109 protein-coding genes and 1 pseudogene (1 of these 110 only partly in view) are annotated in these 115,343 nt (G+C 41.4%); 49 read left to right on the top strand and 61 right to left on the bottom strand.

Features of this window, described 5'->3' with window-relative positions:
* Nucleotides 1-203 precede the first annotated feature (203 nt).
* The gene (purL, locus tag LLW17_RS06740; RefSeq protein WP_228229498.1) at nt 204-3,860 is read right to left on the bottom strand and encodes a phosphoribosylformylglycinamidine synthase; all 3,657 of its coding nucleotides are present in this window, start codon (nt 3,858-3,860) and stop codon (nt 204-206) included.
* Nucleotides 3,861-4,092: 232 nt separating this feature from the next.
* Nucleotides 4,093-5,313, bottom strand: coding sequence for an RsmB/NOP family class I SAM-dependent RNA methyltransferase (locus tag LLW17_RS06735; protein ID WP_228229497.1), 1,221 nt, complete (start codon nt 5,311-5,313; stop codon nt 4,093-4,095).
* Between the two features lie 75 nt (nt 5,314-5,388).
* Between LLW17_RS06735 and LLW17_RS06730 the strand changes: the two genes are divergently transcribed.
* Nucleotides 5,389-6,438: a WD40/YVTN/BNR-like repeat-containing protein gene (locus LLW17_RS06730; protein WP_228229496.1), complete on the top strand. Its 1,050-nt coding sequence runs from the start codon at nt 5,389-5,391 to the stop codon at nt 6,436-6,438.
* 39 nt (nt 6,439-6,477) lie between these two features.
* Here the strand turns inward: LLW17_RS06730 and LLW17_RS06725 are convergent, their stop codons facing one another.
* The 7 genes from LLW17_RS06725 to LLW17_RS06695 all read right to left on the bottom strand — a co-directional run bounded on the left by LLW17_RS06725 (nt 6,478) and on the right by LLW17_RS06695 (nt 13,687).
* The gene (locus LLW17_RS06725; RefSeq protein ID WP_228229495.1) at nt 6,478-6,921 is read right to left on the bottom strand and encodes a hypothetical protein; all 444 of its coding nucleotides are present in this window, start codon (nt 6,919-6,921) and stop codon (nt 6,478-6,480) included.
* Between the two features lie 20 nt (nt 6,922-6,941).
* Nucleotides 6,942-7,442, bottom strand: coding sequence for a hypothetical protein (locus tag LLW17_RS06720; protein ID WP_228229494.1), 501 nt, complete (start codon nt 7,440-7,442; stop codon nt 6,942-6,944).
* A 31-nt stretch (nt 7,443-7,473) separates the two neighbouring features.
* A complete protein-coding gene (locus LLW17_RS06715) occupies nt 7,474-7,992 on the bottom strand; it encodes an RNA polymerase sigma factor (RefSeq protein ID WP_228229493.1) in 519 nt (172 codons plus the stop codon).
* A gap of 442 nt (nt 7,993-8,434) precedes the next feature.
* Nucleotides 8,435-10,258: an ABC transporter ATP-binding protein gene (locus LLW17_RS06710; RefSeq protein WP_228229492.1), complete on the bottom strand. Its 1,824-nt coding sequence runs from the start codon at nt 10,256-10,258 to the stop codon at nt 8,435-8,437.
* 76 nt (nt 10,259-10,334) lie between these two features.
* Nucleotides 10,335-12,053, bottom strand: a complete 1,719-nt coding sequence (locus LLW17_RS06705) for a phospho-sugar mutase (protein WP_228229491.1) — start codon at nt 12,051-12,053, stop codon at nt 10,335-10,337.
* 149 nt (nt 12,054-12,202) lie between these two features.
* The gene (locus LLW17_RS06700) at nt 12,203-13,150 is read right to left on the bottom strand and encodes a glycosyltransferase family 2 protein (RefSeq protein WP_228229490.1); all 948 of its coding nucleotides are present in this window, start codon (nt 13,148-13,150) and stop codon (nt 12,203-12,205) included.
* A 6-nt stretch (nt 13,151-13,156) separates the two neighbouring features.
* Nucleotides 13,157-13,687 carry a DUF4199 domain-containing protein gene (locus LLW17_RS06695; RefSeq protein ID WP_228229489.1) on the bottom strand — a complete coding sequence of 177 codons (531 nt, stop codon included), beginning with the start codon at nt 13,685-13,687 and terminating at the stop codon, nt 13,157-13,159.
* A 208-nt stretch (nt 13,688-13,895) separates the two neighbouring features.
* Here LLW17_RS06695 and LLW17_RS06690 point away from each other — a divergent pair, with 208 nt between their 5' ends.
* Nucleotides 13,896-14,147 carry a type B 50S ribosomal protein L31 gene (locus LLW17_RS06690; RefSeq protein WP_228229488.1) on the top strand — a complete coding sequence of 84 codons (252 nt, stop codon included), beginning with the start codon at nt 13,896-13,898 and terminating at the stop codon, nt 14,145-14,147.
* 120 nt (nt 14,148-14,267) lie between these two features.
* Here the strand turns inward: LLW17_RS06690 and LLW17_RS06685 are convergent, their stop codons facing one another.
* From LLW17_RS06685 to LLW17_RS06640, 10 genes are all read right to left on the bottom strand, one after another.
* Nucleotides 14,268-14,489 (bottom strand): DUF6095 family protein, encoded by a 222-nt coding sequence (locus LLW17_RS06685; RefSeq protein WP_228229487.1) that lies wholly within the window; start codon nt 14,487-14,489, stop codon nt 14,268-14,270.
* On the bottom strand, nt 14,476-15,294 hold the full coding sequence (gene murQ / locus LLW17_RS06680) for an N-acetylmuramic acid 6-phosphate etherase (protein ID WP_228229486.1): 819 nt from the start codon (nt 15,292-15,294) through the stop codon (nt 14,476-14,478). Before murQ ends, LLW17_RS06685 begins: the two co-directional genes overlap by 14 nt.
* 32 nt (nt 15,295-15,326) lie before the next feature.
* The gene (locus LLW17_RS06675) at nt 15,327-16,136 is read right to left on the bottom strand and encodes a DUF4249 family protein (RefSeq protein WP_228229485.1); all 810 of its coding nucleotides are present in this window, start codon (nt 16,134-16,136) and stop codon (nt 15,327-15,329) included.
* Complete coding sequence (locus tag LLW17_RS06670; RefSeq protein WP_434084772.1) at nt 16,136-18,514, bottom strand: TonB-dependent receptor; 2,379 nt, start codon at nt 18,512-18,514, stop codon at nt 16,136-16,138. Before LLW17_RS06670 ends, LLW17_RS06675 begins: the two co-directional genes overlap by 1 nt.
* Nucleotides 18,515-18,619: 105 nt before the next feature.
* Nucleotides 18,620-20,845: an NADP-dependent isocitrate dehydrogenase gene (locus LLW17_RS06665; RefSeq protein WP_228229484.1), complete on the bottom strand. Its 2,226-nt coding sequence runs from the start codon at nt 20,843-20,845 to the stop codon at nt 18,620-18,622.
* Nucleotides 20,846-21,508: 663 nt separating this feature from the next.
* Nucleotides 21,509-21,859: a 50S ribosomal protein L19 gene (gene rplS / locus LLW17_RS06660; protein ID WP_228229483.1), complete on the bottom strand. Its 351-nt coding sequence runs from the start codon at nt 21,857-21,859 to the stop codon at nt 21,509-21,511.
* A 127-nt stretch (nt 21,860-21,986) separates the two neighbouring features.
* Nucleotides 21,987-22,670, bottom strand: coding sequence for a tRNA (guanosine(37)-N1)-methyltransferase TrmD (gene trmD, locus LLW17_RS06655; protein ID WP_228229482.1), 684 nt, complete (start codon nt 22,668-22,670; stop codon nt 21,987-21,989).
* Between the two features lie 60 nt (nt 22,671-22,730).
* Complete coding sequence (locus tag LLW17_RS06650) at nt 22,731-23,333, bottom strand: hypothetical protein (RefSeq protein WP_228229481.1); 603 nt, start codon at nt 23,331-23,333, stop codon at nt 22,731-22,733.
* A gap of 163 nt (nt 23,334-23,496) precedes the next feature.
* Nucleotides 23,497-24,945 carry a glyceraldehyde-3-phosphate dehydrogenase gene (locus LLW17_RS06645; RefSeq protein WP_228229480.1) on the bottom strand — a complete coding sequence of 483 codons (1,449 nt, stop codon included), beginning with the start codon at nt 24,943-24,945 and terminating at the stop codon, nt 23,497-23,499.
* A 126-nt stretch (nt 24,946-25,071) separates the two neighbouring features.
* Nucleotides 25,072-26,466, bottom strand: coding sequence for a trypsin-like peptidase domain-containing protein (locus LLW17_RS06640; protein WP_228229479.1), 1,395 nt, complete (start codon nt 26,464-26,466; stop codon nt 25,072-25,074).
* A gap of 136 nt (nt 26,467-26,602) precedes the next feature.
* Here LLW17_RS06640 and dapF point away from each other — a divergent pair, with 136 nt between their 5' ends.
* The 4 genes from dapF to LLW17_RS06620 all read left to right on the top strand — a co-directional run bounded on the left by dapF (nt 26,603) and on the right by LLW17_RS06620 (nt 29,908).
* Entirely contained in the window at nt 26,603-27,379 is a 777-nt protein-coding gene (gene dapF, locus LLW17_RS06635) for a diaminopimelate epimerase (RefSeq protein WP_228229478.1), read from the top strand.
* Nucleotides 27,367-27,909 carry a GNAT family N-acetyltransferase gene (locus LLW17_RS06630; RefSeq protein ID WP_228229477.1) on the top strand — a complete coding sequence of 181 codons (543 nt, stop codon included), beginning with the start codon at nt 27,367-27,369 and terminating at the stop codon, nt 27,907-27,909. Before dapF ends, LLW17_RS06630 begins: the two co-directional genes overlap by 13 nt.
* A complete protein-coding gene (mltG, locus tag LLW17_RS06625) occupies nt 27,899-28,942 on the top strand; it encodes an endolytic transglycosylase MltG (RefSeq protein WP_228229476.1) in 1,044 nt (347 codons plus the stop codon). The genes LLW17_RS06630 and mltG overlap by 11 nt, the downstream gene beginning before the upstream one ends.
* 306 nt (nt 28,943-29,248) lie before the next feature.
* Complete coding sequence (locus LLW17_RS06620) at nt 29,249-29,908, top strand: peptidoglycan-binding protein LysM (protein ID WP_228229475.1); 660 nt, start codon at nt 29,249-29,251, stop codon at nt 29,906-29,908.
* A 55-nt stretch (nt 29,909-29,963) separates the two neighbouring features.
* On the opposite strand, the gene LLW17_RS06615 is transcribed toward LLW17_RS06620, so the two are convergent.
* The 3 genes from LLW17_RS06615 to dnaA all read right to left on the bottom strand — a co-directional run bounded on the left by LLW17_RS06615 (nt 29,964) and on the right by dnaA (nt 32,646).
* Nucleotides 29,964-30,683 carry an SAM-dependent methyltransferase gene (locus tag LLW17_RS06615; protein ID WP_228229474.1) on the bottom strand — a complete coding sequence of 240 codons (720 nt, stop codon included), beginning with the start codon at nt 30,681-30,683 and terminating at the stop codon, nt 29,964-29,966.
* Nucleotides 30,684-30,698: 15 nt separating this feature from the next.
* Nucleotides 30,699-31,154 carry a low molecular weight protein-tyrosine-phosphatase gene (locus LLW17_RS06610; protein WP_228229473.1) on the bottom strand — a complete coding sequence of 152 codons (456 nt, stop codon included), beginning with the start codon at nt 31,152-31,154 and terminating at the stop codon, nt 30,699-30,701.
* Nucleotides 31,155-31,215: 61 nt separating this feature from the next.
* Nucleotides 31,216-32,646 (bottom strand): chromosomal replication initiator protein DnaA, encoded by a 1,431-nt coding sequence (gene dnaA / locus LLW17_RS06605; RefSeq protein WP_228229472.1) that lies wholly within the window; start codon nt 32,644-32,646, stop codon nt 31,216-31,218.
* Nucleotides 32,647-32,846: 200 nt separating this feature from the next.
* Here dnaA and LLW17_RS06600 point away from each other — a divergent pair, with 200 nt between their 5' ends.
* Nucleotides 32,847-33,245, top strand: coding sequence for an acyl-CoA thioesterase (locus LLW17_RS06600; RefSeq protein WP_228229471.1), 399 nt, complete (start codon nt 32,847-32,849; stop codon nt 33,243-33,245).
* Here LLW17_RS06600 and LLW17_RS06595 read toward each other — a convergent pair.
* The 4 genes from LLW17_RS06595 to ribD are packed head-to-tail and all read right to left on the bottom strand — an operon-like array spanning nt 33,242 to nt 36,379.
* Nucleotides 33,242-33,850: an IMPACT family protein gene (locus LLW17_RS06595; protein ID WP_228229470.1), complete on the bottom strand. Its 609-nt coding sequence runs from the start codon at nt 33,848-33,850 to the stop codon at nt 33,242-33,244. The genes LLW17_RS06600 and LLW17_RS06595 overlap by 4 nt on opposite strands.
* A complete protein-coding gene (locus LLW17_RS06590; RefSeq protein WP_228229469.1) occupies nt 33,850-34,725 on the bottom strand; it encodes an EamA/RhaT family transporter in 876 nt (291 codons plus the stop codon). The genes LLW17_RS06595 and LLW17_RS06590 overlap by 1 nt, the downstream gene beginning before the upstream one ends.
* Entirely contained in the window at nt 34,722-35,336 is a 615-nt protein-coding gene (locus tag LLW17_RS06585) for an HAD family hydrolase (RefSeq protein ID WP_228229468.1), read from the bottom strand. The genes LLW17_RS06590 and LLW17_RS06585 overlap by 4 nt, the downstream gene beginning before the upstream one ends.
* Nucleotides 35,333-36,379 (bottom strand): bifunctional diaminohydroxyphosphoribosylaminopyrimidine deaminase/5-amino-6-(5-phosphoribosylamino)uracil reductase RibD, encoded by a 1,047-nt coding sequence (gene ribD, locus LLW17_RS06580; protein ID WP_228229467.1) that lies wholly within the window; start codon nt 36,377-36,379, stop codon nt 35,333-35,335. Before ribD ends, LLW17_RS06585 begins: the two co-directional genes overlap by 4 nt.
* A 36-nt stretch (nt 36,380-36,415) precedes the next feature.
* On the opposite strand from ribD, the gene LLW17_RS06575 reads away from it, so the two are divergent.
* The 6 genes from LLW17_RS06575 to LLW17_RS06550 all read left to right on the top strand — a co-directional run bounded on the left by LLW17_RS06575 (nt 36,416) and on the right by LLW17_RS06550 (nt 41,883).
* Nucleotides 36,416-36,907 carry a GNAT family N-acetyltransferase gene (locus LLW17_RS06575; RefSeq protein WP_228229466.1) on the top strand — a complete coding sequence of 164 codons (492 nt, stop codon included), beginning with the start codon at nt 36,416-36,418 and terminating at the stop codon, nt 36,905-36,907.
* On the top strand, nt 36,897-37,742 hold the full coding sequence (gene prmC, locus LLW17_RS06570; RefSeq protein ID WP_228229465.1) for a peptide chain release factor N(5)-glutamine methyltransferase: 846 nt from the start codon (nt 36,897-36,899) through the stop codon (nt 37,740-37,742). The genes LLW17_RS06575 and prmC overlap by 11 nt, the downstream gene beginning before the upstream one ends.
* A complete protein-coding gene (locus tag LLW17_RS06565; RefSeq protein WP_228229464.1) occupies nt 37,739-38,332 on the top strand; it encodes an LOG family protein in 594 nt (197 codons plus the stop codon). Before prmC ends, LLW17_RS06565 begins: the two co-directional genes overlap by 4 nt.
* Nucleotides 38,333-38,356: 24 nt before the next feature.
* Nucleotides 38,357-40,348: an NAD-dependent DNA ligase LigA gene (ligA, locus tag LLW17_RS06560; RefSeq protein ID WP_228229463.1), complete on the top strand. Its 1,992-nt coding sequence runs from the start codon at nt 38,357-38,359 to the stop codon at nt 40,346-40,348.
* Between the two features lie 48 nt (nt 40,349-40,396).
* Complete coding sequence (locus tag LLW17_RS06555; protein ID WP_228229462.1) at nt 40,397-41,086, top strand: hypothetical protein; 690 nt, start codon at nt 40,397-40,399, stop codon at nt 41,084-41,086.
* Nucleotides 41,087-41,193: 107 nt separating this feature from the next.
* Nucleotides 41,194-41,883, top strand: coding sequence for a hypothetical protein (locus LLW17_RS06550; protein ID WP_228229461.1), 690 nt, complete (start codon nt 41,194-41,196; stop codon nt 41,881-41,883).
* Nucleotide 41,884: 1 nt separating this feature from the next.
* Here LLW17_RS06550 and LLW17_RS06545 read toward each other — a convergent pair whose 3' ends face one another.
* Nucleotides 41,885-42,796 carry a bifunctional metallophosphatase/5'-nucleotidase gene (locus LLW17_RS06545; RefSeq protein WP_228229460.1) on the bottom strand — a complete coding sequence of 304 codons (912 nt, stop codon included), beginning with the start codon at nt 42,794-42,796 and terminating at the stop codon, nt 41,885-41,887.
* Nucleotides 42,797-42,798: 2 nt separating this feature from the next.
* Nucleotides 42,799-43,548 (bottom strand): 5'-nucleotidase C-terminal domain-containing protein, encoded by a 750-nt coding sequence (locus tag LLW17_RS06540; RefSeq protein WP_228229459.1) that lies wholly within the window; start codon nt 43,546-43,548, stop codon nt 42,799-42,801.
* 73 nt (nt 43,549-43,621) lie between these two features.
* On the opposite strand from LLW17_RS06540, the gene LLW17_RS06535 reads away from it, so the two are divergent.
* The 13 genes from LLW17_RS06535 (at nt 43,622) to LLW17_RS06475 (ending at nt 56,128) form a co-directional block, all read left to right on the top strand.
* Nucleotides 43,622-44,137: a DUF6913 domain-containing protein gene (locus LLW17_RS06535; RefSeq protein WP_228229458.1), complete on the top strand. Its 516-nt coding sequence runs from the start codon at nt 43,622-43,624 to the stop codon at nt 44,135-44,137.
* A gap of 1 nt (nt 44,138) precedes the next feature.
* Entirely contained in the window at nt 44,139-45,020 is an 882-nt protein-coding gene (gene dapA / locus LLW17_RS06530; RefSeq protein ID WP_228229457.1) for a 4-hydroxy-tetrahydrodipicolinate synthase, read from the top strand.
* A gap of 51 nt (nt 45,021-45,071) precedes the next feature.
* Complete coding sequence (locus LLW17_RS06525) at nt 45,072-45,863, top strand: outer membrane protein assembly factor BamD (RefSeq protein WP_228229456.1); 792 nt, start codon at nt 45,072-45,074, stop codon at nt 45,861-45,863.
* Between the two features lie 19 nt (nt 45,864-45,882).
* Nucleotides 45,883-46,206: a DNA-directed RNA polymerase subunit omega gene (locus LLW17_RS06520; RefSeq protein ID WP_228229455.1), complete on the top strand. Its 324-nt coding sequence runs from the start codon at nt 45,883-45,885 to the stop codon at nt 46,204-46,206.
* Nucleotides 46,207-46,208: 2 nt separating this feature from the next.
* Nucleotides 46,209-47,420 carry a bifunctional phosphopantothenoylcysteine decarboxylase/phosphopantothenate--cysteine ligase CoaBC gene (gene coaBC / locus LLW17_RS06515; RefSeq protein WP_228229454.1) on the top strand — a complete coding sequence of 404 codons (1,212 nt, stop codon included), beginning with the start codon at nt 46,209-46,211 and terminating at the stop codon, nt 47,418-47,420.
* Entirely contained in the window at nt 47,413-48,294 is an 882-nt protein-coding gene (gene porD, locus LLW17_RS06510; protein WP_228229453.1) for a type IX secretion system protein PorD, read from the top strand. Before coaBC ends, porD begins: the two co-directional genes overlap by 8 nt.
* A 255-nt stretch (nt 48,295-48,549) precedes the next feature.
* On the top strand, nt 48,550-50,202 hold the full coding sequence (gene recN / locus LLW17_RS06505; RefSeq protein WP_228229452.1) for a DNA repair protein RecN: 1,653 nt from the start codon (nt 48,550-48,552) through the stop codon (nt 50,200-50,202).
* Between the two features lie 38 nt (nt 50,203-50,240).
* Nucleotides 50,241-51,065, top strand: a complete 825-nt coding sequence (locus LLW17_RS06500; RefSeq protein ID WP_228229451.1) for an enoyl-ACP reductase FabI — start codon at nt 50,241-50,243, stop codon at nt 51,063-51,065.
* A 147-nt stretch (nt 51,066-51,212) separates the two neighbouring features.
* Nucleotides 51,213-52,211 carry a glycosyltransferase family 2 protein gene (locus tag LLW17_RS06495; RefSeq protein WP_228229450.1) on the top strand — a complete coding sequence of 333 codons (999 nt, stop codon included), beginning with the start codon at nt 51,213-51,215 and terminating at the stop codon, nt 52,209-52,211.
* A 23-nt stretch (nt 52,212-52,234) separates the two neighbouring features.
* Entirely contained in the window at nt 52,235-53,176 is a 942-nt protein-coding gene (locus LLW17_RS06490) for a CdaR family protein (RefSeq protein WP_228229449.1), read from the top strand.
* Nucleotides 53,173-53,766, top strand: a complete 594-nt coding sequence (coaE, locus tag LLW17_RS06485; RefSeq protein WP_228229448.1) for a dephospho-CoA kinase — start codon at nt 53,173-53,175, stop codon at nt 53,764-53,766. The genes LLW17_RS06490 and coaE overlap by 4 nt, the downstream gene beginning before the upstream one ends.
* 66 nt (nt 53,767-53,832) lie before the next feature.
* Entirely contained in the window at nt 53,833-55,404 is a 1,572-nt protein-coding gene (locus LLW17_RS06480; protein ID WP_228229447.1) for a sensor histidine kinase, read from the top strand.
* A 4-nt stretch (nt 55,405-55,408) separates the two neighbouring features.
* Nucleotides 55,409-56,128: a response regulator transcription factor gene (locus LLW17_RS06475; RefSeq protein ID WP_099646622.1), complete on the top strand. Its 720-nt coding sequence runs from the start codon at nt 55,409-55,411 to the stop codon at nt 56,126-56,128.
* Between the two features lie 23 nt (nt 56,129-56,151).
* On the opposite strand, the gene miaA is transcribed toward LLW17_RS06475, so the two are convergent.
* The 7 genes from miaA to LLW17_RS06440 form a co-directional block, all read right to left on the bottom strand.
* Nucleotides 56,152-57,060 (bottom strand): tRNA (adenosine(37)-N6)-dimethylallyltransferase MiaA, encoded by a 909-nt coding sequence (miaA, locus tag LLW17_RS06470; RefSeq protein WP_228229446.1) that lies wholly within the window; start codon nt 57,058-57,060, stop codon nt 56,152-56,154.
* Complete coding sequence (locus tag LLW17_RS06465; RefSeq protein ID WP_228229445.1) at nt 57,053-57,898, bottom strand: ion transporter; 846 nt, start codon at nt 57,896-57,898, stop codon at nt 57,053-57,055. Before LLW17_RS06465 ends, miaA begins: the two co-directional genes overlap by 8 nt.
* A gap of 12 nt (nt 57,899-57,910) precedes the next feature.
* The gene (locus LLW17_RS06460; RefSeq protein WP_228229444.1) at nt 57,911-59,257 is read right to left on the bottom strand and encodes an exonuclease domain-containing protein; all 1,347 of its coding nucleotides are present in this window, start codon (nt 59,255-59,257) and stop codon (nt 57,911-57,913) included.
* 29 nt (nt 59,258-59,286) lie between these two features.
* A complete protein-coding gene (locus LLW17_RS06455) occupies nt 59,287-59,946 on the bottom strand; it encodes a YggS family pyridoxal phosphate-dependent enzyme (protein WP_228229443.1) in 660 nt (219 codons plus the stop codon).
* A gap of 67 nt (nt 59,947-60,013) precedes the next feature.
* Complete coding sequence (locus LLW17_RS06450) at nt 60,014-60,904, bottom strand: 3-hydroxyacyl-CoA dehydrogenase family protein (protein WP_228229442.1); 891 nt, start codon at nt 60,902-60,904, stop codon at nt 60,014-60,016.
* A 76-nt stretch (nt 60,905-60,980) separates the two neighbouring features.
* Nucleotides 60,981-61,292 (bottom strand): putative quinol monooxygenase, encoded by a 312-nt coding sequence (locus tag LLW17_RS06445; RefSeq protein ID WP_228229441.1) that lies wholly within the window; start codon nt 61,290-61,292, stop codon nt 60,981-60,983.
* A 1-nt stretch (nt 61,293) separates the two neighbouring features.
* Nucleotides 61,294-62,124, bottom strand: coding sequence for an SAM hydrolase/SAM-dependent halogenase family protein (locus LLW17_RS06440; protein ID WP_228229440.1), 831 nt, complete (start codon nt 62,122-62,124; stop codon nt 61,294-61,296).
* Nucleotides 62,125-62,233: 109 nt separating this feature from the next.
* Between LLW17_RS06440 and LLW17_RS06435 the strand changes: the two genes are divergently transcribed.
* Genes LLW17_RS06435 through LLW17_RS06425 form a run of 3 tightly spaced genes read left to right on the top strand, consistent with a single transcriptional unit; the run spans nt 62,234 to nt 65,584 of the window.
* A complete protein-coding gene (locus LLW17_RS06435) occupies nt 62,234-63,187 on the top strand; it encodes a PhoH family protein (RefSeq protein WP_228229439.1) in 954 nt (317 codons plus the stop codon).
* 17 nt (nt 63,188-63,204) lie between these two features.
* The gene (locus LLW17_RS06430) at nt 63,205-64,158 is read left to right on the top strand and encodes a phosphoribosylaminoimidazolesuccinocarboxamide synthase (RefSeq protein ID WP_228229438.1); all 954 of its coding nucleotides are present in this window, start codon (nt 63,205-63,207) and stop codon (nt 64,156-64,158) included.
* A gap of 46 nt (nt 64,159-64,204) precedes the next feature.
* Entirely contained in the window at nt 64,205-65,584 is a 1,380-nt protein-coding gene (locus LLW17_RS06425; protein WP_228229437.1) for an alanine/glycine:cation symporter family protein, read from the top strand.
* Nucleotides 65,585-65,663: 79 nt separating this feature from the next.
* On the opposite strand, the gene LLW17_RS06420 is transcribed toward LLW17_RS06425, so the two are convergent.
* Genes LLW17_RS06420 through LLW17_RS06410 form a run of 3 tightly spaced genes read right to left on the bottom strand, consistent with a single transcriptional unit; the run spans nt 65,664 to nt 68,438 of the window.
* Entirely contained in the window at nt 65,664-65,999 is a 336-nt protein-coding gene (locus LLW17_RS06420) for a CCC motif membrane protein (protein ID WP_228229436.1), read from the bottom strand.
* 2 nt (nt 66,000-66,001) lie between these two features.
* Nucleotides 66,002-66,265, bottom strand: a complete 264-nt coding sequence (locus tag LLW17_RS06415) for a DUF2752 domain-containing protein (RefSeq protein WP_350355199.1) — start codon at nt 66,263-66,265, stop codon at nt 66,002-66,004.
* A gap of 19 nt (nt 66,266-66,284) precedes the next feature.
* Entirely contained in the window at nt 66,285-68,438 is a 2,154-nt protein-coding gene (locus LLW17_RS06410) for a DUF8693 domain-containing protein (protein WP_228229434.1), read from the bottom strand.
* Between the two features lie 92 nt (nt 68,439-68,530).
* On the opposite strand from LLW17_RS06410, the gene LLW17_RS06405 reads away from it, so the two are divergent.
* On the top strand, nt 68,531-69,082 hold the full coding sequence (locus LLW17_RS06405; RefSeq protein ID WP_228229433.1) for a DUF8465 domain-containing protein: 552 nt from the start codon (nt 68,531-68,533) through the stop codon (nt 69,080-69,082).
* On the opposite strand, the gene LLW17_RS06400 is transcribed toward LLW17_RS06405, so the two are convergent.
* Nucleotides 69,079-70,011: a hypothetical protein gene (locus tag LLW17_RS06400; RefSeq protein ID WP_228229432.1), complete on the bottom strand. Its 933-nt coding sequence runs from the start codon at nt 70,009-70,011 to the stop codon at nt 69,079-69,081. The genes LLW17_RS06405 and LLW17_RS06400 overlap by 4 nt on opposite strands.
* A 106-nt stretch (nt 70,012-70,117) precedes the next feature.
* Between LLW17_RS06400 and LLW17_RS06395 the strand changes: the two genes are divergently transcribed.
* Nucleotides 70,118-71,263, top strand: a complete 1,146-nt coding sequence (locus tag LLW17_RS06395) for a cysteine desulfurase family protein (RefSeq protein ID WP_228229431.1) — start codon at nt 70,118-70,120, stop codon at nt 71,261-71,263.
* A gap of 13 nt (nt 71,264-71,276) precedes the next feature.
* On the opposite strand, the gene LLW17_RS06390 is transcribed toward LLW17_RS06395, so the two are convergent.
* Nucleotides 71,277-73,733, bottom strand: coding sequence for a TonB-dependent receptor (locus LLW17_RS06390; protein WP_228229430.1), 2,457 nt, complete (start codon nt 73,731-73,733; stop codon nt 71,277-71,279).
* Nucleotides 73,734-73,738: 5 nt separating this feature from the next.
* On the bottom strand, nt 73,739-75,430 hold the full coding sequence (locus LLW17_RS06385) for a M23 family metallopeptidase (protein ID WP_228229429.1): 1,692 nt from the start codon (nt 75,428-75,430) through the stop codon (nt 73,739-73,741).
* A 383-nt stretch (nt 75,431-75,813) separates the two neighbouring features.
* Between LLW17_RS06385 and LLW17_RS06380 the strand changes: the two genes are divergently transcribed.
* From LLW17_RS06380 to rny, 3 genes are all read left to right on the top strand, one after another.
* Nucleotides 75,814-76,104, top strand: coding sequence for a coiled-coil domain-containing protein (locus LLW17_RS06380; protein ID WP_228229428.1), 291 nt, complete (start codon nt 75,814-75,816; stop codon nt 76,102-76,104).
* 9 nt (nt 76,105-76,113) lie between these two features.
* Complete coding sequence (locus tag LLW17_RS06375) at nt 76,114-76,404, top strand: cell division protein ZapA (RefSeq protein WP_228229427.1); 291 nt, start codon at nt 76,114-76,116, stop codon at nt 76,402-76,404.
* A 223-nt stretch (nt 76,405-76,627) separates the two neighbouring features.
* Nucleotides 76,628-78,193, top strand: a complete 1,566-nt coding sequence (gene rny, locus LLW17_RS06365) for a ribonuclease Y (protein WP_228229426.1) — start codon at nt 76,628-76,630, stop codon at nt 78,191-78,193.
* A gap of 105 nt (nt 78,194-78,298) precedes the next feature.
* On the opposite strand, the gene LLW17_RS06360 is transcribed toward rny, so the two are convergent.
* The 4 genes from LLW17_RS06360 to LLW17_RS06345 form a co-directional block, all read right to left on the bottom strand.
* Complete coding sequence (locus LLW17_RS06360; protein WP_228229425.1) at nt 78,299-78,811, bottom strand: hypothetical protein; 513 nt, start codon at nt 78,809-78,811, stop codon at nt 78,299-78,301.
* 2 nt (nt 78,812-78,813) lie between these two features.
* Entirely contained in the window at nt 78,814-80,031 is a 1,218-nt protein-coding gene (locus LLW17_RS06355) for a peptidoglycan-binding domain-containing protein (RefSeq protein WP_228229424.1), read from the bottom strand.
* A gap of 115 nt (nt 80,032-80,146) precedes the next feature.
* Nucleotides 80,147-80,872 carry a YebC/PmpR family DNA-binding transcriptional regulator gene (locus LLW17_RS06350; protein ID WP_228229423.1) on the bottom strand — a complete coding sequence of 242 codons (726 nt, stop codon included), beginning with the start codon at nt 80,870-80,872 and terminating at the stop codon, nt 80,147-80,149.
* Nucleotides 80,873-80,948: 76 nt separating this feature from the next.
* A complete protein-coding gene (locus tag LLW17_RS06345) occupies nt 80,949-81,233 on the bottom strand; it encodes a 4a-hydroxytetrahydrobiopterin dehydratase (RefSeq protein ID WP_228229422.1) in 285 nt (94 codons plus the stop codon).
* Nucleotides 81,234-81,381: 148 nt separating this feature from the next.
* Between LLW17_RS06345 and LLW17_RS06340 the strand changes: the two genes are divergently transcribed.
* Nucleotides 81,382-82,845, top strand: coding sequence for an aminoacyl-histidine dipeptidase (locus LLW17_RS06340; protein WP_228229421.1), 1,464 nt, complete (start codon nt 81,382-81,384; stop codon nt 82,843-82,845).
* Between the two features lie 39 nt (nt 82,846-82,884).
* Here the strand turns inward: LLW17_RS06340 and LLW17_RS06335 are convergent, their stop codons facing one another.
* From LLW17_RS06335 to LLW17_RS06315, 5 genes are all read right to left on the bottom strand, one after another.
* Nucleotides 82,885-83,124: a DUF4168 domain-containing protein gene (locus LLW17_RS06335; RefSeq protein ID WP_228229420.1), complete on the bottom strand. Its 240-nt coding sequence runs from the start codon at nt 83,122-83,124 to the stop codon at nt 82,885-82,887.
* Complete coding sequence (locus LLW17_RS06330; protein ID WP_228229419.1) at nt 83,087-83,392, bottom strand: DUF4168 domain-containing protein; 306 nt, start codon at nt 83,390-83,392, stop codon at nt 83,087-83,089. The genes LLW17_RS06335 and LLW17_RS06330 overlap by 38 nt, the downstream gene beginning before the upstream one ends.
* A gap of 150 nt (nt 83,393-83,542) precedes the next feature.
* Nucleotides 83,543-84,712, bottom strand: coding sequence for a peptidylprolyl isomerase (locus LLW17_RS06325; protein ID WP_228229418.1), 1,170 nt, complete (start codon nt 84,710-84,712; stop codon nt 83,543-83,545).
* A 52-nt stretch (nt 84,713-84,764) separates the two neighbouring features.
* Nucleotides 84,765-85,322 carry a gliding motility-associated peptidyl-prolyl isomerase GldI gene (gene gldI / locus LLW17_RS06320; protein ID WP_228229417.1) on the bottom strand — a complete coding sequence of 186 codons (558 nt, stop codon included), beginning with the start codon at nt 85,320-85,322 and terminating at the stop codon, nt 84,765-84,767.
* Nucleotides 85,309-86,331 (bottom strand): DHH family phosphoesterase, encoded by a 1,023-nt coding sequence (locus tag LLW17_RS06315; RefSeq protein WP_228229416.1) that lies wholly within the window; start codon nt 86,329-86,331, stop codon nt 85,309-85,311. The genes gldI and LLW17_RS06315 overlap by 14 nt, the downstream gene beginning before the upstream one ends.
* A gap of 77 nt (nt 86,332-86,408) precedes the next feature.
* Between LLW17_RS06315 and LLW17_RS06310 the strand changes: the two genes are divergently transcribed.
* Entirely contained in the window at nt 86,409-87,431 is a 1,023-nt protein-coding gene (locus LLW17_RS06310) for an alkaline phosphatase D family protein (protein WP_228229415.1), read from the top strand.
* A 111-nt stretch (nt 87,432-87,542) separates the two neighbouring features.
* A complete protein-coding gene (locus tag LLW17_RS06305) occupies nt 87,543-87,962 on the top strand; it encodes a nucleoside-diphosphate kinase (protein ID WP_228229414.1) in 420 nt (139 codons plus the stop codon).
* A gap of 120 nt (nt 87,963-88,082) precedes the next feature.
* On the opposite strand, the gene LLW17_RS06300 is transcribed toward LLW17_RS06305, so the two are convergent.
* From LLW17_RS06300 to recF, 3 genes are read right to left on the bottom strand one after another with little or no spacing between them, the layout of a single operon-like run.
* On the bottom strand, nt 88,083-88,379 hold the full coding sequence (locus LLW17_RS06300; RefSeq protein WP_228229413.1) for a DciA family protein: 297 nt from the start codon (nt 88,377-88,379) through the stop codon (nt 88,083-88,085).
* Nucleotides 88,379-88,804, bottom strand: coding sequence for a lipocalin family protein (locus LLW17_RS06295; RefSeq protein ID WP_228229412.1), 426 nt, complete (start codon nt 88,802-88,804; stop codon nt 88,379-88,381). The genes LLW17_RS06300 and LLW17_RS06295 overlap by 1 nt, the downstream gene beginning before the upstream one ends.
* The gene (gene recF, locus LLW17_RS06290) at nt 88,801-89,880 is read right to left on the bottom strand and encodes a DNA replication/repair protein RecF (protein WP_228229411.1); all 1,080 of its coding nucleotides are present in this window, start codon (nt 89,878-89,880) and stop codon (nt 88,801-88,803) included. Before recF ends, LLW17_RS06295 begins: the two co-directional genes overlap by 4 nt.
* 152 nt (nt 89,881-90,032) lie before the next feature.
* Between recF and LLW17_RS06285 the strand changes: the two genes are divergently transcribed.
* The 7 genes from LLW17_RS06285 to LLW17_RS06255 all read left to right on the top strand — a co-directional run bounded on the left by LLW17_RS06285 (nt 90,033) and on the right by LLW17_RS06255 (nt 96,574).
* Nucleotides 90,033-90,797, top strand: a complete 765-nt coding sequence (locus LLW17_RS06285; protein ID WP_228229410.1) for a tetratricopeptide repeat protein — start codon at nt 90,033-90,035, stop codon at nt 90,795-90,797.
* Between the two features lie 29 nt (nt 90,798-90,826).
* Nucleotides 90,827-91,318: a 6,7-dimethyl-8-ribityllumazine synthase gene (ribH, locus tag LLW17_RS06280; protein ID WP_228229409.1), complete on the top strand. Its 492-nt coding sequence runs from the start codon at nt 90,827-90,829 to the stop codon at nt 91,316-91,318.
* A 272-nt stretch (nt 91,319-91,590) separates the two neighbouring features.
* Nucleotides 91,591-91,872 (top strand): riboflavin synthase subunit beta, encoded by a 282-nt coding sequence (locus LLW17_RS06275; RefSeq protein WP_228229408.1) that lies wholly within the window; start codon nt 91,591-91,593, stop codon nt 91,870-91,872.
* 88 nt (nt 91,873-91,960) lie between these two features.
* Nucleotides 91,961-93,841 carry a DNA mismatch repair endonuclease MutL gene (gene mutL / locus LLW17_RS06270; RefSeq protein WP_228229407.1) on the top strand — a complete coding sequence of 627 codons (1,881 nt, stop codon included), beginning with the start codon at nt 91,961-91,963 and terminating at the stop codon, nt 93,839-93,841.
* A gap of 42 nt (nt 93,842-93,883) precedes the next feature.
* Complete coding sequence (locus LLW17_RS06265) at nt 93,884-94,657, top strand: rhomboid family intramembrane serine protease (RefSeq protein ID WP_228229406.1); 774 nt, start codon at nt 93,884-93,886, stop codon at nt 94,655-94,657.
* A gap of 1 nt (nt 94,658) precedes the next feature.
* On the top strand, nt 94,659-95,546 hold the full coding sequence (locus LLW17_RS06260; protein WP_228229405.1) for a rhomboid family intramembrane serine protease: 888 nt from the start codon (nt 94,659-94,661) through the stop codon (nt 95,544-95,546).
* Nucleotides 95,546-96,574 (top strand): endonuclease/exonuclease/phosphatase family protein, encoded by a 1,029-nt coding sequence (locus tag LLW17_RS06255; RefSeq protein WP_228229404.1) that lies wholly within the window; start codon nt 95,546-95,548, stop codon nt 96,572-96,574. Before LLW17_RS06260 ends, LLW17_RS06255 begins: the two co-directional genes overlap by 1 nt.
* On the opposite strand, the gene LLW17_RS06250 is transcribed toward LLW17_RS06255, so the two are convergent.
* Nucleotides 96,563-97,210 (bottom strand): WbqC family protein, encoded by a 648-nt coding sequence (locus tag LLW17_RS06250; RefSeq protein WP_228229403.1) that lies wholly within the window; start codon nt 97,208-97,210, stop codon nt 96,563-96,565. The two genes, LLW17_RS06255 and LLW17_RS06250, sit on opposite strands and share 12 nt — an antisense overlap.
* Before the next feature lie 293 nt (nt 97,211-97,503).
* Here LLW17_RS06250 and LLW17_RS06245 point away from each other — a divergent pair, with 293 nt between their 5' ends.
* Complete coding sequence (locus LLW17_RS06245; protein ID WP_228229402.1) at nt 97,504-99,696, top strand: tetratricopeptide repeat-containing hybrid sensor histidine kinase/response regulator; 2,193 nt, start codon at nt 97,504-97,506, stop codon at nt 99,694-99,696.
* Here the strand turns inward: LLW17_RS06245 and LLW17_RS06240 are convergent.
* Together LLW17_RS06240 and LLW17_RS06235 are read right to left on the bottom strand one after the other, a co-directional pair.
* Nucleotides 99,693-100,214 carry an ExbD/TolR family protein gene (locus tag LLW17_RS06240; protein WP_228229401.1) on the bottom strand — a complete coding sequence of 174 codons (522 nt, stop codon included), beginning with the start codon at nt 100,212-100,214 and terminating at the stop codon, nt 99,693-99,695. The genes LLW17_RS06245 and LLW17_RS06240 overlap by 4 nt on opposite strands.
* Nucleotides 100,215-100,308: 94 nt before the next feature.
* On the bottom strand, nt 100,309-101,553 hold the full coding sequence (locus LLW17_RS06235; protein WP_228229400.1) for a carboxypeptidase-like regulatory domain-containing protein: 1,245 nt from the start codon (nt 101,551-101,553) through the stop codon (nt 100,309-100,311).
* Between the two features lie 223 nt (nt 101,554-101,776).
* Here LLW17_RS06235 and LLW17_RS06230 point away from each other — a divergent pair, with 223 nt between their 5' ends.
* Nucleotides 101,777-102,490 (top strand): hypothetical protein, encoded by a 714-nt coding sequence (locus LLW17_RS06230; protein ID WP_228229399.1) that lies wholly within the window; start codon nt 101,777-101,779, stop codon nt 102,488-102,490.
* 72 nt (nt 102,491-102,562) lie between these two features.
* On the opposite strand, the gene LLW17_RS06225 is transcribed toward LLW17_RS06230, so the two are convergent.
* The gene (locus LLW17_RS06225) at nt 102,563-102,841 is read right to left on the bottom strand and encodes a hypothetical protein (protein WP_228229398.1); all 279 of its coding nucleotides are present in this window, start codon (nt 102,839-102,841) and stop codon (nt 102,563-102,565) included.
* 176 nt (nt 102,842-103,017) lie between these two features.
* Here LLW17_RS06225 and LLW17_RS06220 point away from each other — a divergent pair, with 176 nt between their 5' ends.
* Both LLW17_RS06220 and tamL read left to right on the top strand, forming a co-directional pair.
* Nucleotides 103,018-107,994 carry a translocation/assembly module TamB domain-containing protein gene (locus tag LLW17_RS06220; RefSeq protein ID WP_228229397.1) on the top strand — a complete coding sequence of 1,659 codons (4,977 nt, stop codon included), beginning with the start codon at nt 103,018-103,020 and terminating at the stop codon, nt 107,992-107,994.
* Nucleotides 107,978-110,266: a translocation and assembly module lipoprotein TamL gene (tamL, locus tag LLW17_RS06215; protein ID WP_228229396.1), complete on the top strand. Its 2,289-nt coding sequence runs from the start codon at nt 107,978-107,980 to the stop codon at nt 110,264-110,266. The genes LLW17_RS06220 and tamL overlap by 17 nt, the downstream gene beginning before the upstream one ends.
* A gap of 75 nt (nt 110,267-110,341) precedes the next feature.
* On the opposite strand, the gene LLW17_RS06210 is transcribed toward tamL, so the two are convergent.
* From LLW17_RS06210 to LLW17_RS06195, 4 genes are all read right to left on the bottom strand, one after another.
* The gene (locus LLW17_RS06210) at nt 110,342-111,070 is read right to left on the bottom strand and encodes a phosphatase PAP2 family protein (protein ID WP_228229395.1); all 729 of its coding nucleotides are present in this window, start codon (nt 111,068-111,070) and stop codon (nt 110,342-110,344) included.
* 107 nt (nt 111,071-111,177) lie between these two features.
* The gene (locus LLW17_RS06205; RefSeq protein ID WP_228229394.1) at nt 111,178-112,137 is read right to left on the bottom strand and encodes an ion channel; all 960 of its coding nucleotides are present in this window, start codon (nt 112,135-112,137) and stop codon (nt 111,178-111,180) included.
* Nucleotides 112,138-112,407: 270 nt separating this feature from the next.
* Nucleotides 112,408-112,986 (bottom strand): YdeI/OmpD-associated family protein, encoded by a 579-nt coding sequence (locus LLW17_RS06200; protein WP_228229393.1) that lies wholly within the window; start codon nt 112,984-112,986, stop codon nt 112,408-112,410.
* Between the two features lie 331 nt (nt 112,987-113,317).
* Nucleotides 113,318-113,923 carry a class I SAM-dependent methyltransferase gene (locus LLW17_RS06195; protein WP_228229392.1) on the bottom strand — a complete coding sequence of 202 codons (606 nt, stop codon included), beginning with the start codon at nt 113,921-113,923 and terminating at the stop codon, nt 113,318-113,320.
* A 483-nt stretch (nt 113,924-114,406) separates the two neighbouring features.
* On the opposite strand from LLW17_RS06195, the pseudogene LLW17_RS19065 reads away from it, so the two are divergent.
* A pseudogene (locus tag LLW17_RS19065) lies at nt 114,407-115,343 on the top strand (IS1182 family transposase); it runs 665 nt beyond the window's last position.

Raw genomic sequence — 115,343 nt, 5'->3', positions numbered from 1 at the left:
TCATAATTTTTTTGATCTGTTTCTCGATTTTGTAATTCGTCCTTTTGACATCCTAAAAATAATACCACAATTAGAAACGAAATGCTAAAGTAATTTTTTACCATAATAGATTTTAAGTTCTTGTAGGTAACATTACTAAAAATCATTACTAAAAATCATTACTAAAAATCATTTTTTGTTGTTAAAGCTCGATATTTTAACATCTATTGCTTCTCAATCCACTCCCGCGCATTGATAAAAGCTTCAACCCACGGCGTAACTTCATCATTGCGATCTTTAGGATAGTTGGCCCAGTTCCAGGAGAAAATTGAGCGTTCAATGTGTGGCATGGTTACCAGGTGACGGCCGGTTTTATCGGTCATCATAGCGGTGTTATAGCTGCTGCCATTAGGGTTTGCCGGGTAAGCATCATAACCGTATTTACCCACAATTTTATAGTTTTCTTCACCTAACGGAAGGTCAAACTTGCCTTCTCCGTGCGAAATCCAAACGCCTAAGGTCGCTCCCGAAAGTGTTGAAAGCATCACCGAATCATTCTCTGCAATGGTTACACTGGTAAAGCCGCTTTCGTGCTTGTGCGAATCGTTATGCAGCATACGCGGTTTTTGATCATGATCAGGATTGATTAGATCAAGTTCTACAAACAACTGGCAACCGTTGCAAATACCTACCGATAGCGTATCAGGTCGTGCAAAGAAATTCTTCAGAGCTGTGTTTGCCTTCTCATTATAGAGAAAAGCACCGGCCCAACCTTTGGCTGACCCCAATACGTCGGAGTTTGAGAATCCACCCACAGCACCTATAAACTGAATATCTTCCAGCGTTTCGCGACCGCTTATCAAATCGGTCATGTGCACGTCTTTGACATCAAATCCGGCAAGGTACATCGCGTTTGCCATCTCGCGTTCCGAGTTACTTCCTTTTTCGCGAAGGATCGCCGCTTTAGGTCGGCTTCCCGCAGCGCGGTTTCCGGGTCTTAAACCGGTAAAGCCTTTTGGGAAGGTGTATTTTAAATCTTGTTTATCAAAGTTTTCAAAACGCGAATCAGCCAGACCGTTTGCAGTTTGTTTTTGATCTAATAAATAACTGGTTTTAAACCATTTTCTACGCAGTGAAGGAATGTTTAAACCGATTTCTACCAGATCCTTTTTAATCGTTAATTCTTCCGAAGTATTGGCGGTACCGATTTTGAAGAACCCGATGTTGTATTCATTCAACACCGCTTCGATATCCCGGTCTTTAGCGGCCTGAATGACGATTCCGGCATTCTCAGCAAACAGGATTTTAATAATGTCTTTTTCGCCGAAGGCTGAAAAATCATAAGCAGCTCCCAGTTTGTTTTCGGCAAAACACAATTCAAGCAGGGTCGTGATCAGGCCTCCTGAAGCCACGTCGTGACCGGCTACGATCATATCGTTTTTGATCAAATATTGAATAACGTCAAATGTTTTCGCGAATGCGATATTATCTTGTATAGACGGAGCCTCGGCACCAATCTTATTCTGCACCTGTGCAAAAGACGAACCGCCCAGTTTAAAGGCATCTTTAGAAAGGTTTAGATAATAAATCGCTCCGGCATCGGCCTGAAGAACCGGTTCAATCACGCGGTCAATATCGTTGCAATTTCCGGCTGCCGAAATGATTACAGTTCCCGGAGCAAGCACATCGCCATCAGGATATTTCTGCTTCATAGAAAGCGAATCTTTACCCGTTGGCACGTTAATGCCCAGATCAATCGCAAATTCAGAAACCGCCTGAACCGCTTCGTAAAGACGCGCATCTTCACCCTCGTTATTACAAGGCCACATCCAGTTTGCAGAAAGTGAAACAGACTTCAAACCTTTTTCTAGTGGAGCCCAGATGATATTGGTCAGCGCTTCGGCGATACTGTTTTTACTTCCGGCAACGGGGTCAATGAGTCCGCTAACGGGTGAGTGGCCAATGGAGGTTGCGATTCCGTTTTTAGACTTAAAATCGAGCGCCATAACGCCTACATTGTTAAGCGGTAACTGAAGCGTACCCACACATTGCTGCTTGGCAACCCTTCCGCCCACACAGCGGTCAACTTTATTGGTTAACCAGTCTTTACAGGCAACGGCCTCCAGCTGCAGTACATTTTCCAGGTAATCGTGAAAATGCTCCAGACTATACGCCACATCGCTGTATTTACGATCAATTTTAGAATCGATCATCACGGTTTTTGGCGAACTGCCAAACATATCTTCCATCGCCAGATCCATAGGTGCCGCACCTGTGGTGGCCGATTTGAAGGTAAAACGGTGATCGCCGGTAACGTCACCCACTTCGTAAATAGGAGAACGCTCACGCTCGGCAATCGTGCGTAAAGTCTTAAGCTGCTCTTTCCCGATAACCAGCCCCATACGTTCCTGAGACTCGTTACCTATAATTTCTTTAGCCGAAAGGGTAGGGTCACCCACCGGCAATTTATCTAAATCAATTTTTCCGCCGGTTTCTTCAACGAGTTCCGAAAGGCAGTTGAGGTGACCACCCGCACCGTGATCGTGAATAGAGACGATACTGTTCTCGTCGCTTTCTACCATTCCACGGATGGCGTTGGCAGTACGTTTTTGCATCTCGGGGTTTGAACGCTGAATGGCATTCAACTCAATCCCCGAGCTGAATGCGCCGGTATCTGCCGAAGAAACAGCGGCACCACCCATCCCGATGCGGTAGTTGTCACCGCCCAGAATGACGATTTTATCGCCGGTTTGAGGTTTTTCTTTAAGGGCCTGCGCTTTTTTGCCGTAGCCAATACCACCGGCCTGCATAATGACCTTATCGTAACCCAGTTTACGGCCCGCTTCTTCGTGCTCAAAGGTAAGTACCGAACCTGCGATAAGCGGTTGACCAAATTTATTTCCAAAATCTGAAGCTCCGTTTGAAGCTTTGATTAAAATATCAATCGGGGTCTGGTATAACCACTTACGCGCCGGGAAGGTTTCTTCCCACGGGCGATCGTCGAGCAATCTCGAGTAGGCGGTCATATAAACAGCTGTACCGGCAAGGGGTAACGAACCTTTTCCACCGGCTAGGCGGTCGCGTATTTCACCCCCGGAACCTGTCGCAGCCCCGTTAAAAGGCTCTACGGTTGTGGGGAAATTGTGGGTTTCGGCTTTAAGCGAAAGCACGCTTTCAAATTCTTTTTCGGTATAGAAATCGGGTTTATCTGCGGTTTCGGGGGCAAATTGTGTGGCTTTTGGTCCTTTGATAAAGGCGACATTGTCTTTATAGGCCGAAACAATTTCGTTTGGGTTTTCTTCGGAAGTTTTCTTGATGAGTTTAAAAAGCGAAACCGGTTTGGTTTCTCCGTCGATCACAAAAGTTCCATTAAAAATCTTGTGGCGGCAGTGTTCAGAATTTACCTGACTGAAGCCAAACACTTCCGAATCGGTTAACGGACGCCCGATGCGCTCTGCAACACCTTCCAGATACATCACTTCTTCAGCACTAAGCGCCAGCCCTTCCTGCTTGTTGTATTCCTCAATGTTTTCAATGGGCTTGATGGCTTCGGGCTCGATATTTATGGTGAAAATATCCTGATCGAGTTTTTTGTATTCCTGCGAAAGCATCGGGTCAAATTCGGCCTTGCCGGCAACAAATTCTTCAATCCTGATGATGCCTTCAATCCCCATGTTTTGGGTGATTTCAACAGCATTGGTGCTCCAGGGCGTGATCATAGTGGCACGCGGACCAATAAAAAAAGCGTCGATTGCAGACGCTTGTATTTTGGGCTGGTTGCCAAAGAGCCAGATGAGCTTTTTAGTCGTTTCTTCTGAAAGTTCGTTTTTGCTTTGAACTGCGAAAATTTTGGTGTCCTGAGAACCGAAAAAGTGAATCATAATGCGTTTGCTAAGAAGCGACAAATTTAGGCTTTTTTGTTTTTTTATTTGGCCCTAAAACCGAAACAAAATCAACAGAAAATCATCGTTTTTTGTTGATAACCGGGCTTCGATATAAATTTAAAAACCAAGGGTTTTTAAATTTACTCAGCCGCCGGTTACCCGCTATAGAAAAGAAAAACCTCACAGGTACTGGAGACCTGTGAGGTTTAAAATCTGTTTAATAAATAGCTTATTTCTTTTCGTCCTTCTTAACCATCAGGCACATATAGAAGCCGTCATAGCCGCTTTCGCTTGAAAGTACGGTCTGTTGTTTCTCGATACTGAAGTTCTTGCCTTCCTCGCTTTTCAGGAATTTTTTGACCTGTTCCTGATTTTCGGAAGGAAGTATAGAGCAGGTGGCATATACCATTTTTCCGCCCGGCTTAACCATTCTGGAGTAATCTCTTAAAATAGTCTGCTGCGTTTCCTGAATTTTTGCAACAAAATCCGGCTGTAATTTCCACTTGGCATCAGGGTTACGGCTCAAAACGCCCAGTCCGGTACAGGGTGCATCGAGCAATACGCGATCTGCCGAGTTGTGCAGTTTTTTGATAACCTTGGTGCTGTCTATCGCGCGGGTTTCAATGTTGAAAGCTCCGGCGCGACGGGCCCTGCGCTTCAATTCTTTTAATTTATTGGCATAAATGTCAAGCGCAATCAATTGCCCTTTATTATCCATCTCGGCAGCCAGGTGCAAGGCTTTACCGCCGGCACCGGCGCAGGCATCAATCACCCGCATTCCCGGTTCTACACCCAGATAGGGAGCAACCAGTTGTGAGGAAGCATCCTGCACTTCAAACAGACCGTCTTTAAAAGCCTGAGTGGTAAAAACATTAGCGCGTTCCTGCAATTGTAAGGCATCTTTGTAGGCCTTGAGGTTTTCGGTCTCGTGACCTTCTTCAACCAGTTTTTGCTGAAGTTCACCAATATTGGTTTTCAGGCGATTTACGCGTAAAATCACCGGTGCCTGCTTGTTTAGCGCAGCGATCTCTGCATCCCATTTTTCACCTAATTCTTTTTCGCCCAATTCATCAAGCCAATCGGGAATAGACTCCCGTAATTTTCTGATGTTTGAAAATTCGTCAAACTTACCTTTGATGCGACGGGTAGGCGTTTCTTCAAACTGTGGCCAGTCCGGTAATTTTATTCCGCGCAGCGTACACCAAACGGCAAACAGGCGCCAGAGGTCTTTGCGTTCAAAGGGTTCGCCCACATCTGCAATAGCAGCGTACAGGCGTTTCCAGCGTACAATGTCGTAGGTAGTTTCGGCTACAAAACTGCGGTCGCGGGAGCCCCAGCGTTTGTCGCGTTTCAGTTGTTTTGCGATTACCTTATCGGCATAGCCTCCTTCATTAAATATTTCGATCAGTCCATCAATTACGGCAAAGACCAGATTGCGGTGTAAACGCATACGTTTTGTTTTAAAATGCCCGCAAAGGTACAGGTTTCAAAAGGAATAGTTTTAAATTGGGCGAAATTTTAGATTATGCGACTAATAGCAGTACTTTTTCTTATTCTGGCCTTTTCAAGCTGTAAGCAAACGGAAGAAAAGCGGGAGGCCGGACCCATACAATCTGTAGCGATTGAACCTATTTTTAGTGATTCGGTAAGTATACGGGCGATTGAGATCCTTGCTGACGGAAGCCTTGCTTTTGCGGGGACTATGGGCAAATACGGTTTATTCAACCCTCAGACAGAAACCTGGAATACCGGTGTCATTACCTACGATTCGACCACACCAAACTTTAGGGCAGTAGCTCACACGACTCAGGATTTCTTTATGTTGAGTATTGAAAGCCCTGCGCTGCTTTATAAAACAGGTGATACGGGTAGGATGGAAGTGGTCTATAAAGAAGACGATCCCAAAGCTTTTTATGACTCGATGACGTTTTGGAATGACCAGGAGGGAATTGCGATGGGTGATCCAACCGATTCGTGTATTTCGGTTATCATAACCCGTGATGGCGGCAAGTCATGGAACAAATTAAGCTGCGATCTGTTGCCGGAAGCAGTAGAGGGGGAGGCCGCTTTTGCAGCCAGCAACAGCAACATAAAAGTGTACGGGGATCACGCCTGGATTATTACCGGCGGAATGAAATCGCGCGTCTTACACACCGCAGATAAAGGAAAAACCTGGGAGGTTTTTGAAACGCCTCTCATACAGGGTACCCCTACAACCGGAGGTTATTCCATTGATTTTTATGATGAAAAGATGGGTTTTATCGTAGGTGGCGATTACAGCAATGCCGAAGCTAATAAAGCGGTAAAAGCGTTGACGCTTGATGGCGGTAAAACCTGGGAGCTGGTAGGCGATAATCAAAACCCCGGTTACCGAAGTTGTGTTCGGTTTGTACCCGGAAGCGCCGGAAAGGGGCTGGTTGCAATAGGTTTTGAAGGGATTGATTATTCTGCAGATCAGGGAGCAACCTGGAAGCACCTGAGCGATGAAGGCTTTTTTACCGTTCGGTTTTTAAACGACTCAACGGCTTATGCCGCCGGGACTAACAGGGTTGCAAAATTGAAATTCAAGCGATAAAAAAAAGCGGCTGTTCCTCAAAACAGCCGCTTTTTATACTTATTCATTTTTTCTTTTCTTGTATTCTTCCCAGAGCTTCCGCCCGAAATTGCGTTCTACTTCCGGGAGAAAAACCATTTTAGAGGCAGGTAATTTTTGGGTTAAGTCTCTAAGCATTTCGCTTTCAACCTGGTATTTTTCTTTTTGAAGCGCGTTGTATTTTTCAATAAGGGTTTGTGCCTGAGCATCACTCAGTTTGTTTTTAGACCCTGAACGGGAAAACTTTTCTTTAAATAAATCCCGCTCACGCTCCCGCAAGTCGTGCATGCGTTTGTCGTAACTGTTGTAAATAGGCCAGAATTTTTCGGCCTCTGAAGGAGTTAACTCCAGTTCTTCAGTTATAAAAGGAACTTTAAGGGCTTTTATGCGTTCGTGTCTGTCGCCATCCTGACTATAAGAAGCCAGGCAAACCAGCAGCACGAGTATAGTTATAAACTTTTTCATAGTAATTTTTAGAGTTGAAATTAATCGTCTGTATTCAAAGCATATTCAATAACATCCTGATCCACATATTCAAGAATCACTTCATCACTAAGATGGTCGTCATTAAAAAAAGAGGTATTTGCTTCAATGCTGTTTAATTCTTCATCAGAAAAGAAGTCCTGAATGCGATCTTGTTCTACCAGATAATTTTCGAGACTGCTTAAACTTAGACCTTCAAAACCGGCGTCATTTGCATTAGGTTTTACCGCATAAAAGAGCAAAGCGAAAAGTGCGGCGATAGTTGCAACAGCCGCAGCAAATTTTCTATAGTTTAATGAAATAACCTTTGGCTCTCTAGTGGTTTTGGCTAAAATTGAAGTCTCAACCTGATCAAAATAGCCATCAGGAACCGTAAAGCCATCCTGATTGTCAGGATACAGCTCCCGAAATTTGAGCTCGGTATACAGACGGTCTTGAAACTGCTCAAAATAATTTTCGGGCAACTTGAAATCTCCGGGTATATGTTTATCGTTGGTATTCATTGTCTTTTTGACTTTTAAAAATCCTGAAGGTTTAATGACTTGTTACAAAGTCGGTTATTTTTTTTACCGCGTGATGGTAACTGGCTTTCAGGGCACCTTCAGATGTGCCTAGTATTTCAGAAATTTCATTGTATTGTAATTCATCAAAATACTTCATCACAAAAACCTGTTTCTGTTTTGCCGGAAGCGTATCCAGAGCCTGATGCAATTTGGCCTGAGCTTCGTCTCCGTTGAAATAGGGATCACTGGCCAGGTTGTTTACAATAGCGCTTTGCAATTCTTCACTGCCCACACTGGCCCGGCGGTTTCTTTTATTTATGAAGGTTATACTTTCATTAGTCGCAATGCGGTAGAGCCATGTGTAAATTTGACTTTCGCCATTAAAACCATCCAGATTTTTATAAACCTTGATGAAGGTGTTTTGTAAAACGTCGTCAGCATCATCGTGCGAAACCACCATACGCCGTATATGCCAGTACAAACGCTCTTTGTACTCGGTTACCAAATCCTCAAATTTGAGGTCTGTAGGATATGTAGCGGTTTTACTCAATTCTGAAATTCTACTTCTTTGGACTTTGAATTTTAAAAAAGGTTTAATCTATTGATTAAAGTTAGCAAGAATACTCTTAATCTGCTTCTTTTTAGGTTGGATGTAAATCCTTTCTTCACACTCAAACAAACGATTAAATGCAATAATATTAGTTAAAGTGCAATTAGTCTTTGATTTTTAGGATTTTCAGATTATCTTTGACTTCGTTGAAAGTTTAGACACTGTTGTTGACACGATTATAATTGTTTAATTCCTTTTTTGTCCCAAATTAAAAAGTAGTTTTTCACCCCGCATTTTACCCAACAGCCAAAGCTTACGGTCAACAACAATAAAAAAATCCACATCGTAAAGCGTGTGGATTTTTTTATTGGGATTCTTTAAAGGCTAGAACAGTTCGTCAATTGTGTAGTGGTCCTGATCGCGAATCAGTAGTTTTTATAGTCTATTCAAAAGACTGCATTTCAACCAGTTTTTTATAGGTCCCGTTAGCTGCAAGAAGTTCCTGATGTTTGCCTTGTTCTACAATCTTACCGCGCTGCATCACAATGATCAGATCTGCATTTTGAATGGTTGAAAGCCGGTGTGCGATTACGATCGAAGTACGGTTCATCATCATATTCTCCAAGGCTTTTTGTACCAAACGTTCACTTTCGGTATCTAAAGCCGAAGTGGCCTCGTCCAGAATCATAATTGGCGGATTCTTAAGGACGGCACGAGCGATCGAAAGGCGTTGTTTTTGACCACCGCTTAGCTTGTTTCCGCTGTCTCCAATATTAGTATCCAGCTTTAGCGGAAGCTCACTAACAAATTCCCAGGCATTGGCAATTTTCAGAGCGTCAATAACTTCTTCATCGGTCGCGTTGGGTTTGCCAAGCAAAATGTTGTTGCGCACGGTATCATTAAACAAAATCGAGTCCTGAGTAACCAGTCCCATTTGCGCACGTACCGATTTTTTAGTCAAATCCCTCAGGTCTATACCGTCTAATTTAATCGCGCCGGAATCTACATCATAAAAACGGGTGACGAGATTGGCGATTGTACTCTTACCACTTCCGCTTTGTCCTACCAGGGCAACGGTTTGTCCTTTTTCGACTTTTACTGAAAAGTTTTTCAGGACTTTTTCATCCTCATAACTAAATGAAATATTTTCAATCGTCAATGCTTCTTTAAACTCGGCGGCTTCAATTGCGTCGGGTTTGTCTTTAATAGTGGTTTCGGTATTCAAAATCGAAAGAATACGCTCAGCTGCTGCATTACCGCGTTTGACACTATACGAAGCTTTACTGATTTGCTTTGCGGGAGTTAATATTTGATAGGAAAGACCCAGAAATGCAATAAACTGAGCTGCAGGAAGCGATCCTTCGACTAAAACCATTTGGCCCCCAAACCACAAAATCACTACAATCACAAATACACCCAGAAATTCACTGGCGGGTGAGGCCAGGTTTTGCCGGTTGATGAGTGTATTTAAAATGGTATTTAAGCGAGTGGTGCTATCCCTGAATTTCTTTCGGAATTGATCTTCGCCATTAAAACCTTTAATGATTTTAAGGCTGGAAAGGGTTTCTTCTACAATTGATAAAAAAGCCCCGTTTTCTTCCTGTGCCTTATGGGATTGTTTTTTTAATGACTTCCCAATTCGGGATATGATCATCCCCGATATAGGTAAAAACACAAAAACGAAGATGGTAAGTTTAACACTAATTACTAACATCGCCCCGATAGTGAAAATAATGGTAAGCGGTTCTCTTACTACCATTTCAAGTATAGAAAGGAACGAACGTTCGACTTCATTTACGTCTGCAGTTATCCTAGAAATTGTATCTCCTTTCCGCTTTTCTGAAAAATAGGCAACCGGAAGTTCAATCAACTTATCGTAGATCTTATCCCGTAAGTCCCGCATCACCCCATTTCTTAAAAAGGTAATGAAGAAGGTAGCGAGGTATCCAAAAATATTTTTTAGAAAAAACAGGATTACAACAATCCCGCAAATAAATACCAGTGCCGAGAGTTCGTTTTCTGAAACCCTGGAGCTTACCTGATAGTAAAAATAATCTGTTGCGTAATTTGTAAATCCTCTCCAGCCTTTCCAAACCGGTAATTCGGTAATCCGTTTACTTTTATCAAATAGGATTTCGATTACAGGTATAAGCGCCAAAAAAGACAGCGTGCTAAAGAGTGCATACAAAATGTTACAAACTATATTGTACACTGCATACTGCTTATAAGGCTTAGCAAATTGTATGATTTGTTTAAAATAATTCATAAGAACCGTAATCGGTTTATATACGTATCCCCGAAACAAATCGGGGATAGGTGTTGCGTTTTAGCTTAGATCACGTTTAAAGACCCAGGTCTTTGCGTATTCCCGCTATTTTTTGATCGAGTTTTTGTTCCACCTGCGGCAAACTTTCTAAATCTTTAGCAGGCTCGTGTACACTGATGTAAAATTTAATCTTGGGCTCGGTACCACTTGGTCTGGCAGCTATGCGCGAACCCTGATCTGTATGGTAAATCAGCACGTTAGATTTCGGGATATCAATAGATGAGGACTCTCCGGTTGATATTTTAAGCGATTTGGAAGACGCATAATCGTCAATTTGCACCACACGCTCGCCATTTACCGTACTTAGCGGGTTTTCACGAAGGTCAATCATAATTTGCTTGATTTCTTCGGCACCCGAAATTCCTTTTTTAACCAAAGAGGTCAGATCTTCTTTGTAAAAGCCGTGTTTTACATACAAATCCTGTAGTTTTTTGTAGAAGGAAGAACCTTCACTTTTTGCCTGTGTTACAATCTCACAAGCAAGCAGGGTAGCGGTTACCGCATCTTTATCCCGTACAAAGTCACCTACCATATAACCGAAGCTTTCTTCACCACCACCTATAAAATGCTGTTTCGGATGATCTTTAATCATCTTGGCAATCCATTTAAAACCGGTAAGGCCCAGTTTGCATTCCAGATCATACGATTTGGCAAGAACCTCCATCATTGGGGTAGAAACAATGGTCGAACCAATAAATTCATTACCCTTAGGTGTATTCTGGTCAAAGTAGCGTTTCAATAAGAAGTCGGTCATCACAACCATAGTCTGGTTTCCGTTAAGCAAAACCAGTTTTCCGGAATTATCCCGCACTGCAATACCCAGACGATCGCAATCAGGATCGGTACCAATTACGATATCGGCATTTTTTTCTTCGGCAAGATCAAGGGCCATTTTAAGGGCTTCCGGTTCCTCCGGGTTGGGTGATTTTACGGTAGGGAAATTTCCGTCGGGTTTACGCTGCTCTTCAACAACGTGTACGTTTTTATATCCGGCCTGTGCAAGAACATCGGGAATAATAGTTACCGAAGTACCGTGAAGCGGAGTAAATACGATGGTTACATCATCGCGGTGTTTTGCCAGTTCCGAAAAGCTTCCGTTAGCCAGGGAAGCTTCGATAAACGCCTGATCTACATCTTTATCAATATAGGTGATGTGTTCTTTTTTCGCAGAAAAATTAACAGCATCATAATCCAGAGACTCAATTACTTTAACAATCTCAGAATCCTGGGGCGGTACAAGCTGACCACCGTCCTGCCAGTAAACCTTATACCCGTTATATTCCGGCGGGTTGTGACTGGCTGTTAGTACGATACCGCAATGGCAGTCTAAATGTTTAACCGCAAAACTGAGTTCTGGAGTAGGGCGCAGATCGCTGAACAAGAATACTTTAATGTCATTTGCCGAAAATACATCTGCAACCACTTGAGCCAGCTCTTTACTGTTGTTTCTGCAGTCGTAAGCGATAGCAACTTTTACGGTCTCTCCAGGGAAGGATTTCTTTAGATAATCGGAAAGGCCCTGTGTGTTTTTGCCCAGCGTATATTTGTTGATACGATTGGTACCAACACCCATTATGCCTCGCATTCCACCGGTTCCAAACTCGAGGTTTTTGTAAAAACTTTCATTGAGTTCTTCCGGGTTGTCATTCATCATTTTTTTGACGGCTTCCTGTGTGGTGTTGTCAAAAGTAGGGGATAACCAGGCTTCGGCTTTTTCTCGTATTTCGGCGTTCATAATTTTAAATTCGATTTTGAAAGTCAAAAATAGACATTTCGGTTTAAGTAAACTATTTCGCAGCAAACCCGGGAACGAATAAATGGGTTTGTATTTTTAAAGGGATAATATTTGAATTGTTTTAATTTCAATGATTGAGTAAAAGTTGATTAAAACCCTTTTTTATCTCTGATTATGTAGCGCGGACTGTTGTTTTGTGAACGTTGAATGAGTTCACCAATAAAACCCGCGATGAACAATTGTACTCCGATAATCATGCTGGTGATCGAGAGGTAGAATTGCGGGCGCTGTGTTAACAGGCGTGCAGTTGGGTTGATAAATAATTTGTCTATGCCCAGATACGCGGCAAATGAGCCGCCAAGGATAAACATAATGACTCCTAATGTTCCAAAAAGGTGCATGGGTCTTTTGGCAAAATGCGTGATAAACCAGATGCTTATGAGGTCGAGGAAGCCTTTTATAAAACGATCTGCGCCAAATTTGGTTTCCCCATATTTACGGGCCTGATGCTGTACCGGCTTTTCGGTTATGTTGTAAAAGCCTGCATTTTTAGCCAATAGCGGAATGTAACGGTGCATATCGCCATATACGTCGATGGTTTTAATTACCTCACTTTTATAAGCCTTGAGACCGCAGTTGAAATCGTGTAACTGGAGTCCGCTTGTTTTGCGGGCAGCAGCATTAAAAAGCTTAGACGGCAGATTTTTAGAAATTACCGAATCGTATCGTTTCTTTTTCCAGCCAGAGACGAGGTCAAAATCTTCTTCGGTAATGAGGCGGTATAATTCGGGAATTTCATCAGGGCTGTCCTGTAAATCTGCATCCATAGTAATTACAACATCGCCCTCAGCGGCCAGGAAGCCTGCGTTTAAAGCCTGGCTTTTACCAAAGTTTCGGTTGAAACGTATTCCTTTAACCCGTTTATCGAGGTTTGACAATTGTGCTATGGTATTCCAGGAACCGTCTGTACTGCCATCATCTATAAAGACCAGCTCGTAAGAAAGTTGTTCTTTAACGAGTACAGCGGTAAGCCAGTCGTAAAGCTCCTGTAGAGACTCCTGTTCATTAAGAAGGGGTATAACTACCGATAGCTGCATAGAATCTTAATATTGGTGCGGATTAGATTTTTTCAAAATAAGACCACTAATCAAAGAAATTATAAACCCAAAGAATATACCACCTATGACTTGAATAGATGACTGTACCCACGGACGGGCAAATTTAGCAGCGATAGCCAAAGCCTGCTCCTGTTGGGCTTCGGTCGCGTTGGGCTGAGACTCAATCATCGCTTCACGTTGCTTTTCAATGATTAAATTAATAAAGTCGGGTTCTATTACGGTAAGAAAAATATAATTGTAAAGAGCACCCAGAATGCCTCCTATAAGGGCAATACCTAATCCTACTTTTAAGGCATCTTTAAATTCTAAGAAACCGCCATTTGCCTTTTTAAATACCTGTTGCCCGTAAACAATAACTCCAAGCATGATTAGAAAGCCCACCAGGCCTGTAATCCAGTTTTGATCCAGTAATGAGTTGGTTACATAAAGTACTACAGCTAGTGCAATAGTGAGAAACCCCAGAAGGGCTCCGTAAGTTAAGGCGATTTGCCCTGTTGATGGTTTTTGTGCTTCCATGATTTTATGAATTGCGGTGTAAAAGTACATATTAGCACGAGATACACCTAGTTTTTAATGAGGCATAAGTAGTGCTGTTGTGAATTTTGTTACATTTGAAGACTAAAGATAAACGCCAAGGAAAATATTATTTTAATATCGCCTTGTCAGATTGTTTTTTATTTCTAAATTTGCACCTCAAAATTCAGCAGATTTTAAAGCATTTAAGATGAAAAAAGATATACATCCACAGAATTACAGAGTAGTAGCATTTAAAGACATGTCTAACGACGAAGTGTTTTTAACTAAATCTACAGCAAATACAAAAGAAACGATTGAAGTTGACGGTGCAGAGTATCCGCTTGTAAAACTGGAGATTTCTAGAGCATCACATCCTTTTTATACCGGTAAATCTAAACTGGTTGATACTGCTGGTCGTATTGATAAGTTCAAAAACAAATACAAGAAATTCGCTAAGTAAGCGGAATTCAACAGATATAATAAAAAGCCTTTGCAAATGCAAAGGCTTTTTTATTGGCAGCACCTCAGGTACCTTATAATTTTTAGTAATTCCAAAAGTAATTAGCTTCAGGGTACTGATTTAATCGTTGAATAAAGCTTTCATAATGCGATTGATTCCCTTGAACCCAAAGTAAATCGCCAGTGTTGCAGCAACAATGCCCAATATCAAAACGGGTATATAAAGCGGATGCTCCTGATTTTTAAAAGCCTGGTATAGGATACCGGGACCCAAAAACATAAAAAGTAATGACATGGCTAATGTGCGCACGCCACGTGCCAGGGCTTCTTTATTTGTTGCCATGATATGCGTTTATAGCGGCCCTTACAGAGCCGTGATTCTTTAATAATTGAGCGGCCTCTTGTGCATCAACAGGTATTTCAGACTGAATCATGCGTATCCCGCGATCTACCAGCTTATCATTACTAAGCTGCATATCTACCATTTTATTTCCCTTAACCTTGCCTAGTTGAATCATCGTTGCTGTTGAAATCATATTCAATACCAGTTTTTGTGCGGTACCGGCTTTCATACGGCTGCTTCCGGTTACAAACTCGGGACCAACGACTACTTCAACCGAAAATTTTGAAGTCTTCGCAATAGGGCTTCCGGCATTGCAGGTGATGCTTCCGGTGGGGATGTTATTTTTATTGCAGGCTTCCAGTGCGTGGAGGACATAAGGAGTCGTGCCCGACGCTGCAATACCAATAACAATGTCTTTTTCAGAAATCGCGTGCTCCTCCAAGTCTGCCCAACCCTGAGTAGGGCTGTCTTCAGCAAACTCAACGGCTTTGCGTATGGCAGTTTCGCCTCCGGCAATTAGACCTATTACCATTCCGTGGGGTACGCCAAATGTGGGCGGGCACTCCGACGCGTCAACCACACCAAGTCTTCCGCTGGTACCGGCACCCATATAAAAAAGTCTTCCGCCCTGCTTTAACTGTCTGATTACTTCCTGTGTTAATTTTTCTATTTGTGGTAATACCTTTTCAACGGCGAGCGGGACCGTTTTGTCTTCTGCGTTGATATTTTGCAGGAGCTCTGAGACAGCCATATTCTCAAGCCCGTTATAGTTTGAATCCTGTTCGGTTGTTTTAGTGAAGCTCATATGCTGAATTTTTTCGCCTTTGGCAAATATCGCTATTCGATCACAATCTGACCGCTGTAAACCTGTCCTATTGCGAAATATCCCAGGGGATAATTAGCTTCATCGGTGGCATTAATGACGTTGCCCCGTATTTCGGAAGGTGGCGCTGTAAACGGGTTTCCTGAAGCCTGTCCCGATTGATTGATCACAATGCTCATGTAATCGAAAAAGGGTTTTGTAATGCCTATCAAATCGACTTCTAAGGTGTCATTAGGTTTCACATCTTCGTAAAAATAGGAGAATGAGAATGCCTGATCTTTATAAAAGGTGTCTTCACTGGTCAAAAATTGTCCCTTATCTAAATCAAACAGGTAATAGTTTGTAATACCCGGCTCGTCTGTATAATTAAAGATCACCTCGGTTTCGTCACCGGCAAAGAGGCTCCCATCTCCCTGAATAATGGAATCAAAAGGGATAGCTGTTTGAAATTGGGCTGTAGCTCTGTAGGTATTTTCATTATAAAAAATGGTAAGTCTCATTAGATCCTGAGTAAGTTCATCACGAGGTACTGCAATAGAATAATACCCGTCACCGCGGTACTGCATTCTGTAGGTGTTTGATGCGCTGTTGAGATTGACTATCGCATCTGCCACAACCGGTATATCGTCTGCAAAATAATCTGCGGTCAGGGTAAGTCTCAGGTAAGCGTTCACCAGACTGGTATTTCCATCAGGAATACGCATTAGGGCATCTACAACCAGTCGTTCCTGCTGTTCGGGCAGGTCAACGTCAATCGTTTCCTGACAGCTGTTTAAAAGCTTCAGTAAAACCAAAAGAATAAAAATCGTTTTAATGGCTTTCATTAGAGCTTAAAATTATAGGTTACAGAAGGCAGGATGCCAAAAATCGAAGTCTTAATCGCTTCATTTTGTCCTGTGTCTTCATTGGTTCTGAAATTAACAGATGCGGCATTCATGCGGTTGTAGGCATTATAAATACTAAAAACCCATTCCCCTTTTATTTTTCGGTTGGCTGTGTTTTTTGGTGTTAAGGTAGCCGAGAGGTCTAACCTGTGGTAAGCGGGCAGGCGTTGTTCATTACGACCGCTGTAATTTGATATGGCCAAACCCTGAAAAAGGGATTGACTCACGGGATAATTGGTTGGCTGGCCGGTCTGAAACACAAAATTGGCACCGAAACTCCATTTATTACTGAGCTTGTAGTAGGCATTTGCACTAATGTCGTGGGTTTTATCATAAGCCGAAGCATACCAGTTGCCGTTATTGATACCTATTTCTTCAGGTGTGCGACCCGGGGTTTGCTGTTCACTGCGCGATAGGGTATATGCCAGCCAGCCGTTGAGTCTGCCGTCATTTTTTTTCAGTAAAAATTCAAGTCCGTAGGCTCTGCCTATACCTGAAAGCACTTCGCCTTCAATGGCATCATTGGCGATAAGTTGTGCGCCGTTACGGTAATCCAGTCGGTTTTGGATGTCTTTATAAAACGCTTCAGTTTCAAACGAAAACGCACCGTCCTTGATTTTCTTGAAAAAACCAATGGCATACTGATCAAGAAGCTGCGGTTTTACGTAAGGTCCGCTCGGCGTATATACGTCAAGAGGCGTGGGTGAGTTGGTGTTAGAAATTAAATGCAGATACTGAGCCATGCGATTATAGCTGGCTTTAAAGGACGTTTTGCTGTTAAGAGCCCAACTGAGCGAGAAACGCGGTTCGAGATTTGTAAACTGAGCGAGGGTTCCTGTGTTTAGTTGTGTTTCTGATGGAGTTGCAGGCTGGTAAATTTTTAGATTATCGTCAAAAATTAAGGGTTGGTCATCAGCATATCTAAAAAAGCGATCCTGACCCAGACGCGTAAAATGACTAAGTCTGAAACCATAGCGTAAGGTTAGGGCATCACTTAAGTCGTGTTCGGCTTCAATATAGGCCGAAAATTCGTTGGCGTACTTGTGGGTGAGTTGCGAAGGTAATATACCGCTGTCCGGGCGATTGGGTATTATAGTCGCAGGATTGAAGCGGTAATAAATGTTATTTATGCCATATCCCATTTTTAGATTTTGGCTGATGTAATGCTGAAAATCGTATTTAAGATTGAAATTACGAATGCCCGAATCGTATTTAAAGCCCACAAAATCTAACAGTAAACCATAATAGTAATCTGAATAAATAAGGGATAGGTTGGAGAACAACTTGTCGCTAAATAGATGATTCCATCTCAGATTTATGGTTGCATTACCGTAGGTGTTTACAAAGCTTTCGTTTACACTAAATAAATCGCGACCGAAATACCCTGACAGAAAGAGGCTGTTTTTATCTCCAAGACGGTAATTTAATTTAGCATTCAGGTCGTAGAAATAGGCTTTGTTGTCAATATCAAATAAAGGCAGGAAGAGGTGCACATAAGAAGCCCGGCCACCTACCAGAAACGCAGATTCGTTTTTTACTATAGGACCTTCAACAAGAAGTCTGCTGGCAATCGCTCCAATACCACCATTTGCGTGAAATTCTTTACTGTTTCCTTCCTTTTGATAAATATCGAGTACCGAGGCCACGCGACCACCGTACCGTGCAGGAATTCCACCTTTGTATAGTTTAAGGTCTTTGATCGCATCGGGATTAAAAACTGAAAAGAAACCGAAAAGGTGTGACGAATTAAAAATGATAGCTTCATCCAGTAAAATAAGATTTTGATCTACAGCGCCACCTCTTACGTTAAAGCCTGAAGCACCTTCACCTGCACTCGTGACGCCCGGAAGCAGCAGTATAGATTTTATAACGTCTGCCTCGCCAAAGACAACGGGTATTTGCTTGATGGTCTCTGCAGTTAGCGTATTTACGCTCATTTGAGGCTTGCGAATGTTTAGCTCTTCAACATCCTCCTCAATCAATACTTCATCAAGCATCTCAGTAGCTTCTTCGAGACTGAAATCGAGGCGCTGATCACTATTTAATGCGATTTTTTTCTGAATGGAATTGTATCCCAGAATGCTTATTTGAAGATTGTAAGATCCTTCAGGTAGTGTTATGGAATAAAAGCCATACTCGTTGGTAACTGTTCCTTTATTGATCTCGGGAAATAAAACGTTAACACCGATGAGGGTTTCATTTGAATTTTCTGCGGTAACCGTGCCGCTCAAGGTGTAATTTTTTTGAGCCCAAAGGTTACCAACCAGTAAGATGAAAATAAATGAATAGTAATATTTTAGCAAATTGTTTTTGTTCAAAAATAGCAGACTTCGGCTTTACTTGTACCATTTTAAGAAAACGTTAATGAAATAAAAAAAGGCTTCCCGATATAGGAAGCCTTTTGTCGTTGTTGTAAACACGTGTTACGAATTGATAATTGCATTTAAAGTTGCGCTAGGTCGCATCGCAGCTGTTACTTTATCTTCATCCGGGAAATAATATCCTCCTAAATCAACTTCAGAACCCTGTGCATCCAGCAATTCCTGATTGATTTTTTCTTCATTGGTTTCGAGTTCGCTTGCAATTTCGGCAAAGTGAACCTGTAATTCCTTGTCTTTATCCTGAGCGGCCAATGCCTGTGCCCAGTAAAGCGCAAGGTAGAAATGGCTGCCGCGGTTGTCGAGTTCATTAACCACGCGTGACGGTGATTTCTTGTTATCCAGAAATTTGATAGTCGCTTCGTCTAATGCTTCAGCTAATACTTTAGCACGGTCGTTTCCGTTGGCTATTGCTTCGTGCTCCAGAGAAACTGCAAGCGCCAGAAATTCTCCTAACGAATCCCATCTTAAATGTCCTTCTTCAACAAATTGCTGAACGTGTTTTGGAGCAGAACCACCGGCTCCGGTTTCAAAAAGTCCGCCGCCATTCATAAGAGGTACTATTGAAAGCATTTTGGCACTGGTTCCTACTTCAAGAATAGGGAAGAGGTCTGTGTTGTAATCACGCAATACGTTTCCGGTAACCGAAATAGTGTCTTTACCTTCTTTCATGCGCTTAAGTGTATATCGTGTAGCCTCAACGGGAGACATGATCTGAATGTCTAAGCCTTCGGTATCGTGATCCTTAAGGTACAGATTTACTTTTTTAATGAGCTCTGCATCGTGACCACGGTCTTTGTCTAACCAGAAAATCGCAGGATCATTTGTGGCGCGTGCACGACTTACAGCAAGTTTTACCCAGTCCTGTACCGGCTCATCTTTAGTCTGGCACATTCTCCAGATATCTCCTTCTTCAACAGTATGCTCTATAAGAACCTTACCTTCTGCGTCAATTACAGAAACTTTTCCATTAAGAGGAATTTCAAAAGTTTTATCGTGAGATCCGTATTCTTCAGCTTTTTGAGCCATAAGACCTACGTTAGGAACAGTTCCCATTGTAGTAGGATCAAAAGCACCATTTTCCTTACAAAAATCAATGGTTTCCTGGTAAACACCCGCATACGAACTGTCTGGAATCACAGCTTTGGTATCCTGAGATTTACCTTTGGCATTCCACATCTGACCGCTGTTGCGAATCATTGCAGGCATACTGGCATCAATAATAACGTCACTGGGTACGTGCAGATTGGTAATACCCTTATCTGAATTCACCATAGCCAGATCAGCCCTGTTTTCGAGGGTATTTAAAATAGCCTTTTCTACTTCCGAGCGTTTAGCTTCGGGTAACTTGTTTATGTCGCTAAGCAAATCTGCCAATCCATTCTTAGCATCTACGCCAATAGATTTAAGATCGTCACCATACTTCTCAAAAACATCTTCAAAATAAATGCGCATCGCATGCCCGAAAATAATAGGGTCAGATACTTTCATCATGGTTGCCTTAAGGTGAATGGAGAAAAGAACACCTTTGTCTTTAGCATCTTTAATCTGCTCCTTGAGGAACTTAATTAAAGCCGATTTACTCATTAGGGTGGCGTCTATTACTTCGCCTTTAAGTAAATTCAGATCTTTCTTAAGTGTGGTTTGAGCACCATTGGCATCTGTATGGATTATGCTTACCGATGTGGGTTTATCACAGGTAACAGATTTTTCATTGGCTCTAAAATCACCGGAGCTCATGGTCGCCACGTGTGATTTGCTGTTTTTATCCCATGCACCCATACTGTGCGGGTTTTTACGGGCATACTCTTTTACGGGTTTAGGAGCACGTCTGTCTGAGTTACCTTCACGTAATACCGGGTTTACCGCACTTCCCAAAACTTTAGCAAAACGGTTTTTAAGTTCTTTTTCTTCTTCGGTATTAGCTTCTTCAGGATAGCTGGGGATATTAAAGCCTTTTGCCTGTAGTTCTTTAATAACAGCCGTAAGCTGCGGTATAGAAGCACTAATGTTTGGCAATTTTATAATATTTGCTTCCGGGCTTTTAGCCAGTTCGCCCAATTCGGCAAGGGCATCATTTACTTTTTGATTTTCTTCCAGATAATCAGGAAAGTTTGCAAGCAATCTACCTGCAAGTGAAATGTCTTTAACTTCAAATTCTATATTAGCTTCTTTGGCAAACTTTTGCAGAATTGGTAACAGGGAATGAGTAGCCAGAGCCGGAGCTTCATCTGTTTTGGTGTAGGCTATTGTAGACGTTTTAGTAGACATAAATGTGTTCGTTTATAAATCCTGATTTCTAATTGTTTGGTTGAAAAAGCAAATCTGCATCTAGGGTTTACAGTTTGTCGCGTGAAGCGTTTTTTTCGGATTGCAAATATAGGATTTTATGGCAGATTTTAACACTTAAATTCTTCTTAAAGCCTCTTAAAAATGTATGATTTTAAACTGTTGGATTGAGATGGAAGGATTCAGAAGTAAAAAAAAGCTCTGATAGAATTTCGTAATTCTATCAGAGCTTCTAATGTTTAGGTTTTTTACCGGTGAACCCTTGGAGCCCTAAAGCAAGAATATTAGTACTTGCACCGTGAACCTTAACATTGGGATTTAATTTCTAAATCCCGATCCAATACATTTGCATTTTAACTTTAAACGCTCACTGATGTCTTTTATAATTCAGATCTTTTTTAAAGTTGTATAAACCCTACAAGGCTATCGCAACTGCACTGGGAACATAATTGTGAACAGTTTTAAGTTCACCCTTATAATTTCTTTACATAAAGTAACAGAAAAGAATTTAAAAAATCAAGCTATTAGGTCGTTAAATATCAACCGGTTATGAACGTTGGTTTTTCACAAAAGTTAATAAGCTTATACCTTAAACTAAAAAATGCCCCGTAAGACGGAGCATTTTTATAACCAGATGAGTGGTTTTTATTTTCTGATTTCTTTGATTCTTGCCTTTTTACCGGTAAGACCTCTAAAGTAGTAAATACGTGACTTACGTACTTTACCTCTTTTATTTACTTCAATTTTCTGAAGAGCAGGCATGTTGATTGGGAAAATACGCTCAACACCTACAGTACCAGACATTTTTCTGATAGTAAATGTGCGGGTTGCACCTGTTCCGCGAACCTGAATTACAACACCTCTAAAAAACTGGGTACGTACTTTTTCACCCTCACGAATTTCGTAATAAACAGTGATGGTATCACCAGCACTAAATTCAGGGAATTCTTTTTTCTCTACAAATTCGTTTTGTACAAAACTGATTAAATCTTCCATTTTTAAGATTTTTAAAGTGGTATAATACCAACATTCACGGTTTTCGCCAGAGGTTGATCTTACAAGGCTGCAAATTTACTATAAAAATTGAATTTGACAAGCCCTGAAATTTAATTATTTAAAAAGATTAAGACTGGTTTTTTATTAAATCGGGGCGTCGCTCTAAAGTGCGTTTATAAGCTTCATCTTCGCGCCAGGCCTCGATTTTGGGAGTATTACCGGATGTTAAAATCTCAGGAACCTTCCACCCTTTGTATTCAGCAGGGCGTGTATATACCGGTGGAGCGAGTAAGTTATCCTGAAAAGAATCGGTTAGGGCAGAGGTTTCATTTCCTAAAACTCCAGGAATTAATCGGATAACGGCATCGCAAAGTATAAGTGCTCCAAGTTCGCCCCCACTTAAAACATAGTCTCCTATTGAAATTTCCCGAGTAATAAATTGATCGCGTACCCGCTGATCTACTCCTTTATAATGACCACACAGAATGATAATGTTGCCCTGAAGTGAAATTTGATTAGCTATTTTTTGATTCAGGGTTTCACCATCAGGGGTCATATAGATCACCTCATCATAGTCCCGTTGTGATTTGAGCTCACTGATGCACTTATCTATAGGCTCTATCATCATAACCATACCGGCACCACCGCCAAACTGATAGTCGTCTACCTGTTTGTAAGCATTGGTGGAGTAATCTCTGAGGTTGTGAAAGTTTACTTCAACCAGTCCTTTTGCTATAGAACGCTGCATTATTGAAGCTTCAAACGGACTTTTGAGCAAATCGGGTACTACCGTAATAATGTCAATGCGCATGGAATTTAAGTGTGCTGGTATTCGATTAAAAGAAGCCTTATTCTCGGCTTGTTTGGATTTTTATTTTTTGGTACTCTTGACCGCTTTATTGCGCTCGTCCTGAAGTAATCGTCCCATCTTTTGCTCTTTTTCTAAAGCTTTTTTACGGTAATCGTCATATTCCACTTCAAGATCTGCCAGTTTTTTGCGGGCTTCCTGCGTATGTGCGTTGCTTCCTTTAAATCTAAAAATGAAAAAAACCAGCGCCAGTGCCAGAACGGCAACAATACCCCACATCATTCCCATATAACCACCTTTGCTCATAGGAATTCCTAAAAAGTATATGGAATCTTTCTCAGATCTGGTTTGGTCTAAGGTTGTCTTAGTCTCTTCGAGTGTATTATTTAGAGTATTTATTTCTTGTTGTTGTGCAGTTATTTCTTGCTGTAGTTCGGTTATCTGAGTTTTGAAAACCGAAATACTATCTGCAGTATTGGCTATCAACTTATTCAGGCTGTTTAGTTTTACGACTTTATAATCCTGAAAATTGTTTGAGTTTTCTAACAAATCTTCAAACTGTTGAGAAATGGTATTTGTTTTCGGTTTTGGGGTCTCTGTCTCCTGAGCGCTAAGGCCTAAAATTGAGAATAGGCTTATTAGTAAGCTAATGCGTATCGTAGTCATTTTGAGTTAGTCTTTTTGCTGTTTGTGGGAAAACGGTATGCTTTCGCACTTAGTATAATAAAGCCGCAAAAATAATTAAATCCAACGGTTTTAAACTGCGTAATTCGTGAAAATAGCTGCCTGCTGGCAGCTATTTCTAAATACATCTGTACTATTAAGAACTTTAGTAGTACGTATAACGTCTTACCTTGGCAATATATTTAGCCAGGCGTACTACCTGGTGACTGTAACCGTATTCATTGTCATACCATATATAGAGTACGAGGCTTTTAAAATCGGGGCCTAACAATGTAGCCTGACTGTCGTAGATAGCAGGTGCTGAAGAGCCTACAATATCACTGGAAACCAGTTCATTGTTGATTGAATATTTGATTTGCTCAACCAGATCACCTTCAAGCCCATATTTTTTAAGACTTGCATTGACACTTTCGATTGTTGTTTTTTGCTGAAGCTTTAAATTTAAAATGGCAAGAGAGCCGTTAGGTACCGGAACCCTGATCGCGTTGGAGGTAAGTTTGCCTTCAAGAGCAGGCAATGCTTTAGATACTGCTTTACCTGCGCCTGTTTCGGTGATTACCATATTTAGAGCAGCGGCGCGACCCCGGCGGTATTTGGAGTGCATATTATCTACCAGATTTTGATCATTGGTATACGCGTGTATGGTTTCTATATGACCACTTTCAACGCCAAAGCTTTCATCAATTGCTTTGAGCACCGGTGTTATTGCATTTGTAGTGCACGAGGCAGCTGAGTAAATATCCCATTCATCCGGATTGTAGTTTTTGTGATTGACTCCGTGCACGATATTTGGGATGCCCTGACCCGGAGCAGTAAGTAATACCTTTGAAACTCCTTTTGCGATAAGGTGTCTGCTTAATTGTTCTTTGTTTCGGAAAGCGCCCGTATTATCTATGATTACGGCGTCGTCTATACCATAAGCCGTGTAGTCTATAGATTCGGGTTCATTTGAAGAAATAATCTGAACGGTAGTACCATTGATAATTAAGGCATTTTTGGCACTATTTACCGAGATTGTTCCCGGAAAATCCCCGTGGATACTATCGCTTTTGAGTAAGGATGCTCTCTTTTTTAGAATATCTTCATCCAGATTACCTCTTACGACTATGGCTCTTAATCTTAATTGAGCACCGCTTCCTGTGCGTGTCATAAGTTCCCGGGCAACGAGCCTTCCTATACGCCCAAAACCATAGAGCACCACATTTCGAGGTGTAATTTCTTTTGAACTTTGTGCATCTTTCAGTTTATGATGAATAAATATCAGGGCGTCTGTATACTCATTATCTTCCAAATGATACTCGTAAGTGAGTTTGCCAATATCTAATTTTGAAGGCGGCAGGTTTGCCTGCAGGATAGCTTTGGCTAACTCGACGCTATCAAAAATAGAAATAGGTTTTTGAACAAAAGCTCCGGCGTAAGCGTGTAAATTGAGAATTTCACTCACATTGCGATCTAAAAGCTGATTTCTAAAAAGTACCAGTTCGATATTCTTGTCATACCAAAGATCGCTTATGATCTTAATAAATTCAACAGTCGCACGGCGACGGTCTGCCTGAAAAGCCAGTTCTTTCTCGTAAGTATTTGACGAACTCATGAATGGATTTTAATGTGGGTTTTTAAATTTTCGGCAAAGATACTTAACTATATCGTTTTCGTGAGGGAAATAAATAAAAAAAGCCCTTCAGTCACGAAGAGCTTTTTTACTACTAAAAATCGAATTCTAATTAAAAATGATTTGTTTGTTTTCACCATTTTTACTGGCAAAATTGAGGCTTACAGGTTCGCGCGGATCTTTTTCAGAAATAATGCGCTTAACATCCTCTATTGAGTTTACTTTCTGATCGTCAATTGCGGTTATAATTATTCCGCTTAGATTATAGCGTTGCAATTGTTTGTTTGTAGCCTTACTTATAATTACTCCGTTTTTCACACCATTTTCCTGAAGTGTTTCCTTTGAGGCCTCACGTACTTCAAGTCCCGGCTTTTCTATTATAAATGTGTTGAGTTTGGTTAAAGTAACCGATAGCGTGCGGGTTTCTCCGTCTCTAATGAAGCTTACTTCTACAACATCATTAGGTCTTTTGGCTCCAAGGTAACCTGATAGATCAGAGAATTTTGAAATTTTGACATCATCAACTTTTATGATAACATCGCCTTCTTTTAAACCTGCTAAGGCAGCTCCGGTATCGGGATCAACACCTGCAACATAAACGCCTTCAGAAACTTCAAGGTCGTATTGATTTGCTGTGTTTGCATTAATACTGCCTCCCTGAATACCAAGAATACCACGCTGTACATCACCATACTCCAAAATGTCTTCTACAATTTTACGGGCGTTGTTTGAAGGTACTGCAAAGGCGTAACCTACATAGCTACCGGTTTGTGAAGTGATAGCTGTATTGATACCTATCAGTTCTCCATTGATATTTACTAACGCACCGCCACTGTTACCCGGGTTAATCGCTGCATCGGTTTGGATAAATGATTGCGGATTTCGGTCATACTGGTCAATATCACGCGCCTTGGCTGAAATAATTCCGGCAGTTACTGTACTGGTAAGGTTAAAGGGATTACCTACTGCCAGTACCCATTCTCCCAAACGTACATTATCTGAATCCCCAAACGGGAGGTAGGGTAAATCTTCATCTGCATCAATCTTTAAAAGCGCAATGTCTGCATTAGGGTCGCTACCTATTACTTCAGCTTTGAAGGTTCGGTTGTCATTTAGAGAAACTTCAAGTTCTGTAGCTCCGTCAATAACGTGATTGTTGGTTACGATATAGCCATCAGCTGATATGATTACACCGCTTCCGGCACCTACAAGACCTTTGCGTAATTCACCTCCACCAAGTAGATATTCTTGCATGCTGCGAGGTTGTCTGGAAATCTGTACGTTTTTAACGTGAACAACCGCGTGAACCGTGCGATCTGCAGCTTCTGTGAAATCTGCATTGGTACTGGTAATCGGGGTGCCGTTGTAATTTACGGGACTAAAATTTGGGGTTGAAGTTGTAGCTGTCGTGGGTACGTGTTCATCTTCTATAAACTTGTACGCACCTAGGGTAATCGCGCCACCCAAAATGGCTACGATTAATAAGCTGGCAAATTTTTTCATAATACTTTTTCTTTTCTTTTTTAGAATAACAATTTAAATACGAGTTGTGGTATGCCGTGTTGCACGATTTAACTAAGCCTTAACAAGCCGTAGAATTTTGGCTTTATGTATTTTTGCAGGGCTTTAAAAATAAGTTATGGCAATACCCTTTTACAAATATCAAGGCACGGGCAACGATTTTATAATGATCGACAACCGACAGCAATTATTTTCCAAAAATGATACCAAACTCGTAAAATGGATGTGTGACCGAAAATTTGGCATAGGTGCAGATGGTCTCATCTTGCTTGAGAACCATCCCACTTTAGATTTTACAATGGTCTATTATAATGCTGATGGTAACCCGAGCTCGATGTGTGGTAATGGTGGCAGGTGCATAGTTGCCTTTGCTAAACAATTAGGCGTAATTACAGATCAAACTGTTTTTGAGGCTGTAGATGGTCTTCACGAGGCCTTCATCAAAAATGATCTTGTACATTTAAAAATGCAGGATGTGAGCAGCATTACCAGGTATGAAAATCATATGTTTTTAAACACAGGCTCACCCCATCATGTTCAATGGGTGAATGATTTGGCAGCTTTTGATGTTAAAACTGAAGGAGCCTTGTTGAGATATGGTGATCTTTACGGTAAAGCCGGGAGTAATATCAATTTTGTGGAACAAACCGGGGATTCTTTCGCTATGCGTACCTACGAACGCGGAGTAGAAGATGAGACCTTAAGTTGCGGTACCGGTGCCACAGCAGTAGCATTGGCCATTCACCATCAGGGTAAGACTAACAGTCACGAAGTTGATCTTCGCGTGGAAGGAGGCCGGCTTAAAGTTACTTTTGAGCCTGCAGGTACAGGATACAATAACATATTTTTAATCGGGCCCGCAAAGCCTGTTTATACCGGAGTATGGCCGGACTAACATTACATGGTGAACTCGTATATCTCAGGGCTTTAGAGCCCGAAGATCTGGATCTCGTTTTTAGGATTGAAAATGATGAAGATCTTTGGGAACTTACTACCACACTTACTCCTTTTTCCAAATTTTTACTAAAGCAGTACCTGCGCAACTCCCACAAAGACATTTATGAGGCCAAACAACTGCGGCTGGTTATTTGTCGTAGCGATACCAATGAAGCCTTAGGTCTTATAGATTTGTTTGATTTTGATCCTAAAAATCAACGAGCCGGTCTTGGTATTTTGATTTTTAGTGAGGTAGAGCGCGGCAGGGGTTATGGCGCCGAGGCTTTGCGGTTAATGATCAATTACAGCTTTAAACGTCTCGAACTGCATCAGCTCTATGCCAATATTTTAGAGGAAAATACCCCGAGCATACGCCTGTTTGAAAAACAGGGTTTTAGACCTGTGGGTCTTAAAAAAGACTGGCTTCGTCTCGAAGGCAGCTTTAAAAATGAATATTTATACCAATTGATTTATACCGATGTACATTAGAAAAATTTTGGCCGCTACCGCTTTAATAGGTTTGGTTTTCGCAGGCATATTTGCTTATATGATTTATGGGAAGTTTTTTTCTCCCAACACCGCTTTTAATAATGACGAGGCTCATCTCTACATTCCTTCAGATGCTACTTATGCAGATGTACGTAAAGATTTAGAACCCCTATTGCAGGATCCCGTTTCCTTTGATGAGGTAGCAGAGCGAAAAGGTTATGTTAACGCTGTAAAACCCGGACATTTCATTATAAAGAAAGGAAGCAATAATAATGAGATTGTAAATGCCATTCGCAGCGGAAACATACCGGTGAAAATTAGCTTTAATAATCAGGAGCGATTACAGAATCTGGCCGGGCGCGTAGGCATTCAGATCGAGGCTGATAGTCTTGAACTCCTAAAGGCTTTTACCGATGAAGCGTTTTTAAAAGAACATGGTTTTGAGGAAGAGACGGCTTTAACGATGTACCTGCCTAATACATATGAATTTTATTGGAATACCAGTGCAGAAGAATTTAGAGCCCGAATGCTTCAGGAGTATAAGCGATTCTGGACTCCTGAACGCATCGCCAAAGCAGAAGCCCAGGGCCTAAATCCTAAGCAGGTTTATACGCTTGCAGCTATTGTACAAAAAGAAACCGCAAGGGCAGATGAGCGTCCCAGAGTAGCCGGTGTATATTTAAATCGCCTGCAAAATGGCTGGAAGCTTGATGCAGACCCTACCGTAATCTATGCTGTCAAGAAAAGTCAGGACGATTTTGATCAGGTTATTAAGCGGGTTTTGTACCGCGACCTGGAGACCGATTCTCCGTACAACACCTATAAATATGGGGGTTTACCACCCGGTCCTATTTTTATGCCGGATCTCTCTGCTATTAATGCAGTGTTAAATCCTGAAAAGCACGAATACTATTTCTTTGTTGCAGACGTTTCTAAACCCGGTTATCATTTGTTTGCTAAAACCGTTGCGCAACATAATGCTAATCGCAAACAATATATTGATTGGATAAATGCTCAGGGCATAAATCGATAAAATGCAATTAAATCTGTTTAAACTTAGTTTTTGACGGCGTTATTTTGTTAAATTTTATCATCCTTGAGTTTAAGGGACTAAAATGTTAAAGTTTTAGATGTTTCCTATAAATAGATAGCGGCTTTTTGAAATACTTGCTTTAATCGCAAGTATTTCTGTGATAAACCGCCTATTTTACCGTGTTTTGCGGCTTTTGGGAAAAGCTTAACCCTTTAGTAATCAGTATATTAATTAGGTTGAGTATATTTGCGCATTAATATAGACTTGATCTGTAGTGGCGCACAGCAACGGTCTGAAACTTAATTTATGACGAAAAACATTGTGAAATTAGCTGCGCTTCCGTCTGTTTTTGGACTTGTAGCCTTAAGCATGTCTGTAAAAGACGCCGAGAAGCCGAGTCAAAATTCTACTGAAGGTTTAGAGTTATTTTATACCGTGCCTCAGGTCGACGAGACCGAAACCGTAGAGCTGGATCATTCGCTTAATATCAATCTGGCAACCACCGGAAAATCTTTTACCGGTTTTAAAGAAGCTCTGGGCTTTAAAGAATCACAAAACGATTACAAACGAATAAATCAATTAGGGTATTTAGGCAAATACCAGTTTGGTCGCAGCACTTTACTTTTACTGGGCATTACAGATACTGATGCGTTTTTGAACGATCCCGTTTTACAGGAAAAAGCATTTATAGCCAACGCATCCCGTAATAAATGGGTTTTACGTAAAGACATCAAACGCTTTTCAGGAAAAGTAATCAATGGTGTTAAGGTTACCGAATCAGGTATACTGGCCGCGGCGCATTTAGCAGGCCCCGGTAGTGTAAAGAGTTATCTTCGTTCCGGTGGAGTAGAAGGTTTTAAAGACGCTTTTGGTACTTCAATATACAGTTATATCAAAAAATTCGGAGGTTATGATGTTTCGTTTATCGTACCTGATCGCAATGCAAAAGTAAATCTGGAGAAGTAAAATTCTAAATTTCTTTAAACAGCATAAAAAAAGTGACCCGAATAGGTCACTTTTTTTATGCGTGAATAATAAATATTGCAGGTCTTTTATGTAAATCTTCCTTGCTGTGTTTCCAGTCGTTTATTGACTGGGTTTTGATAAATTCGCTAGGTAATGTAATGTCGCAGGCTATACATAAACGTGTTGAGGCCTGAAGGCTATTGCAAATCTCATCAAGCATTTTCCCGTTGCGATAGGGGGTTTCAATAAATAATTGAGACTGGTTATTTTCTTTCGAAATGCGTTCCAGGCGCTTCAGTTCATTGAGTCTTTCTTTTTGATCGATGGGTAAATAGCCATTAAAAGCAAAGTTTTGACCATTCATGCCGCTTGCCATCACAGCCATAAGAATAGAGGAGGGGCCTACCAGTGGCACAACCTGAATGCCTTTTTCGTGGGCAAAACGAACGACCTCTGAACCGGGATCTGCAACTCCGGGAACTCCGGCTTCAGACATCAGGCCTACATCACGACCATCAAGGCACGCATTTAAAAACGAGGGCACATCAAGAGGATCTGTGTATTTGTTAAGTGGGTGTAGTTTGAGAGCAGGTTGTGATTTTTGAGGGTAAATGTCTTTGATAAACCTGCGGGCCGTTTTTTCGTTTTCAACAATATACTCATCAATCCCGGCAATCAGAGTCTGAACATTTTGAGGCATAACCTCCAGAGGATCTGTTTCCCCCAGCGTAACAGGAATTAAATACAATTTACCAAAGTGGGAGTTAACCGCCATAAGTTAAGAATCTATTCAGGAAAGGCGTTCTGCAATTTTTGTGGTTGCTTCATCAAGCATTTCATAAACCCGGTCAAAACCTTTTAAACTATCATTGTAAGGGTCGGGGACGTCTACGCGCTCACCCGGAAACAACTCATCTAAAATCATCTGTACTTTTGCCCGCTCTTCATCATTAGAAGCCTGGGCTGTAACATCCTCGTAATTGTATTGATCCATTACAAAAATGTGATCGTATCGCTCAAAAAAAGCAGGTTTAAACTGCATCCCTCTTTGTTGCGAGATATCGAGTCCGTTTTTTTGAGCTACGGCAATACTTCGCGAGTCTGGGGCACTGCCTACATGCCAGTGACCAGTACCTGCAGAGTCTACTTCAAATTTGGCGGGATCCAGTTTAGATTTTAACAAACCTTCGGCCAAAGGAGATCTGCAAATATTGCCCAGACATACCATGAGAATGCGTGTTTTCATGAAATCTTTGGTTTTTATAGGATGCTTTAGACCTGACCTTTAATATCGGGTCAGTTTCAATTTACATCGTAAGTTTTTTGTTGAGATCCTCTACATATTTGCGAAACTGCTTATCTGTAGCAGAGAGGTTGTCAACTGTTTTACAGGCGTGCAATACTGTTGCGTGATCTCTTTTCCCTATTTGTGAACCTATACTTGCCAGTGACGCCTTGGTGAGTTTCTTTGCAAAAAACATCGCCAGTTGACGCGCCTGTACTATATGACGCTTACGGGTTTTTGATTGTAGTGTGTCTACATCCATCTGAAAATAATCACTTACCACCTTTTGTATGTAATCAATAGAAACTTCCCGTTTGGTATGTTTCACATAATTATCTACAATCTTTTTGGCAAGGTCTAGATTTATTTCCTTTCGGTTGAACGAGGAGTGTGCAATAAGCGAAATGATAGCACCTTCTAATTCACGAATGTTGGTTTTTATATTATTGGCTAAAAACTCCACGATTTCTTCAGGCATTTCCACACCATCCTGATACAGCTTATTTTTAATGATCGAAACGCGGGTTTCAAAACCGGGTTGTTGCAATTCTGCGGAAAGTCCCCATTTAAATCGTGAAAGCAGTCGCTGTTCAATATCCTGCATATCAACAGGAGCCTTATCACTGGTAAGGACAACCTGTTTGCCGTTTTGGTGTAAATGATTAAAAATGTGGAAGAATACATCCTGAGTACCTGCCTTGCCGGAAAGCAACTGTATATCATCAACAATTAATACATCTATCACCTGATAGAAATGAATAAAGTCGTTGCGGTTATTCTTCTTTACCGATTCAATATACTGTTGCGTGAATTTTTCAGCAGAAATATAAAGAACAGTTTTATCGGGATATCGGTCTTTAATCTGAACTCCAATGGCGTGTGCAAGGTGGGTTTTTCCAAGACCAACTCCTCCAAAAATCAACAGCGGATTAAAAGAGGTGCCTCCCGGCTTATTAGCCACTGCTAAACCTGCAGAGCGGGCCAGACGGTTAGAGTCTCCTTCTAAAAAGCTGTCAAAATTGTAATTGGGGTTCAACTGGGATTCGATTTCCAGATTGCGAATTCCCGGGATTACAAACGGATTTTTTAATTCGGGGTTTTTATTTTTAAGGGGAGCATCTACTTCCTGAGACTTCATTACTGAAGGCCTGTTTGTACTCGGAATTTTTTCGGTAAAAGGTTGTCTGTTGCCGTAGGTGTTCTCCATACGTATAACATAAACCAGCTTAGCGTTTTCTCCCAGTTCTTTGGTAAGTGATACTTTTAAGAGCTTTACGTAATGTTCTTCAAGCCACTCGTAGAAAAATTTACTGGGTACCTGAATACTTAATGCATTATCTGTAAGTTTTACCGCACGTATGGGTTCAAACCATGTTTTGTAGGCCTGCGGGGTGATATTGTCCTGTATAAACGAGAGACAGTTATCCCATACTGTTTGCGCAGTCATACTCATTATTGTGACTAAGTTTTAGTTATTTTTGGTTTAGATCAACTGAAAAGTGAGAAAATAAAGAGATCTTCGTTTCATTCAGTGCGAGGCAAATATGTGAACAAAATATGTAATAAAAAAGGATTTTAGGATTGCATTTTTAGATTTTTTTACGCATACTCTTTTTTATTTTTTTCACGCAAATAAACCTTGTTAATAACTCTATGAATTCACACCAAACCTTTGTTAAAGTACGCTATGCAGAAACCGATCAAATGGGGGTGGTGCATCACGCTAATTATGCTGTATATCTGGAACTTGCGCGTATAAATTGGCTTGAAAATTTAGGGATTTCCTACAAAAAAATGGAAGAAAGCGGCGTTATGTTACCTGTTTATGACATGAGGTTTTCTTTTTTAAAACCGGCCTATTTTGATGATACTTTATGTGTTAAAATTGAACTTAGAAAGCAACCCGGCGCAAGTATAATTTTTGATTATAAAATCACCAATGAAGAGGGTGTTTTGTTAACAAAAGCAGAAACGACTTTAGTATTTGTAGATATGCAAACAAACAGACCTACCCGATGTCCAAAATATGTACTCGATAAACTTAATGCTTAAATTTTTACAGTCAATCCATAAACGGTTTCAAAGCGCTTTTTGATACGTTTAAAATCTTTTTTGCGTATGAGAAGGGTGAAATTACAATCTAAACCCATTTCCTGGGTTTCAGGTTTTAACTGTTCTTCTTTAATAATGCGCATAACGGTATGCATCAGCGGATAATCAAAATTTAAATAGAGCTTTTGTTTGATGGTTTTGGTAACAATCTGTGAAGCTTCTATTGCCTGTTGCGCACTGGTTTTATAGGCCTGAATTAGACCACCCACTCCCAGATTGGTCCCGCCGTAATAGCGCACCACGGTAACGAGTACATTGGTTAAATCAAAAGCCTGAAGCTGGCCATATATAGGCAGCCCGGCAGAGTTTCCGGGTTCGCCATCATCATTGGCGCGATAACTGTCATAGTTTACGCCCAGCTGCCAGGCATAGCAAATGTGAGAGGCTTTGGCGTGATCAGAGCCTAAGTTCTGAATTACAGCCTCAACTTCTGCCTCATTTAAAACCGGATGTGCCTGACCTATAAATTTACTGCCTTTGTCCTTAAAAAGGGTAGGCTCTCCCGGGTGTTTAATGGTTTTGTAGCTGTCTTTTATTTCGGGCATTAACGTGATTTTACTAAAGCTATAAGTACAATGCTAAACAATGCAAGGCTAATTCCCAACCAATTCTTGCGGGAAAGTTTTTCATTAAAAAATACCAGTCCTATAAGTGTTGCCAGCATCACAATACCCATATTGTTAAATGTAAAAACGGTGCTGCTGTCAAGCCCCGGTGCCCGTAATGCCCGTACCAAAAAGTAGATGGAAAAGTAATTAGGGATACCCAGCGCGATCCCGCCCAGCAGGTTTTTGATTTCAAATCGTTCTTTTTTAATCAAAATTTGATAAAGCAATGCAAGAATGCCCAGACAGAAAGCGGAGCTGAAAATCATTGCAGAAAAGAGCGGAATGTCTGCTTCGGCAACGTATCTGCCCTCCAGAAATTTGATGGAAGTATCGATTATTCCGCTTCCCAGGAATACCAAAATTGGTAAAAGCAGGTTTTTAGGGACTTTTTGAGTCTTGTTTTCCTCTTTAACTGAAGCAAGGTAGACAGCGATAAGAGCGAGTAGAATCCCCGTTATTTTTAAAATGCCACTTGCTTCCTTATAGTAGATAAGACCAAATAAAACGGGGATAACCACGCTCATTTTGGTTGCGACAGAAACTACAGAAAGACCGCTGCGCTGAGTTGTAATGGCCATAAGATTAAATATGACAATAAACAGTACTCCCAGAAAAAGCGTGCCCGGTAACCAGGAGTTCGAAAGTATTGATTTTAACTCTAAAGAACCTTCGTAAGCCAAAAATCCGGAAGCTGCAGCTATGAGGTAGTTCACAACTATAGCCTGTAGCGTATTAATTTTGAAGGTGTCAAAAAGTTTGAATACCAAAAAAATGATGCTAGATGCCAGAATACTTAGGAACAAGTAGATCAAAACAATTCTTTTTTAAGGCTAAATAATTGCGTAACATCATCCCTTCCGGGTTCCAGATGCCAGGTTTTAATGCCCATTGAAGCAGCTCCGGCAACGTTTAAAAGCGTATCGTCAATAAATAAGGTTTCACTAGCTTTCAGATTGTCATTTTGCAGAACGAAATCATAGATTTCTAAATCGGGTTTTCGCATCAGGATTTGATGAGAAAGGTAGAAGCGCTCAAAGCAATTTTGAAATCTGGAGTACCTGATAGCTCCCATGTTTTTAATAACCTGCTCTATGTGCATTTCGTTTGTATTGCTCAATAAAAACAGGCGATAGTCTTTTTGTTTTGCAAGTTTTAATATCCAATTCAAACGATGTTCGGGGAAATCGAGAATGATGCTGTTCCAGGCATTTTTAAAAGAAAACGCGGTGAGCTGCGGAAAGCTTTCCAGATAGTTTTCGGTAATCTGCTGTGTGGTGAGCAGCCCTTTTTCATAACTGTTATGCCAGTTGTTCATTTCTTCGGTAATAACGCGTATGCCCAACTTACTTAGGGCAAGCTCCGGCGCTTTTTTGTCCAGATTGATAAAGACGTCACCAAAGTCGAAAAGTAAATTTTTTATCATACGTTATAATGAATAGCGAGTTGGTCTCCGGTAAAGCTAAATACCTTCCTGGGGGTTGAATTAACCAGACGCGGAGCGGCCACACCCCGTATAAAATTGACATTTCCTTTAAAAATACGGGCTTCGTCCCATAGCCCGGCTTCAATAAAAGAAGCCAGGGTTTTTGCTCCTCCTTCAATAATGACAGATTGTAGACCTTCCGCATAGAGTATATCGAGAATTTGCCGGGGTAAATCCTTTTTAAAATCGGCCTTAGCGTATTTAAGGTTGTGTGCATCTTCGGCTTCAGATTCCGTAATAACTAATGTAGGCCGTTTTCCATCGAAAACCGCAGAGGACTTAGCCAGTCGCAGCTTGCGATCGAGAATTATACGGGTGGGTGATGGTCCCGCCCAGTCCCGTGTAGTAAGGGCGGGGTTGTCTGCCTTTACGGTATTTGTTCCGGTAAGAATGGCCATTTCCTCAGCCCGCCATTTGTGTACGATCTGGCGACTTGCCGGAGTGGTAATCCATACCGGTCCACGGTTTTTTCGGTCTTCAGGATTGGGAGCTATAAAACCATCGTTGCTTTCGGCCCACTTTAAAAGCACATAGGGCCTTTTTTGGTTATGAAAAGTAAAAAAGCGTTTATTCAATATTTTGCAGGCTTCTTCAAGTACACCCACCACAACTTCGCAACCGGCATCAAGTAATTTCTTGATGCCTCTTCCGGCCACAGCCGCAAAAGGATCAACACTGCCTATAATAACTTTTTTTATTCCGCTGGCGATGATAAGGTCGCTACAGGGAGGCGTTTTTCCAAAATGGCTGCAAGGCTCGAGGCTCACGTAAATGGTTGATTCCTTTAAAACCTCTTTAGCGTGTACCCTGTTAATCGCATGAACCTCGGCGTGAGGCTCACCGGCTTTTTGATGCCATCCCTCACCAATAATTTTTTCGTTGTGTACAATTACAGCGCCTACCATGGGGTTTGGATAGGTGGTTCCAAGCCCATTTTTTGCCAGTTGCAGACAGCGCGCCATGTATTTTTCGTGTATCTTCACGCCTTCAAAATTAGCATTTTAAAAATCATAAACACGATGTTGAAAATCAGGGCTGTTCAACCTGCTGATAATAAAGAGCTGGCCGCCGTCTTGCGAAGTATTTTAGTTGAAATGGGCGTGCCCAAGGTCGGCACTGCTTATGCAGATGCGGCTCTTGACTGTATGTATGAGACTTACGATACTGCTTCATCTCAATATTTTGTAGTGACCGATGATGACCGTATTTTAGGTGGAGCGGGGATAGCACCTCTGGCAAATTATGAAGGTCCTGTATGTGAACTTCAAAAAATGTATATCGATTCATCGTTAAGAGGAAAAGGTGTAGGTAAGCAACTCATGCAAACTTGTCTTGATTTTGCCAGAACCGCCGGTTTTGAACAGGTTTATCTGGAAACCATGCCCTATATGCAGGCGGCTCAGCAGTTGTATTTAAAGTCTGGTTTTTACCACATAGACGGGCCGATGGGGAATACCGGTCATTGTGCCTGCCCGGTGCATATGCTCAAAGATCTTACAAATGACGCTTAAAGAATTTAAGGAGCATTTTTTTAAAAGATTAAGCCCACTGTATCCCAATCAGGAAATTGAGAGTTTCTTTAGAATTTTAATAGAAACCTATTTGGGATTGCGCAATATTGACGTGTTCTTAAATCCCGATAAAAAAATTAAACTGAAAAAACTCGATCACCTTCTTGCTGCCCGTGAACGCCTGGTGCTTTTCGAGCCTTTGCAGTATATACTGGGGCAAACTGAGTTTTACGGATTGAATTTTGCTCTAAACCCCAACGTTTTAATCCCCAGACCGGAGACCGAAGAACTGGTAGAATGGGCGCTCAAAGACGCAGATGCCGAAACTGCTGCGCGTATTCTTGACATTGGTACAGGTTCCGGCTGCATTGCTGTGAGCCTTGCAAAAAATTTGCCTCTGGCTCGGGTAGATGCGCTTGACGTTTCTAAGGAAGCCTTACATCTGGCTCAACACAATGCCCAGATCAATGCCGTTGAGATACATACGCTACATCAAAATATTCTGGAAACTGGCCGTTTCGATAAACAGTACGATGTGATAATTTCTAATCCACCCTATGTACGTAATCTCGAGAAAACCGAAATTCAGGCTAATGTTTTGAATTTTGAACCGCATTTGGCTTTATTTGTTGAGAATCATGATGCACTTATTTTTTACCGAAAAATTGCTGAACTTGCAAAAAGTTCATTGAATACTTCCGGCAGGTTGTATGTTGAAATCAATCAATATCTGGCTGAAGAAACCCGTTCCCTTTTTGAGGAGAATGGCTTTAAAAATGTAGAACTCCGGCTTGATTATGCCGGGAAACCCAGAATGATAAAAGCTTGTTTATGAGTATTAAAGTATCCCGTATTTGTGTGTTTTGTGGTAGTAGCGAAGGCAATGATCCCAAAATCATTGAAGAAGCAAAGCGTATGGGTGAGATTTTCGCAGAGCGAAATATTGCAGTCGTATATGGCGGCTCGCAACTGGGGATTATGGGAGCTGTTGCAAAAAGTTGCCTTGGCGCGGGAGGTAAGGCAATAGGTATTATTCCTGAATTTTTAAAGACTAAAGAAATTGTACATACCGGTCTTGATGAACTTATCACAACCGAAACCATGCACGAGCGTAAACTTAAAATGCAGGAAGTGAGTGACGGTTTTATCACGCTTCCGGGCGGTTTCGGAACCTTTGAGGAGCTTTTTGAAATCATAACCTGGAGTCAGCTGGGTCTGCATCACAAGCCCATAGGACTACTCAATACCAATGGTTTTTACGATGCCCTCATCAGCATGCTAGACGAGATGGTATCCCGTGGATTTTTAAAGCAGGAAAACCGGGATCTTCTTTTGGTAGATACAGATATCAACCGCCTTTTAGATGCGATGGAGCATTTTGAACCTGATTTTTCTTCAAAATTTTTGAAGCCGGAAAATAGTTAGTTACGCTTAGCTTACCCTATACTTATGAGCATAGAAAAAAAAATACAGGAGTTACGAGAAGAATTGCGCAGGCATAATCACAATTATTATGTGCTCGATAAGCCTGAGATTGAAGATTATGTTTTTGATCAAAAGTTAAAGGAACTTCAGCAACTTGAAGCGGAGCACCCGGAGTTTTATGATGCGAGTTCGCCCACATTGCGGGTAGGAGGTGAGGTTACCAAAAACTTTGAGACCGTGCGACACGAGTATCGTATGTACTCTTTGGATAACAGCTATTCCCGGGAAGACCTTGAAGATTGGGAAAAGCGCATAAAAAAAATGGTCGAAGGCAAGGTCGAATATGTTTGTGAACTCAAATATGACGGTGCCTCAATAAGTCTTACTTACGAAGACGGTAAACTGGTTAGAGCCGTAACCCGGGGAGATGGTTTTCAGGGGGATGATGTAACGAATAATGTAAAAACCATACGCAGTATTCCACTTCGTTTAAAAGGTGATTATCCCGCTAAATTTGATATACGAGGTGAAATCATTTTACCGCTGGTCGGTTTTGCTGAAATGAATGCAGCACGGGTGGAAGCCGGAGAAGAGCCGTACAGCAATCCGCGTAACACGGCCTCGGGAAGCCTAAAATTGCAGGATAGTGCTGAGGTCGCAAAAAGACCTTTAGACTGTCTTTTGTATAGTATAAAAGGAGAAAATCTCAATTTTAAGACCCAGTTTGAGGGTCTTGAAAAAGCACGTTCCTGGGGTTTTAAAGTGCCTGAAGTTGCTCAGGTAACCGCCTCAACCGAAGAAACCCTCAAGTTTTTAGAACATTGGGACGAGCATCGTCATGATTTACCTTACGAAACCGATGGGGTAGTGATAAAGGTTAACGATTTGCAGCAGCAGGAAGAGTTGGGCTATACGGCCAAAGCTCCGCGCTGGGCAATGGCTTATAAATTTAAAACCGAGCAGGCTGAAACAGTTCTGGAGAAAATCACCTATCAGGTAGGGCGCACCGGCGCAATCACTCCGGTGGCAAATCTAACTCCGGTACAACTTGCGGGTACTATAGTAAAACGAGCTTCCCTGCATAATGCAGATCAGATCGAAAAGCTAGACATACGGGAAGGAGATTCCGTTTTTGTAGAAAAGGGCGGAGAAATTATACCGAAAATTGTGGGGGTTGATTTTGAAAAGCGCAATCCTAAGTCTGAGCCTACTCAATATATTACAAACTGCCCTGAGTGCGATACGCCCCTGGTTAGGGAAGAAGGCGAGGCTCAGCATTACTGTCCCAATGATATGGGATGTCCTCCGCAGATTATTGGCCGTATTCAGCATTTTATTTCCAGAAAAGCAATGGATATTGAAGGGCTTGGGGGGGAGACTGTAGCTCTTTTGGTTAACGCCGGTTTAATCCAAAATTATGCGGACCTCTATGAACTGAAAAAAGAACAACTACTGCCTCTTGAGCGTATGGCAGAAAAGTCGGCAGATAATCTAATTAAAGGTATTGAGGCTTCAAAAGCGGTGCCTTTTGAGCGGGTTTTATTTGCACTGGGCATACGCTATGTGGGCGAAACCGTAGCCCGAAAATTGGCTAAAGAATTCAGGGCTATTGATGCATTGGCTGAAGCAGACGCGCAGCGACTTACTGCTGTAGATGAAATAGGTGATCGCATAGCGGAAAGTGTGGTTGGTTTTTTTGCCGAAGAACGAAACCGTGAATTGATAAGCCGTTTGAAGGACTACGGATTGCAGTTAGAACTTGATGCTTCGGTTCTGGAGAATCAAACCGATAAATTAAAAGGTCAGACTTTCGTTATTTCGGGTGTTTTTGAAAAAATTTCGCGCAGCGATCTCAAAAAGCGTATTGAAGATAATGGAGGTAAAGCAGCCGGTAGTATTTCTGCAAAAACAAATTATCTGGTTGCGGGGGAAAACATGGGGCCCAGCAAGCGGGAGAAGGCCGAAAAGCTTGGGATAAGCATTATTTCGGAAGATGACTTCTTAGGCATGTTATAATTCATATCTATTATTTCAGAAAGCTTAGAATCGAATTCAACCACTGGGATGCGCGGTAAATTACTTTTGTATGTTTATTTAATTTTGGGTATTCTCGAGATAGTTTTGCTTGCCTATAATTCGCAGAGTTACTTTTACCTGCACCCTCTGGGTGTTATCCTGATTTATCTATTCTATTTCCTTAATGTTCACAAGCATAATTATTTTTTACTTCTTTTCTTTGGGTGTGAGCTTATTAATGAAGTATTCTTTTTGATTGATTTTAAGTATTATTTCGAACTGGTTTTGAGTTGTTATACGCTGGCGACTTTAACTATGATTTATCACCTTTGGCCGCTGATGCGAAATGCCTCTCTAAAGTTTGAATTAGATATTTTGCTTGGCCCGCTTTTAGGGGTGCTGGGGATGCTTTTAATTTTTTGGGAGCTTCTTGTAATGATTTTTGCTAAAATACCCAATTACACGGTTTTTTTCATTGGTTTTGCCGCCCTCCTGAGCTGGATTTTCTTTTGTACGATTATTCCAATTAAAAACAGACATCCACAGAATTCATTACTTTTTATAATGGGTGGCTCTATGGCCATTATGGCTCCAACGATGTTTATCCACACATTTTTATGGGATCACATATTGATACTTACTCTTTCGATGATGAGTATGCTTATTTTAAAATGGGTTATTGCCGTTTTTTTAATTAGAAAAGATCAAATTCTCAGTACATCAGATGATTTTTTATGAATAATCTTGAAGTGAGATACTTCTTACAAGTAAAAATCATTAGCTTATTAATTAGTTTGATATATCGATAATAGGTGTTATTTTTCGCTTTGAAACAGCGTTAGTTTATGGGTTCCACAAAATATTGGTATCTCGCATTAGCAAGCAGCCTTTTGTTTATAATTGTTTCTAATGTTGATCTTTTTCTGGGCTTTTACGTAAAACCTGTATATGTTTTATTTTTTTACTTATACTACTACGCATCTACCAAAAAGCACAATCTGGTGTTTTTGATTTTTCAGGTTTCTGCGTTAATTGCTGAAATTTATTTTCTAAAAGATCTTAACGCCCATTTCAACGAGGTTATTTTTTACTTCATTATAGCTACGGCTATGATGTTGATCACATTTGTTCCGGTTTTAAAGATAAAACCTCAGGAAATGAAAAATAATATCCTCATCGAGCCAATTCTGGGGGTGATTTTCTGCACTTACCTAATTGGGCATCTGATTTTGGTATTTTACCACTATGTACCCAACAAAGTGCTTTTTATAATTGGAGCTTCGCTTCTTTGGATATTTACAATTATATGTACCGTGATTCCTTTACGTAACCGACATCCTTATAACATACACCTGTACATCATAGCGGCGTCCTTACTTGTAGAATGCATCCTGGGCTTTCTATATTATTATAGTATACATATAAGTTTAATGCTGGCTACGCTAAACGTTGCAATTTGCGTACATAAAACGGCTGTAAGCTCTTATTTTGTGAAGATTATTAAAGTGCGTTCAGATGAACGCGATTATTACTAGGTTAGACGCGTATCACGGCAGATGAAGCGGTTTTAGCTGATTTTGAGCTTGTAAATTCGAAATCAATTCTTCCCAGATTAATGCCGGCCCATCCTACCTGATTTACCAGTACATCACGACCCGCTTTGTTTTGTAAAACCACAGGTTTGGGGAGAAACGTATGCGTATGACCTCCTATAATTAAATCGATATCCTGTGTATTTTGGGCAAGTTTTACGTCAGAAATTTTATCAAAACGGTATTCATACCCCAGATGTGAAAGGCAAATGACCAGATCGCATTTTTCCTCGTGTTTAAGTTTGCGCGTCATATCCTGAGCGATTTCTAATGGATCGAGATATTGAGTTTCTTTAGATAAAGCTTCGGTAACAAGCCCTTTAAGCTGAATGCCTAAACCAAAGACGCCGATTTTTATTCCGTCTTTAATAAAAATCTCATAGGGTTTTGTGAGACCTTCCATAATTGTATTTGAAAAGTCATAATTGGAACTGATCATTTTAAAGGAAGCATTCGGCATTTGTTTCGCCAGGCCATCAACTCCGTTGTCAAAGTCGTGATTACCAATAGTTGCTGCGTCATAACCCATCATACTCATGAGTTTAAATTCCAATTCGCCTCCATAAAAATTGAAATAAGGTGTTCCCTGAAAAATATCACCGGCGTCGAGCAGGAGTACATTAGGATTTTCCTGTCGTATACGGTTTATCAGGCTCAGTCTTCGTGCTGCACCACCCTGATTGGCAAAAGAGGCATCAGTTGCCGGAAAAGGTTCGATGTGGCTGTGCACGTCGTTGGTATGCAGGATAGTGATTTTTTTAGTTTCAGCCTTAGCACCAAAAGTTTCAAAAGCCGGTAATACCGAAAATGCAGCTGTAGCTATTGAGGTTTGTTTTAAAAACGATCTTCTTTCCATAATTATTCCTTTATAAAACGGTTGTCGCGTACCGGTGCAATGGTATCTTTTTCTTTAAAATAATCGATCAGGACCGAGCGAACCTTGTAATCAAGAACGGTTTCGCTTACCGGATCTGCAAAAAACACCATTCCGTCTCCGCCCTGTCTCAGGTAGTCATTAGTGGCAATAAAATAGGTTTGTCCGTCCTCAACAGGTTTGCCATTTACAGTTGCCTTCACAATAGAATCGTCTTCAGTCAAAACAAGTTGCATATTGGCGATGGGATGAGCCTTTCCGCTTTTAAGGTAGGTAAACATGTCGCGCACTTTGTCTGCTGTGAGCTCGACAACAATAATGCTGTTTTCAAAAGGCATGATGTCGTAAGCGGTGCGCATGGTAACCTCGCCTGCATTTAGCGTAGATCTGATCCCGCCGTGGTTAAGAAGAACACCGTCTATGGCATTGCCGGTACGCTTTTTAAAAATGGGGTTGCTTAATTCGTAAACCGCATCTGCCATCATATTTCCGATGGCGGTGTTGTAGGGGCCTTCGGTTTTTGAATGGCTTTGTGGGGCATAAGCCAGCACTGCACTCATTTCTTCGCTAATGTGTTTTTGATAAGGAGCTATGTAATCAAGAACTTCCTGATCTTGAGCAAGGCTGTCTGTAATTGCAAGTTGAGTCCCTTCTATAGCCTTAAGCGTAACCTGTGATTGTTTACAGGCAATAAGAGCAAAAAGTGCACTCAGCAGGAAAAACTTTTTATGCATACGTAAGAATTTTTTAGGGGATTTGTAGTGTGGTAGAATTAAGTACATTTGTCGCCTAACAAAAGTAGATGTTTTGTATTTAAGCAGACAGAATTTCATTAAAAGAAAGCTCGAAATTCTTCGTAATACTGATTCTCAGAAGAGGGTAGCTGCATTCGAAGAGCGAATAGGGATTCTGGTTAATGCAGATGAGTTTTCTGATTTTGAATTTCTAAAAAAATTGGCAAGCGCTCTGTCTGCAGAGGCTGCGGTAGAGATTTTGGCATATTCTAAAAATAAGCAGAATAGTCATACCGCTGAAGTACTGTGTTTCTCGAATTCTGATTTTAGCCTTTGGGGCGCTGTCAAAACTGTAAATCTTAGTGATTTTAGTGCAAAACCTTTTAGATTCTTAATCAGTTATTACCAAAGAGAAAATGTATTTTTGGACTTTTTAAAAGCCAGCTCCCAGGCAGCTTTTAAGGTCGGATTTCAGCAAGAGGCTTCAGACTGTTTTCAGGATTTGAGCATACAGACACGTCCTGATCAACCCGAAGTTTTTAAAGCTGAGGTTATTAAATATTTGAAAATTGTAAACCGCATAGATTAGCATGCACGAGTTAAAAGGAACAGGTGTTGCATTGATAACACCATTTAATGACGATTATTCAGTTGATTTTGATGCTCTGGCTAAAATCATCGAGTATAATATTGAAGGTGGCACCGAATATTTGGTGATTTTGGGCACTACAGCCGAAAATGCCACATTAAATGCCGAAGAGCAACAGTTGGTAATCAAAAAAGCCGTTGAAGTTAATGCCGGTCGCTTACCCCTGGTTTTAGGGGCAGGAGGGAATAACACCGCCGCGCTTACAGAGTCTTTGAAGAAGAAGGATGTTTCAGCCTTTAGTGCTGTTCTTTCGGTTTCTCCATACTATAACCGCCCATCTCAGGCAGGTATTTTTGCGCATTATACACAGGTTGCAAAAGCTTCAAAGTTGCCTGTCATCCTTTACAATGTTCCGGGTAGAACGGGTAGCAACGTGTTGCCTGAAACGGTTATTAAACTGGCTAATACCGAATCAAATATTATAGGCGTAAAAGAAGCCATGGGTGATATTACCCAGATGATGCGCCTTATAAAAGACCGTCCCGAAGGATTTTTGGTCCTTTCGGGAGACGATATGATTGCGTTACCTACCGTTAGTGTTGGGGGAGAAGGCGTCATATCGGTCCTTGGGCAGGGCTTACCTGAGATTTTCTCAAGTATGATGCGTGAAGGTTTAAGCGGGAACTTTGAAACGGCTTATGCCAAACATTATAAATTAATGCGTGCTACAGATTTAATTTTTGCTGAAGGCAACCCTTCAGGAATCAAGGCTTTACTGGCACACAAAGGGCTTTGTAAAGATGTGGTGCGACTCCCTTTGATGGCTGCGACTGAAGCTTTAAAACAGGATATTGCAACATACCTTCAAGACAACGGTCTTTAAGTTTTGTAATCCTTAGAAAAAACCTATTTTTGCACGATGTTTTTAAGCTTAATGAAGAAGACAATCCCGGTAGTTTTAGCAGTGTTAACACTGGCCTCCTGTAGTGAATATCAAAAGATTTTAAAATCTGAAGATATGGGAGCGAAGTATGCTTTTGCTGATTCGCTATATGATATTGGGAAATACCGCAAATCCCTTAAACTTTGGGATCAAATTGTTCCATCCTATCGCGGTAAGCCACAGGCCGAACGTATTATGTTCCTCAATGCAGATGCGTTGTATCAGGTAGGAGATTATTACCTGTCCGGATACCAGTTTGATCGTTTTGTATCTTCCTATCCCGATTCTCAGAAGGCTGAAGAGGCGCAGTACAAGGCAGCGATGAGTTATGCTGCTCTGTCACCAAATTACCAGCTCGACCAGAGCGAGACCGAGAAAGGTCTTGACCAGTTACAGCTGTTTATCACCGCATATCCTGAGTCTGAATATGCCGATGATGCCAGTGATCGCATTCAGGAGTTGAGTGTAAAATTGCAGAAGAAGTCCTACGAAATTGCCAAAGGATGGCATAAGATTATGGATTATCCTACTGCAATTGCTGCCTTCGACGACTTTTTATCAGATTATCCCGGTTCACCCTTTCGGGAAGCCGCATTGTTTTATAAATTTGATTCTCAGTATCAATACGGTTCAAAAAGTATAAATGTACTCGTAAAACCGCGATTAAATGAAGCTATTGAAATGTATGAAACTTTAATACGTTACTTTCCGGAAGGAGAATACCGTGAACAAGCCGATGCATTACGAGAAGATATTGATGCTATTTTAGAAAATTATTCCTAATAAATTTAAAGCGAATACCATGGACGTTAAAAACCTTGATGCACCCGTAAATACCGTTACCTTCAACAGAAGTGAGATTGATGCTCCTACCGGAAACATTTATGAGGCCATCTCAATCATTGCTAAACGTGCGACCCAAATCAACACCGAAATCAAGCGTGAACTTTTAGAGAAGCTTGATGAGTTTGCTACCTATAGCGATAGCCTTGAAGAAATTTTTGAGAACAAGGAGCAGATTGAAGTATCTAAATACTACGAGCGTTTGCCAAAGCCTCACGCAATGGCAGTACAGGAGTGGTTAGAAGATAAAATCTACTACCGCGACACGACTACAAAACAGTAGTCATGTCTGTTTTAAGCGGTAAAAAAGTTTTACTTGGAGTAACCGCCGGGATAGCTGCTTATAAAGCGGCTTTTTTGGTTAGAGGCTTTATTAAAGCCGGAGCAGAAGTGCGTGTGGTGATGACACCAGATGCCAAAGAGTTTGTTACCCCGCTTACCCTTTCAACCTTATCTAAAAACCCGGTACTTTCTTTTTTCACAAACGAAGAAGATGAAAATGCCGTTTGGAATAATCACGTAGAACTCGGCCTTTGGGCCGATTTCTTTGTTATTGCACCTGCTACGGCTAACACCCTGTCTAAGATGGCGTCAGGGGCTTCAGACAACCTTTTGCTGGCCACGTATTTATCTGCGAAATGTCCTGTATATTTTGCTCCTGCGATGGATTTGGATATGTACAGGCATCCCAGCACTTCTCAGTCTTTTGAAAAACTTATTTCGTACGGAAACGTTATGATTCCCGCTACAAGCGGAGAGCTCGCTAGCGGTCTTGAGGGCAAAGGAAGAATGGCAGAGCCCGAGGACATTGTCGCATTTATTGAGGAAGATATTGCAGGAAAGCTTCCGTTGCGCGGGAAAAAGGTCCTGATTACCGCGGGGCCTACATACGAAGCCATAGATCCGGTGCGTTTTATTGGTAATCACAGCAGTGGGAAAATGGGTTTTGCAATAGCTGAAACAGCGGCATCTCTGGGTGCTTCGGTGGTATTGGTTTGCGGTCCCACGCATTTAAAATTGACACATAAAAGCGTTGAACGTATTGATGTTACTTCTGCGGAGGAGATGTTTCAGGTCGTTAAGTCTCAATATCCGGATACAGATATTGCCATTGCAGCAGCTGCCGTAGCAGATTATCGCCCTTCAGCCGTTGCTGATCAAAAAATCAAGAAACAGGCTGCGTCGCTTCAAATCAATCTCGAGCCTACTCCCGATATTTTAAAATATATGGGAGAGCACAAGCAAAATCAGTTTCTGGTGGGTTTTGCCCTTGAGACTGAAAATGAGATTGAAAATGCAAAAGGAAAGCTGTCACGCAAGAATCTGGACCTCATAGTACTCAATTCGCTAAACGACACCGGAGCAGGTTTTAAAACCGAAACAAATAAAGTAACTTTCATCACCCGTGAAGGTGAGATCCTTCCGCAGGAACTGAAGCCTAAAGAAGCGGTTGCTCAGGACCTGTTTCAATTAATACAACAAAAACGGTATGCGTAAACTGCTCTTTATTCTTTCGATCCTTACCTGGAGCCTGCAAGCTCAGGAACTCAATTGCACGGTAAGTATCAACGCAGAGCAAACGGGTCAAAGCAATCTGCAGGTATTTAGAACCCTGCAATCAGAGATTACAGAGTTTATGAATAAAACCAGCTGGACAGATCTCAATATGAAACAGCAGGAAAAAATAGATTGCAGCCTGGCTATCATTGTATCTAACATCAATTCAGATTTTTTTACAGCAACAATTCAGGTACAATCGTCCCGCCCGGTTTATAACAGTACCTACAACACACCGATTTTAAACTTTAACGACCGGCAGTTCAATTTTCAGTATACCGAGTTTCAACCACTCAATTACAATGCAAATACGTTTGATTCCAATCTTATTTCGGTTTTGGCTTTTTATGCCTACACCATTATAGGTCTTGATGCGGCATCATACGAATTGGGAGCCGGAGAACCTTATTTTGAAGAGGCCAAGCAGATTATAAATACGGCACAACAACAGGTAAGTGATGGCTGGTCTGCTCAAAGCGGAACCCAGTCGCGCTATCGTCTTAATCAGGATTTACTCTCTCCCAATTTCAGAGAGTTTTTTGATGCCATGTATGCCTATCACCGTAACGGCCTTGACTATATGGCCCAAAGCGAACGGGAGGCCAAACAATCTATTGCGGTAAGCCTTGCGCTTTTTAACCAGCTCTATAACAGCCGTCCCAATAATTTTCTGACACGGGTATTTTTTGACTCAAAGGCAGAAGAAATTGCTGCTATTTTTTCGGGAGGGCCGCAGGTAAATATAAGTAATCTGGTTTCAGTACTTAATAAAGTGGCGCCTACAAAATCTACCTACTGGCAACAGATTAAATAATAAAAGAATAAAACTATCCGCTTATTTTTGGAATGTTCAAGAGTATCTTTAGCTTGCGTAGATCTTGTTTAATTTAGTATTGATTATGATGAATAAAGTCCGTCTTCTGGGAATAGTATCGTTGGTTTCAGGCATATTAATTTTAAATTTTTCTTCAGGTGACCTCATGGGTTTTTTGGGAGGAATACTAGCGGGATCGGGTCTGGCATTTGCCATAACTGGAGTTTTTTCATACAAAAAAGCCAAATAAATACATTGTTAAGTCAACTACACATAAAAAATTACGCCTTAATTGAAGAAGTACAGCTTCAGTTTACAGAGGGCTTTACGGTAATTACCGGTGAAACGGGAGCCGGTAAGTCTATATTGCTGGGCGCTTTGGGTTTAATTTTAGGAAAGCGTGCCGATTTAAGCAGTATTGGTAATCCGGAAGATAAGTGCGTAATCGAGGCGCATTTCAATATTCAATCGTATGATCTCAAAAAGCTTTTTGAACAGGAAGATCTGGATTACGAGTCTACTACTATTGTTCGCCGTGAGATTTTACCCAGCGGGAAGAGCAGGGCATTTGTAAATGATACTCCGGTAACCCTGCAGCAATTAAGTGCTTTGGGCGAAAGACTGGTAGATATTCACAGCCAGCACCAGACGCTTGAGGTGACGGGTCTGGACTTTCAGTTTCAGGTGATTGATGCCTTTGCTGAAAATGCAGAAATCCTTTCGGCTTACAAACTTTTATTTAAGTCTTATCGAAAAAAAGAGCAGGACCTCAAAAAACTGCGTAAACTCAAAGAGGAAGCCCAAAAAGAAGAAGAATATAAGTCCTATTTGCTCGAAGAATTGCTTGCAGCAAATTTAAAGACGGGCGAGCAGGAAAGTCTTGAATCTTCTTTTGAAACTTTAAATAATGTCGAAGTCATAACCGAATCTCTGGCAGAAGCTTACCAAACCCTCGGCCAGGAAGAGCTGGGAGTTAATGATCTGTTGCTGGCGGTTAAGGTAAAACTATCAAAACTTGCCGGTTTCGGGAATCAGTTTAGTGAGCTCAGCAGCAGGCTGGAGGCTGCACATATAGAGCTGGAAGATATTGCAGAGACTATAAATGATCTGGCTTCAGATACCGAAAGCGATCCTGAAGAACTTGCTAAAGTGGAAAACCGCTTAAAGCTGATTTTTGACTTACAAAAGAAACATCAGGTCGATACGGTTGAGGAGTTAATCAACATTCGGGAGCAACTTGATGAAGAGGTACAATCTCTAAATAATCTTGATGCCGATATTTTAAGGCTTGAACGCGAAATTGCTCAGGCCAGGTTAGATCTTGAAGAACTGGCTAAAAAACTTACGTCACAGCGTAAGGCAATTTTGCCGGCCCTTACCGAGCGCCTTCGTTTAATTCTGATTGATTTAGGTATGCCTAATGCGCGTTTTGAGGTAAGTCTCACCGATAGCACGGCATTCCTGGAGAATGGTAAAGATGAGTTGCATTTTCTGTTTACTGCAAATAAGGGTATGCGGGCGCAGGAATTGAAGAAAGCGGCCTCAGGCGGAGAACTTTCGCGAATTATGCTGGCGATCAAATCTGTTTTAAGCGATTATGCCAATTTACCAACCTTAATTTTTGATGAAATTGATACCGGGGTCAGTGGCGAGGTGGCTTTAAAAATGGGTCGTATTATGAAGGCTATGGGTTCGCGTATGCAATTGCTAAGTATCACGCATCTGCCTCAGATAGCAGGGCAGGGTGCTTCGCATTTTAAGGTTTATAAAGAAGATAAAGATCAAAAAACAACAACGGCCATACGGGCTTTGACCAAAGAAGAGCGTATTGCAGAGTTGGCAGAAATGCTGGGGGGCAAGGCTACTTCTGAGTCGGCTTTTGAGCACGCAAGACAACTTCTTGATTAATAAAATGTATATTTGACCACTTAAATTAAACAACTATTATGTCTTATAATTTACTTAAGGGAAAACGAGGTATTATTTTTGGGGCATTAGATGAAAATTCTATTGCCTGGAAAACCGCAGAACGTGTTCACGAAGAAGGGGGTACCTTTGTTCTTACCAATGCTCCCATCGCTATGCGAATGGGATCAATAAATAAACTGGCCGAAAAAACAGGTTCCAAAATTATTCCTGCAGACGCAACATCTGTAGAGGATTTGGAGAAACTGGTAGCCGGAGCAGTAGAAGAATTGGGCGGAAAGCTTGATTTTGTACTTCACAGTATCGGGATGTCTATCAACGTGCGCAAAGGCAAGCACTATACCGATCAGAATTACGACTGGACTCAAAAAGGAACAGATGTAAGCGCGATGTCTTTTCACAAGACTATGCAGGTTTTATACAAGCAAGATGCGATGAATGAGTGGGGTAGTATTGTTGCCCTTACCTATATGGCAGCGCAGCGCGTATTCCCGGATTATAACGATATGGCAGATAACAAAGCTTATTTGGAGAGCATTGCACGAAGCTTCGGGTATTTCTTTGGCCGTGATAAAAAAGTGCGTGTAAACACCATTTCACAATCACCAACTCCTACCACTGCCGGCCAGGGGGTTAAAGGTTTTGACGGTTTTATAGCCTATGCCGAAAAAATGAGTCCGTTAGGCAACGCAACCGCACAGGATTGTGCAGACTATACCATTTCGCTGTTTTCAGATCTTACTAAAAAAGTTACGCTTCAAAACCTTTTCCACGATGGTGGATTTAGCAATATGGGCGTAAGCGATGCGGTGATGGAAGCTTTCGTAGAGAAGCAGGATAAATAAAACACATTGAATACTAGTATAATGCCCGAAACCTTTGTGTTTTCGGGCATTTTTCATGAATTAATTTAGGCTAAGCGCTGTGTCGCAGGGCGCTTTAGCATATTTAAAGAGAACATATTACCGTACTTTAGCAGACTAGAAATACCTATGAGCTTATTTTTTTCGATAATCATACCGGTCTATAATCGTCCCGACGAGGTGCGCGAATTGTTGCAAAGTCTCGTTTTGCAGGACTACAGGCAGCCTTTTGAAGTGGTTTTGGTTGAGGACGGTTCGACTGATACCTCTGAACAAGTAGTTGAAGGCTTTCCTGATTTGGACATTTCCTATTTCTACAAAGCAAATTCCGGTCCCGGTGACTCGCGTAATTTTGGCATGCGCAACGCAAAAGGCAACTACTTTATCATTTTTGACAGTGATTGCGTTATCCCACATCAATTCCTTAGTGAGGTAAATAAAAGACTTTCTGAAGACTATTGCGATTTTTACGGAGGGCCCGATGCTGCACGGGATGATTTTACACCCTTACAACAGGCTATCAACTACAGCATGACTTCACTTCTCACCACAGGAGGAATAAGGGGAAAAAAATCTGCAGCCGGTAAATTTGAACCCCGAAGTTTTAATATGGGAATTTCCAAAGCTGCTTTTGAAGCTTCGGGAGGTTTTGGAGACATTCATCCCGGGGAAGATCCTGATTTATCTATACGACTCTGGAAATTGGGTTACCGGTCAAAGCTTCTGGTTAATGCTTTCGTATACCATAAAAGGCGTATCTCGTGGTCCAAATTTTATAATCAGGTACGTAAGTTTGGTCTGTTGAGACCCATACTTACAAGCTGGCATCCGGAAACAGCGCGCATCACGTTTTGGTTTCCTTCCGTGTTTTTATTTGGAGTTATCGCAAGTCTTGTAGTTGCCGTTATGGGATTTTTGGCACCCATATATCTTATGCTGAGCTATCTTATGCTCATCCTTATTCACGCTACGCTGGTGACACGAAGTGTATATCTGGGATTACTTGCTGTAGTGGCTGTTTTTGTGCAGTTTACAGGTTATGGGTTGGGTTTTTTAGAGTCTTTTATCAAAATCAGACTCCTTAAAAAGGATGCGAGGCAAAGCTTCCCCCACTTATTTTTTGACTAAGTTTACAACGCTATACTACTCTTATGTCAAACCGAAATGCCAAAAACAGAAAAGCGAACCTTCGGGTTTTTATTACCATTTTGCTGGTAACTGCGACTATTTCGGTAATGATTAAACTCAACAGAAACTTTACGTTTTCGGTTACCATTCCGCTTCGGTTCGAAAATCTTTCAGAAGATCTTATTTTAAAGTCTACTTCTGCAAAGAATGTAAAAGTGACCGGCAAGGCCAGCGGTTATGATTATTTTAAATACCGTTTTTTTTCGCAGGATTTCCCCATTGATCTTTCAGCATTATCCCGTAAAAAGGACCGTTACTTTTATGTTTTCAATAATGAAAACGATGCGTTAAAAGGCAGTTTGAGCGGTAGTACGATCACTGCGTTTAAGCCGGATACGGTTTTCTTTGATTTAGACCGAAATTTTGAAAAACGCGTACCCATAGAAATTAGGGAAGAGATCACTTTTGCAGCAGGTTACGGGAGTATGGAAGGATTAGTTTTAGACCCTGATAGTGTTTTGGTGCGCGGTCCTAAGACCGAACTGGATACCATCGCCCGGGTGGTTACACAGATTAAACTGGATGAGATCAGGGCAAATCAGGAAGGGAATTTACCGGTGAATCTTTCTAAAAAAATTCCATTGGTCGAGTTGATTCCCAATCAGGTAGCCTACAGGTTAGAAGTCGATAAATTTACGGAAGGTTCGGTAACTGTACCGCTTCAACTTATAAATGTGCCTGCCGGGATCTCGGCAAAAGTATTTCCTAAGCGCATCAACGTTATTTTTAATGTAAACCTTTCCAATTACGAACAGGTAAAATCTTCAGATTTTAGAATTGTGGTCGATTTTAAGGAAACAGACAGCGTGTCTACCTCATTAACTCCTCAAATTGCTCAGGCGCCGGATTTTGTGCGTGATATCCGTCTGAGTGAAAGTACAGTTCAATACCTGCTTATCAAATGAAAATAGTAGGTATAACGGGAGGCATAGGCAGTGGTAAAACGACGATCGCGCGTTATTTTCAAGAGCGGTTTGGGATCCCGGTATATTATGCTGATGCAGAAGCAAAAGCATTGATGCATACTCCACAACTAAAGAAAAAAATAATCCAACTCCTGGGAGAGCAGGCCTATAAAGGCGATACACTCGACAGGGGATTTGTCGCCTCACGTGTTTTTAAAGACACCGATTTGCTTAATGCTTTAAACGCGATAGTACACCCGGCTGTAGGCAGGCATTTTAAATCCTGGGTTCAGGAGCAAGAGGCTCCTTATGTTTTAAAAGAAGCTGCCATTCTTTTTGAAAATGGAAATGCTGCAGATTGTGATGCTGTTATTTTGGTCACAGCTCCCGAAGATTTACGTATTGCCCGGGTGGTAGAACGGGATGGTACTTCTGCCGAAGCGGTAAAAGAAAGAATGAGTAAGCAGTGGAGTGATGATCGAAAGATTCCGCTTGCAGATTTTGTGATTGAGAACATAGCGCTTCAGGATAGCAGGAAGCAGGCCGAAATTATTCATTACAAACTACTGGGAGGCCGCATAAATACATAGGTTGTTCTTGTTAACATTTGGTTAAACCACCAAAGCCTTAAATGTTAAAATTATACATTTGGGCCTATGAATAAAAATCTATTTGTCTTGTTGGTTGTGCTTATGAGCCTGTCGCTCATAGGTATCATTTTCGTTCAGGGCTACTGGATTTCAAACAGCATCGAAGCCAAGCGCGGTCAGTTTGCTTTTAACGCCAAACAGGTTTTGAAAGAAGTTTCCCGCGAGATTCAAATTAAAGAAGTAAATACCTGGTATAATCCTATTTTGCGCATACGTGATAGTCTGGGTGTTCCCGATGATATTAGTTTGTATGATTTGGTTTATAAAACAGAAGACAGTCTTACAAACGAATCTCAGATTTTTAGAAACAGCATTGTTGAGCAAAATTACAAGCTCAGTGCCCCGGTGCTGGATTATGAAGTAGACAGCATACGCTTTAAGCGCTATTTGCAGCGCCAATACACGCAGATTATTGATAAAAACGATATCGATAAAACCGATGTTAATCGTACGACTATTCTAAACAGAATGTCAGATTTAAGTGATATTGAGCGTTTTAATATCGAGCAGGCAGTGATGTACATCACACGGAAGATACCCATACACAAAAGGGTTTCTGAAGAAGAGATTACGCGTTTGTTGACGATGGAACTCGCAGAACGGGATATGGATACGCGTTTTGCATTTGCCATCTACAGCAATAATCTGGTTACCAATGTACGCTCAGATGATTTTGATATCGAATCTCCGGAGCAGAACTTTAGCGTGCCCCTCTTTTCAGACAGTGAAGGCAACAGTGATTACCAGTTAGTAGCTAATTTTCCCGGGGAGAAAAAGTATGTGGTGTCATCGGTAGTAGGAATGGGAGGATTGAGTATACTTTTTACCTTAATTATTGTTATTGCCTACAGCAGTGCCTTACAGCAGCTGGTAAAGCAGCGCCAGATCTCACAGATCAAGACTGATTTTATCAACAATATGACGCACGAGTTTAAGACGCCTATCGCCACGATAAATCTTGCGCTCGATGCGATACGCAATCCTAAAATATCGGGCAACCCAGAAATGCTTAACCGGTATATGGGTATGATTCGTGAGGAGAATAAGCGTATGCACGCACAGGTTGAGAATGTATTGCGTATTTCGAAACTGGAGAAAAATGAACTTGATATCAAAAAAGAGCGTGTTAAACTACACGACCTTATTGAAGATGCTGTAACACACATCGAATTATTGGTTGAAGACCGCGAGGGCTATGTAAAACAGCATTTAGGAGCTGTAAAATCATCGGTACTTGCAAATGAGTCACACTTCACCAATGTATTGGTTAACATTCTCGATAATGCAGTAAAATACTCGTCAGAGCCTCCTAAGATCGATATCTATACCGAAAACCTGAAGAATTTTATTCTGGTTAAGATAAAAGATCAGGGAGACGGGATGAGCAAGCAGGTTCAGAAGAAAATATTTGACAAATTTTATCGCGAACACACCGGCGATATTCACAACGTAAAAGGTCATGGTCTTGGTCTTTCGTATGCAAAACGTATTGTAGAGGACCACGCAGGTCAAATCTGGGTACAGAGCGAGAAAGGAAAGGGCAGCACCTTTATAATTAAATTACCACTAATATCTTAAACACATGGAAACAGAAAACAAAAAAATCTTACTCGTAGAAGATGATCCAAATTTTGGAACAGTCCTTAAAGACTATCTTTCTATGAACGATTACGACGTCACGCACGCAAAAAACGGAATGGAAGGCTTTGAGAAATTTAAGAAAGACGATTTTGATCTTTGCATTCTTGACGTAATGATGCCTTATAAAGATGGCTTTACTTTAGCTAAAGAAATACGGGAGAAGAACGAAGATGTGCCTATTATTTTCTTAACCGCAAAAGCGATGAAAGAAGATGTGCTTAAAGGCTATAAAGTAGGTGCAGATGATTATTTGAACAAGCCTTTTGATAGTGAGGTTTTGTTGATGAAAATCAAAGCAATCATGATGCGCAAAGCGACAGATTCTGTTGCAGACAGCAAACAGTTTGAGTTTCAGATAGGTAATTTCTTCCTGAATTCAAAATTGCGTTTCCTTACCTATAAAGATGAGGAACCTAATAAACTTTCTCCAAAGGAAAACGAACTGCTGCGCCTTTTGGCCCTGCACGAAAATGATTTGATGCCCAGAGAGCTTGCTCTTACTAAGATCTGGCGTGATGACAACTACTTTACTTCCAGAAGTATGGATGTGTATATCGCCAAATTACGTAAGTATCTGAAGCGTGATGATTCTGTAGAAATACTTAATATTCACGGTGAAGGTTTCCGCCTTGTGGTTAAAAATGAAGAAGAAAAGAAATAGTGGTAAAAGAAAAAGTGTCTCTGCTACAGAGACACTTTTTTTTCTATTGCCCTGGTAATTTCTTCAACAGGAGTTGTGTACTCAAACCAAAGTATAGAGTCATCCCTGCGATACCAGGTTAGTTGCCGTTTGGCAAACCGGCGTGTATTTTTTTTGATTTCCGCAATTGCGGTTTCTAAATCACAATCACCGTTAAAGTAGGTAAATAACTCCCGGTAACCTACAGTCTGTAAGGCATTGAGATGCTTTTTAGAATATAGGGCTCTGGCTTCTTCAACCAGGCCATTTGTAATCATAAGATCTACACGTTTATTAATGCGGTCGTAGATGATTTTTCGTTCTGCCGTGAGTCCGATTTTAAGCGTTTGAAAAGGTCGTTTAACCCGCTTCTTTGCGGTAAATGACGAATAGGGTTTTCCTGTACCTATACTTATTTCAAGAGCTCTTATAAGTCTTTGCGGATTGTTGACATCCATAATGTCAAACTGATATGGGTCCAGCATTTTTAACTCATTCTGCAAGCTTTCTATTCCTTCTGTTCGAAGCCTTGATTTTAAAAGTGTTCTGACATTTTCGTCAACATCAGGAAATGAATCCAGGCCATTTACAACAGCATCAACATACAATCCGGAGCCACCAACCATAACCGCATAAGTGTTGTTTCTAAAAAGTTCATCCAGTTTAGCAAGTGCATCTTTTTCAAATAATCCTACATTGTATTCGTCAGAAATTGATATATGCTGAATAAAATGATGCGTGGCGGCATTCAATTCTTCAGGTGATGGTACTGCCGTACCTATATTCATTTCTTTAAAAAATTGTCTGGAATCTGCCGAAAGTATTTCGGTATTAAATTTTCTGGCAAGCTTTATGCCTAAAGCGGTTTTGCCTATTCCCGTGGGGCCTACTACGGCGAGTAAGATTTTAGTCATAATGCAGAATGTTTCCGCAGTTGTGGCAATATTTGGCCTGATCCTGATGCTTACGGGCGCCGCAGTTGTGGCAAACCTGTGTGTTTAAGTGCAGTTTTTTTGAATCGGGTTCAGAATTTTCGCCTTTAGCCATTTCTGCACTCACAATACCTGTAGGTACCGCAATGATTCCATACCCCATAATCATGATTACGGTTGCTATAAATTGGCCCAAAGCGGTTACTGGGGCGATATCCCCAAATCCTACCGTCGTTAACGTTACAATACACCAATATACACTTACCGGGATACTTTTAAAACCATGTTCCGGACCTTCTACGATGTACATCAGTGTACCTGCGATTACTGAAAGAATCATTACGGCAAAGAGGAATACCAAAATTTTTGGTCTGCTGTCTTTAAGGGCTTTGGCAAGTTTGTTTCCTTCACCAATATAACGGGTGACTTTTAAAATTCTAAATACCCTTAGCAATCGCAATGCCCGAATGGTCAGCAAGGCATTAGTACCCACAATAAAGAAAGATAAATAAAGCGGAATGGTAGAAATAAAATCGATAAGACCGTAAAAGCTAAAAATGTATGCCGAAGGTTTTCTTATCGAAATAACCCGCAAAATATATTCGATAGTGAAGAAAATGGTAATGATCCATTCTCCAATGTAAAAGTATTTTCCATATTCAATCTGGAGATTGGAAACGCTTTCAAGCATTACCAAAACAACACTCAGGAAAATGAGAATGAGCAATACGACATCAAAAGCTTTTCCTGCAGGTGTGTCGGCTTCATAAATAATTTCATGAAGTTTGGAGCGCCAGGTATGTTTTGCAGATTCAATCAACTTAAAATGGGATTAGTCCGGGTTATTCAATTCCTGAAGCTCAATAATCTTAATGACCTTACGGTTGCGCAGATAGCTTTGAATGATATGTCTGGCGTCCTGAGAATCTTTCATAGCGGTTATGATGCGTTCCAGAATATCAAGATTGGTAATCTGATGATTGAGGTTGTAATAGCCAAGGCCTCTAAAGCTACCGTTTTCGATTAAAATAGCACTCCGCTCATCCCGTGAGGGCCCGCGGTCAATTATGATCTGGTTTTTACCTACTAACGTGTGTGCATTTATAAAGTCCTGAACTTTTGCATTATAAACTTCCGGTGAATCTGTACAGCTAGAATTCTCATCTACATCTTTTAAACCTATTTTGTCTGGAGACAGCTCATATTGCTCAGCCATACGCCCCAGATACGCCAGACCCGAAGGTATAGTCGAGAAGGTAGTGATACAGGCTTTGGTGCGGTCAGCTTTTTCAACCTGTAAATTGAGATAACCCTGTTCATCGTAAAAGCTGGCCAGCTGGGCTTTAAACTTAGCACGCCTTGCACCTCTGTTGTGGTGAGGCTTTATCTTTTTAACCTCTTCATGTTCTTTGAGTAAAGCAACGAGTTCGCTTCCCGTCTCATCGTAACTCAGGGCTTCCACCTCGTTCTGAATGCGTTTTGATTTCTGATTATCGCTCGTAAAATGTTGATTGACCTGCTTTTTCATATTTCGGCTTTTACCGATATAAATTACGCGGCCATTGGCATTATGCATATAATAGACTCCGGTCTGGCTGGGGATTTCTTCAATTAAGTCCCGCAATTTGGTGTCAAGCTGTTTTTTGGGATTGAGTTTTACAGACTCCTGAATTATTTTTTTCTGGGTGTCTTTGGCCAGCAGGATTTTAAAAAGTTTTACAGTTGCCAGAGCGTCTCCATTTGCACGATGCCGGTCTGTAACCGGAATCCCAAGGTTACGGGCCAGTTTTCCCAGGCTGTAGCTTTGTTGGTCGGGCAAGAGCTCCTGAGCGAGTTCTACCGTGCAAAGACTTTTACGCTGATAGTCATAACCCAAACGATCAAACTCGAGCTGAAGGATGCGATAATCAAACTGTGCGTTATGCGCCACGATGATACAGTCTGTAGTGATCTCAATAACCCTTTTGGCAACTTCATAAAACTTGGGGGCATTGCGCAGCATCTGGTTATTGATCCCGGTAAGGCCCACTACAAAAGCCTGAATGGGGCGTTCGGGATTTACCAGGCTAATAAACTGATCTACGATCTCGTGCCCGTCAAATTTATAGATAGCAATCTCGGTAATGCCTTCTTCATTGTATTTGCCTCCTGTGGTTTCGAGATCGAGTATTGCGTACATAAACAGCTTTAAATCCTACTTTTTACAGCTTAATCGTAATTGCGGGCTCCAAAAATGGAGCTACCTATTCGTATCATAGTGCTTCCGTGCTCTAATGCCAGGCGATAATCACCGCTCATTCCCATAGAAAGCACACTAAAGCCCCGGGATTCTTTAAAGGTATTGTAAATTTTTTCAAGTTGTGAAAACTCACGCTTTATTTGAGCCTCATCATCTACAAAAGAAGCCATACCCATTAGACCTACAACGCGTACATTAGGGTATTTATTCAGTTGATCTCCGGATAAAAGTTTTTTTGCCTCTTCAGGATCCATCCCAAATTTACTGTCTTCTTCTGCAATTTTTACCTGAAGCAGGACGTCGATAACACGGTCGTTTTTTTCGGCCTCCTTATTTACCTCCTTAAAAAGTTTAAGCCGGTCTGCACTATGAATAAGACTTACATAAGGTGCCATATACTTGACTTTATTCGTTTGTACGTGACCTATCATGTGCCAGCGAATGTCCTTGGGGAGCACTTCCCATTTATCGGTCATTTCCTGGATCTTATTTTCGCCAAAAATACGCTGCCCGGCATCATAAGCTTCCTGCAAATCTGCTACAGGTTTAGTTTTTGAAACGGCAACCAGATCAACATAATCGGGAATTGCTTTTTTAAATGCACTGAGATTTTCAGTAATTGAGGCCATAGGTATGAATAACTATTTTAGAGAAAGCTGTACAAAGTTAAGCAATATGCCAAGTCTAAACAGGACGTTATCGGCTAAATTGAGATGAAACCTGTTCCGCTTTGCGGCTTTCGCTGTAATCGTAGAAACCTTCTACCGATTTTACGCCTAATTTTCCGGCACGTACCATATTAACCAAAAGCGGGCAGGGGGCATATTTTGGGTTTTTAAAGCCTTCATACATGACCTCTAGTATGGCATGACATACATCAAGCCCAATAAAATCGGCCAGTTGCAGCGGTCCCATAGGATGAGCCATACCCAGTTTCATAACAGTATCAATCTCCTTAACTCCGGCAACACCATTATAAAGCGTTTCAATAGCCTCATTGAGCATAGGCATTAAAATACGGTTAGCCACAAAGCCCGGGTAATCATTAACCGGAACGGGTGTTTTGCCCAATTGCTCCGATAATTTGATTATATGATTGAGGGTGGTTTTTGAGGTAGAATAGCCGCTTATGATCTCGACCAGTTTCATTACAGGAACCGGATTCATAAAATGCATCCCAATAACCTGATCGGCGCGTTTGGTAACGGCAGCAATCTGAGTTATGGAGATCGATGAAGTATTGGTTGCCAAGATGGTTGATGGTTTACAGAACGCGTCGAGCTTTTTGAAAATATCCAGTTTAATAGTAAGATTTTCACTGGCCGCTTCAACAACCAAATCAGCTTCCGAAACACCCTCCTTTAAATCAGTTACCGGTTTGATATTGAGAAGGGTTTCATTTTTTTGTGCATCGGTAAGGATTTCTTTAGCAACCTGTCTATCCAGATTTTTGGTGATGGTTTCAATTCCTTTTTTTAGCGCGGCATCCGCAATGTCTATAAGATTTACTTTAAATCCATTTTGGGCGAAAGTATGAGCAATTCCATTACCCATGGTTCCGGCACCTATTACAGCAATATTTTTCATAAAAATGGTTATAGAGAATATCTCAGATTATTGAAATATTCTGGTTTTAGGTATATGTAGTTTAGTAAAAATCGACTTAAATCGAATTCAATTTGGGTAAATTTACGAATTTTTCAAGGCTCCAGGCTTCCGGTTTTTCTGCAAACAAGACTTTTGTATGAGACCAGGTCTTTTTAAAAAAATCAGAATTGCGATAATTCTCCAGAGCCTCTGCATTTTGCCAATGGCTGTGTGTAAAAAACATATTGGGATTAGAAGTGTCTCTTAACAATGCAAGATGTTCACAGCCTTCAGTAGATTGAATGATTTGTTGAGCAGCTGCGAAAAGTTTAATAAAGGCTTCAACATTTTCAGATTTGAAAGTCAACTTTACAATGCGAATAATCATACTATTCAAAATTTACACTTATCGTGTCTCGGTAGTCCAGACCAAATAGGGTAGAGGCACTGCCCACTGTGCTGGGATTGCTTTTGTAAATCGCAAGTTCAAGGTATCCGGAAGAATTGAACAAGGCGATTTTTTTTCCATCCTCTTCGCGCTTGGTTTTCTCAAGATCAAAGTTAATCGCATCGCTGTAATGCTGATGGATTTGTTTAAAATGAGCGCGTTTAGCCTGAATGATAAAGGAGCGTCCTTTACCCACATCTTCAAACAGGCGGCGCGTGATGTTTGTAATTACATTTCCGTAGTTATCAACATAGATCACGTTACCGATGATTTGTTTTTGTTCGCTGCTAATAACAGGCATAATACCGGTTATAGCCTTAATTTCCTGAATGGGTTTCCCAATAACCCCAAGTTTCCCGCCCCGTGCTATATGACAGGCAACCTGTACAAAAACATCAAGCTCTGTAAAATTGGTTTTTATACGGTCGTGGATATTGATTTCAACCAGCTCTTCGGGCATTATGGTGCGCGTAATCATAGACATAATCCCGTTGTTTGCACACACAAAATAATGCCCGTCTAGTTTGACCGCAATGTGCTTGTTTTCAGGATTTCGTTCCGAGTCAATACCTATTATATGAATGGTTCCTTTTGGGAAATTGCGATAGGCATTTTGAATGATGTAAGCTGCTTCGGTAATATGAAAAGGAGACACATTATGCGAGATATCAACAAGTGTCACCTCAGGCATTTCGCTATAAATTGCGCCCTTAACTGCACCCGCAAAATGATCTTTCAGGCCAAAATCAGTAGTCAGGGTTATGATGGGCATAGGTGGTTTTGTTGATATTTTTAAGGGGGATAGTAACTAAATTTGGTTACATTTGTTATGCACAAAACTAAAGATAATTAACTAGTTTTTTATAAAAATCCTTCCGCTTTTGAACGAACTTATCATCGAACTTTCAGAGATCACGCCCCGTGAATTTTTTGGTCAAAACAATGCCAATATTGAACTTCTTAAGAAGTATTTTCCCAAGTTAAAACTGGTTGCCCGCGGTAATACCATAAAGGCCTATGGTGATGAAGACCTCCTTGAGGAATTTGATAAACGCATCACAATGCTTTTAGAGCAGTTTGCCAAATACAATAAGTTAGATGAAAACAGTATCGAGCGTGTACTTACCAGTGAAAGTCGTGAAGATTACGAGACTTCGGCGGCCAGCGGTGAGATTTTAGTGCACGGGGTAGGTGGAAAAATCATAAAGGCGCAAACTGCTAATCAGCGTAAACTTGTTGATATCGCACGCAAGAATGATATGGTCTTTGCCGTGGGTCCTGCCGGAACGGGTAAAACATATACCGGTGTTGCTTTGGCAGTAAAAGCTTTAAAAGAAAAGCAGGTTAAACGTATAATTTTGACCAGACCGGCTGTTGAAGCAGGGGAGAATCTGGGTTTTTTACCTGGAGATCTCAAAGAAAAATTGGATCCATATATGCAGCCTTTGTATGATGCATTGCGCGATATGATACCTCATGAAAAGCTGGAAAGCTTTATAGAAAAGGGGGTAATCCAGATCGCTCCGATGGCGTTTATGCGCGGCCGCACCCTTGATAATGCCTTTGTAATTCTTGATGAAGCGCAAAATACCACCCATGCTCAAATGAAAATGTTTTTAACCCGTATGGGTAAAAACGCCAAATTTATGATCACCGGAGATCCCGGACAGATAGACCTTCCGAGACGCGTGATTAGTGGACTCAAAGAGGCCCTTTTAGTATTGAAAGATGTTAAGGGAGTGGGTATGATTTATCTGGATGATAAAGATGTGATCCGTCACAGGCTCGTAAAAGAAGTTATCGCGGCCTACAAAGCGATCGAAAACAGAGATTAAAACGCAATTTTTTAGCAATGTCAAATAAAACCATAACCCGGACACAGTTCAATTTTCCGGGTCAGACTAATTTTTATAAAGGCAAGGTTCGTGAGGTCTACAGCCTCAAGAATGATTTGTTGATAATGATCGCTACAGACCGCTTAAGCGCGTTTGATGTGGTGATGCCCAAAGGAATTCCTTATAAGGGACAAATATTGAATCAAATTGCGACTAAAATGATGCGGGATACCGAAGATTTGGTACCTAACTGGCTTTTGGCTACTCCTGATCCTAATGTCGCAGTAGGTAAAAAATGCGAACCCTTTAAAGTCGAAATGGTTATAAGAGGTTATATGAGTGGTCATGCTGCCCGCGAATACAAAGCCGGAAAGCGTATGCTTTGCGGAGTGCCTTTACCTGAAGGTTTAAAAGAAAACGATAAGTTTCCCCAGCCTATAATTACTCCTGCAACCAAAGCAGAAATGGGCGATCACGATGAGGATATTTCAAAAGAAGATATCATCAAGAGAGGTATCGTTTCAGGTGAAGATTATGCTGTGCTTGAGGATTATACCCATAAACTTTTTAAAAGAGGGTCTGAAATAGCAGCCAGTCGCGGCCTTATACTTGTTGATACCAAATATGAGTTTGGTAAAACAGCAGATGGGACTATAGTTTTAATAGACGAAATTCATACTCCCGATTCTTCTCGCTATTTTTATGCGGAAGGCTATGAGGAGCGTCAAAGTAGAAATGAACCCCAAAAGCAATTGTCAAAAGAATTTGTAAGGCAATGGCTCATAAGTAATGGTTTTCAGGGGCTTGAAGGGCAGAAACTACCTGAAATGACTGATGAATACATTGAGACGGTATCAGAGCGGTATATTGAGCTCTATGAAAATATCACCGGTGAAAAATTTGTCAAGGCAGATTTGACCAATATCGAAAAACGGATAGAAGATCATGTCTTAGATTATCTGAATTCTTAATAGTAAAATCATAAACCGAAAATAGTCTTTTCGGTTTTTTTGTGCGATGGAAAAACTCAATACCTTTTTTGAAAAGGCTTCCGGCTTTGTATGGGGCTTGCCTTTACTGATTTTACTCATTGGTGGGGGAATCTTTTTATTGATCTATTCGAGATTTGTTCCTTTTAAATATTTTGGACACGCGATTCAGGTTTTGCGGGGCAAATATGACAATGCCGATGACGAGGGTGAAATCACCCATTTTCAGGCTTTGATGACTGCTTTATCTTCAACAGTAGGTATGGGTAACATCGCCGGAGTCGCCGTGGCAATTGCTGCAGGAGGTCCGGGCGCTGTATTCTGGATGTGGGTCAGCGGGATCGTGGGTATGAGTACCAAGTTTTTTACGTGCAGTCTCGCCATTTTATACCGGGGAAAGGATGACAGCGGTAAAGTACAGGGCGGCCCAATGTATTTTATTGTCGAGGGCCTGGGTAAAAACTGGAAGTTTTTAGCCGTTTTTTTCAGTCTTGCGGGTTTAATTGGGGCTCTGCCTGTATTCAATGTAAACCAACTTACTCAGGCCGTTAATGATATTTTATTAATTCCAAATGGCATTCAAAAAGGTTTTTTTAATGATCTGGTCATTGGTGTAATCTTAGCAATGGTAACGGGTATAGTGATTCTTGGAGGGCTTGATCGTATCAGTAAAACCGCTTCGAGACTGGTTCCGGCGATGGTGGGCTTGTATTTTATTGCGGTTCTTTTTATCCTCTTTGTACATCTCGATGTAGTGCCGTATTACTTTAAATTGATCTTCACCGATGCTTTTGCGGCAGATAATTACAGGGGCGATCCTTTATTTGGAGGTGTTTTAGGAGCTCTTATAGTTTTAGGAATACGCAGAGGGGCTTTTTCTAATGAAGCGGGAATTGGTACAGCGCCTATGGCTCACGGGGCAACCCGAACAAATGAGCCTATACGGGAGGGGCTTGTGGCAATGATGGGACCTTTTATAGATACTATAATTGTTTGTACACTTACGGCAATGTGTATTCTGGTTACTGGAGTATGGCAAACTTCAGAGGCAAATGGCGTAAGCCTTACTGCAAAAGCCTTTAGCGACACCATGCCCGATTTTGGAACTTATATTCTTCTTGTTTGTATCGCGATCTTCAGTATTAGTTCTTTATTTAGTTACTCCTATTATGGTACAAAATGCCTTTCTTTTTTAATAGGAACCAAGTACAGTCATCTCTACAATTATTTCTATATCGCAAGTATTTTGCTGGGAGCTACTACTTCTTTAAGTCTTATGATCAATGTAATAGATACCTTTTTTGCCTTAATGGCTATACCTACAATGTTTACTACCTTGATTTTAGCGCCTAAGGTTATGAGGAAGGCGAGGATTTATTTTCAGAATTTGAAAATAAATAAAGCTTAAGTCAGGCATTATAGTTTAAAATAAAAAGGATCTGTTACTAGTGTACAGATCCTTTTTATTTTTTACGATGACAACAAGTTTAGCTTTGTTGAGAAGCTTGCATTTCTTCAGCCTGTCGCATGGCGTCTTCCCAGATTGTTTCCCAACCTATAGTCGAAATTTTATAAATAGTATAGATTAAGTATAAAATATTGATGATCAAAATAATAAGTGCAATTGTTTTTGCTGTATTCATTGCTTTTACATTTTGGAGGTCATAATTTTCCGGATAAATCTTGGCCTCTTTGAGTTTGGTATGTGCAATATAAAAGGCGATACCGGCAAGAATGAACCCTGAACCACCAAAACAGCAGCATAATAGTGCGAGAATCGCTAATACATAAACTAATGTGGTATTGAGTCTTTGTTGTTCCATTTTTAGTGGGTTAGTTTGATTATATAGCTCGTAATAATTGTAATTACAGACAAGATAGCTAAAAACGAGATAATTTTACCGGAATGTTTAATATCGAAAAAAAAATTAGCCCCAATTGCAAGAGCTAATGTGATAAGAGGAAATACTGCAGGATATAGAAAAAAAGCCTCAGCAAAATGGCCCTGTATAAGGGCCATTAAAGATCGTTGCATTCCACATCCCATACACTCAAACCCGAAGAATTTCTTGTTTAGGCAGGGGAGCATGTACTCTTCCAAAATTGAATTATTTTTTATTAAAAACAGATACTTTTTTGCTGTACTCAACATTGTCTCGTGTTACTACACGTACAACATAAATTCCATCACTCCAGGTATTTGATGGAATAGTTACTTTATTACTGGTACCTTCATTTATTTTTGATACTAGTAATTTACCGGTAATATCATAAACACTTATATCCTTTAATTCAGTTTCAAGAGGGTTAAGAATAGTAAGTTCTGCACGACCGTTATTTTGATAAACAGCGAATGATTCTTTTACCTCTTCAGCTAAATCCAGGTTTTCTTTATTGCCGTCTTTAAATCGAATTTCAAAGCGATCTGCATAGCTACCTTTTGGGAGTTCAAATTCATATGCTTTATTTAATATATCGTGATACTCGCCGGTTTGATTGTCATATAAGTATATACTTTCATCAGGTTCAAAATTTAATTCTAAAACCTGCATTTTAAATGTATTAGTTTCTTGCGCCCCGGTTACTTTCAGTGGCAGTGCTGCGTCAATACTATATGGGAAAATATTTATAACAATTGGTCTGGGCGCATCTTCAACAATAAAACTTACGTCAGAAGGTAAAACCGAAACATTATCTCCATCCCCAGCTTTATCAAAACCAAAAGTAGCTTCATCAAACATTACTCCGCTCATTTTTCTAAAGTAAGTGTTGTTTATATGAGTGGTTATTCTAAACTTTGGCATTACCAAGAAACCTTCATCATCATAGGTTAACCCACCAGCTTTCAAGTTTGTATTACTTTTGAAATTATTGTTTTTAGATTTTCTTTTAGGCTCTAACTTATTCTTAAATTGAGAAGCAGAGCTTTCGCTTTCTTTTATAAAAACTCGAAATTCATTCTTTGCAGTTACAACTCCGTCTGCAATAGCTTCTACGAAGAAACCCTGACCAACGGGAGCTATATGTCTGGGTATATCTTCTCCTTCTACACCGGTTACTACGGGCTGCAATTCCCAAATTATATTTCCATCTGTATCATATTGTAAATTTCCGCTAGCGTCATAATCCGGTACATAAGGATATGGGTCACCATTACTATCAGCATAAGTGGGATCGCCATTTGGTTCAACATAAATTGGATTTCCACTAGAGTCAATGTTTGGAACAGGCTCTAAAACACGTTCACCTTCATTGTCATACGCTATAAAGACAGCTTTCGAATATTCACCTGCACTTGAGCAGTCTAAAAGAGGAGAAAAAGTACCGTAACCACCCTGATAATCTTTTATATAATGAGATTTAACACTTGGGTCAGATTCCCAGAAATAAGCTGTACCGGTAATCGTATTATTTACTGCACTACGAGGTGTAGAACTCGATAGGCCAACACAATTAGCCAAATCAGTGTCGCTAGCGCCAGAATTGGATAATAAGTAAAAACTTAAATTCATAGCTGAAGGATATGGGTTTCCTACAAGAGTTAAATTATTATTAGCTACAGGAACATTAATAGTTCCATTATTTGGACGACCTCTAAAGTCAATAGGGACTATTCCCTTAGGGCTAGTACCATCGCTTAATCCCTTCATAGTAAAACCTTCTCCAGCCTTAAGCGGATTTGCCGAGGTTACTTTTTGCCAACTACCATACCCAGTATTTGCTACAAATTTATATAACCAATATGATGAAAGACTAAATTCATTCGCATTAACTACTGAACTATTAAATGCATTGGTAAATGTGACAGGTGTCGCGTCAATAGTACTAATGGCATCAGTTTGATATAAACCTCCAGAGCCTGAACTTCCCGGATAGAAATTTACATTTCCAGAATTGCCATTAGAAGAAGCACTTTTTCCGGGGTCTCCAACGGGTGATGTCCAGTAATGATAATCCCATTGATTTCGAGTGTTAACCTGATAAACAGAAACTATACCAGTACCGGAATTGGTAGACCCGTTGTTAGGTCCGGAATTATTGCCCTGAATTAACTGACCTTCATCACGCAAGTACAAATTCCCACCATCCTGATTTGGGTTACCATCCATACCTATTTCCTGAGTCACAAAAAGTATTTCACCTTTATTATAAACATAGGTTTGATCGGCAGCGGTACCCGCAGTAGAAGATTTGATGTGTAATTGCCCCATTGCAAAAGCTGGTAACATCAAAAGAATGATTTTGGAGTAAAATTTTCCCATAATGAAATATTTTTGTAAAGATAATCAAAATGAAATATAAAATAATCTTTTAAAAGATGATTACGTGTTTTTCATCGAATATTTAAAAAAATATGGCTCCAAATTTAAAGATAGGACAACGGGTTAACTTAATTGATGAAGCAATTTCCGGAACAATACTCCAAATAGATGGCGAACAGTTTTATATTCAGACTGATGACGATTTTGAAATTTGTGTAAAAAGGAGTGAAGTTGTTCCTGATAAGGCTCTGGAAGTAGATATTGATGCTGATTTTGCTGATCAATTGCAACAGAAAAGTGTAGACTTAAAAAGACAGAAAAAGCCTACAAATAAAATAAAAGGAATACTTCCACCTATGGAAGTAGATTTACACATACATCAGCTCACCGCAAATGAACGCGGTATGTCGGCTCACGATAAGTTAAACTTACAACTCAATACAGCGCAATCAAGACTGGAGTTTGCAATAGCTAAGCGTATACAGCGGGTGGTGTTTATACACGGAGTAGGTGAGGGCGTGCTAAAGGCTGAACTCGAATATCTTTTTTCAAGATATGAGCAGGTCAAATATTACGATGCAGATTACCAAAAGTATGGGTTAGGAGCTACCGAGATTTACATTCACCAAAATTCAGTCGGCTAGCGTTCGGGGGTTTCAGTGATTGTTTGGTCTGGAGCCTCTAAGTCTCCAAAGAATAAGGACTCCTGTCTGATAGTCTCTGATCCCGAGTTATTCACAAAAACCAGATTTTCCAGACTTATGGTGAGGGTAATATTTTCCAATACATAGGTATGCTGGCGGTATTCTTCTATATTATAATCTATTGCCACGTTTGGATTGAGATAGTCGGGGCCAATAGATTCATCTGTTTCAGTATTTAAAGGATTCAGTGGTCCATTTTCCGGGTTTGCTTCATTAATAGTTAAAACCCCATCGTTGTCATCATCAGGATCCATAAAATCAGGCAATTCATCACCATCTGTATTCAGTGATCCTTGCATATCTATTGAACCATCTTCGTTCAAAACGACTCCTTCCCGGCTCGTAGGCACATTGTCCCCATCATCATCAAAATCGTAAGTATTGGGTATACCGTCCCCGTCAAGATCGGTACTGTCGTTTAAAGTCTCTTCAAATTCAGCCGCGATGCCGTCATTGTCGTTAAAATCTCCCTGAGTTACAATGCTTAAATCACCTTCAGCGCTTGTGTATTCTTCTGAAACTGTGGGTCTGGCCGGCGGAATGTCCGCACAAAAATAGTCTGAATCTACAACATCGTTGAACAATCTATAGGAAACAAATGAGGAGCTGCTTTGCCCCAAATCAATATTAACCTCGCTTTGTTCTTCCAGTATCGGAATTTCTGTAGTAAATCTGAATGCCAAAGCCTCAAAGGTTTCCGGATTTATTTTGTAGAAAATATAATTGGTTGAAGCGGTCTCATTGTTGTCAACAGTTGAGCAATAGTTTACCGGTAAATCGGTAAAGTCAAATGAAGTAACAATTAAGTCACCATCATCACAGGAAACCATTCCAATTAGCAACAAGAATACCAGTCCAATTTTTTTCATATCTCAATAGATCTTTAGCGCAAAAATACTCGAATTGGTTTTTACAGGGCGTTCCGTTATCTAATAATTTTATTCTGGCTATTTTTGCACCCTCTAAATTAGTCTTATGAATCAGGTGTATTTTGATAATGCAGCAACTACTGCATTACGCCCCGAAGTTATAGATCGCATGGTTGAAGTAATGCGGGAGGTGCCCGGCAATCCCTCGTCAACCCACGCTGTAGGCCGAAAAGCCAAAAGCATCATCGAACAGGCGCGTAAAACAATTGCCAATTATCTACACGTCTCTCCGGCTGAAATCATTTTCACATCGGGAGGCACCGAAGCAGACAATCTCATCATTAACAGCGCGATACGTGATCTGGACGTCAAGCACATCATCACCAGTCCCATCGAGCATCATGCTGTACTGCACACGGTAGAACATCTGGAAGAACGCTTTCAGGTTATGGTTTCTATGGTACGTATTAAGGAATGTGGCAGCGTCGATTTGGATCACCTCGAAGAATTGCTTCAGTCTTCAGGTACCAAAACATTGATAAGCCTGATGCACATCAATAACGAAATAGGAAACTTGCTTGATCTGGAGCAGGTAAGCAATCTGGCCAGGACTTACAACGCCTTATTTCACAGTGACATGGTTCAGTCTGTGGGGCATTTCGATTTAAATCTGAGCGAAATTAAGGTTGATTTTATAGCTGCGGCTGCTCATAAGTTTCACGGGCCAAAAGGAGTTGGTTTTGCCTTTCTGCGAAAAAACTCCAAAATAAAATCGCTGATTTTTGGCGGTGGACAGGAGCGTGGAAGCCGCGCAGGCACCGAGGCGGTGCATAACATTGCCGGAATGGAAACCGCTTTGATAAAAGCTCAGGAAAATCTGACGGAAGAGCGCAAAAAAATTGAGGAAATCAAATGGTATTTTAAAGAACAACTCGAAAAAAATATTCCCGGAGTAAGTTTTAATGGGAATTGTCACGACGGGAGTCTGAGTACCTACACGTTACTAAACGTTTGCCTGCCGGTACCGCCCGAAAAATCATTGATGCTGCTGTTTCAATTGGATCTTAAAGGAATTGCCTGTTCTAAGGGAAGTGCGTGTCAGAGCGGTAGCGATCAGGGAAGCCATGTACTTAATGCTTTTCTTCCTCAGGATAAGCTAGATAAGCCTTCTATTCGCTTTTCTTTTTCTCACGAGAATACAAAAGAGGAAGTTGATTATGTCGTGCAAAGCCTTCAGGATTTCTTGAATTAAGAGCTTCAGTTTTTTAAAATTTTGCGCTAACGCGAAAGTTAAACACCCGGGGTGTTAGGTAATTGGGTACTGCATATTGCTGTTGTGTCGCTGCGTCCCTCACAAAGGTGTTGGTTATGCTGTTTTGCCGGTCAAACACATTAAATATCTCAAGGCCTGCACTCAGTTCCTTAAATAAACCGCTTTTTTGGTTTTTAACGGAAGAATTAATAATCACATACGAAAATCCGATATCAGATCTGAAATAGAATGGTAATCGGGTTTGATACAAATAGGGGTCGGTATAACTGGGTGATCCTCCGGGAAGGCCGGTTTGAAAAACGGTATTCAAATACAACTTCATATCAGGAATTGTAGGTACATAATCCTGAAACAAAATTCCCAGTTTTAAGCGTTGGTCTGTAGGACGTGGGATGTACCCCCGGTCATTAATAGATTCTTCGGTTTTAAGAATACCTAAACTCACCCAGCTTTCGGTTCCGGGAACAAATTCTCCTGAGAGTCTTAAATCAAGACCATAAGCATAAGCTTTTGCACCGTTATCGGCCCTATAACGTATCCTTACATTTTCAAGCGTATACGCATTCACATCGGTAAGATTTTTATAATACAGTTCAGAATTTAGGGTAAATGGTCTTCCCCAAAGATCACAACTCCAATCATTTCCCGCGACCAGGTGCAGACTTTTTTGCGCCTTAACGTCAGGAACGACACGTCCCTGAAAATCCCGTAATTCCCTATAAAATGGAGGCTGTTGGTAGAGACCTGCCGAAAATCGAAAAAGCATATCGGTATCCCAATTGGGCTTGAGACTTACTTGCCCACGCGGACTCACAATAACCTGTGTGTTTTGCGGCTGATTGAGACTGTTTACAGTCCATAATTGCCCGCGTAAGCCCAGATTATACCAAAGTTCAGCGTCTTTTAAACTCAGTCTTTTACTGTACTGTGCATAAGCTGAAATGCGATTGATGTCAACCTCATTTTGCGCGCGAACGGCTGTAAAAGGTTCTAATGGAGCATCAAAAGGTTCGTAAGGCTGCTGATTGCTGAAACCTTCTAGTGGTGGTCTTACCGAAAATCCTGCCGAGTCAATAATCTCATATTCCTGCAATCGATCCCGAATAGATTCGTGGCTCCATTTTAATCCCCATTCAAGAAGGTTATTATCTTTTTGGTATTGTCCGCGATGTTGCAGGTTTACGATGAGTGCATCCAGTTTATTGCGGGCGTGTGTAAGTTGTGAGCCTATGTCTTCTGTAAAATCGACACTGCCGGCTGAATCACTTCCTATATCTGTATTCGGGACACCCAAAGCATACCGTGCCAGAATATCATAATATTCCTGTTCCTGAGTATGGTATGCTGATGCTATAAGTTTAAGATTAAGATTTTCATTGGGCTTATAACTTCCGGAGAGTGCACCCAGAGCGGTGGTATAACGATCCTCTTCCTGACCTTCATAATTTACGACAAGAGCGATTGGATTGGTTAATGTTCCAAAATTCGTCTGACGCGTTAGCGGCTCGTAGTTGTAGCGGTTACTACTCAGATTTCCCAAAAAATCCAACTGAAATTTAGTGTTGAAGGTATAGGTCAAGTAAGTTTGGAAATCGGTAAAGCGTGGTTTGTAATTGGTTTCGGTTTGTTTGGCATTTACCAAAAGTGAATTATCCCGATACCGGGCACCTGCAAGGGCAGTGAACTTTTTATTTTTTGAAAGTCCTTCCGCAGAGACCGATAAGCCTAAAAGACTTAAATCTGCTGTCGCCGCAAAATCAACAGGCCTGCGATAGGTAATGTCTAAAACGGAAGAAAGTTTATCCCCGTATTTGGCCTGAAACCCACCTGCACTAAAATCGATATCACGTACTAAATCTGCATTCACAATGCTAAAACCTTCCTGTTGTCCCGAGCGTATGAGAAAAGGGCGGTAGACTTCAATGTCGTTTATGTAGATTAAGTTTTCATCATAATTGCCGCCGCGCACAGCATATTGCGTGCTGAGCTCATTGTTAGAACTAACACCGGGGAGCGTTTGCAGCAGGTTTTCAACTCCGGGGTTGGCTCCGGGGATTTTCCGTACTGTTTCGGGGTCGAGACTTGTGATGCCTTCAATCTGATCTCTGTTGTCTCCCGAAATAATCACTGTTGATATTTGTTCAACAGCTACTTTGAGCACCGGATTGAATTCAAAAATTTCACCTTCCTTAAGCCGGAATTGCTGCCTTACCGGCATAAAGCCGATGTGCGTAAACAGTACTTCAACAACTGTATTTGCGGGAATCTTTAGGGTGTAAAAGCCGGTTTCTGTACTTGTAGTTCCTCTTCCAACAGTGCTGATGTTGGTTTGTTCTAAGGGCTTTTCATTTTCCCCAAATACAATTCCGGTTAGCGTGGCTTCCTGTGCACGTATAGTCTGTGTTGCCAGAATCAGAATACCGGTAAGAAGATATACGAGACGCTTCAATACGATTATTTTCGGTAAAAAGTTGCGCTAAAAGTAGTGCTATTTCCTACATTATCGGTCACAATCAGTTTAAAATCATTTGCTCCGCTTACACTGATTCCATCTTCAAAAAAATAGCGAAGCCTGTTGTTTTTGTATTCATATTCGAGCAAAGCAAATTTTCCATTGATGGTTGCTCTATAGCTTTTTATGCCGGTATCCCTGTCGCTAATTTTGAAATCGATATGCTTCAGCTCAGAAATCCACTTTCCATCCTTAAAGTCGAGCGATTCTATGCTGGGCCCAGTCGTGTCAAGACCCATTTTAAAATCTCCCAGGCTGTTTACGGTTGCAGAAAGTTCATCTCCATTTAGGGTCGCGCCTTCGTAACTTAACAAACCGCGGCTGTTTACCCTGCCAATATACAAGCGTTCGCGATCCTGTGGTTTAAATGCCGAAACATCATAACCCAGGCGTATGTATTCGTGAACGGGAATCGTATCCTGATCGAGGTGCAGGGCATCTGTATTTGCTTTGATGTCCAGATAGTAATCATCGTAAAAGGCACCTTTTGGGATAAAAAGCGACCAGGAGCCAACTTCAAAATTTTGAGCCGTTTCAGGCTGCACCAGATAAGATGTTTCTTTAGGCATGAAAGGATTTACAGTATTTACTTTTTGAATAGTTATGGGAACGGTGAGTGTCTTGGTATTTCCGGGCAGATCTGAAATTTTGATGGTATACAAAGCAGAACCTCCTTCTTTTGACAGATTGAGGATTCCTTTGTTCTGCTCCATTTTAAAAATGCTTAGCGGATTGTTGCGCTCTATAAACAGCTTTTGAACGCGATCCCTTTCAGATTCAAATAGGGCATAGTCGATCATTCTGTTCAGATAGCGGGTTTCGGCAAAGGAAAACTTGTCCATTTCGACCTCCAGCGTTTTAGACCCGTTTAAGCGAGTTTCAATTTTATAAATCCCGTTGCTGTTGGGTGAGCCATCCTGCCGGTCGATGGTCCCGATAGCAAAACCTATTGGCCCGTACGCGGTTACTTTTTCGCTTAAAAAGTTTCCATCGGGTTGTTTGGTGTACTTTAATCGCACTTTGTTTCTCGAGTTATTTACGGTACTGGTATCTGAAAGTGCATAAACCAAAAGATCGTTGATAATCGGTGCGCTGTGATCGGGAACTTCAACGCCAAAGAGTTGGGCGTTCATAGGGCGCTCATTCTTATCGCGAATTTCAAAATGCACGTGCGGGCCACCGCTGCTTCCGGTATTTCCGCTGTAGGCGACCAGCTGACCCTGATCTACCGGCAATTCGTCCGGATTCGGAAATAACTCAATCTCATAGCTTTCCGCCTCGTACTGTTTTGTTTTTACATAGTCTTTCACAACCCCCGCAAAAGCATCCAGATGACCGTAAACTGTGACGTACCCGTTGGGATGGGTTATGTACAGCGCTTTTCCGTAACCGTAATGCGAAATTTTGATTCGGCTTACGTAACCTGATGCGCTGGCCACCACATCAAGACCGGTGCGCCCCTGAGTTTTAATATCCAGACCGCTGTGAAAATGATTACTCCTTAATTCGCCAAATGATCCTGCAAGAAGGGTGGGGATTTTTAGGGGTTTGATGAAGTAATTTTGAGGTATTTCTTCCTGAGCGAAAGAAATTAACGTACTAAGAAGAATAAAGAGGCTAAATAATTTTTGCACAGATTTTAAAATATTGAATTCCGCAAAGCGGAAGGTTAATCGCTCTAAATTATACATCTTTCGTGTTAAAAAGAATGCCGTTTGCCTTAGAAATTCTAAGATTATAATTTAAAAACGGCAGCTTTAAAGGTATCCGGGATAAGCGGGTATAAAACTAAACAGCAGCGCCCTAAAAATCGTATAGAAAACCTCTGATTTTTTTACTAATCTTAAATCAGACACTAAGGGAGCCGCTGTATTTTAAGATTTGAACTGACTTGCCGGGTGTCATATTCAATCGTTTACGTAATAGATGTTGTGGCTTTAAAAATAAAATAGATTGTATTGTGTTATTAGATGTCGAATGTTAACTTTGTGAGACCAAGCATTGTTAAAAAAAGGTTATGAGTGAACTGTTAGAGCGTGTAGGATCATTGCAAAAGGCAACAACTACTCTTATTAACAGACATCAGCAACTTCAACAGCAATTACAGGCTCTTGCGGCCGAAAATGCACAGCTCAAAGAAGAGAATGCAACGCTCAAGAAACTTGTAGAAAACTGGGAAGCGAAGTACAGCACACTCAAGACAGCAAATGCTATGCTGGGCAGTAACGATTATAAACGGGAAACCAAGCTCAAAATAAATGCAATGATGCGGGAGATAGATGCCTGCATTGCGCAGTTAGCCGATTAAACAAAGGATATGTCTGAACATCTCAAAATAAAACTTTCTATTGCAGACCGGGTATATCCACTCACTATTTTGCCCCAGCAGGAAGAAGGCCTGCGCAAGGCAGCAAAAGATATTGAGGCGATGATTAAAAAGTTTGAGCAGAGTTATGCCGTTAGAGATAAGCAGGATGTATTGGCGATGTGCGCACTACAATTTGCTTCTATAACAATACAAAGGGATCTGGCAGGAGAGGGAGAGCAGGCTGAAGCAGCTCTTAAACTCAAGAATCTTGAAGATTTGATTCAGAGCCAGTTATCCTAACGTTCTTTAAATTAGAATTTACTTACTGCCTACATTGGTTACATTTTTTGGTGAACTCAACACTAATTCTTTATAGAAGGATGAGTCTGGGTTGTAAAAGCGCGCCGTTCCCGATTTTTCGGGATGAACGGATTCTTGATCAGCCCGTTAGTCCTATGATTTATATAAGGAGTTTACTCAAAACACTTCCAATGTAGGCTTTTTATATATATACACTTAATCTATGGACACAGTTTTAACAATCGTAGGGGTCATCTTGATAGCCGGCACTCTGGGATTTTTACTGGCAAAATTGCTGGAAAAAAATAATGCCTCTCAAATCGTTAGTAACGCCCGAAAAGAGGCCGAAAACATTATTAAAGAGGCCAAAAATGAAGGAGATTCTATCAAAAAAGATAAAATCCTTCAGGCTAAAGAAAAGTTTATTGAGCTTAAATCGGAGCACGAAAAAGTAATTTTGGCCCGTGATAAAAAAATCAATGAGATCGAGAAACGCACGCGTGACAAAGAGTCTCAGGTAAGCAGTGAACTTGCAAAGAATAAGAAACTTAACAAGGATATTGAGACCAAAGTACAGGACTACAATGAGCGCCTTGAATACCTCGAAAAGCGGCAGAGTGATATCGACAAGATGCACGCCAGTAAAATTCAGCAGCTTGAAGTAATAAGTGGTCTGTCTGCCGAAGATGCCAAGGATCAGCTTATCGAGTCTCTGAAAGATCAGGCTAAGAGTGATGCCATGGCCTATATCCAGAATGCGATGGAGGAAGCTAAGCTTACTGCAGAGCAGGATGCCAAAAAGATTATCATCAATACCATTCAGCGTATCGGTACCGAAGAAGCGGTTGAAAACTGCGTCTCGGTATTCAATCTGGAAAGCGATGATGTAAAAGGACGCATTATTGGTCGTGAAGGTCGAAACATCAGAGCGATTGAAGCCGCAACAGGGGTCGAGATCATTGTAGACGATACACCTGAAGCGATCATTTTATCCTGTTTTGATAGCGTACGCCGTGAGGTAGCCCGCTTGTCGTTGCATAAATTGGTTACAGACGGTCGTATACATCCGGCTCGTATAGAAGAAGTGGTCAAAAAGACAACCAAGCAAATAGAACAGGAGATTGTTGAGGTGGGTAAACGTACCGTTATCGATCTTGGTATTCACGGGCTTCATCCGGAACTCATTAAAGCTGTGGGTAGAATGAAGTACCGTTCTTCTTACGGTCAAAACCTGTTACAGCACAGTAGGGAAGTGGCTAAACTTTGCGCGACTATGGCTGCCGAGTTGGGTGTAAATCCTAAACTGGCCAAACGTGCAGGTCTCTTACACGATATAGGTAAAGTGCCCGAGACGGAAAGCGAAACTCCACACGCCTTACTGGGTATGGAATGGGCAGAGAAATACGGTGAGAAACCCGATGTTTGTAACGCTATTGGGGCTCACCACGACGAGATTGAGATGAAAACACTACTTGCGCCTATCGTACAGGTGTGTGATGCGATAAGTGGGGCCCGTCCCGGAGCGCGTCGTCAGGTGTTGGATTCCTACATTCAGCGTTTGAAAGATCTTGAAGATATTGCCTTTGGTTTTGCCGGGGTTAAAAAGGCCTATGCCATTCAGGCGGGGCGTGAGCTTCGGGTGATTGTAGAAAGTGAGAAAGTAAACGATGAGCGCGCTTCAGCCCTTTCGTTTGAGATTTCGCAGAAAATACAAACCGATATGACCTATCCCGGTCAGGTGAAAATCACCGTAATACGGGAGACCAGGGCGGTAAACATCGCCAAATAAATTAAAAAAGCCGCTCTTTTCAGAGCGGCTTTTTAGTTTTACCCAACATGAATATTAATCTAAGTGGTTTTAAGTATAGAAAAGGGATTTTATAATCTTGTCCCTTTAGTTTGATTTACCATACAACTCATTCCAAAGTCTCAGATAATGATCTGCCAATTGCTGCTCGAGCTCTTTGGGAAATGGATAACCATCAGGACCTACGAATACAAATTTCTCCTCGCTCTGGCTCGTCACCCGCATACGCTGATATTTTTCAACCCATGCATCATAATGATTGAGCAGTTTTTTAATGTTTTCCAACAGCTCAGGAGCAATGAGATATCCCTGAGTAAGTATCAGATTATTTACCGCTGAATTTGATTTTAAAAGAACCTCCTGCTCAATGTAATGACGTTCTTCAGGTGTTTTAGCTTTTACATAACGTTCAAATGCCAGGCTCGATCGTTGCATTTGAAAATAAATACTTCCCATGGCTTCGCAGGCCTTCTCTTTCCAGGAAAGCTGAGATTTTACGGTATTGGTAATCTTTTCGCTTTGCTTTAATAACAGAAAACCCATCAATCCGGTAAGTAAACTGCTTCCTAAAATTATAGAGATAAGTTTAGCAAGATCCATTTTTAAACATTTTTGAGTTCATTTAATGATTTTTTAAGATAGTCGGCAGGGAAGGAGCTGTTTACTTCAGAAAGATTTTTTTCGCGCCCCAGAGTATACCAGACGCAATCATCATCGGGTTTGTTATAGCATACCACGAGATCACTTAATACATTGTAGGCACCCCGGGTTTTGCCACTGGCAAGATCGTCGTAGGAAATGCCGGCATAATCTTTACAGCTAATTACACGACCTGACGGATCAATATAACTGCGCCCGGCAATAACCTGGCAACCTGCCGAGAAGTTTGTGCGCCCATCTCCGGACCAATGTATGTTTATAGTGGTATTGGGCTCATCAAGACCTGCTGCAATATCGGCATCGGTTAGCGCGTTGTCTGCAACTTTATCCCTGTAAACCAAAACTCCTTTTGAATACGGTCTTAGGGCTTTGTATATCTTTTGAGCACTCGCAATCTTATGCCAGCTCAGCCGGTATTTATGCTGTCCTTCCACCAAAAAAGCCTCATCACTGCGATCTGCCATCGAGGCGCTGGGATCTGTACTACCCCAAAATGTAAAAGCGAGACCCTTTATAAGTAAAATAAACAGGTCATCATTTTCTCTTTTTTGAGCACTCAGGTCAGGATTGCGGCGTATGCCGATAAGATGTGTTTTTGCAGGATCAAAATCCCAGTTTTGGGGTGCATACGTGTCTGAGATTTTGGGATAGCCTGCCACGTCTGCCATTATCTTATTGTCAGAAGAGCTGTAATGGGATTTGGCTTTATTCAGGATTTCAAACCATAGTCTGAATTCTTCGGTAGGATTGTTTAAATCGTGCCGTGCCCAGTCATTTATTATCCCGTTTGATTCCCAGCGGTCTATGTGGCTCCAGGTTTTAGGCCCAACCACACCATCGGGCAGACCTATAGATTTGTTACCTTCTATTGAATAGACGTATTCCTGAAATAGGCGTGTGGCAGACTGAGTGCCGTAGCCAAAAATCCCACTGAGCTCTGCATTGGGGAAGAAGCCTTTGTTTTTTAGAAAGCGCTGCAGTCTAAAAACCAGATTTCCGCTTTGCTCCTTAAAATCCTGCCATTGAAAATTGGCCTCGTCCCTAAACTGCTCACGGTCTCTTAATCGTGTAGCCATCCACCGGTGATACGGTCGTAAAAAATCGCCTTTGTCTGCCGGAAGCTTTCCGGCGTCAACAGATCCCAATCTCAACGTACTCATAACATCTTTAATTATAATGACTTATAAATTTATGAATTAATGCGTGGCTTAAACAAAAGGCAAAAAAATAGGGGCAAATGCCCCTATTTAACTACCTGTTTTTCCTGATGTTGATTTAGTCTTCCGAAGAATTTTCATCCATAGAATGGTAAACATTCTGTACGTCTTCATCTTCTTCTATCTTTTCAAGAAGTTTTTCTACCTCTTCAGCCTGTTCCGGAGTTAGTTTTTTGGTAACCTGCGGAATCCGTTCAAAACCACTTGACAAAATCTCGTGATTGTGTTCTTCTAAATAAGACTGAATAGTTCCAAAGCTTTCAAAGGGGCCGTAAATAAGTATTCCGTCTTCATCTTCAAAAACCTCTTCGGCGCCATAATCTATAAGTTCAAGCTCCAATTCTTCCGGGTCGATACCGTTTGCCGCAATCCTGAAGTTACAGGTATGGTCAAACATAAATTCAACAGAGCCCGAGGTACCTAGGTTTCCGTTACACTTATTAAAATAGGAGCGTATGTTAGCTACGGTACGGTTGTTATTATCGGTTGCGGTCTCAATAAGAATCGCGATACCGTGAGGGGCATAGCCTTCAAAAAGCACTTCTTTATATTCGCCCAGACTTTTATCACTGGCCCTTTTAATGGCCCGCTCAATGTTGTCCTTAGGCATGTTAACGCTCTTGGCGTTTTGTATAACGGCTCTAAGCCGTGAGTTTGTGTCAGGGTCGGGGCCGCCTTCTTTAACAGCCATCACGATGTCTTTGCCTATACGTGTAAAAGCCTTAGCCATCGCACTCCAACGCTTCATTTTACGTGCTTTTCTAAACTCAAATGCTCTTCCCATAATTTCATTTTTAAAGGCAGTAAATTTAGTAAAATTCGCCAGTTTGAAAAGTTCTTTTTTGCCCTATAAATCGGGTTTAAGCGTCGATGAGTTTTTCAATAGCAAGTGCCAGTTTGAAGTCTTTTTCGGTCACGCCACCGGCATCGTGAGTTGATAGCGAGATATTGAGCGTGTTGTACACGTTTGTCCATTCCGGGTGATGTTGTTGATTTTCGGCTTCAAAAGCGATGCGGGTCATCATCGAGAAGGCTTCCTTAAAATTCTCAAACTCCAGTGAGGTGTGAATGGAGTTGTCTTTATATTCCCAGCCTTCCAGTTTCTCCAGGCGTTCTTCAATACTACGGGTGTCTAATTTACTCATGGTGTGTTTTTTAATTGTGTTTTATCAAATTTCGCCATTTAAGTTAAGACTTCGCACTATTGGTGCAGATCATTAGGGCACTTTAAGCATATTTTAAGTTTCTTCGGCAGAGCCAAAAGAGAACCTTACCTTTGCAAAAATTGACTTTATGACACATGCTGAAATACGCCGGCTCGAGCCTCAGCCGGTTTGGAAAAACTTTGCTGATCTCAATGCCGTACCCCGGGCTTCAAAGCACGAAGAGCAGGTAATTGCTTTTATGAAAGCCTTCGGCGAAAATTTAAAACTGGAAACTTTTGTAGATGAAGTAGGTAATGTGATTATACGCAAACCGGCAACACCGGGACTTGAAGACCGAAAAATGGTGGTGTTGCAGTCTCACCTCGATATGGTGCATCAGAAAAATAACAACACCCAGTTTGATTTTGCCAAAGAAGGTATAAAAATGAAAATTGAAGGAGATTGGGTGAAAGCCGAAGGCACAACTCTTGGGGCTGATAACGGTATGGGTGTAGCGACGATTATGGCTTTGCTTGAAAGTACAACTATTCCACATCCTGCGATTGAAGCACTTTTTACCATAGACGAGGAAACCGGAATGACTGGCGCGATGGGTTTAAAACCGAGAGTGTTGAAAGGAGCTATCCTGCTTAATCTGGATACTGAGGAAGATGACGAGATAGGAGTAGGCTGCGCCGGTGGAATAGATATCACGGCCACACGCAATTACAGGCAGGAAGAGACAGAACCCGGTAAAACTGGATACCGGCTTACCGTAAACGGCCTTCAGGGTGGTCACTCGGGAATGGATATTATTAAAGGTTTGGGTAATGCTAATAAATTGCTGAATCGCTTCCTCACCGATTCTTTTGAAAACTACGGTTTACGCATCAGCGAGATTGATGGCGGCGGTTTGCGCAATGCCATCCCGAGAGAGGCAACTGCGATTTTTTGTATCGATTCGGTTCATGCCGAAGCTTTTCAGGCCGATGTAGCCGAACTCGCCGAAGCTATAAAGGCAGAATATCAAAATCTGGAGCCTAACCTGAATATTGCTTTGGAAGCCACAAATTTACCGGAGGTTGTGATGGAGTTGGGAGTTCAGGAAGGTTTTATCAAGGCGATGCAGGCCGTTTGGAACGGAGTATACCGTATGAGCCCCGATATTGAAAATCTGGTCGAAACATCTAATAATGTTGCGCGCGTGCGTGTGGCTGGGGGAGCAATTGAAGTCTTATGCCTCACGCGTTCATCGGTAGAATCTTCACGAACCGATCTCGCCAATACCGTACGCAGTGCTTTTGAATTAACAGGCTGTGAAGTCCATTTTTCGGGAGCCTATCCCGGTTGGAAACCCAATATGAACAGTCCCATATTAAAGGTTTTGGTAGATAAATACAAAAAAATAAATAACCACGAACCTCACGTGGCCGCCTGTCATGCCGGGCTCGAATGTGGAATTTTAGGACAAAACTATCCTGAGATGGATATGGTTTCCTTTGGGCCTACCATTCGGGGAGCCCACTCTCCTGATGAGCGGGTGAGTATTTCTTCGGTTCAGAAATTCTGGACGTTTGTGCTGGAAATTTTAAAAGATATCCCTAAAGCCTAAATAAAAAAAGGAGCTGTTTACCAGCTCCTTTTTTAGTTTCTATCCTTCAGAATTTGTTTGCTTTTGATTCATAACGTCCTGAAAGCGCTTTTGTAAGTCCTTGCTTTGTTGCAATGCCATTGCAACTTCGCGATACCGGTTAAAGGAAAGGTTGTGGTTTTCAATAACTTCCTTCATTTGTTCTACCAGAAGCGGCTGCATTTCCTGCAATTGCGCGACAATCTGCGCATGCTTTTTCAATTCATCTTCCGTTGCCTGCACAGGTACTTCCGGGTTCATTTTTTGCTTTCTGAATGGCGTTAAAACGCTCTACCTCGAGACCGTTTTCGGTAATTAATGCCATCATTTTCTGCTTGACGTTTTGATTTACACTTTGCACCTCTACAAAGGCATCTGCAAAATTATTGAGTTCGTCAGGGGTGATTTCGGTCTGTGCCTGATCTGCTATAGGAGTTTCTGCCTGTTGTGCTTTCGCCGTAAGGCTAAATCCCCCAAGTAAAGCGCCGGTAAGCGCCAGGCTTATGATGTTTCTCTTAAATGTAATCATGTGTTGCTTTTTTAATTAAGTCTACAGGATAACAAATAAGATGGGGAATGCCAGAGGTATAAGGCTTAATCGGTTTTTATTTAGAAAAAATTAACAGATAACAGCGTTTTCCATTAACATTTTGCTGGGACTAAAGGTGTTTTTAAGGCTTTATTCAGTCTCCTCTTCAAGTAGTTCTACCTCAAAAACCAGATTGGTACGCGGCGGAATGATACGGTATCCACGCTCTCCATAGCCTAAGTAGTATGGGATAAAGAGTGTGGCCCTGTCACCGTAATTAAGTTCTTGAATGCCCTCTTTAAAACCGGCGATCATCTCTGCTTCAGGTCCGTATGGGATTTCCAAAGGTTTGTACATATCGGGTTTTGGGCGGGTTTGCATATTCCAGCTTTCTGCAAGTTCTTTGATATTGGTGTCAAAGAGTTCGCCATCACTAAAGTAACCGGCATAGAGAACCTTAACGCTTTGCGATCTTTTGGGCTTAATCTTGCTGCCTTCCCGGGTAAGAATGTAAGCCAGACCGCTTGGCAGGCTGTCAGTCTGCTTGCGTAAGTCTTCAAACTCCTCTTTTTTGGAGTCCTTGCGCTGCTGTAATTCTTCGGCCGCCTGTTTGCGTTCTTTTTCTTTACGCTCTATTTCTTTAGTAAATACCTGAGGCGCATCAAAAAATCGTGCTTTTTTACCTTTTCGTATAATAGTTACTTCCTCGATTTTAACAGGTTTGCGGGGCTTGCCGGTTTTGGGATTAAGCATTTCAACCTCAGAAATGGCGTTAAGCACGTCAAAACCTTCACGTAGCTGACCAAAAACCGTATGGCAGCCAATTTGAGGATTAGAACAGTTTTTTAATTCACCTTCCGCGGTGTATGCATCCAGATGCGGACTGGGAACCTGAGTGACAAAAAACTGGCTTCCGTTTGTATCGTAACCCGAGTTGGCCATAGAAAGTACTCCTATCGTATCATGCTTTAACTCCGGGTGAAACTCATCGTGAAATTTATATCCCGGGCCTCCGCTTCCGCTTCCCTGAGGGTCACCTCCCTGAATCATAAAGCCTTTGATGATGCGGTGAAAGGTGAGGTCATTGTAGTAAGGTTTTCCGCTGTAAATGGTATCTGCCAATGGATTTTCACCTTCAGCCAAAGAAACAAAATTAGATACTGCTGCAGGCGTCTTATCGTAAAACAGTTCAAAAAGCATACTGCCTTTTTCCGTTTTAATACGCGCATACAGGCCATCTTTAAGGTCCGGATAGGGATCATCAGAACAACCTGTAAAGGTTAACAAAATTAGAAATGCAAAGTAGGTCACGTTTCTCATCTATTTTAAACTTACGGTTTTTTTAAAACTTCAGGTATTTAGATAATATGCTTTAGGGGGTGTTTGCCTCGCCAGACTTGATGTGGTTAAGTGTAACCCGCGTTTGAATAGGCCAGTTTGAACCAATTTTATCAAGGTAGCCGTAGTACCCAAAAGCTTTATGCGAAGGCAATAAAAAGGTAACAGTCTCGCCTTCTTTCATCAATTTGAGTCCGTCCTTAAGCCCAGAAATCAAATCCTGATTGCTTTGCTCAATTTGATAGGTTTGAGTGCCCAGTTCTTCTTCACTTACAATAACGTCTCCCTTAAGCGTCTGAATTTCATAATTAAAAGTAACGAGGTCACCGGTTTCTGCTGTGGCAAGCGCGGTCGTATCTTTTACATTATAATAATACCAGAAACCTTTGTCTGAAGTAAAATACTCATACTGCGGATTGGCTTCCATCAATTTTTTTATGGCAGATTCTTCGGCTTTATTGAGCTCCTTATTTCGCGCTATGGAAGCATCAATATAAGAACCGCCGGTGTGACTTACGGGGCGGCGCGCCTCGGGAGTCTTGCAACCGGCAAGAGCCAGTAGGGCAACTAAGAGGAAATTAAATTTGTTCATTCAGGGCTTCTTTGTATTGGGGTAATATACTAATAAAATAGTCAACTGTTTCCTGTAACGAGCGATCGCTTTTACCGCCGGCTGCATTGGTATGGCCTCCTCCTTCAAAGTGTTCACGTGCCATCAAATTAACCGAAAAATCCCCTTTAGAGCGCAACGAGATTTTGACGATGCCTTCCTGTTCATTTTCAATAAAAATAAGGGCTAAAACCACTCCGTCTAGTGACAGGCCGTAGTTTACAAAACCTTCGGTGTCGCCTTTTTGATAATTGTGTTTGTCTAGTTCTGCCTGGGATAAGGTGATGTAGGCAGTTTTATAATCTTCAAGTTTTACAAGATTGGTAAGTGCCGTGCCCAGCAATTGCATACGCTCATAGCTGTTGGCGTCAAAAATTTGCTGGTGGATGTAAGCATTATCGGCACCTTTTTCAATAAGGTTTGCAATCACACGATGCGTTGTTGCTGTGGTAGATCTAAAGCGGAAGGATCCCGTGTCGGTCATAATTCCCGTATACAGGCAGGTCGCCATATCTGCGTCTACCAGGTGGGTGGCATCAAGCATCTCAAAGGTGTGATACACCATCTGGCAGGTTGCACAGACCGTGACATCACTGTAGGTTACCACGGCATAATCATCGGGTTGCTGGTGATGGTCTATCATGATGAATTGCGCGGTAGCTTTATCCAGATCATGCTGCATATCGCCCACACGCGAAAGCGAGTTAAAATCCAGAGTAAAGATAAGCTCGGCTTCTTTGATAAGGCGTTTGGCTTTTTTGTTTTGAAATTCAAAATTAACCACCTGATTATCGCCGGGCAGCCATTTTAAAAATTTCGGGTAATCATTTGGGGTAATTACCGTAGCGCTATGGCCGGTCTTGGTAAGATATTGCCCCAGGGCCAGGGTAGAACCCATCGCGTCACCATCGGGATTCTTATGCGGGATGATTACAATCTTTTTAGGTGATGCTAATAAGGATTTGAGAAGGACTATTTCTGCTTTTTTCATAGTTGACGAAGATACGATTTCTTGATATAGACTTAATACGAGAAGTTCTAATTTTGAACCTAAGCAAAATGTGAGCGATGAAAAATACAGGTATCAGGCGGTTTTCTATTTTACTTTTTTGTGTACTCGTGTTTCAGACACTGTGTGCCCAAAAGAAAGATTCGGGGACTTTTAAGATTCTTTTTGGCTCGTGCAACCGTACCGAATTGCCAAATCCTTTTTGGGATCAGATGGCTGCTGCTCAGGCTGATGTTTTTATTTGGGGAGGAGATGCGATCTATGCCGATACGCGAAATATGCGTAAGATGAAAAAAATGTATCGTGCGCAGAAAAGCATTCCGGAGTATAAGGCTTTCGCCGAAAGTATTCCGGTGATGGGAACCTGGGATGATCACGATTATGGTCTCAACGATGCAGGGGCTGAGTATGCCGAAAAGCAAAAGAGCCAGCAATTATTTTTAGATTTTATAGGAATGCCTTCGGATGCCGAAACACGCCAGACTGAAGGGGTATATGCATCTAAAGACTTTAGCGTTTCCGGAAAAACCATAAAAATCATTGTGTTAGATACACGCTACTTTCGGAGTAAACTGAAACGCGCAACAGATCCCGAAAAGCGCTACGTACCCTCAACAGATACCACAGCCACGATGTTAGGTAAAGAACAATGGGCCTGGCTTGCGAAAGAACTTTCTGAAGATGCGGATTTCACAGTGATTATGAGCAGTGTTCAATTTTTAAGCAAAGAACACGGTTTTGAAACCTGGGGTAATTTTCCACACGAGGTTGCCCGTTTTGAGCAACTCATCAAAGAATCCAATTCAAAGGCAGTGATCCTTTTAAGCGGTGACCGTCATATTGCCGAATTTTCAAAAAAAGAACTTCCGGGACTGCAGTATCCACTCATTGATTTTACCAGTAGTGGTCTTACACATACCTACACAGCTTTTGATGGCGAACCCAATAGCAATAGAGTTGGAGAAGTCGTCACCCTTAAAAACTACGGTTTAGTTGCTATTGATCTCAGTACTAATGAGGTTCATTTCAAAATGATGGGTGAGAATAATGAGGTTTTACAGGCATTAACACAGGATTATTAATATTCGTTAAGCCTTTTAGCTATTGTCATTAAAAGAATTACTTTTGCAGCGATTTTTAAAAACCAGAGTAGCGCCTTATAAACCATACCGGCGCGCTTAAAACAAGAAGAAATGGCAACAAACAGAACGTTTACCATGATTAAGCCCGATGCTGTAGAAAACGGACACATCGGTGCAATACTAGAAAAAATTACTGCTTCAGGTTTTCGCATTGTAGCGCTTAAACTTACCCAAATGACTGTTGCTGATGCGCAGGAATTTTATGCGGTGCACAGTGAGCGTCCATTCTTTGGCGAACTTGTAGAATTTATGAGCAGAGGTCCAATCGTTGCAGCTATTCTTGAGAAAGAAAATGCTGTTGAAGACTTTAGAACGCTTATTGGTGCTACCAATCCTGCTGACGCGGCTGAAGGAACCATCCGTAAATTATATGCAACTTCTGTAGGTGAAAACGCAGTTCACGGTAGTGACAGCGATGAGAATGCAGCTATAGAAGGTGCTTTCCATTTCTCAGGTAGAGAGATGTTCTAAACCCCTCAACTCTAAAGACGATAGGGGAAAATGAGGCTTATCTCAATATTCCCCGGAGTCCCGAAAAATTAAAAGCAGCCCCTGGGCTGCTTTTTTTATGCGCTGTTTAAAGGCCTACACTTAACGCAAAATCACTTTTTTTATAATTTCCCGTCCCAATTGCTCGTTGAGATTGGTGCGTATTTTTTCTTTGCCATAACTCAGTTCTTCCCGCAATACCGAAGAGCTAAGCTGCACCATAAGGCGATCACCGTCCAGTTTGATCTGGGTCGTGTATTTGGCAATAGCCGGTCCCATTACATCGCGCCAGGCTTCGGCCACGTCAACCTTGTCTATGCCTTTTTGCAATTTGTTTTTTTCAACAAATGCGCCCAAAACATCTTTTAAAGATCTGGGGTCTGCGTCGCGTTGTGCCATTAATCGGTAATATTTATAGGTTCAAATTTTTTGTACGTGTAGATTATACCCCGTGCATTGCGCACCTGCAATTCTTCTGCGTCAGCTTTTAAGACCACTTCCTGCCAGGTATCGTAATTGGTGCTGTATTCCAGATATAGCGAGTCGTTTTTAATGCGTGCGGTCACTGCCTCACGCGAATCTGTAGCTACAAAGCTTCCGTCGATACGTGGGAGTACTTTGGTTCTGAAACCGGTAGAATCTTTAATTTCAATATAATCTACCCGTTCGCTAAAACTGTATTCACGCTCCTTACCGCCAACCGTTTCAACCTGTTTGATTTCCCAATAACCGTTAAGGTGCTGCAATTGCTTCTGCGGATTGTTTTGGGCACAGCCCAAAACCAGAAAACTTAGAGTTAATATCAGATAATAAGCGTTTTTCACAATTTAAAGAGTTTATACGATTGGTGAATTTCTTTTACAATAGCTTCGGTACGGTCAGGATGCGTGTCACTTATAAACAACTGCCCAAAATTTTTATCATTGACCAGATCGATGATTTGGGTAACCCGGTTTTCGTCCAATTTATCAAAAATATCATCGAGCAGGAGCAGGGGCGTGGTACTGCTTTGCGCTTTTATAAAATCAAACTGCGCCAGTTTTAAAGCGATAAGATAGGATTTTTGCTGACCCTGACTGCCAAATTTCTTTATCGGATGTCCTTCAATCTTAAAACCCAGATCATCGCGGTGTACTCCCACACTGGTGTACTGCAAGGCCCGGTCTTTTTTCAGGTTTTCAATAAAAAGCTGACTTAGAGGCGCGTCGTGCAACTGGCTTTTGTATTTCAGTTTGACGTTTTCTTTCCCGCCGCTTATAGCTTCATAGCGTTTTTTAAAAATTGGGGTAAAAGCTTCCAGAAAAGCTGCCCGTTTTTTAAACAGCAGGCTTCCCAGGTCGTGCATCTGGGCATTGTAAATCTCAAGTGTATCTGGATTGAAGGTGTGATTTGCGTTAAAATACTTAAGCAGGGCGTTGCGCTGCGACAGGGTTTTGTTGTATTTAAGCAGGGTGTCGAGATAGGCCTTGTCGCTCTGCGAAATCACCCCGTCTATAAACTTTCGGCGGGTTTCGCTGCCTTCAATAATAAGATCCCGGTCTGCGGGCGATATAATGACCAATGGTAAAAAACCAATGTGGTCTGAAAAGCGCTCGTAAACTTTACCGTTGCGTTTTATCACCTTTTTTTGACCGCGTTTGGCACTTACAATTACTTTTTCCTCACGCTCGTTTTTCTCATAAACCCCGTCAATCACAAAAAATTCTGCATCGTGATTGATGTTTTGAGTGGTAATGGGGTTGAAGTAACTTTTACCGAATGAAAGGTGGTATATAGCATCAAGCACATTGGTTTTTCCTACCCCGTTATTGCCCACAAAACAGTTGATCTTTGCATCCAGTTCAAAGGATGCCGATTCAAAATTTTTGTAATTGATAAGCGAAAGGGCTTTGAGAATCATAGGTTTTTTTTCGGCTTAAAAAATGCTAATTGCTTGAAAAATAAGGAGCTGAATTGTGCGGGTGTCGTCTGCAAATTATTGAAAAATAACAAAACAATCCGCTATCAATATTGAATAAAAATTTTATTTTTGCGCCCAACAAAAGTTAAAATATGGCTACATATCAAAAAAGAGGATATAAACCGAAGAAAGAGGAAGAACTAGAAGAGCAATTGCACGATGAAAGTACAACGGCAGAAGTTTTTGATTCTCTTGACGAAGGCGCAAACCGCACCGAAGCCTGGGTAGAGCAAAACCAGAAACCTATATTAATAGGTATCGCAGTTGTGGTAGTTGCTGTTTTAGGATATTTAGGTTACGAGAAATTTGTTCAGCAGCCTAAAGAATTAGAAGCCTCTAACGAAATGTATCAGGCGCAAAACTATTTCAACGAGGCGATTGAAGGCAGCGTTGCTAAAGATTCACTATTTAATCTGGCACTTAACGGTGGTGAAGGGAAATTTGGTTTCCTTGAAATCATTGATAATTACGGAAGCACCAAAGCCGCTAACCTTGCTCATTATTATGCAGGTATGGCGTATTTAAATCTCAATAAATATCAGGAAGCTATTGATGAGCTTGAAGATTTTGAAAGCGATGATATGATGCTTGCTCCGTTGGCTAAAGGTGCTATTGGCGATGCATTTATGCAGTTAGATCAACCTGAAGAGGCGTTGTCATATTATGAGGATGCTGCAAAAATGCGCACCAATGACTTTACAACTCCGCGTTTTCTGATGAAAGCTGCTCAAACAGCTATTAGTCTGGGACAAAACGATAAAGCGGTAGGTTATCTTGAGCAAATTGAAGAATCGTATTCAGATTCTCCAATTGCGAGTGAAGTACCTCTTTATTTAGGTATGGCCAGAGCAGAGTAAAAAGCCTTGCTTAACTAAAAAAATAAAATATGGCAACAACAGACTTGTCTGTTTACGATAAAGCTACAATCCCAAACGCGAAAGACTTTCGGTTTGGGATTGTTGTTTCAGAATGGAATGACAACATAACCGAAGGCCTTTTTCAAGGTGCTTTTGATACGTTTATAGACTGCGGCGTGCGCAAAGATAATATCGTACGCTGGAATGTTCCCGGGAGCTTTGAGCTCATCTACGGCTGTAAAAAAATGCAGCAGAGCTACGATATGCTAGACGCAGTAATTGCCGTAGGAAGCGTTATTCAGGGAGAGACCAAGCACTTTGACTTTGTATGTGAAGGTGTGGCTCAGGGTATTAAAGATCTTAACGTACAAAACGATATCCCGGTAATCTTCTGTGTGCTCACCGATAATACGATGCAACAGGCTATAGATCGTAGCGGAGGCAAACACGGCAATAAGGGCGTAGAAGCTGCAATCGCCGCGATTAAAATGGCCCAACTGCGCAAGGAAGCCCGGTTTTAGGAGTTATTAGTTACTAGTTATTGGGTTATTCTAGTTATTTAAAAACCGAAGACCTGAAACTGGGACGGTCTATTAATTCAGAATTAAGAATGTAGAATTATGAGTTAATTTTATTGAGCTATCCGAATTTTGTATTTCTGATTTCTAATTTATTATTTCACAACCTGTAACTGCCCACTGCAACTGCTTACTGTTTTTTTTTGGAATGCTTTTTGGAACATCCCTTTTAAAGCTTTACAGCTTTTTTACGTAACTTTAGATTTTTAGCGATTATGGGAGTTTTAAAAACACGCAAGAACAAGAAATACAGCTACAGTCCCCGGTATTATGAAGGAGACACTAGTCCGTATAAATTAGAATCCAAATTTGATAAGTACCGAAAGGCTACGCTTGAAACCAAAGGTTTAAAGGCAAAATTTACTACAGCCTGGGAAGATTACAAATACAATAAGGATGAGCGTGCGCGTAAAACGACTTTGCTTATTGTAGCCATTTTAGTCTTTCTCTTCCTATACATTATTGATTTTGATCTGAGCATTTTCTTTACCTCTTAATCAAACGTATTTTTTGCGTTTAGGCTAAAAAAAGTACCCTTAGATTTTTAACTTGCACTACTTTTTAATTTTTAGCTAAACCGAATTCATGTCTGATATTATCAAGCTTTTACCCGATCATGTGGCTAATCAAATCGCTGCAGGAGAAGTGGTACAACGCCCGGCTTCTGTGGTTAAAGAACTTCTGGAAAACGCCATTGATGCCGAAGCGACTCAAATCAAGCTGTTGATAAAAGACGCAGGTCGTACCCTGATTCAGGTGATTGATGACGGTAAGGGAATGACCACTACAGATGCCCGGCTTTCTTTTGAGCGGCATGCAACTTCCAAGATTTCAAGTGCCGAAGATTTATTTGCCTTACATACCAAAGGTTTTAGAGGCGAGGCTTTGGCTTCAATCGCTGCAGTTGCTCACGTAGATTTAAAAACAAGGCCCGAAGGAGAAGATGTAGGAACCCAAATTGAGATTGAGGGCAGCACAATCAAATCGCAGGAAGTTTGCGCCTGTCTCAAAGGCACTTCCATCGCCGTAAAAAATTTGTTTTTTAATATTCCCGCAAGGCGGAATTTTCTCAAATCCGATTCAGTCGAACTCCGGCATATTATTGATGAATTTCAGCGCGTTGCATTGGCACACGAAGGAATTTCTTTTGTGATGTATCACAATGATGGCGAACTCTTCAATCTTCCAAAAACCAATAAAAGACAGCGTATCGTTGGTGTTTTTGGTCCTAAGACCAATGAAAAACTGGTCCCGGTGACTGAAGATACCGAAATCGTTACTATCGAAGGCTTTATCGTAAAGCCCGAATTTGCAAAGAAAACCAAAGGGGAGCAGTTCTTTTTTGTAAACGACCGCTTTATCAAGCATCCCTATCTCAATCACTCGGTAAGTGCAGCTTTTGACGGTTTGTTACCCGACAGGGCGAGAGCCAGTTATTTTCTGTTTCTCCGGGTAGATCCCAAGACTATAGATATCAATATTCATCCTACCAAAACCGAGGTGAAGTTTGAAGACGAGCACGCCATCTATACCTTGTTGCGTGCGGCAGTAAAACACAGTCTGGGGCAATTTAACATCGCTCCGGTTCTTGATTTTAACCGGGAGTCTAGTATGGATACGCCGTATTCTTATAAAAACAAGGCCGTTGAGGCCCCGCGTATTGATGTGGATCGCAACTTCAATCCCTTTGAGACGGTAAGTCCTAAAAGTGGTTTTGGCGGCACGCCCAATTATGAAAAAAAGAGCGCTGCAGGTTGGGAAAATCTCTACGAGGGTCTTGAGAAGCAATCCCGTTCAAATTCCTTCAGCAGTCTTGAGATGGAGGAAGAATCTGAAACCGAGTCGCTTTTTGTGGAGCAGGAAAGCAGGGGTTTTGGTGATAAACCCATGACAGAAACTGAGACGGCAAATACCTATCAACTACATAATAAATATATTGTAAGCGCCATTAAAAGCGGTATGCTGGTCATCGATCAACAGCGTGCGCATCAGCGGGTGCTTTATGAAGAATTTTTACGCAATATTACCGTTAAAGAATCGGTGAGTCAGCAATTGCTTTTTCCGCTGAGGCTGGATTTTTCGCCTACTGAATGGATGATTATTGGCGAACTGAAAGAATCTCTCGAGAATACCGGTTTTATGCTCAATATGTCTGAAGAAGGCGTGCTTGAAATAAGTGGGATTCCTGCCGGAATTCCCGAAAGTGAAGTTTCAATTGTATTAGAACAACTTTTAAGTGATGTAGAGCACGAGGTTCCCGATTCGGGCTTTAGCCAAACCGATGTTCTGGCTAAAAGCATGGCCAAGAGTATGGCGGTAAAAACCGGAGAAAAGCTTGATGAGTTATCCCGGGAGCATTTGGTCAATAAATTATTTGCCTGTACAGAGCCGTCCTTGTCTCCATTTCATAAAAAAACCTTTATAACGCTTAGTGTAGACGAGCTGGATCGTAAATTTAACGCCTAAATGGTTTGTTGCTTAAGCGACTTTAATTTGTAAACTTAAACAATGGGTAGAATTACCGAGACTGTAAAGGTCCTCCTGATTATCAATGTTATTTTCTTTTTGGGAACAAAGTTTTTATTCCCTCAGGCTCAGGAGCTCTTTGCGTTGTGGTTTCCGTTGAATCCGTATTTTGAATACTGGCAGCCGCTTACGCATATGTTTATGCACGATCAGAGCAGTATTTTTCACATACTGTTTAATATGTATGCGCTTTGGGCTTTTGGGAGTGCGGTGGAAGCCCGAATAGGCCAAAATAAATTTATCTTTTTCTATTTTTCTGCCGGTTTGGGAGCAGCACTCATTCATCTGGCTGTGGGTTACTTTTTTTATTATCAGGGTTTTCAGGCTTTGTCCGATTCCGGTTTTTCTCCTGATCAGATAACTTCTTATGTCAATGATGCCTACAAGAGTATCGTTGCCAACCGCGGTCAGTACAGCATTCCAAACTCGGTGACCGATGTGCAGGCTGTACAGGGTATGGTCGAGGCTTTTTCAACCCGAGCTGTTGGAGCTTCAGGAGCTGTTTATGGAGTTTTGGTAGCATTTGGGATGTTATTCCCCAATGCAGAACTTATGCTTATCTTTTTACCTGTTCCGATCAAGGCTAAATTTTTCATTCCCGCGTTACTACTGCTTGATTTGTTCTCCGGCGTGACCGGTTTTAGCTTATTTGGTCAAAATATTGCGAATTTTGCCCACATCGGCGGTGCCCTGTTTGGTTTTATTATGATGTGGTACTGGAAAAAGAATAGTTTTAACGATAAACGCTGGTATTAGTATGGCGACAAATGATCTAAGCTATAAATTTAAAACGGCTAACATAGTCATTAGGCTCATTGTGATTAATGTAGTGGTATGGCTGACGCTGATGCTGCTTGAATGGGCCTTAAATATGGGTCCTGTACTTACACGCTGGCTGAGTCTGCCTACAGATTTAGGCCGTTTGGTGATTCAGCCCTGGTCTTTGCTTACCTATGCCTTTTTACACGGTGGTTTCTTCCACATCTTCTGGAATATGATCATTCTATATTGGTTTGGTCAGATTGTACTTAATTTGTTTACGGAAAAGCGTTTTCTTACGGTGTATTTGTTGGGTGCATTGGCAGGAGGCGCGTTGTATGTTTTGGCGTATAATCTGTTTCCCGTATTAATTACTTCCACAGCTTATTTAGTAGGTGCCAGTGCAGCGGTGCGTGCCATTATGATTTTTATAGCCACCTATACACCCAATACCGAAGTACGCCTTATTTTCTTTAATGTTAAGCTTTGGTACATAGGCGTTTTTGTAGTGTTGATGGATTTGATTCAGCTGCCTACATCGGGTAATGCCGGTGGTTTGCTGGCGCATTTGGGCGGCGCTTTGTTTGGTTACTTATATGCCACGCAACTGGCAAAAGGTAATGATATTGGTGCCTGGTGGGAGCGTTTGTCTGATACGGTTGTCGGATGGTTTAAAGCAAAACCAAAACAGCCGAAAAAGGCTAAAATGAAAACCGTTTACAAAAATGAATCCCGCACCAATGCAGGCTACGCATCATCCAGAATGTCAAAAAGCGAACAGCAAAAACGCATAGATACAATTCTTGATAAGATTAGCAAAAGTGGCTATGAGAGCCTTTCTAAAGAAGATAAAGACTTTTTGTTTAAAGCCGGAAAAGAGAACTGATGCGCAATCTGGGTTTGCTTAATAAACTTGTTTTTTTTCTCAACAGTCTCTTTGCCTTCTTTTTACTGGTAGGCTATGTCCTGCCTTATTTTCCTCCCCGTATTTTTCCTCCGGCTTCGGTGCTTACGCTTATTATACCGGTTTTATTAGCTATAAATCTGGGCTTTGTGATCTACTGGCTTATTCAGTTTAAACGGCAGTTCTTACTTTCGGCGATACTTATAGGTATCAGCTTTTTTAATGGTAAAACCCTGTATCGTTTTGGGGATGGAATTCTTCCGCAGGATGTATCAAAATCTGAAAATCAGATTCGAGTGCTCAGTTACAATGTTCATGTTTTTCGCAATGAGGATTACCAAAATGACGAGGTTACATCAGGAATTGCGAAGCTTATTGAAAGTGCTCAGCCCGATATCATTTGTTTTCAGGAGTATTCTAAATACGGAGCGCCCCGCTTGGCAGATTATCCCCACGTATATCTGGGCAGCACAGCAAAGGCGGTAAATTATGGCCCGGCTGTTTTTTCAAAATACAAGATCATCAACAGCGGTTCATTAGACTTTGAAAGCACATTCAACAACGGGATTTTTGTTGATATCGTAAAAAATAAAGATACCCTCCGAATTTATAACCTGCATATGCAATCGCTCGCACTGACTCCAAGGTTTGATGCTTTGGAAGAGGAGAATACCAAATACCTCCTGGGAAGGCTGGGCACTGCGTTTAAAAAACAGCAGGAGCAAACCGGTTTATTTTTAAAGCATCAGGCAGCTTGCGGGTATAAAAAAATTGTTACCGGAGATTTTAATAATACCGTTTATTCTTACACCTATAACAAGATCAGAGGAACTAAAAAAGATGCTTTTGAGGAGCAGGGAAGTGGTTTTGGGCGCACCTTTATTTTTGACATCATCCCAATGCGTATTGACTTTATCTTACCGGATCGGGAATTTGAAGTTGAAGTATTTAAAAATTTTGATGTTGATTATTCCGACCATTATCCCATCGAGGCGGTATTAAGCCTTTGAGCGCATTAGAGGTTGAAGGTCCAGGTCGGTTAAGTAACTTAAGCTTTCGGGACCCAGATTGAAAATGAGATCAAGTACCGAAAGATGCGGAATAAAACCTGTTTTCTCTTCAAAAACCTGACGATAGCGGGGGAGCGTCATTTCCGGTTTGCGTTTAGCATCTGCCAGCATCCGCAAGTCCTGTATTTCTGAATCGTCGTAATTCATTTTATAGGTTGTTGTATAATGGGTATTTGGGGTGCTATCAAGCAGTTCAAAAATACAATCCAGAGTTGCTTTGTTAAATTCAAGCAGGCTCTCGTAATCTGTATGAAATAATGGGTGGAGTTCATCTTCATAGAACTCAAAAAAAGGTGAGGTTCTGTATGCTATAACAAGTGAGCGCCAGTGTTGACGTTGCCACAAAAAACTCGATTCAATTTGAGCATCGGCAGTTTTTTTATGACCTCCCGTGCCGGTATGTTTTACAGGTATGTTAAGCAATAGCCGGCCATTTGCGGTGCCTATATACATACGGTTGCGGTAGCTTTGTTTTTGATAATTATCACAAACCTCAAACAGGATTTGCTCGCTTTGTACCATAGCGGCTGTTGTGAGAATGTCAGGAAAATAAGTGGGGTGTAAAACAGATTTCATGGCTATTGTTTCAGGCGGCAAAGATAAATCTTTTAAAACAGAGAGCAGATGCAGATAATACCATAAAAACACGTGCTCAACCTGTGCGCTTTTGAATTGTAGATTGAACTGTTTTGGGCTAAATGATTCAGTTGTTATTTGAGCTGTATTTAGTGTTAAAATAAAACTAATCAATTTATTACGTGCATATCGTCGGTAAAATGTATCTTTATGGCAGCTTTTAACGCCCCAACTTGAGAAAGAACTTTCGCCCCTTACTTCTGCTGCTCTTTTCGGCTTTCCTATTAAGCCACATGGCAGCTTATTCATTTAGTAAAAATGTTCAGCAACAGCCAAAACCCACTTTAAAAGCTCAGCTTGACAGTATTTTTAAGGTAACCGACGCGAACAATTACGTAGCGGCTATAGATCTCATTGGTCAGTTGATCAAAGATTCTGAGCAGCAGCAAAACTTCACCTATCTTTTTCACGGATACAATTTGCTGAGTGTGAGTCACGCAAATTTGCGCGATACAGTTCAGTCCCTTAACTATTCGAAGAAAGCCTTGCACTATGCGCAGATGTCTAAAAACGACACACTAATTTCCTGGGCCTATAACAATCTCGCGGCAGATTTATCGGCTCATAAAGAAAGCCAGGCTCAGGCTCTGGAATACTATAAGAAATCGTTGCACATTCAGCAGAGGTTAAATGACGGCGAGTTTAACGATGCTGCGCTCAATCTTGCCGAGTTGTATCACAAAATGGGTGATTATAAGCTTATGCGTGAGTACCTTGAAGAGGCGCAGAAAAGTTATGATCCGGCTTATATCTACTTTGATAATCCCCTGATTCATCTGGAGATTTTATGGGGTGATTATTATGTTTCCCAAAACGTGAAATATCGTGCCTTAGAAAGCTATAATAAGGCTTATGAGCTTATAGAAGAAAAGAAAATAGATTATCTGGCGCTTGACTTTTATGAGCGTTATGCCCAGTTTTTAAGAGAGCAAAATTATCCTGACCGTGCTTATGAAGTGCAAAAACGGTTTATGGAATATTATAAGAATCAGGAGAATTTAAAAGCTCAGGAGACTTATCAACTGGCTCAGGCTAAATTTGAGGCAGCCGAAGCCAAACGCGAACGCAATCAGGCAAAACTGCAACAGGAAATACTGGATAACGATCTGCAACGCAAGAAGACTCAGTCTATTTTACTGGCTTCCATTATTGTATTGATGGTTTTGTTTCTTGTTTATTTGTTTTATAGTGAACGTTTACGTCTGGGGCTAATCAAAAATTTAAAGTTTCAAAATGCCAATCTGGAAAAGGCTAAAATACGTGCCGAAAAAAGTGAACGGGCCAAAACCCGCTTTTTTTCTACTTTAAGTCACGAAATGCGTACCCCGCTTTACGGGGTTACCGGGATGATTACAATTTTTGAAAACAACCCGGAATTGAAGAAATACAAAGACGAGATCAGTTCCTTGCGTTTCAGTGCAGACCATCTTCTAGAAATCATTAACGATCTGCTTGATATTTCAAAACTGGAGGACGATTCGTTTAAACTGGTTAAAAAATCGTTCAATATTAAATTATTGGTGGAAGATGTGATTAACAGTTTTGACCGTAATCGATTACGAAACGCACAGTGTACGCTAACCTGCGACATCGATCGCAATGTGCCTAATTATGTGGTGGGCGATGCGCGAAGGATTAAACAGGTTTTACTCAATATTATAGGTAACGCCATTAAGTTTACCCCAAAGGGCGAAGTATGCCTGCGGCTTACCGTTAAGCATCTGGAATCGGGAAAACATCAGGTACGTTTTGAAGTACAGGACAACGGTATTGGGATTCCTAAAGAAAAGCAGGAAGCTATTTTTGATGAATTTAGCCAGCTCGAAGAGTTACAACTCAGGGAAGCTAAAGGTACAGGTCTTGGCTTGCCTATTGTGCGGAAACTGCTTGAGAAAATGGGCGCCGATATTGAGGTGGAGAGTGAACCCGGGAAGGGCAGTACCTTCAGTTTTGAGTTGCTTTTGGAAGAGGCAACCTTGCTTCAGGTTACTAACACTAATTCTAAGAAAGCACCTATTCCTCCTAAAGAATTACCGGCTGATTTTAAAGGGCTGCGATTTTTGGTCGTAGATGATAATAAAATAAACCGGATGGTGACCAATCGTATTTTGAGTAATTTCAAAGCCGAAGTACAGGAAGCATCTAACGGAAAAGAGGCCATAGAGCTGGTGAAAAACCAGGACTATGACCTCATTTTAATGGATATCAATATGCCGGGTCTAAATGGATATCAAACCACACAAATCATTCGGGATTTTGAGCTGGATGTACCCATAATTGCGCTTACTGCTTCCGTAGAAAACTACGTAACCCGGAGAGCTCTCGAGAGTGGGATGAATGATGTTATAAGCAAACCCTTTAACACAGAGAAATTTTTTAAAACCATTCACGAGCAAATGGCCCGTCGCAGCCGCGCGATGCATTAAAGCCTGGCTGGCGCAGATTCTCCCAGATTAAGCGGGTAGGCTTGCAATACCTGTTCTAACTCGCGCTCGTTTAGCTGATCTAATGCCTTAGAAAATCGCTCAAAGCTGTAGTCACTGCGCATCTGTTGATAAGCCTGTTTTACACCATCTAAAACCTGAATATAGGTCCCGTAGTCCAGCTCCCGCGAAAGCTCCAGATTTACCACGGCATTTTCAGGCTTCGACGGTTTTACAGCTGATTTTTCGGTATTCATTACAAAATTGACAACCTGCGTGGAAAGCTCTTCAAGTTGAATCACGCGCTCATTGATAAGATATTCCCCGTTCCCGTTTATTGAAATTCGCAACAGGTTGCGCTCAGCAATTTCGGCTGTGCAATCTTTGGTTAAACAGGGATCGGGCAGGGTTTGACTCAAACCTTTATCGGTCTCAATTGTTGTGGTGGTCAAAAAGAAGATGAGCATTAAAAATGCAATGTCTGCCATAGACCCGGCATTTACAGAAGTAGTTGTTCTCATAATACGTGTTTTTAATTAGACTTATAAAAACACGTATCAACTAATATGCCTTAAATGTCTGTATTTGAGAATGCTCCTTTATATCCTTTTGATTTTATTCGGAGCGTTCTATTTGTCTTTGAATTTTTTCAATGGCTTCTTCGATAGATTTTTCGGGCTCTATTAAGTTGTACGAACCCCAGAATTGAGGGTCTGCAAAACCCGAAACTTCATCGGCTAGAATCGTATTGCTTTTAAAATTTGATTTTTTCGAAAGGTCTGCGACATTGATGGCTTTCTCCCAGTCTGTCACCAGCATCTCGCTGCTTATTCGGTATTTGTTGTTAAAAAGTTTACGTTTCCAGTTGACTACAAATTCGAGCTTTACATTGCTGTACCCGTAATACCATTTACCGTCGCGGTTGCGGTAGTCTACGCGATAGGTGATTTCGGTAGGCCATACTTTTACCTGATTTGGTTTTTTTCGCACAAATAATTCTGACGCCAGTTTTCGGTTTTCGACATTCATATTGTACACCGCATTGGTAAGGGCGTAGGATTTTGCGTCAATAAAAAGTTTGCCATAATAAAGCGGATCCAGAATAGATTGCTTTTGCCTGAAATTAACGGTGTAAACCAGACGCCCATCGTCTGTAACCGGCTCCCCAAAACTGAAATCATAATCGGAAATAGTTTGTGGCGTCATAAAAAACTCGGGGTATTTCATCAGGTCTGCATAGAGCGCATTAAGCGGCCCACCCTGAAGCTTGAGGGCTACCGTGTCAAGGCGGTCGTAATTGGTGCTTTTACGGGCTTTGTAAATGGCGACCAGATCTTTTCCGTTTGAGGTATATGGTTTTTTTTCTATGGCCACCACTGCTTCGGCCAGGGAGGCGCTTCGGTTTCTGCGATTTATAGATTCTCTGTAAAACGCGGTCATGTAGGTCTCGTCCTCCAAATAGTTTTGAGTTCTGTTTTCAAAAACAAGGCGTACCAAAGCTTCTGCGTTTTTGGGTACACTCACATTTACCGCATCGAGTTGTGTGGTCTGAGGATTTAAACTTATGGTATTGGCATTTCGGCTTAAATCGCTTAAAATGATGAGCAATTTTTCATAGCCGGGATAACCAAAGGATACCTTTGCCTGAGGCATAGCTTCGGGTATTTTAAGCACAAAATCTCCTTCTGAATTGGTTACCGTTGCAATATTAGAACCTTCTATGAGAATGTTGACAAAAGGAAGAGGATCCTGAGTTTCGCTGTCGATAACAGTTCCCTGATATTCGATAAAGGCTTCAGACTCCTGAGCTGTGGCTTTAAACGAAAGCAGGACAAAAAGTATTAGGGAAAAGTATCTCATAGGTGATTTGAAGAGATAATTTTGGGACGTGCAATAATTAATCGTTTTCATTAAAGTTTTTTATTTTGAAGATACGATTTTTTCATAATACCTTAATGAATAGATTTTTAGAGTTAATTTATTTGGCACGATTTATGAAAATTATAATTGCGTAAATTTGTGCAACATTGCGGCCCTAAATGGGTATTTAAAGAAAAATACAGTGATTATAAAGCCACTTAAATTGAATCGGTATGCATTTCCCAAAAGGGGCTTGCTGCTCGTTACCATGATTTTGGTAGGTTTTAGCGCTTTTAGCCAGATCGATAACCGGTCTGGTTCTTTTAAAATTCCCGCGGCAAAAGACACCACAAATACTCCTGCAATTCAACCCGAAAAATCGACACCAGATCTCGAAGTTCCGAGATCTCAGGGGGCTTTAAAACTCGATGCAAGTGGTAAGCTGGTCGAAAGGCCGGTACTACGGGCACCCGAGTCTTCCGATTTTTATATGTTAGACCGTGAGGACTTTGCAGATTCGGGTAAACGCTATACCGACGCTATGAATGAATACCAGGCACGTCTGGACCGGGAGCGCAGGGGCAATGTACCCCGCGAGAATATTGATTTTGGGGTTTTTAAAGGAAATTCCAAGCAACTCATTATAAAATGCCGCGATTTTGGAGCCATTGATAACGACCGTGTGGCTATTTTGAACAATAATCGCACAGTGGTACCCGGTATATTTTTAGCAGGCACCTTTACTCAGATCACTATGCAACTCGAGGAAGGATTCAATAAAATAGCCATTAAAGCACTCAATCAGGGTTCGCTGGGGGCAAATACCGCAGAATTTTATATCTATGACGAACTGGGTAATCTGGTTTATTCCAATCAATGGTTACTAGCCACCGGTTTTGAAGCACAATTTGTCTACGTTAAAGAGAGCAGCAATTAAGCTGAAAAAACAGTATACTAAAAAAGGGTCTGCAACTGCAGACCCTTTTTTAGTATTTAAAGCGGCCGTAGTTTATAACTCACCTTTTTGTTCTTCCAGATTGTTATTACGGCTACCTCCCTGGCTGTACAATTTATTTTCTTCATCCTTGAGACGGGTGGTTTGAGCTGTGGTTTTTTCTCCGGTAGGGATATCCAGTTCATTCCCGGTGAAATCAACATCTTTGGTGCGGTTGCGCAATTGCTCATCTGCACCGCCATCGTTGTGAATGTTCTTTTGGTTGAGAATGTCCTTATCGTGTTTTGTAAGGTCTGAATTATACGTGTTTTCTTCTTTATTCTTGGTTTTCATAATGTGATTTTTATTAAAGGTAACGGTCTGGTATCGTTATAGAAACCATTTTAACTGCCTTTAAAGAAAACTATAACAAGGTTTTAATAGTAAGGCTTATTAGTGCAACAGGCAGAAAGACTACTTTTAACACTCCAAAAATGCAGCAGATTTAACTGCGGCCAGACCGGGATTGTATGACCTCAAAAGCCAAAAAGATTTTAAAGAAAACCCTGAAGATTATAGCTAAACTACTTGGGGTTTTAGTGCTTTTAATCCTTTTGCTCATTCTGTTTGTACGCAGTCCGTGGGGGCAGGGGATTTTGGTAGACAAGGCTGTAAACTACATCAAATCAAAAACCAATACCGAAGTTCAGATTGACAAGCTGTTTATAACGTTTAACGGAAATCTTTCCCTGGACGGTTTGTACCTTGAAGATAAGCAGGGCGATACCCTGGTTTACAGCAAACACCTGGAAGCCGATATTCCGCTGTGGTCTCTTATAAAAGGCGGTCCTCTGAGTATCGATGATGTAAGCTGGGAGGGACTCAAGGCAAATATCATTCGTAAGGATTCTGTTGCCGGATTTAACTATGAGTTTCTGGTTGATGCCTTTGCTTCAGACACCACAACGGTTCAACAAACACCACAGGATACCACAGCTTTTAAGCTGAATCTGGGTTCTTTCGATTTTGAAAATTTCGATTTAAAATTTCAGGATGATGTTGCCGGTATTGATGCACGATTACGACTAGACCAATTGGAACTCGATGTCGATCAAACCGATTTGGATCAGTTTGTTTTTGATGTGGGAGATGTTCGCCTAAATAATACCAGCCTGTATTATAGGCAGACCAAACCTTTCCCGGAGTTTGAGGACACTACCGCGGCACCTATGCCTCAGATTAGCATAAGCAGTCTGACCCTAACTGATGTAAAAGTAGACTATGCTTCACTGCCAGATGGTATTAGCCTCAAGGCAGATGTGGGTAATCTCATTACTTCGGTCCCTCAATTAAACCTAAAAGATCAAAATTACCGTATAGACGGTTTTTTACTGGAAAACAGTATCGTAAATCTCGACTTAAAAACGCAACAGCCTTCTTCTGAAACGCCAGCAGAACCTGTTCCGTTTACCTGGCCCGAACTGGTAGTGAATGCTGAAAATTTAGAATTGCACAATACCGATTTTACCTACACGCTCGATGGAGCGCAGGTTTCCTCGGGTCAATTTAATCCTAATGCGGTTGCACTATCAAAGCTTAATTTTAAGGTTCCCAATCTGGATTTTAAAGACCAAAACCTGACCGCCACTGTTGCAGAGGCCAATTTTGAAGAAGCTTCGGGTCTCGATTTGAAGACCCTTAATTTTGAAGTCGAAGCAACTGATGAAAATTTAAATCTCAAGGGCTTAAATCTTCAGCTGAATGGAAACAAACTTTCGGGATCTTCACAACTTAGTTATCCTTCACTGGCAGATTTTATTGAAAATCCCGGAAATGCGCGCCTCAATCTCAATTTGGACCGAATCGTCGCAGATTTAAACACGATTTTTAAGTTTCAACCCGGGCTTCGGTCTAATGAATATCTTGCTAAACTGAGCAGACGCCCGGTTACCGGTAATCTTTCCGCAAGCGGAAACCTAAGCGCTCTTGATATTACCAGTGCTCAGGTTAACTGGGGTAATGCTACTAAAATACGCTTGCGGGGTACAGTTTATAACCTCACAAATCCTGAAGAATTAGCGTATAACTTTCCGGATTATCGTGTAAAAAGTTCGCGAAGCGATTTGACCAAATTCTTAAATGAGGCCGACCTGGGTGTGAACCTGCCTAAGGAAGTAAAACTTACAGGTTCGCTTAAAGGAACAGACAGCAGACTTCTTACCAAAAGTGCCCTCCAAACCAGTGAGGGTGCTGTGACTTTAGATGGTAAGCTTAATTTTGAGAACGCGATTGAATTTGAGGGGCAGGTGAGGGGTTCTCAAATAAGATTGGGTAATCTGCTTCAAAACGAGAGCCTGGGGCAGGTGAGCTTTAATCTGGATGCCCGTGGTTCGGGAGCTACACTTAATGATCTTGATGCGAGTCTTACCGCGCAAATAGACAGTCTGGATTACAATACGTATACGTTTAAAGACTTGAAGCTTGAGGGTGAGTTTAAAAACGGAAGTGGTGCGCTTACTTCATCCTATAAAGACCCAAATCTGAATATGAAGCTTAATGCCGATGTAGATCTGGATTCGGTTGCAAGCGGTGCACGCGTTAACCTTGATTTAATTGGAGCCGACTTAAAAGATCTGGGATTGGTAAAGCAAAACATAAAAGCTGCTTTTAATCTTCAGGCTAATTTTAAAGGAACAGCAACCGATTATGAGGTTCAGTCAAAAATAACCCGCGGTGTAGCGGTGTATGATGATGAGGCTTATCAACTGGGCGATCTTTCGGTAAACGCCTTTGTAAAGCCCGATACGACTTCGGTAGATATACAAAACCGAATTCTTCAATTGGATCTGGAGTCTAATACCAGCCCCGGACATTTTCTTTCGGCGGTTCAGAATCATTTTAGACGATACCTGGACACCAACCCCACTATGGATACCATTGCAGATCCTGTTCTGATACGTGTAAGGGGAACGGTTCACGAAGCGCCTATACTGAATGAAGTCTTTGTCCCCAATCTGCGCGAGCTCGATACCGTGCAAATTGCAATCAATTTTGACGAACTCAAGCGCGATCTCAATGCAGACATCAATTTACCCTACATCAATTATAACGGGTACACCATAGACAGTCTGGCATTTACGATGGATTCTGATGCTGAACATCTAAACTTTGACTTTGGGTTACGGGAATTGATAGCAGGCCCCGTTGATCTTCAAAATACCCGACTGGAAGGAGCTTTGCAAAACAGCAAGCTCGCGCTTGATTTCAGTTCAATGCATAAGAACGAACGCCTGATGCATATCGCTTCAGAAATCGAATTGCAAGATGATGTAGTCACGCTGCACATTGTGCCTGACGGATTGATATTGAATAAAAATTCCTGGGATGTCAACCCAAACAACCGGATTGCATTTAAGGAAAACAATACTGTGTTTACCGATTTTGTGCTGAGTTACAACAACCAGCGGGTAGAAGCGGGCAACGCGTTATCGGGTGTATCTAAAGAGCATCTGGGCGTGCAGTTTGATAATTTTAAACTTTCGACCATTACAAGCTTCCTCAATCCTGATGAAAGTCTGGCAAAAGGTAAGTTAAGCGGAATCTTTGCCGTAGAAGAACCCACAACTTCTCCGGGAATGGTAACCGATCTTAAGATTGTAGATTTTGAAGTCCTGGGAACCGATATGGGCGTGCTTACCGCAAACGGAAAATCGATTAGCGCAACGGCTTACGATTTTGATCTGAGTGTAAAGGAAGGAGTTGCCGATCTGGATCTCACGGGAACCTATCGAACGAATGCTACCGCTGCTGAAATTGATTTAGACCTTGACATCAACGCCTTGCAGATGCAAGCTTCGGAGAACTTTTCACTGGGAGAGATCAGCAATGCTTCGGGTACGGTGAATGGTAAACTAAGTCTTACCGGTACCACTGCAGAGCCTAATTATGAAGGAACCTTAAATTTTGATCAGGCCAAGTTTGAGGTTACCAAACTCAATGCACCGTTTCTATTGGCTGACGAAAGCATTAAGCTTGATAATACTGCTTTGTATTTTTCAGATTTCAAAATACAGGATGCCAGCTCCAATACCCTGGTTGTAAATGGGGAAGTGGGCACGGAAAGTTTTATCAATCCTACTTTTGATTTAAATATCAAAGCGACCAATTTTGAAGCGTTAAACTCAACCAAAGAAGATTTTGATCTGGTTTACGGGAGAGCGGTTTTTGATGCAGATGCCCGCGTAACCGGAGATCTCAATTTACCTGAAATTAAACTGGACCTTACCGTAAATCCCGAGACGAATCTCACCTATGTCTTACCACCTTCTGAAGTGCAGATCGAATCTAAGGATGGGGTAGTAATCTTTGTAAATAAAGAAAATCCCGATGCTATTCTTACCAATTCTGAAGAGGAATCCTATACCGTTTCGGGCTTTGGGGTAGATGCCAATTTGAGTATAGCAAAAGGAGCAACTTTTAATCTTGTAATTGACGAGCAAACCGGCGATAATTTTCAGGTTTCCGGTACGGGTGATTTTCAGTTTGATATGTATCCTAACGGAAGGATGACCCTGAGCGGGCGGTACGATGTCACAGACGGGCATTATGAGATGAGTTTGTATGGTTTGGTCAAGCGTCGGTTTGATTTGGCTCCGGATAGCCGCATAACCTGGTCCGGTGATCCTTTTGATGCCGATCTGGATATCAAGGCTTATTACAGCGTGGAAACTTCAGCGAGCGGACTTATGGCCTCACAAACGAGTGGGGCAGATATCAGCACTCAGGGACAATACCGTCAGGAAGTACCATTTAGGGTGTACATCAATATCAACGGCGAACTTATGCAACCGGTTATTTCGTTTAATCTCGATATTCCGGAAGCCAGTCGTGGTGCGATAGGAGGACAGGTGTACAGCAGGGTACAACAGCTTAATCAACAGGAGAACGAACTCAATAAACAGGTTTTCTCATTGCTTGTACTGAACCGATTTTTCCCCTCTGCATCCAGCGATGGCAGTGCGGGAGGTACTGCTACTATCGCCCGGGATAACCTGAATGATGCGATTTCAGACCAGCTCAATCTGTTTTCAGATAAACTTTTGGGAGACACCGGTTTCGATTTAAATTTTGGTCTGGACAGCTACACCGACTATCAGGGAAGTTCTCCCAGCGAGCGAACGACATTGGATATCGCCGCACAGAAAAAACTATTTGACGACAGGGTGGTGGTAAGTGTAGGCAGCAATGTTGACCTGCAGGGCAGTAATACCAATGCAGATGGCGGCACGGCTCCGGTGGTGGGCAACGTAAGCATTGAGTATTTATTGACCGAAGACGGCCGTTACCGCCTAAGAGGCTATCGCCGCAGTCAGTTTGAGAATGTGGTTGACGGCCAAATCATCGTTAATGGTATTTCGCTTTTGTTTACGCAGGAGTTTAACAAGTTTACAGAGCTCTGGAAGTCGATGTTTCCGGCAAAAAAAGAAGAGGATGACGAGAAGAACTAATCATACACTACACTTATTGAAACGGGTATCCGCTCTTCTGTTGCTGGGTTTGCTGCTTTACAGCTGCTCGGTTGAGCGCTTTATTCCGGAAGATAAATTTTTATATGTGGATCACCGGGTTGAGCTAACGCCAGATTCGGTAGTAAACGATATTGATAATATACAGCTTGACCTTGAGGCAGCGCTGCGACCAGATCCTGTGAGTGGTCTTTTGGGCGGTTATCCCGGTTTGTATTTTCATTACAAGGCCAGCCGTGAAAAGCCGGGTTTTATCAATCGCTTTCTCAATAAAAAATTCGGTCAGGAGCCGGTTTACGATACCGATGTACAGACCTATGAGATGGAACAAATTCTGTTGAACCGACTTGAAAATAAAGGTTTTTTCTACAGCGTGGCGACTTCAGAGATTGTGCGCGACACAACCCATAAGGAAGCCGAAGCCATTTACCGCTTGCGCATGTCAAAACCCTATCGGCTTAAAACCTATCAGCTGGATACCGATACGCTTCCGGTTTACAATTCCATTAAAAATTCTTTAACTGAAAGCCTCATCAAAAAGGATATGCGTTTTGATCTCAGTGCTATGAAAGCCGAACGTCAGCGTATAGACGGCTATCTCAAAGAACAGGGCTATTACAACTTCAACCCGGCATTTTTGATTTTTGAGACCGATACCAATCAGTATAAAAACCGGCGCTTTGATCTTTATTTAAGGCTGAAAAAGGACGTTCCTCCAAAATCGGTGATACCCTACAAGATTGCTAAAGTCAATGTGTATCCCAATAATACGGTAGAATTAGACAGTAGTGCTTTAGATACAACCCGCTTTGCTCAGAAGAGTTTTATTCAGGGCGAAACCTTTTTTAAACCGAAGCGTCTCGATCCTTTTATCCTGCTCGAAGAAGGCGATTTGTACAGTCCGTCAACCTCAAAATCCACCAGCCGCAGACTGGGTTCTATTGGTGCCTATAAGTTTGTGAACATTCGCTACAATGAGCTGGAAACCGATGCGGCAGATGACAGTCTGGGATTGCTGGAAGCCAATATTTTTCTTTCGCCCTTAAACAAACGTGCCGTGCGCGCTGAGGTAAAAGGGGTCACCAAATCCAACGGCTTTACCGGTCCGGGACTGGGATTCACGTTTGTAAACCGCAATCTGTTTAAAGGCGGGGAGACGCTCAATATTTCCCTGGACGGAAGTTATGAAGTACAGGCCGGTGGTGCAGGCAATAATGCCGGGAGTTCGAGCATTCAATTGGGTTTAAACGGAACGCTGATTTTCCCCAGAATGCTATTTCCCGTTACCATTTCCAAAGACTATTTCAAATACGACATTCCCAAAACGAAGATGGAATTGGGCGTGGCTTATCTCAATCGTACCCAATTGTTTACGCTGGGTTCGGTGGAAGGGAAGTTTGGTTACGTATGGCAGGCTAATAAATACGTGACTCACGAGATCAATCCGGTAGCGATAAACTACGTTTCTTTGGCCAATACCACTCCTGAATTTGATGCCATTCTGGAGGCTAATCCTTTTTTACAAACCAGTTTTGAGCAGCAGTTTATTTCGGGTCTTACCTACTCGTTTATTTATAACGGTATGGTAGACGCGGGGAAAGCGCATCAGATTTATTTTAACGCCAATTTTGACACCGCCGGTAATAGCCTGAGCCTTATTGCAAGCGGAAATAAACCACAGAGTATTTTTGGCCTTGATTATGCGCAATACGCGCGTCTGGATGCCGATGTGCGGTATCATTTCAACTTCAGCAATCAAACCCTTGCAACACGGCTTTTCGCCGGTTTGGGTGTTCCTTATGGCAATTCTGAAGTGGTGCCGTACACCAAGCAGTACTTTTCGGGCGGACCCTATAGTGTACGAGCCTTTAGAACGCGCTCGCTGGGTCCCGGAACTTACGAGCCCGATAATGACAACAGTTACTATGATCAGACCGGTAATTTACGTTTAGAGGCCAATCTCGAATACCGCTTTCCGCTGATCAATGTGCTGAAGGGAGCCTTGTTTGTCGATGCCGGAAACGTTTGGAACACCACAGATAACGAGGCTTTAGATGGTGATACCTTTGGCAGTGATTTTATGAGTGAGCTGGGTATTGGAGGCGGTTTTGGGTTGCGTGTAGACATTCAGAGTTTTGTAATACGTCTGGATCTTGCAGCTCCTTTTCACGATCCCAGTTTGCAACAAGGCGAGCGCTGGTCGTGGGACGTGAGTAATCCGATTTTGAATTTTGCTATTGGTTATCCGTTTTAAGCTTTCGCGAAAGCTAAACATCAGGCATTAAAGCCTTTCAACTTATCAGCTATACTAAGTAGCTATTTTAAAAGCTTATGTTTTAGGATCCCTGCGGAATAATTCGATTACATTAAAAAGCAGAATACAGAAAATTACCCAGATAAAACCGGCGATAAAGCCACCGGCGATGTCTGAAGGAAAATGCACACCCAGATAAATTCGGCTGATACCGATGCTGAGAATAAAAAGCACCAGGGCAGTAATGCAGAGTGCTTTTAAAAACGTGTTCATCCTAAAACGGGTAACCAGATAGATAAGAAAGCCGTAAAACGCCATTGCGCTCATCGCGTGCCCGCTGGGATAGCTTAGCGTTTCTACCGTAACCAAATGTTCTATACCGGGGCGTGCGCGGTCTATAAAGCGTTTTAAAATCACGTTTGAGATCGAAGCCAGGGCAAGTACCAGAACAATTTGCAAAACATACTTCCATTGCTTAAAAACAAAATACGATAAGATTGTGGCGATTACCAGAATAGAGAGGTAACCGTACAGGTCGCCAATATCTGTGACGATAATGAAATAATTGGTAAGTGCAGGGTTACGGTAAGAGAGAACAAATTCGGTAACGCGCGAATCCCAGGCGTTTAGGGTATCAGACTCCAGCGTATCGGTAAGCTCGATAAACAGGTTGATGCACAAAACAACAATGACCAAAGCCACAAGAATCGTAATGAGGTAGGGAAGACCGGGGTTGTACTGATGAAATTTATCGCGCAGCAGCCTGCCTAATTTGTAAATAAACTGAAGTAACGAATTTCTCATAGACACAATCTAAACAGCCGGAAGCATTAAGCGGATGAAAATACCAATTTTAGAATGCTATAGGTTTAATTTTATCTTAAGTTTTACGATTTTGAAATTTGATCAGGCTACGAAGTGGTATTGAGTTCTGCAGTTTCAGACCTGCTAAGGCCACTCAGATCTACTGAAATCCTTCCGTTTTTGTGAGCCATTAAATACACGAATTTCTCTCCCCATTTGATTTCATCAAACTTATACGAAGAGCGGGAATAGACTGATTGCGAGAAGCTTTCGTCAAAAGCTTTAATGACTACAATGATCTCGATGTCACCCATAGCGAGTTCCTGCTTTTTAAATTTTAAGAAGGGGCTGTCTCCTGAAATGGGATGAACAATAGTCCAGACGGCAGGTAAAAATACCACCTTAGAGCGTTCCAGTTCGAGCTCATAGAAATCGCGCAGGCTTGAATTCTCACGCAAAATAGAGAGGGAAACTTGGGCTTCAATCTCAAGCAATTGATTCCCGTGCGGATTTGCCACCCGAAACATAAAGCCGTTGATGTCTTTGTAAGGCGCAACTACGGCGTGCTCGCTGTATTTAAGTTTTGCAGCCGGTTTTGAGAAGCGACCGTAAACCAGACCGGTAGCCAGAGCAAAACCCAATAGCCCCAACATAGACTCTGTAGCGGCAACTACATTGGCCAGAATACCCAATGGAGCCACCTGCCCATAGCCTAAAGTTGTTATGGTTTGTGCACTGAAAAAGAAAGCTTCGGTAAAACGCTCAAATGGGGTGATGCCATTTATTCCGGTTAAATTTTCGGTACCGATGCCAACATAAATCGAGGCAAAGAGGAGGTTGGTACAGAAATAGGTGAGGCCTACAAGCAGCAAAAAGCGCGGCCAGGACATGGTAACCAGAGCATGGAAAAAATTAAGTCTTTCTAAAAAAGGGATATTGTCTTTGTGAATATTGAAAGAACCATCCTTTTTAAGCACGCGGTAATGGCCGGAAGTGGCTTTTTCGCCCAGACCAAAGTCGTTGTATTCCTGTTTTTTATACGTTTCCGGGGGTTGCATTGCAGACATACCTTGGCTTTTAATCGCACTAAAATAGGGCTAAAATTTTTATTTGAAAATTAGGGCGTTCCAGCCAAAATGGGTAAAGAATGCGGGTCATGTTTTGGAAACTCAAAACAATATTAGAAAAAGGCATAAGAGCAGTTAGTGAAGAGTTGATTTACAGTTCATAAACGAAAAGGCTGCTCAATTCTGCGCTTTCGGAGGTTTAAATAAGCCTGATTTCTAAGAAGTAAGGGTTTGTAAAAAGCTCAGTACTGCCGGCTGAGGTTTTGTTTATTAACTTCCCGGCAACTTTTCTCCTTTTGCCGAAAGTTCAACAAGTTTCAAGATTCGATTAGTTCTTGTTTTTTCAGTTTTAGCAAGTTTAATCCACCTTAATGCAAATCTTTTACTCGAAGGGTTGATCGAATTGAAAAATCCTAAAGCTCCATCGTTTTTTGAGAGTTCCTCGTGCAGGTCTTCCGGAATAACTAAATTATCAACATCGTCCATAAAATGCCAAAGTCCATTTGATTTTGAAATTTCGATAGCTTTTAATCCTGATTCGTGCATTTTTCCCTCACGTATTAATTTAGCTGCCCTTTCTTTATACGTTTTTGCCCAATGCTCCACTTTTCTTTGGGAAATTAACTGCATCGTTTTATGAGCATCCAGCTTACGCCTGATTCCATCAATCCATCCAAAACAGATTAATTCATCAAGCACATCCCACCTTGTAACGTATTTAGCGGGTTCATTTTTTTTATAAGTGATCAGCCAAACACTATCAGGTTGAGCGTGATTTTTCATTAGCCATGACCTCAGTTCTTCCTGAGAAGTAATTTCAACTTTATCGAAATTTTCTGTTTTTATCATTTTACAGGATTAAGGCAGGGAGCAATTTAAGCTTCGAAAATCGTATTTTTTAGAGTAACACGCAGTCTTGGTAATTTCAGGTTACTTTGAAAGCAGTATCCCCACGCTTTGGGATGTAGTTATTGGGGTTATGAATGATAATAAACTGGCTTTTGCTTTCTGTTTTTTTTTTAAAGAAGGATTTAAATCAATGCTAGCGCACGTTAACTTCCAATGTTTATCAACGGTCTAAAACTAGAAAACCGCTTAATCCCGAGGATTCGGGAGGTTTAAATAGATCGATTTTTTAGAAACTATGGACTTGTGCAGCGGTTATCTTTGTTATGGGCTTTTATTTCCGTTTCGTACATTTTATTAAATGAAAAGGATAGTTTTCAATCACCTCCGTAGTTTCAAATAATCCAAATTCGCCAAATTCCTTCTCTATGGTTTCTTTGTCGTAGAAGAAAATTTTAACACCGCCAAACATTTCAAAACGGTTTTTACTTATCGGTGTTCCTTGTCCGTAAGTTTTAGCATCTTTTGTGATAGCTGTAAAAACCATATATCCGTTTTCTGTCAACTGGTTAAAACAGTCTTGAATTAGTTTTTTCCTTTCGTCTTTATCCAATAAGTAAATTAGTCCGTAACAATATATTCCGTCATATAATTTGTCGTCAAACGGCATTTCTGTTACCGACCCGTGATGAATTGTTAAGTTATTGTCAAAATGTTCGTGAGCTAAATCAATTGCGGTTTGTGAAATTTCAATTCCTGTTACTGATATTCCATTATCTATGAAAGTTTTAGCATTCCGACCATATCCGATCCCTGGAATTAGAATGTTTTGTAAATTCTTTTCAACAAAAAAGTCACTTGTCAAGATGGTGGATTTTGCAGGTTTTGAACCCCACATTTCTTTTTTGTCTTTAAATGCCTCTTCCCAAAACTCAGCCATTATAAGCAGATTTTATCTTCTAAGACTTGGCATTTAATTCGTAATCTATTTACGGTGCTATTTATTTCGTCAGAGTTGAAATTTTCTCCTTCAATTCTCAAAATAGTGTGTCTGCAATGAAAGGGTAATTCTGTTTCATTCAAGTCGGTGTTGATTTTTATATCTGAATAGTTGCTAAGAATAGAGTTCGCAACTTTGTCCGCTTGATTTTGATTTTCAAAGTTCGTAATAAATACTTCAGTCATTGTTGTTACTTTTAAATTTTAGTGTCGTTTTTTAATTGCACATAACGTCTCGGCTATGAGTAGTTGCGTGGGTTAGTACTAACTTTTGCAAGTACACACCAAACTGAAAATCCGCGAGGATTTTCATAGGTAGGTGAGAACAAGCAATTACTGATAGCCATTGTGCCTGTTGCACAAGTTAGCAAAAAGCTAACATACGGTTTACCTGTAATTTACAATTGAGTTGTAATTTCATGGTATGCAAGGAAAGAAAGTATATCAAGAGCAGCTTTTCAACAGTTTTCAGTTGAGTGAGCGGGTACCGGTTACCAACTTCTACCGGCGTCTAAAGGAAGCATTGAGCCTTGATTTTCTCTATCAACTCACCCGGGACTTTTACGGTAGCAGTGGTCAGAAGAGTATTGATCCGGTGGTGTTTTTTAAACTCTGTCTGGTGGGTTATTTAGAAAACATCATCAGCGACCGCAAGCTTATCGAGCACTGCAGTATGCGACTTGATATCCTGTATTTTATAGGCTATGATATTGATGAAGAATTACCCTGGCATTCTACCATCAGCCGAACGCGGCAGTTGTTCCCGGAAGAGGTGTTTGAATCGGTTTTTACCAAAGTATTCATTCTTTGTGTAGAAGCAGGTATGGTGAGCGGTCATACCCAGGCTATTGACAGCGCCCCGGTAAAGGCCAACGCTTCGATGGACACTCTGGAACTTAAAGTGCCTGAGGAAGAACTGGAGTCTCACCTGCGCAGGGTTCGTCACATCAGTCGATGGATAAAGAGCAGCCTTTTCGCAAAAGCAAAGAGGATAAATCAAATAACGACCAGCGCAGCATAACCGCTAATGAGCAGGAGTTAAAAGCTATAACTACCCGCAACAAGCGTTGGAGCAAAGATCAGGCCTGTGCTGAGCGCTAGCCGAAGTGACCAGCGACCCGGCGCTGGTAACAAAGGCAGTAAATACACCAGCAATAAAACCCACTATAGTCCTACTGACCCTGACGCTCGTATTAGTGTGAAACCGGGCAAGGCTAGAAAACTCAATTACCTGAGCCAGCTAAGTGTAGATACGGGTCATCATGTGATCACCGACATTAAAGCTTATCACGCAGACGGTAAGGATAACCAGCAACTTCCCGATATTGTTAAGCGTGTAAAGCGGCGTCTGTGGCAGCAGG

The sequence above is a fragment of the Leeuwenhoekiella parthenopeia genome, assembly GCF_020782115.1.
Lineage (GTDB): Bacteria > Bacteroidota > Bacteroidia > Flavobacteriales > Flavobacteriaceae > Leeuwenhoekiella > Leeuwenhoekiella parthenopeia.
Note: the sequence above shows the minus strand (reverse complement) of the source record. Positions and strands in the feature narration are given on the sequence as shown.

What these genes read in the sequence shown, in the direction of transcription:
- purL (WP_228229498.1), bottom strand. Translation starts at nt 3,860, where the DNA reads ATGATTCACTTTTTCGGTTCTCAGGACACCAAAATTTTCGCAGTTCAA.
- LLW17_RS06735 (WP_228229497.1), bottom strand. Translation starts at nt 5,313, where the DNA reads ATGCGTTTACACCGCAATCTGGTCTTTGCCGTAATTGATGGACTGATC.
- LLW17_RS06730 (WP_228229496.1), top strand. Translation starts at nt 5,389, where the DNA reads ATGCGACTAATAGCAGTACTTTTTCTTATTCTGGCCTTTTCAAGCTGT.
- LLW17_RS06725 (WP_228229495.1), bottom strand. Translation starts at nt 6,921, where the DNA reads ATGAAAAAGTTTATAACTATACTCGTGCTGCTGGTTTGCCTGGCTTCT.
- LLW17_RS06720 (WP_228229494.1), bottom strand. Translation starts at nt 7,442, where the DNA reads ATGAATACCAACGATAAACATATACCCGGAGATTTCAAGTTGCCCGAA.
- LLW17_RS06710 (WP_228229492.1), bottom strand. Translation starts at nt 10,258, where the DNA reads ATGAATTATTTTAAACAAATCATACAATTTGCTAAGCCTTATAAGCAG.
- LLW17_RS06705 (WP_228229491.1), bottom strand. Translation starts at nt 12,053, where the DNA reads ATGAACGCCGAAATACGAGAAAAAGCCGAAGCCTGGTTATCCCCTACT.
- LLW17_RS06700 (WP_228229490.1), bottom strand. Translation starts at nt 13,150, where the DNA reads ATGCAGCTATCGGTAGTTATACCCCTTCTTAATGAACAGGAGTCTCTA.
- LLW17_RS06695 (WP_228229489.1), bottom strand. Translation starts at nt 13,687, where the DNA reads ATGGAAGCACAAAAACCATCAACAGGGCAAATCGCCTTAACTTACGGA.
- LLW17_RS06690 (WP_228229488.1), top strand. Translation starts at nt 13,896, where the DNA reads ATGAAAAAAGATATACATCCACAGAATTACAGAGTAGTAGCATTTAAA.
- LLW17_RS06685 (WP_228229487.1), bottom strand. Translation starts at nt 14,489, where the DNA reads ATGGCAACAAATAAAGAAGCCCTGGCACGTGGCGTGCGCACATTAGCC.
- murQ (WP_228229486.1), bottom strand. Translation starts at nt 15,294, where the DNA reads ATGAGCTTCACTAAAACAACCGAACAGGATTCAAACTATAACGGGCTT.
- LLW17_RS06675 (WP_228229485.1), bottom strand. Translation starts at nt 16,136, where the DNA reads ATGAAAGCCATTAAAACGATTTTTATTCTTTTGGTTTTACTGAAGCTT.
- LLW17_RS06665 (WP_228229484.1), bottom strand. Translation starts at nt 20,845, where the DNA reads ATGTCTACTAAAACGTCTACAATAGCCTACACCAAAACAGATGAAGCT.
- rplS (WP_228229483.1), bottom strand. Translation starts at nt 21,859, where the DNA reads ATGGAAGATTTAATCAGTTTTGTACAAAACGAATTTGTAGAGAAAAAA.
- trmD (WP_228229482.1), bottom strand. Translation starts at nt 22,670, where the DNA reads ATGCGCATTGACATTATTACGGTAGTACCCGATTTGCTCAAAAGTCCG.
- LLW17_RS06650 (WP_228229481.1), bottom strand. Translation starts at nt 23,333, where the DNA reads ATGACTACGATACGCATTAGCTTACTAATAAGCCTATTCTCAATTTTA.
- LLW17_RS06645 (WP_228229480.1), bottom strand. Translation starts at nt 24,945, where the DNA reads ATGAGTTCGTCAAATACTTACGAGAAAGAACTGGCTTTTCAGGCAGAC.
- LLW17_RS06640 (WP_228229479.1), bottom strand. Translation starts at nt 26,466, where the DNA reads ATGAAAAAATTTGCCAGCTTATTAATCGTAGCCATTTTGGGTGGCGCG.
- dapF (WP_228229478.1), top strand. Translation starts at nt 26,603, where the DNA reads ATGGCAATACCCTTTTACAAATATCAAGGCACGGGCAACGATTTTATA.
- LLW17_RS06630 (WP_228229477.1), top strand. Translation starts at nt 27,367, where the DNA reads ATGGCCGGACTAACATTACATGGTGAACTCGTATATCTCAGGGCTTTA.
- mltG (WP_228229476.1), top strand. Translation starts at nt 27,899, where the DNA reads ATGTACATTAGAAAAATTTTGGCCGCTACCGCTTTAATAGGTTTGGTT.
- LLW17_RS06620 (WP_228229475.1), top strand. Translation starts at nt 29,249, where the DNA reads ATGACGAAAAACATTGTGAAATTAGCTGCGCTTCCGTCTGTTTTTGGA.
- LLW17_RS06615 (WP_228229474.1), bottom strand. Translation starts at nt 30,683, where the DNA reads ATGGCGGTTAACTCCCACTTTGGTAAATTGTATTTAATTCCTGTTACG.
- LLW17_RS06610 (WP_228229473.1), bottom strand. Translation starts at nt 31,154, where the DNA reads ATGAAAACACGCATTCTCATGGTATGTCTGGGCAATATTTGCAGATCT.
- dnaA (WP_228229472.1), bottom strand. Translation starts at nt 32,646, where the DNA reads ATGAGTATGACTGCGCAAACAGTATGGGATAACTGTCTCTCGTTTATA.
- LLW17_RS06600 (WP_228229471.1), top strand. Translation starts at nt 32,847, where the DNA reads ATGAATTCACACCAAACCTTTGTTAAAGTACGCTATGCAGAAACCGAT.
- LLW17_RS06595 (WP_228229470.1), bottom strand. Translation starts at nt 33,850, where the DNA reads ATGCCCGAAATAAAAGACAGCTACAAAACCATTAAACACCCGGGAGAG.
- LLW17_RS06585 (WP_228229468.1), bottom strand. Translation starts at nt 35,336, where the DNA reads ATGATAAAAAATTTACTTTTCGACTTTGGTGACGTCTTTATCAATCTG.
- LLW17_RS06575 (WP_228229466.1), top strand. Translation starts at nt 36,416, where the DNA reads ATGTTGAAAATCAGGGCTGTTCAACCTGCTGATAATAAAGAGCTGGCC.
- prmC (WP_228229465.1), top strand. Translation starts at nt 36,897, where the DNA reads ATGACGCTTAAAGAATTTAAGGAGCATTTTTTTAAAAGATTAAGCCCA.
- LLW17_RS06565 (WP_228229464.1), top strand. Translation starts at nt 37,739, where the DNA reads ATGAGTATTAAAGTATCCCGTATTTGTGTGTTTTGTGGTAGTAGCGAA.
- ligA (WP_228229463.1), top strand. Translation starts at nt 38,357, where the DNA reads ATGAGCATAGAAAAAAAAATACAGGAGTTACGAGAAGAATTGCGCAGG.
- LLW17_RS06555 (WP_228229462.1), top strand. Translation starts at nt 40,397, where the DNA reads ATGCGCGGTAAATTACTTTTGTATGTTTATTTAATTTTGGGTATTCTC.
- LLW17_RS06550 (WP_228229461.1), top strand. Translation starts at nt 41,194, where the DNA reads ATGGGTTCCACAAAATATTGGTATCTCGCATTAGCAAGCAGCCTTTTG.
- LLW17_RS06545 (WP_228229460.1), bottom strand. Translation starts at nt 42,796, where the DNA reads ATGGAAAGAAGATCGTTTTTAAAACAAACCTCAATAGCTACAGCTGCA.
- LLW17_RS06540 (WP_228229459.1), bottom strand. Translation starts at nt 43,548, where the DNA reads ATGCATAAAAAGTTTTTCCTGCTGAGTGCACTTTTTGCTCTTATTGCC.
- dapA (WP_228229457.1), top strand. Translation starts at nt 44,139, where the DNA reads ATGCACGAGTTAAAAGGAACAGGTGTTGCATTGATAACACCATTTAAT.
- LLW17_RS06525 (WP_228229456.1), top strand. Translation starts at nt 45,072, where the DNA reads ATGAAGAAGACAATCCCGGTAGTTTTAGCAGTGTTAACACTGGCCTCC.
- LLW17_RS06520 (WP_228229455.1), top strand. Translation starts at nt 45,883, where the DNA reads ATGGACGTTAAAAACCTTGATGCACCCGTAAATACCGTTACCTTCAAC.
- coaBC (WP_228229454.1), top strand. Translation starts at nt 46,209, where the DNA reads ATGTCTGTTTTAAGCGGTAAAAAAGTTTTACTTGGAGTAACCGCCGGG.
- porD (WP_228229453.1), top strand. Translation starts at nt 47,413, where the DNA reads ATGCGTAAACTGCTCTTTATTCTTTCGATCCTTACCTGGAGCCTGCAA.
- LLW17_RS06500 (WP_228229451.1), top strand. Translation starts at nt 50,241, where the DNA reads ATGTCTTATAATTTACTTAAGGGAAAACGAGGTATTATTTTTGGGGCA.
- LLW17_RS06495 (WP_228229450.1), top strand. Translation starts at nt 51,213, where the DNA reads ATGAGCTTATTTTTTTCGATAATCATACCGGTCTATAATCGTCCCGAC.
- LLW17_RS06490 (WP_228229449.1), top strand. Translation starts at nt 52,235, where the DNA reads ATGTCAAACCGAAATGCCAAAAACAGAAAAGCGAACCTTCGGGTTTTT.
- coaE (WP_228229448.1), top strand. Translation starts at nt 53,173, where the DNA reads ATGAAAATAGTAGGTATAACGGGAGGCATAGGCAGTGGTAAAACGACG.
- LLW17_RS06480 (WP_228229447.1), top strand. Translation starts at nt 53,833, where the DNA reads ATGAATAAAAATCTATTTGTCTTGTTGGTTGTGCTTATGAGCCTGTCG.
- LLW17_RS06475 (WP_099646622.1), top strand. Translation starts at nt 55,409, where the DNA reads ATGGAAACAGAAAACAAAAAAATCTTACTCGTAGAAGATGATCCAAAT.
- miaA (WP_228229446.1), bottom strand. Translation starts at nt 57,060, where the DNA reads ATGACTAAAATCTTACTCGCCGTAGTAGGCCCCACGGGAATAGGCAAA.
- LLW17_RS06460 (WP_228229444.1), bottom strand. Translation starts at nt 59,257, where the DNA reads ATGTACGCAATACTCGATCTCGAAACCACAGGAGGCAAATACAATGAA.
- LLW17_RS06455 (WP_228229443.1), bottom strand. Translation starts at nt 59,946, where the DNA reads ATGGCCTCAATTACTGAAAATCTCAGTGCATTTAAAAAAGCAATTCCC.
- LLW17_RS06450 (WP_228229442.1), bottom strand. Translation starts at nt 60,904, where the DNA reads ATGAAAAATATTGCTGTAATAGGTGCCGGAACCATGGGTAATGGAATT.
- LLW17_RS06445 (WP_228229441.1), bottom strand. Translation starts at nt 61,292, where the DNA reads ATGATTATTCGCATTGTAAAGTTGACTTTCAAATCTGAAAATGTTGAA.
- LLW17_RS06440 (WP_228229440.1), bottom strand. Translation starts at nt 62,124, where the DNA reads ATGCCCATCATAACCCTGACTACTGATTTTGGCCTGAAAGATCATTTT.
- LLW17_RS06430 (WP_228229438.1), top strand. Translation starts at nt 63,205, where the DNA reads ATGTCAAATAAAACCATAACCCGGACACAGTTCAATTTTCCGGGTCAG.
- LLW17_RS06425 (WP_228229437.1), top strand. Translation starts at nt 64,205, where the DNA reads ATGGAAAAACTCAATACCTTTTTTGAAAAGGCTTCCGGCTTTGTATGG.
- LLW17_RS06420 (WP_228229436.1), bottom strand. Translation starts at nt 65,999, where the DNA reads ATGGAACAACAAAGACTCAATACCACATTAGTTTATGTATTAGCGATT.
- LLW17_RS06415 (WP_350355199.1), bottom strand. Translation starts at nt 66,265, where the DNA reads ATGCTCCCCTGCCTAAACAAGAAATTCTTCGGGTTTGAGTGTATGGGA.
- LLW17_RS06410 (WP_228229434.1), bottom strand. Translation starts at nt 68,438, where the DNA reads ATGGGAAAATTTTACTCCAAAATCATTCTTTTGATGTTACCAGCTTTT.
- LLW17_RS06405 (WP_228229433.1), top strand. Translation starts at nt 68,531, where the DNA reads ATGGCTCCAAATTTAAAGATAGGACAACGGGTTAACTTAATTGATGAA.
- LLW17_RS06400 (WP_228229432.1), bottom strand. Translation starts at nt 70,011, where the DNA reads ATGAAAAAAATTGGACTGGTATTCTTGTTGCTAATTGGAATGGTTTCC.
- LLW17_RS06395 (WP_228229431.1), top strand. Translation starts at nt 70,118, where the DNA reads ATGAATCAGGTGTATTTTGATAATGCAGCAACTACTGCATTACGCCCC.
- LLW17_RS06380 (WP_228229428.1), top strand. Translation starts at nt 75,814, where the DNA reads ATGAGTGAACTGTTAGAGCGTGTAGGATCATTGCAAAAGGCAACAACT.
- LLW17_RS06375 (WP_228229427.1), top strand. Translation starts at nt 76,114, where the DNA reads ATGTCTGAACATCTCAAAATAAAACTTTCTATTGCAGACCGGGTATAT.
- rny (WP_228229426.1), top strand. Translation starts at nt 76,628, where the DNA reads ATGGACACAGTTTTAACAATCGTAGGGGTCATCTTGATAGCCGGCACT.
- LLW17_RS06360 (WP_228229425.1), bottom strand. Translation starts at nt 78,811, where the DNA reads ATGGATCTTGCTAAACTTATCTCTATAATTTTAGGAAGCAGTTTACTT.
- LLW17_RS06355 (WP_228229424.1), bottom strand. Translation starts at nt 80,031, where the DNA reads ATGAGTACGTTGAGATTGGGATCTGTTGACGCCGGAAAGCTTCCGGCA.
- LLW17_RS06350 (WP_228229423.1), bottom strand. Translation starts at nt 80,872, where the DNA reads ATGGGAAGAGCATTTGAGTTTAGAAAAGCACGTAAAATGAAGCGTTGG.
- LLW17_RS06345 (WP_228229422.1), bottom strand. Translation starts at nt 81,233, where the DNA reads ATGAGTAAATTAGACACCCGTAGTATTGAAGAACGCCTGGAGAAACTG.
- LLW17_RS06340 (WP_228229421.1), top strand. Translation starts at nt 81,382, where the DNA reads ATGACACATGCTGAAATACGCCGGCTCGAGCCTCAGCCGGTTTGGAAA.
- LLW17_RS06335 (WP_228229420.1), bottom strand. Translation starts at nt 83,124, where the DNA reads ATGAACCCGGAAGTACCTGTGCAGGCAACGGAAGATGAATTGAAAAAG.
- LLW17_RS06330 (WP_228229419.1), bottom strand. Translation starts at nt 83,392, where the DNA reads ATGATTACATTTAAGAGAAACATCATAAGCCTGGCGCTTACCGGCGCT.
- LLW17_RS06325 (WP_228229418.1), bottom strand. Translation starts at nt 84,712, where the DNA reads ATGAGAAACGTGACCTACTTTGCATTTCTAATTTTGTTAACCTTTACA.
- gldI (WP_228229417.1), bottom strand. Translation starts at nt 85,322, where the DNA reads ATGAACAAATTTAATTTCCTCTTAGTTGCCCTACTGGCTCTTGCCGGT.
- LLW17_RS06315 (WP_228229416.1), bottom strand. Translation starts at nt 86,331, where the DNA reads ATGAAAAAAGCAGAAATAGTCCTTCTCAAATCCTTATTAGCATCACCT.
- LLW17_RS06310 (WP_228229415.1), top strand. Translation starts at nt 86,409, where the DNA reads ATGAAAAATACAGGTATCAGGCGGTTTTCTATTTTACTTTTTTGTGTA.
- LLW17_RS06305 (WP_228229414.1), top strand. Translation starts at nt 87,543, where the DNA reads ATGGCAACAAACAGAACGTTTACCATGATTAAGCCCGATGCTGTAGAA.
- LLW17_RS06300 (WP_228229413.1), bottom strand. Translation starts at nt 88,379, where the DNA reads ATGGCACAACGCGACGCAGACCCCAGATCTTTAAAAGATGTTTTGGGC.
- recF (WP_228229411.1), bottom strand. Translation starts at nt 89,880, where the DNA reads ATGATTCTCAAAGCCCTTTCGCTTATCAATTACAAAAATTTTGAATCG.
- LLW17_RS06285 (WP_228229410.1), top strand. Translation starts at nt 90,033, where the DNA reads ATGGCTACATATCAAAAAAGAGGATATAAACCGAAGAAAGAGGAAGAA.
- ribH (WP_228229409.1), top strand. Translation starts at nt 90,827, where the DNA reads ATGGCAACAACAGACTTGTCTGTTTACGATAAAGCTACAATCCCAAAC.
- LLW17_RS06275 (WP_228229408.1), top strand. Translation starts at nt 91,591, where the DNA reads ATGGGAGTTTTAAAAACACGCAAGAACAAGAAATACAGCTACAGTCCC.
- mutL (WP_228229407.1), top strand. Translation starts at nt 91,961, where the DNA reads ATGTCTGATATTATCAAGCTTTTACCCGATCATGTGGCTAATCAAATC.
- LLW17_RS06265 (WP_228229406.1), top strand. Translation starts at nt 93,884, where the DNA reads ATGGGTAGAATTACCGAGACTGTAAAGGTCCTCCTGATTATCAATGTT.
- LLW17_RS06260 (WP_228229405.1), top strand. Translation starts at nt 94,659, where the DNA reads ATGGCGACAAATGATCTAAGCTATAAATTTAAAACGGCTAACATAGTC.
- LLW17_RS06255 (WP_228229404.1), top strand. Translation starts at nt 95,546, where the DNA reads ATGCGCAATCTGGGTTTGCTTAATAAACTTGTTTTTTTTCTCAACAGT.
- LLW17_RS06250 (WP_228229403.1), bottom strand. Translation starts at nt 97,210, where the DNA reads ATGAAATCTGTTTTACACCCCACTTATTTTCCTGACATTCTCACAACA.
- LLW17_RS06245 (WP_228229402.1), top strand. Translation starts at nt 97,504, where the DNA reads ATGGCAGCTTATTCATTTAGTAAAAATGTTCAGCAACAGCCAAAACCC.
- LLW17_RS06240 (WP_228229401.1), bottom strand. Translation starts at nt 100,214, where the DNA reads ATGAGAACAACTACTTCTGTAAATGCCGGGTCTATGGCAGACATTGCA.
- LLW17_RS06235 (WP_228229400.1), bottom strand. Translation starts at nt 101,553, where the DNA reads ATGAGATACTTTTCCCTAATACTTTTTGTCCTGCTTTCGTTTAAAGCC.
- LLW17_RS06225 (WP_228229398.1), bottom strand. Translation starts at nt 102,841, where the DNA reads ATGAAAACCAAGAATAAAGAAGAAAACACGTATAATTCAGACCTTACA.
- LLW17_RS06220 (WP_228229397.1), top strand. Translation starts at nt 103,018, where the DNA reads ATGACCTCAAAAGCCAAAAAGATTTTAAAGAAAACCCTGAAGATTATA.
- tamL (WP_228229396.1), top strand. Translation starts at nt 107,978, where the DNA reads ATGACGAGAAGAACTAATCATACACTACACTTATTGAAACGGGTATCC.
- LLW17_RS06210 (WP_228229395.1), bottom strand. Translation starts at nt 111,070, where the DNA reads ATGAGAAATTCGTTACTTCAGTTTATTTACAAATTAGGCAGGCTGCTG.
- LLW17_RS06205 (WP_228229394.1), bottom strand. Translation starts at nt 112,137, where the DNA reads ATGTCTGCAATGCAACCCCCGGAAACGTATAAAAAACAGGAATACAAC.
- LLW17_RS06200 (WP_228229393.1), bottom strand. Translation starts at nt 112,986, where the DNA reads ATGATAAAAACAGAAAATTTCGATAAAGTTGAAATTACTTCTCAGGAA.
- LLW17_RS06195 (WP_228229392.1), bottom strand. Translation starts at nt 113,923, where the DNA reads ATGGCTGAGTTTTGGGAAGAGGCATTTAAAGACAAAAAAGAAATGTGG.